This is a genomic window from Paracoccus sp. IB05 (genome assembly GCF_016405985.1).
In the GTDB taxonomy this organism is placed as follows: Bacteria; Pseudomonadota; Alphaproteobacteria; order Rhodobacterales; family Rhodobacteraceae; genus Pseudogemmobacter.
The window spans coordinates 57,672-173,014 of the sequence record NZ_JAEFCF010000005.1 but is presented as its reverse complement, the minus strand read 5'-3'; the positions used below and the strand labels follow the sequence as shown (position 1 = coordinate 173,014).

Genomic DNA, 115,343 nt, shown 5'->3' with positions numbered 1-115,343 from the left:
GATCGCCCAGCTTGTCGGTCGACAAAGGCTGGATGTGATATTCCAGATCGGGAAATGCCAGCGACGGGTCGGAGCGGGTAAACATGCCGAACTGGCTGGGCGCCATAGACATCGGGCCAGAGCGGGTCAGAAGATACTGTAGCCCGATCTTCGCCTTGCCGGTCAGGCTATTGGCGAGCGTGTTCAGCGTGCGGGCATTGCTGACCCTGAAAACGGTGCGGATTTGCAGATGATCCTGCAGGTTCGCGCCGACCGCCCGCTTCTCATGGCGAACCGGGATGCCGCAGGCCGCCAGCACCCCGGGGTCGCCGATCCCCGACAACTCCAGCAGTTTTGGCGAATTGATCGCACCTGCGGCCAGGATCACCTCGCGCCTGGCCAGCACGGTGACATCGTGCCCGCCCTGGCGGAACTGTACGCCGGTCACGCGGGTGCCATCAAGGAGCAGCGACTGCACCTCGGCCTCTTTGATCAGGCGCAGGTTGGGGCGTTTCAGCGCCGGGCGCAAAAAGCCGCGCGCGGTGTTCCAGCGCATGCCGCCCTGCTGGTTCACCTCGAAAAAGCCCGATCCCGCATTGTCGCCATCGTTGAAATCTTCGCGCGGGTGGATGCCGAATTCTTCAGCACCGCGCTGCACAGCTTTCAGAATGTCCCATTGCAGGCGCTGGCGGGCGACCTTCCATTCGCCGCCCCCCCCATGCATGGCACTGGCGCCCGCGTGGTGGTCTTCGGACTTGCGAAACCAGGGCAGCACGTCATCCCAGCCCCAGCCGGTGCAGCCAAGCTGGCGCCAGTGATCGTAATCCGCCGACTGGCCGCGCATATAGATCATACCATTGACCGAGCTGCAGCCGCCCAGAACCTTGCCCCGCGGATAGGCGAGGCTGCGCCCGTTCAATCCCGGCTCGGGCTCGGTTTTCATCATCCAGTCGGTGCGCGGATTGCCAATGCAGTAAAGATAGCCGACCGGGATACGCACCCAGTGATAGGCATCGGATTTTCCGGCCTCCAGCAGCAGAACACGGGTTGCCGGGTCCTGGCTGAGACGGTTGGCCAGCACACAGCCCGCCGTGCCGGCGCCGATGATCACAAAGTCATAATCGCCCTCGAGGCGGTAGGTATCAGCCATGTCTCTGGTATCCCTGAAATCAGCCGGCCTGCCAGAAACCGCGCATGCGGTCTGTCAGATCGAGATAGCGGCGGTAACGCTGGTCATAATGCGGGACGAGGCGCGGATCGGGGGTATATTGCGCCGCTGAACGGGTCATGCGTGCCGCGCCATCCTCATAATCGGCGAAAATCCCGGCTCCGATCCCGGCTCCGATGGCTGCGCCAAGGGCTCCGGTCTCGCGGGCCTCGGCGACGGTGACGGGCAGATTCAGCCCGTCCGCAAACATTTGCGGCCAGATCGGGCTGCGTGAGCCGCCTCCGGCCAGAGTGGCCTCATTCAGGGAAAGCCCTGCGGCCAGCAGCACGCCGATATGACGGCGGTGTTCAAACATCACGCCTTCATAAAGCGCCCGCAGCAGATGCGGCTCGCCATGCCAGCCTGCGATGCCGTAAAAGCCCGCGCGAAACGCGGCGCCCTGGCCGGAGCCGTATAGGAAAGGATGGAAGAACGGGTCATCGGCCGCAGGCGTCAACCCGGCGATACGGGCATTCGACCAGCCGAAGGGATCATCGTGATGGCCGCCGCGCTCAAGAAACTCGCGCACATACCATTCCAGACTGGCGGCCGAAGTGGCGCTGGATTCGATGTTCACGAAGCGACCCTTGCCAAAGCCCGCGACCATGAAGACATCGGGGTTCTGCGCCGGGATGTCTGAGAAGATCTGATTGATCCCCCAGCTGCCCGCGATGATCGAGGCCTGGCCCGCCCGCACCGAACCCGCGCCAAGCGCCGAAGAGATCACATCGAAATAGCCGCCAACCACCGGTGTTCCGACCGCAAGCCCGGTCTGCGCCGCCGCCTCAGGGCTGACATGGCCGGCGATTTCCGCCGGATCCACCAGACGCGGCAGCAGGTGCATCGCATCTTCCAGCCCGTAAAGCGCCATCAGACCGGCGTCATAGCTGCATTCCGGCATTCGCAGGAGGCCAGCACCCGACATGTCGGAAATGTCGCCGGTCCGCTCGCCCGTCAGGCGGAAGTTGATGAAATCCTTGCTCATCATCAGCGTGGCGCTTTGGGCATAGATATCGGGTCGGTACCGTTTGACCCAGGCCAGCAGCGTTGGGGTCTGCGCGGGCCAGGGCTTTTGCAGACACAGCGCATGCAGCCTTGCACCCTGATCTGCCAGCGATGCGGCCATATCGGCGGCGCGGGTGTCCAGCGACTGGATCCCCAAGAGGGCGCGGCCCGCCCCATCGACCAGATAAAGCCCGTTGCCATGACCCGCACAGCCTATGGCTGCGATCTGATCGGCGCGAATGTCAGCCTCGCGCAGGCAGTCACGGATCACCTGACGCGCATTCGCCCATAGCTCGTCCAGATCGCGCTCAACAAAGCCAGGTGCGGGGCGCGAGGATTGGCCGTCCATCGCGCTCATGGCAATCTGCCTGCCCTCCAGGTCGAACAGAACGGCCTTGATCACCGTATTTCCGGCGTCAAGCCCGAGGAGGTAGCGGCCGGTGCCGGGAACCGGATCAGCCATTCTGGTAAACCTCCCATGCCGCTTCGCCCGAGGCGCCCTGGTGGATGATCGCCATCAGCGCCGCAACAATCGCCTTTGGATTGGCATGTTGGTAGATATTGCGGCCATAGACCATGCCATGTGCGCCCTGCGCCATGAGGGCTGCCGATTTCTGCAAGACGACACGCAGATCTTCCTTGCCGCCGCCCCGCACCAGCACCGGCACCCGCGCCGCCTCGACCACGCGATGGAAGTCTTCGGCATCGTCGGTCGGGTCGGCCTTGATGATATCCGCCCCCATTTCCGAGGCCAGCCGCACCAGGGTCACGATCTTTTCGGCGTCCCCATCCACCTGATAGCCGCCCCGCACATCATTTGGCAGCATGACCAGCGGCTCGATCATCAGCGGCATGCCGTATTTGTGACAGGCGGCCCGCACGCGAGAGATGTTTTCCACGCATTGGCGGAACAGGTCCGGCTCATCGGGCAGCATGAAGAGGTTTACCACCACGCAGGCGGCATCCATCTCAAGCGCGCCGATGATCGGCTCCTCCGCGTTTTGCAGCATGGACCACATCACCCGGTGACGCTGTGCGTTATACGGGTTGCCCATGTCGATACGCATGACCAGCGCGGGCTTGTCCTTTTCGGGACGCGATTGCAGCAGATCGGCCTGGCCGTAAGCCACCTGGATCGCATCGGGACGTGCCTCGATCAGCGAATTGACCACGCCGGCCATGTTTTCCAGCCCGATCAGGAAACCGGGCTCATTGCAGACCCCGTGATCAAGCGCCACATCAAGGCATTTTCCATTAGTGAACATCCGGTTCATCCGGGCTTTGGGGCTGAGACGCATTGGATCAGGTCCTTTCATTTCGGGAAATCAATGTCTCGGGGGCAACGCCGTGAAAGCGGGCCAGTTCATCGGTCAGGCTCGAGATTTCGGCCTCGCGCCGCGTATCATCCCAGCCAAATTCCTCCGCCATCAGCGCGGCGGCGGCAGAGATCATGCGCGCGTCCAGCCACCCGGTGATCGCCAGATCAGAGCGGCGCAGAAGCAGATCGCTCAGATGCAGAACCCGCTCATGGCGCAGGATCCAGTGCAGTTCCTGCCGCGAAAGCGGGCAGTTGAGCGAGAGCGGTTCCTCCGTTGCGCCCCCCGCGAGCAGGTTAAAGGCACGGCTGCCATAGGTCTGCGCCAGATGGCGGGCACGATCTGGTTTCAGGTCAAATCGGGTCTGCAAGGCGCTGGTCAGTTCGTCTTCGCCCGGGTGATCATGGCCCCCGCCGATGGCCAGATCATCGGTCTGACGCAGGCGCGGCGCACCCAGCTCGGCCAGCGCCTCATCGGCCACCTGTGCGGCAAAGGCGCGGAAGGTGGTCCATTTGCCGCCCACCATGCAGATCTGCGGCACCGGCCCGTCAATCCGCTGCGTGAAATGACCGCGCGAGATGCGGCCGGTGAAATCATGATCGCTGACCGGCAGCGGGCGAACCCCGGAATAGCTGAACAGGATCTGCGACGGATCAAGGCCGATCGCGGGGAAAACACCGCGCAGCGAGGTCAGGATGTAATCCATCTCTTCCGCTTCGCAGCGGGTGCGGCCGGGGGTTTCAACCCGGATATCGGTCGATCCCGCCAGCACACGGCCCAGATAGGGGAAGGTGATGCAGACCCGGCCATCGGCATTCTCGAAAAAGATCATATGGCCGTTCAGCGCCTTATAAAGCGCCGGATTGTCCAGGATCAGATGCGAGCCCTTGGTGCCCGAGACCAGCCGTTTTTGCCCGCTCGCCCCCAGGGACCGGGCCGTCTGATCGACCCAGGCCCCGCTGGCATTGACGACCAGTTTCGCGGTGACCGTCAGCGTCTCGCCGCTGACCTGCTCGGTCAGGCGAAAACCCTCAGGGCCCGGTGCGACCTCAGCATAATTCAGCGCGATGGATTGCGGCGCGGCGCTGGCCGTGTCGAGGATCAGCTCCAGCCCCAGCCGTTCCGGGTGCGAGACCCAGGCGTCAAAATAGGTCGCCGACCAGCGGGCATCCGGCGTCAGATCCGGCCAGAGGCGGCGCGTCTCGACCTGTGAATGCGCACGGTGGCGTGGCAGGAGCCGATTGCGCCGGGTGAGCAGATCGTAAAGCGTCAGGCCAAGGCGGATCGGCACGATGCCACGCGGCTTTGGCTTGCCTTTCGCGCCGAAAAAGCCCGCCGCCGCGTTGAAAATCCCACTGAAGCGCGAGGCGGCAGGCACTGTCGTCGGCAGCGGATGCACCAGATGCGGGGCGTTTCGCAAGAGGTTGTCGCGTTCTGCCAGGGATTCTCGCACCAGCGAGACTTCGCCATTTTCCAGATAGCGCAGCCCGCCATGTATCATGCGGGACGGCGCCGACGAACAACCCGAACAGAAGTCATTGCGCTCGACCAGCAGCACCCGCAGGCCCTGCAGGGCCAGTTCGCGGTAGACGCCGATTCCATTGATACCGCCGCCTACGACCATCACGTCGAAATGCGCGTTCTGGCGCAGGCTATCGATTTCATCGGCACGGGTTCTGGACATGATTCACCGGTTGCCGGAACCACTCCGGCATTGTTGGAAGGACAAAGAGGCGAAGCCTCAGCCGTCGAGGTCGGTCAGATGCCGGGCCACGGCATCAGAGATCAGGGTGATGTCTGCGGGGGGCAGCCGCAACCGGCCCGCCGCCGCATTCTCGCGCGCATGTTCGGGGTTGCGTGCGCCACAAAGCGCGAAGGTGATGCCCGGCTGTTGCAGGGTCCAGGCAATCACCACCTGCGCCAGCGTGGCGCCCTGGGCCTCGGCCAATGGCGTGATCTCTTGCATCAAAGCCGCTACCTTGCGGCGGTTTTCCTGCGAAAAGCGCGGATTGTTGCTGCGCTGATCATCGCCCGAAAATTCACGATCCGGCCCGATCCGGCCTCCCAGCAGTCCAAGCGCCAAAGATGAATAGCTCAGCACCGCCACGCCATTCTTGCGGCACAAAGGCAGCAGGCTGGTCTCGATGTCGCGTTTGACCATCGAGTATTCTTCCTGGATCGCATCCATCTGTCCGGCCACGAGATAATCCCGCAGCTCGGCAGATGAGACATTGCTGGCGCCGACAGAGCGGATTTTACCCGTCTGTTTCAGGGATTCCAGCGCGGCCATTGTCTCGTCAATCGGAGTGGTCGGATCCTGCCAATGGGTGATGTAATGGTCAATATAATCGGTCTTCAGGCGGCGCAGACTTTCCTCGACCTCATGGATGATCGCGTCGCGGCCCAGATAACGATGCACGGGCTGGCCGTCGTAGTCAAAGAAATGCCGGCCCTTTTGCGTGTGCCAGACAAGGCCGCATTTGGTGGCCAGAACGACCTTGTCACGGCGGTCCCGGATCGCCTCGCCCACGATTTCCTCGGCCAGACCTTTGCCATAGGCAGGGGCGGTGTCGATCAGGCTGACGCCCTCGTCAATCGAGGCCCGGATGGCTGCGATCGAAGCCGCACGGTCGGTGCCGCCCCACATCCAGCCGCCGATGGCCCAGGTGCCAAGTCCGATGGCCGAAGCCATGATCCCCGATTTGCCGATGGCGCGGTTCAGCATGTCATGCGACATGACGCTCTCCTTCAAGGGTGGTGATGATCGTCTCGACGGTTCGCTCGTCAATCACCAGGGTGTCGATGAACCCGCCGCGCAGCACTGCGCGGATCGGGTCGATTTTATGAAGTCCGGTGGCCACGCCAATCACCTGGCGGCAGGTTGCAAGCTCTGACGGATGGACAGCCACCAGCCGGGCATTCTGCGCGAAATCCGCGACAGAGCCGCTGCGCCCGATCAGATAGGCCATGAATTCCGCCGCGATGCCCAGATTGACCAGCATCTGCCCCTCGGCCTCGGACAAGGGCGCGAGATCGTAATAGCTGGAGCCTTTCGGCGCGATAGAGCCGATCCCGGCCACAACAACATCGGCCCCACGCGCCAGATCGAAAACCTCTTTCACCGGATGCATGCCGCAAAGCATCTCGCGCTGCGTCGGGTTCTCGGCCAGCAGGGGCGCATGGACCAGCATCGCCCTGCCGCCCAGCTTTTCGGCCATCCGTGAGACCAGATGATTGACGTCGGTGTAATATTTTCCCTGTACGCCGCCGGTCAGCGGCACAACGGTGACATCAAGCGCGCGTTCCGGTGCCAGTTTCTCGACCACGGCCGAGATGGCCTTGCCGCCGGTGATCGCCAGCACATCGCCGTCGCGCAGGTTCTCCAGCAACAGGGTTGCCGCCGCCCGCCCGACCTCACCCAGCAGGGTGTCAGGCTTTTCCGAAAGCGTCGGGCAGACCACCGCCGACTTCAGGCTGCTGACGGCCACGATACGCTGTTCCAGATCGGTCAGGCGCTGCCAGGGGCTGCTGATATGGATCTGCACCATACCCATCCGGCGCCCCTGCGCGATGAGCCGATTGACCTTGGAAGTGGAAAGGTTCAGCCGCGTGGCAATCTCTGACTGCCGCATTCCTTCGAGGAAATGCAGAACCAGCACCATCTGGATTTGCCGTGCCAGCTCATAGTCGATCTGATCGTCGTTCATGATGCCCCCCCCTTTCCCGTGATTATCTGCGCCGCTTGCTCAGGTAATGGTCGACCGTCACCGCTGCGAGCAGGATCGAGCCGCGAATGATATCCTGCCAGTAGACCGAGACATCCAGAAGCGCGAGCGAGCTGGAGACGACCGAGAGCAGCACCGTGCCAAGGATCGCGCCAAAGATCGTGCCCGAGCCACCCTTGAGGCTTGCGCCCCCGATCACGGCGGCGGCGATCACGTTCAGCTCCATCCCGATGCCAAAGGTGGGCTGGGCCGATCCGAAGCGCGCCATATAGATCACCCCGGCCAGCCCCGCGAGGCCCGCGCAAAGCGTGGTCGTCAGGAAGATCACCCGCCTGGTGCGGATTCCGGCATAGGCGGCGGCTTTTTCGTTCGATCCGGTATAGAACACCCGGCGAAAGGCGGTCGAGCGGCGCAGCAGCACGTCGAAGAACACAACCACGACCACGAAGATAATGATCACCACCGGGATCGGCCCGACGGAGCCCTGACCGATGAATTTGAAGCTTTCTGGCAGGGAGAACAGGCTTAAGGGTCGCCCTTCGGTGCCCAGAAGACACAATCCGCGCGCAATCACCATCACCGCAAGCGAGACGATGAAATGGTGCAACCCGACGTAAGTGACAAAGAAGCCCATCAGCGCGCCGATCCCCGTGCAGGCCAAGATCGCAATGGCAGACGCCACCCAGGGGTCAAAACCGTTCAGGAACAAAAGCCCGCCAATCACCATCGCCAGCGCCGTGACGGAACCGACCGAAAGGTCGATCCCGCCTGAAATCAGCAGGATCGTCATGCCGACCACCACGATCCCCTCGACCGCAAAGGCCATGATCATGGCGCGGACATTCAGCCAGGTCAGGAAATAGGGCGATGCGAAGGACATCACGACCACAAGGATCAAGATGATGGCAATCAGCCCGGTCTCACGCATTTTCAGCAGGTTATAAAGCCAGCTGCGTTCTGGCCGCCTGGCGGTTTCGGTCACGTTCATCATCTTCTCCATCGCGTGATCCTCAGCCTGCAGCGTGAGCGGCTGTTCGGGACGGCCCTTCGACAGAGGCCAGTTGCATGATGTTTTCTTCGGTCATTTTCGCGCCTTCGACCTGACCTTGCAGGCGGCCTTCGCGCACGACCAGCACGCGGTCGCAGACGCCGATCAGCTCGGGCATCTCGGATGAAATCACGATGATGCCGGTGCCCTGGTTGGCCAGATCGCGCAGGATGCGGTGGATCTCGGCCTTGGCCCCGACATCGACGCCGCGTGTCGGCTCATCAAGAATGATGACGCGCGGTGCCACGGCCAGCAGGCGGGCAATCGCAACCTTTTGCTGGTTGCCGCCTGACAGCGAGGAGACAGGATCGCTGTAACTGCCGCATTTCAGCCCGAGCTTTGCGCCCAGTTCTTTTGCCAGCACAGTCTCGCGGCGGTCGGAAATCATCGCGCCCCGACCCGCGACCCGCGACAGATTCAGCGCAGAGATGTTGGAGGAGATCGACATCTCCAGAAAAACGCCATCGCCTTTGCGGTCTTCGGAAAGATAGACCAGCCCTTCGCGGATACTGTCGCGATAGGTGACGGGGGCGAAGGCCTCGCCCGCCAGCCGCATTCGGCCTTCGGGGGTGCCCTCCAGCCGGCAGATGCCCTTGACGATCTCGCTGCGGCCGGAGCCGATCAGCCCGCCGATCCCCAGCACCTCACCCCGTCTGAGCCGGAATGAAATGTCGTGATAGCGGCGCCCGTCCGACAGACCCTCGACCTCCAGCAAAATGTCGCCGATCACGCCGGGGGCGGCTTTGGCCGGATAAAGATCGCCCAGCACCCGACCGACCATCGCATTGACGACGTCATCGGGGGTGATCTCAGAAATTTCCATAGTGGTGATATACTGGCCATCGCGCAGCACGGTCACGCGGTCGCAATGGTCGAAAATCTCGGCCATGCGATGCGAGATATAGATGATGGCAATGCCCCGCGCTGCCAGCTCGTGCATGATGGCAAACAGCGCACCCGCCTCGCGGTTGGTCAGTGGGGCGGTCGGCTCGTCCAGGATCAGCACCTTGCAGTCGAGCGTCAGCGCCTTGGCGATCTCGACCAGTTGCTGCGAGGCAATTGGCAGATCCCCGGCAAGACGTTTTGGGTCCAGGTTGCAAAACTGGCGCAGGATCTCTGCGGCTTTGCGCTCCAGCCCGCGAAAATCCATAAAGGGGGCGCGACTGGTATTGGTCGCCGCCATAAAGATGTTCTCGGCCACCGAAATGTCGGGGCAAAGCGCGATTTCCTGATGCACCAGGCCGATGCCAAGGGCCTGTGCCTCGATGGGAGAAGCGATGCTGACCTCGCGCCCCTCCCAGAAAATCTTGCCAGAGCCGGGCTGTAAGATCCCGTTGATGACATTCATCAGCGTCGATTTCCCGGCGCCATTTTCGCCAGCCAGAGCATGGATTTCACCACGTCGCAGCGACAGATCAACACCTCTGAGCGCCCGGACCGGTCCGAAGCTTTTCGTGACACCTCTGACTTCGAGAACGATATCCTGAACCATCTGCATACCGGCTTTTCAGGTTGAAGGGCAAATCACGCCGCGGCCCTTGCGGCGTGACCCGGGGGGCTGGGATCCGTCAGTTCGGATCGCGGCCTTCCATGTAGACGTTCAGATCAAAGCTGTCGGCGTTCTCTTTGGTGATCACCGCAAAGCCGTTGTCGATAAAGGGGATCTGCACCGGATTATAACCCGAGACCTTGTAGTCGTTGAACGGATCGAAACGGTCAGCATGGGCGGCCAGGAACAGCGCCATAAAGCCCATATAGCCCTGAATGCCCTGGTTCGGGTTCAGCGCCATATGGATATTCCCGGCGCGGATATGTTCCAGCGTAGCCGGGGTAATATCGGCATGCATCACCAGAACATCGGCCTTGGCCTCAAGGATCGCGGTCACTGCACCCTCGGCCGAGCCTGCCTCGGGGATCCAGATCGCCTTGAGGTTCGGATTGGCCTGGAGGATTGCAGCGGTTGCGCGATAGGCGGCGGTCGTGTCCTGGTTGGTCGCCTGACGGCCCACCAGTTTCATATTCGGGTAGTTTTTACCCATATAGTCCAGAAGCGCGGTCACCCGCAGGTCATGGTTGGACTGGCCGGGATTTTCCAGAACGGCATATTCCGCGTCTTCACCAACCTGTTTGACGATCTCTTCTGCCGCGAACTTCGCCTCGGCCAGGTTGTCAGAGGTGACATAGGCCGTGCGTTTCGACAGCGGGCTGTCCGCGGCAAAGGTCACCACGTCGATGCCGCTGTCGATGGCGCGGTTGATCGGCTCGATGAAGGGGTCAGACTGCATCGGGTGCAGCAAGATACCGGCGGGCTGTTTGACCAGATCCTGGTCAAAAGACGCAACCTGTTTGGTGATGTCGTAATCCGGTGTGCCCGAGAATACGGTCTCACAGCCAAAGGCCTCGGCAGCCTGTTTGAAGCCCTGATAGACCGGCACCCAATAGGGGTGACCCGAGACCATCACGTTCATCACATAGGTCTCGCCCGGCTCGCATGCCAGCGCGCCCTCTGCCTGTGCGGCGCCGGTCTGCATCAGGCATACCACAGCCGCTGCGGTGGCCAAACGCCCCGCCCTGGAACTGATCTTCATGTAATTCCTCCCTCTGCGATCAGGTCGCAGCGCCCGTTACAGGTCAGCCTCCCCGCCAACCCTGGTTGTTTCTGCGCAGCATGAAAAATGTTGCAAGGTGAGGCTAAAGCGCCCCGGTCGAATACGTCAAGCAGCCCTGGTATAAATTCTTGATGTTGAAATTTATTGCACAAGACGCGATCGGACTGCGGATAGGCATTGTTGCAAAAGTCGACCATTGGCCGGGTGTGCCCCTTTCTCCGTTGTAGTCAGGCCAGGCATTGGATCGCGTTTTCAACGCTGGTCAGATCGACGGCCCGCCCGAGAAGACCACGGCAAGGCGGTGGAAACCCCGCGTGACCCTGGGACCGTGGCAGACCCGGAACTGGGTGCTTTCTTTGCCGCGACCGGGGCGCGGATCGAGACGAGCGAAGATGGTTTGATGCTTTGCCATTTGTGGCTCTCCTTGGTTCGTGGTGAGCCTTGCGGGGTGCCCTCTGCTTTCAGATCGGGTGAAAAGTGCCATGTAGATGTTCCATTGGTGCGCCAAAAAAACCAATGAAGTCAGAGACCACTTTCTGAATGGCGCACTCCGCTGTCCATTTTTGCCACATAGGTTGTCCCGCCCCGGCAAAGCAGAATGGCCGGTGCATCCCGGCCCACTGTTTTCGTTCAGCCGATATCGGCGCGACGGCAGATCGTTTGACATCGCTCCGGAAGCGACAGGGGTCCGATGCCGCGATCAGCCTGGATGATGGCTTCGGCACCGGGGGTGCGGCGGGTGCCGGCGGCCAGCTGTGTCACGGCGATGCCGCCCGCTCTGGGGCTCGACTGCTGTGACGCTCTGCACATACGCGCCGCCGATCAGGGCGCGCAGCGTCCGGATGTCCACGCCGGGCATTCGAGCCGCCGTTCCCGGAGGCAAAGCCCCGTCGGCAGGACTGGCAATCGCCTCGCGCAGAGTGGGCAGATGTACCCGGAACGCCCGGAACCTGCTGTCGCAGCCAATATCACGGCGCAGGGGGATATGAAGTTTCAGAATCATAGCCGTGACCCGGTCGGTCGGGCAGTGCAAACGATGCGCCGCGGTTGGGATGACGAGCCAGTCCCGGTGGAGAGGACCACCTTCTGCCAGCCGGTCCAGGCCGCCGATAAAGGAGTCCAGATCGCGCGGGTGGCATGCCGAGAGGCAGAAATATAGAAACTGACGACTATTTGCCGTTTCTTTCAGTAGCTGATGAGGAGGACTATTCGCAGGAAAACGGCCTGGTGAGTGGAGAAAGCGGGGGCTCTGTGGCAGGCCAGATCCCAACGAAAGACCATAGAGGGCAAGGTTGCAAACCGCCGTTTCAGGCCCAGCGGAGCCGTTTTTTCTGAGGGAGGGGCGACCGAGCTCCCCCGCTCAGGTCGCCCACGCAGCGATTTCGCTGTGCTACGCAAGGATGACTGCTTTCTCAGGCTCGCTACGGTTGCCGTGCCGTGCCGCCGAGTTGTCGCTTTTTGTCTTGAACTCACCGCGCAAAGTAGAACTGTCGCCATATGGCAAAGTTAAAATGTCACCCTTCTGATCGTGCATGTGTCAGTTATGGGTGGTCGCAGGCTGAACCACTGATCCAAGTCGTCAAGGGACGCGACTGTGAATGCTGCGAAGCCTGGGTGGACTACCTGCGCGAGCAAGGCTTCACCGTGACGGAAGAAGTGTCGGTGGGAACGCTGCTGATCCGCTTCAAGATGGACCAGGGCGTCCCGGCGAAGGCCTTCTCCTGCCATACGGGCGTGGTCAATGGCTATGCGCCTGAAGGTCACGTTCCCGCTGCCGATATCCGGCAGTTGCTGGCTGAACGCCCCGAAGCGGTCGGTCTTGCGGTGCCCGATATGCCCTACGGCTCGCCCGGCAGGGGGGCGGAGGACAGCCGCGACGCTTACGACGTGCTGCTTATCCGCCGCGATGGAGAATTGGAGATTTTCACCAGCTATCCGGCGGCCTGAAATGACATCCGCCCGGGGTCCGATCTTTGGCAAATGGTCTTCGGCCAACACCGGTCGATCCCTCAGAAGGCACCAGCGATCTGGGCAACGGCGTCCTCGCTGTCCCACGCAAACGGGCCTTGAAGACGCCCGATCTCCCGGCTCTGCCGGTCGATCAGCAAGGTTGTCGGCAGGCCGATGAAGGCAAGGGCAAGCTGAACCCGAAGGGCTTCGGCCCAATAAAGCGGCAGATCGACGATGCCGATTTCGTCGTAGAAGCGTCGCCCCCTGCCGATCCCCGCGTCGTCGATGCAAAGCGGAAGCACCGCGAAATCCGCGCCGCCCAGCCGGGACCGGAGCCCGTCAAGTGTCGGCATTTCTTCCCTGCAGGGCGGGCACCAGGTCGCCCAGATATTCAAGAGGATCACCCGGCCGGCGAAGTCGTCGAGTTTCCGCGTAGTGCCTGTTTCGTCGAGGATCGGCGGAGACAGCAGCGGTTGCGGATCCTTGCGCAACCGAAAAGGTGGGCGCGCCTCAGCGGACCCTGCAACGAGGGGCGCGGCGAGTGCACCAAGGACGGCACGGCGTCCGATAAGTGTTGGCATGGGTCCGCTCTCTCCGGGAAAGGGTCCGGACCCGCATACAGGCTGCGGGTCCGGGCCTGGATCAGGCCGAGACCGCGAACTCGGTCATCATGCCGGTCGAAAGATGCGGCATGTGGTGGCAGTGCAGCATCCACCGCGCCGCCTCGCCCGCGTCCACCGCAACCGTGACCATGCCCATCGGCGGAACGTGAACAGTGTCGCGCACCGCCCCCGCGATCCGGTCCATGCCCACACCCACCACTTGGAAGGCGTGCCCATGCAGGTGCATCGGATGTGCCATCATCGACATGTTGTGGAACATGATCTCGACCCGCTCGCCGGATTTTGCGGTCACCGGAACATGGGTGCCCCAGGTCTGGCCGTTGATCGTCCAGGCATAGGGCATCATCGACCCGCCCAGCATCAGCATCGGCTGCGCTGTGGGCGCGCGTTCGGGCAGCGGAGTGACCGCGCGCAGGGCGGCCTCCTGCGCCAGGTCACCGCTGAAGGCGGGATGGTCGGCCTCCGACATCTCGGCAATCCTGGTCACCGCCGCCCCCGGCGTGGCGAGGATCAGACCCGTCCTTTCCCTCGCGCCTTCGCGCAAGGCGAGGATCGGGAATGCCCCGCCTTCGTCCGGCAACTCCAGTTCGATGTCCAGCCTCTGGCCCATTGCGACGCCGAAGCGGCTGCCGGCCAAAGGCTGCACTGGCTCGCCATCGACCGCTGCCAGCCGCCCCGGCAGCGTGCCGGTATCGATCCAGAACACCGTCGCCGCCGCGGCGTTAATAATACGGACAAGGACCCGCCCGCCCTTGTCGACCCGAACGACCTCGGGGTCGTCCAGCGTGCGGTCGTTCGCGAGATAGGCGTCGAAGTTGTAATCGTTCAAGTCCATCGCCATGCCATCCATAGCCGGCATCGCCATCATGTCCGCCTGGACCATCGCTCCCATGTCCATCCCGGAATGATCCATGCCGCCCTGCCCCATCTGGCTGTGATCCATATCGGCCATCGATGCACCGCCGGTGATCTCGGCCAACACTTCGGCGGGCGGCTTGAAGGCGAAGTCGTGCAGGAACAGCGTCACCTCCTGCCGGTCGGCAGCAACGTCTTCGGGCCGTCGCACGACCAGCGGGGCGGCAAGCAGCATCATCTCGTGCGCCGGGATGTGGGCATGCATCCAGTGCGTGCCGGGTCGCGCCACAAAATCGTAGGCACGGGTTTCGCCGGGTTGCAGCACCGGCATCGGCATGTCTGGGACACCGTCTTGCGCATTGTCGGGGATCTGGCCGTGCCAGTGAATTATGGTCGGCTCGGCCAGCGCGTTCGCCAAATCGACCGCGAATGCCTGGCCCGGATCAAGGACAAGGCCAGAGCGGCCATTGCCGTCCAGCAGCGCCCAGACGGTCGCCGCTTTGCCCCGCACGTCGATCGTGCGGGTGGCGGCGGTCAGGGACAACCGGCTGGATTGGGCCCGGACCCGGGCCGGAAGCATCAGTGAGGCGGTCGTGGCCGCAGAAGCGGCCAGAAAGCCGCGGCGAGAAAGGGGCGACATGCGAATTCTCCTGTATCGCGTCGTGAACTGGACAAACGGCCCCGGCGAATGCCGGAGCCGCAGGCTCAGATCACGGCGATCTTGGGAGGCGGTCCTGGAGGCGGAATGGCCAGCGAGGCAGCAAGGATGTCGACGCCAGCCTCCACATCGGAGAACCGCGCGACAGTTTCAGCTTCCCGATCCGGCGCAGGAAAGGCCGCAGCGGCGAACAGGCAATGCTGCTGACAGATCAGCTGCTGCGTCAGGTCGTTCGGGCCGTCCGTCGCGGGCATATGCGCCAGATGGCCGGCAATCGCCATCATCTGCGCATGGTCTGCCTGAGCTTGCTGCCGTTCGCCCGGAGCCAATACCGGAAGGATCGCCGCGAGCATATAGGCGGCGAGGATCAGGAGATGCATGCGAAACGTGAGGAACGCCATGTCTGAGACATCTATCAGGATGGCCCGCTTCCGTCACCTGACAGTTTGGTGTCCCTGATCGAGCCCCCGAATTCTGAAGCTGCGGCATCAATGCCAAGCTTCAGAATTTCCAGCCGGACTGGCGCAGAGCTTACTGGACTCCATAGCGATTGCGCAGAAGCTGCGAAGAACGCGGGACAGTGCATCGATGAAAAACGTCTTCTTGCCATGGCGGCACCCCTGGCTGCCCGAGGGTAACGACATGCATTTCGGGATCACCCCGAAGATGGTGGATTTCTGCTTCGACTGCCAGGCCCGCGAGACCTGCGACATTGTTGAACAGACAGTCGGGGTGCCGCCGGAAGTGGCAGCGCTGATCGTGCAGCGGGCAATGGCCTATGGTGCGGTGCCAAAGGCCAGCTGCACCATTGCGCTGTCACGGGTGCTGGACGCTGTGCCCGGATTTGACGGCCTGCCGATGGCCTGGTATCCGAAACGGATGATGCCGGGCTTTGCCGGGCTGCCCGGCGTTGTCACGCGGACAATCACCGATGACGACGAAATCACGGGGTTCTGCTGGTTCAAGCCGGGGACCTGCGGCCAGAGTAGCATTTCGGTGATCGGTCGCCGGGTTCATTAGACTTTGCTCGCCGATACCCGAACTAGCAGCTATGTTTACTGAAAAGTCCCTATGTAAGGTCGACATCATGACACTGTCCCGGCGCACGGTTCTCGCCGCCGTTCCTTGGCTGGCCGCCATTGCGGCAACCCCGGCCCTTGCAGAGGGCGACGAATCCATCCACGTCGTAAAGGATCCGGGTTGCCCTTGTTGCAACGGGTGGATCGGACATCTGCGCGACAGCGGCTTTCGCGTAACCTTCGAGGAACGCAGCATCGGGGAGCTTGAGATGTTCAAGCGCGAGCGCGGCATTTCGGAAGACCTCGCCTCCTGCCATACCGCCACCATCGGCGACTACACGGTCGAGGGGCACGTTCCCGCCGCCGACATCCGCCGACTTTTGGCTGAACGACCTGTCGCTGTCGGTCTCTCGGTGCCTGGCATGCCCTACGGGTCACCCGGCATGGGACCCGAGTCCGAGCGCGAGGCCTATGACGTCATCCTTGTCGGACCGGACGGCAGCGGCAGTGTCTTCACGAGCTACGCTGCCGCCTGATCCCGTTCAGTCGTGCGGGGCGGCACCCGTGGCAAGGGCCCGGTGATGGGTCTGATGGTGCATTCCCACCGTCATCACGCGGATGAAGCCGAGCGCGCGGATCTGCGCGGCATCGCCCGTGACGGTCATAACAGCGCCGATATCGCTGGTCGCGACCTGACAGCGCCAGCCTGCTTGATCATCCGTCGTCGTCGCATGCGCCGTCACCATCCGGACAATGGAGGCCACGACCTCGGGATTGGCTGCCGAAACCGCGAAGGTTGCGCTTTCCGGCGCCCCGGTGATCTCAACGGCACTGCGCAGGGTCAGGTCGTCCATGCCAACCAGAGCTCTCGGCGCGGCGTCAAAAAAGGTCATTAACATGTCACGCGAGAATTTGGTGCGCTGGACAATCCCTCCAGCCGCATTCAGGGCAACAATGTGGAACACCTTCTTGCCGCTATCGATGCCGAAGATTGCAGTCTCAGGGACAGGTCTGGTTCGCATCCTCTCTCTCCATGTGTTAAGGTCTGCCCCGACGATACGCCGGGGCGTGCGGGGCGGGCCGGGACCTGGGGCCAGGGGCTATGTTTCCTGCACATGCGCAACGTCCAGGGCGGCCGCCATGAGCCGCCAGAGGTTCAGGGCCATGGCGGACGCCCTGGCACCACAAGCGTGCCCAACGGATCTGCTGCGAACTGGAGCTGAACCTGCGGGTCAAGCCCAGGCCAAGGATCATACGCGACAAGCCTGAAGAACTCAGCATCCCGGAGGCGCCGAGCGAGGTCTGGTCAATGGACTTCATCGCTGACCGATTGACCGATGGCCGCCGGTTCCGGCTGCTAAACGTGCTGGACGGCTTCAACCGAGAGGGCCTCGGCATCGAGGTCGACTTCTCGCTTCGGGCAGAGCGCGTGGTCCGGTCGCTGACCCCGTTCGTCGGGGAAACGGTCCCGGATTACATCCGCTGAACGCTGATGATCTGGGCCGAGAGGCAGGGTATTGCCCTGAACCACATCCAGCCCGGAAAGCCGCAGCAGAACGCTTACGTCGAGCGTTATAACAGAACGGTCCGCAATGAATGGCTGGACCTCCACATCTTTGGAAACCGATTATAAATCCAAACGGCGTAACCGACGATGCTGCACGGGAAGCGAGCCCCCTTCAGCCGGGCCGGATCAGGAGTCAAAATCCGAGCGAGACCCTGTCGCCGCCAGTCCCACCGCAACAACCTGACACTGCCATGGACTCACATCCGGCCGACAAACCTGCCGGTGGAAGCTGCCCTTGCGGTGCCTGGCTGTGATTGGGCCGGAAAAGGCAAAACCGGGAAAAGGAAGATGGGCGAACAGGGGCCGATACAGGAACGGGGCCGGCCACCAGGGCCGATCCCGTTGTCAGGAGAGACAGGGTCAGCCCTGCCGGATCAGTTGGTCGACGGGGTCGAGGGCGTCGAGGGCGTGGTCGGGGTTGTGGAGGGCCCATCGGAATCCCCGGTGATTGCGGCGCCAACCACCAGCAGCGCGCCCGCCGCAGTCAGGGTTCCGCCCACACCCAGCGTACCGACCAGCGGGCCGAAGCCGGTGGCCCCGCCTGCTGCACCGCCTGCCGCGCCACCGGCAGCACCGGTATTCGCTGCAGGTTCGGTCCCCGTGGGAGCGGGCGCAGTTACGCTCTGGGCCTGTGCCAGCGTGGGCAAGATCAGAAGGGCGACAATTGCCCCGGCTTTGAAATTCATCGCGGTATCTCCTGCATGACCTGTGTCTGCCGCCCGCTCGGGGCTGCAACCTATGGCAGAGTTCATACCACAAGCATTGTGCAGATCAAAATGCTCTCGCAAAAGTTTTGTCGCAGTTGCAGCATCAAATTGCGTTCCGGGCCGGTTCCTGCGGTTTTTGTCGCCGGGGTCGGCTGCCACACGCCCGAACGCCCGGCTTTAGGCACCCGGAAATCAGCTCAGACAGGCGAGAGCAAGCCTGCAGCATGATCGATTCCCTTGTCCTGCAGCCTGCCGGGGGCGGTGGACCCGGCAGGATCCGCGCATGGGTACCAGATCTTAGCCCCCGTGATCTCTGGAGGAGCCGACCAGGTCGGTGGCCTCTCCAGCGGTATTCTCCGTTCGAGGGTTGCTCCAGATTGGCTGGCGCCGCGCCTCCGGAACGGGGGAGAGACCGAATGGAACATAGCGCGCTTGTCGGGCCGGACGTCCACAAGGCAGCGATTTCCGTTGCTGTTGCACAGGGCACGCGTGGCGATGAGGTTCCGCATCGGAGATCCGTGCCGAACCGGCCAGACCAAATCCGCAAGCTGGTGGAGAAGCTGGCCGCAGGCGGAGCGCGGCGGCACTTCTTCTTTTAGGCTGGTCCCTGCGGCCACGGAAGCCGTGCCTGTGCGCGTCAGACATCGACGCCATCGAGGCGCCATCGGTTCGGGCCCGATGGCAGAGATCACAGGTCTGCAGAGGGCAGGCACGAAGTAAAAACGGCGGCTGTGCGACAGCTTGATATGCGCCATCTGCAACTTCATACGCTCGCCAGGGACCAGGTCTGCGACGGATGAAAACCCCGGGAAACCCGGTCGTCCGGTGCCTGTGAGGCGACGCCGGACGACCCTGATGATCCTCAGACCTTAAGCCCCAGCCTGTCGGCAATGGTCCCGAGCAGGCCTTTGCGGAAGACGAGGATACAGGCCATGAAGACCAGCCCCTGGACGATGGTGACCCAGGCGCCGAAAGCCGCCAGCTCGTTTTGCATCCAGATCACCAGCAGCGCCCCGATCAGCGGTCCGAAGAATGTCGCCATGCCGCCGATCATCACCATCAGCACCACCTCGCCCGACATGCCCCAATAGACATCGGTGAGGCTCGCCAGCTGAAAGGAAATCGCCTTCAGTCCGCCCGCCAGCCCGGCGAAACCTGCGGCCAGCACGAAAACTGTCCATTTGTAGCGATCAACGCGGTAGCCCAGCGAGATCGCGCGCGGTTCATTGTCGCGGATCGCCCGCAGGACCTGACCAAAAGGCGACCAGGTGATACGGTAGAGGGCCAGCACCGCGACGAAGAACACGACAGCGACAAGGGCATAAAGCGCCATATCACTTTGCAGCGAGAAGAGGCCGAACAACGCCCCGCGCGGCACATTCTGGATGCCATCCTCGCCGCCGGTAAACGGAGCCTGGAGCGAGAAGAAATAGATCATCTGGGCGAAGGCGAGTGTCACCATGGCAAAATAGATGCCCTGGCGGCGCACGCAAAGCGCGCCAAACACCGCACCGGTCACAACGGCCACCAGGACCGCAAAGCCAAGCGCGAATTCGGGGGTAAAGCCCCAGACTTTCGCGGCATGGGCCGCAGCATAGGAGGACAGGCCGAAATAGGCGGCATGACCGAACGAGAGCAGCCCCAGATTGCCCAGCATCAGGTTGAGAGACAGGGCAAACAGCCCGAAGCAGAGCACTTTGATCACCAGCAAAGGATAGGCCAGGAAGGGTGCCACAGCGACGATTGCCAGCAAAAGCAGGAAAAGGTTGCGATGGCTTGCGCTCATGCCAGGCAGGCCGGCGGCGGTGATCTCGGGTTGCGTGGTCATGTGCAATGCTCCTGCGGTCTGAAGGGCCTTGGTTTCTGACGGGCCATCTCAGGCCTGCTTGCCGAACAGCCCGGCGGGGCGGATCAGAAGGACGATTGCCATGATGACGAAGATCACCGTCGTCGAGGCCTGTGGCCAGAAGACCTTGGTTACCCCTTCTACCAGCCCCAGCATAAAGCCGGTCAGGATCGCGCCCGAGATCGACCCCATGCCGCCGATCACCACCACCGCAAACACCACGATGATCAGGTCAGACCCCATCATCGGATTGACCGAATAGATCGGCGCGGCGAGGACACCGGCAAAGCCGGCAAGGGCGACACCAAAGCCGTAAGTCAGGGTGATCAGCAATGGCACATTGATGCCGAAAGCCTCGGTCAGTTCCGGTTTTTCGGTTGCCGCCCGCAGCCAGGAGCCGAGCCTCGTCTTCTCGATCACCAGCCAGGTCACCAGACAGACCGCCACCGAGGCGAGGATCACGAAGGCGCGCGAGGCCGGCAGAAACATGAAGCCGAGATTATACCCGCCCTGCAAAGCTGCGGGCATCGAATAGGGCAGGCCCGTCGCGCCATATTGATTGCGAAACAGCCCGACAATCACCAGCCCCATGCCGAAGGTCAGGATCATGCCATAGAGGTGGTCGAGATCATAAATCCGGCGCAGGATCAGCCGTTCGATCACACAGCCCAGCAGACCGATGGTCAGCGGCACCACTAGCAGCGCCAGCCAGTAATTCATCGCAAAGTGATCCAGCATCAGCAATGCGCCAAAGGCCCCCATCATGTAAAAGGCGCCATGGGCGAAATTTACGATGTTCAGCAGGCCAAAGATGATCGCAAGCCCAAGGCTGAGGATCGCGTAAAATGCGCCATTGATCAGACCCAGCAGGATCTGGGTCGACAGCAGCTGCAGCGGTATTCCGAATATAAGCATATTTGCGCCTCAGACCCCCAGATATGTGCTGAGTTTCGCCATATTGTCGGCGATTTCCGGGCCAGGGATCATGTCGACCACCTGACCGTGATCCATCACGTAATGGCGGTCGGCCACCGACGCCGCGAAGTGGAAATTCTGTTCAACCAGCAGCACCGTATAGCCGCGCTCTTTCAGCTGGCGGATGGTGGCGCCGATCTGTTGCACAATCACCGGAGCCAGACCCTCGGTCGGCTCATCAAGCAGCAAAAGCCGGGCGCCGGTGCGCAGGATCCGGCCGATCGCCAGCATCTGCTGTTCGCCGCCCGAAAGCCGTGTGCCCTGGCTCCGGCGGCGTTCGGCGAGGTTCGGGAAAAGCGTGTGGATCTCGGCCACGCTCATGCCACCGCTGGCCACCACCGGCGGCAGCATCAGGTTCTCTTCCACGGTCAGGCTGGAATAGATGCCGCGATCTTCCGGGCAAAAGGCGATTCCGGCCCGGGCGATGGCCCGGCTGGAGGCACGGCCCAGCTCTTTTTCCCGCAGCCGGACAGAACCCTGGCGGCGTTTGATCATGCCCATGATGGATTTGAGCGTGGTGCTTTTGCCGGCGCCATTGCGGCCCAGCAGGGTCACCACCTCGCCTTCGCGAATGTCGAAACTGACCCTGTGCAGCACATGGCTTTCACCATACCAGGCCTCAAGATCCGTGACCTGAAAATGCGGGTTCTGAGAAAGCCTGTCAGCCATTGGGCACCCCGATATAGGCATTGATGACCTGCGGGTCTTTGGAAACCTCGTCATAGCTGCCCTCTGCCAGGATGGCGCCGCGTGCGAGGACGGTAATGCGGTCGCAAAGCGTGGCGACCACCGAGAGATTATGTTCGACCATCAGCACGGTGCGCCCGACAGCGACCCGCGCGATCAGGGTGGTGATGCGGGCGACATCCTCCTGCGTCATGCCGGCCATCGGCTCGTCGAGCAGCAGGACTTTGGGATCCAGCGCCAGCGTGGTGGCGATTTCCAGCGCACGCTTGCGCCCGTAGGAAAGATCACTGGCCTGTTCCCGGGCGAACCCTGTCATGCCGACCTGATCCAGCAGGTCCATTGCCTCATCTTCGAGGCGCGCCAGAACCTTCTGGCTGCGCCAGAAATCCCAGCTGTCGCCATGGCGGCGCCGCTGCAGGGCAATGCGCACATTTTCAAGCGCGGTCATCGAGCCGAACACTGCCGAAATCTGAAACGAGCGCACGAGACCCATCCGCGCAATCACCTCCGGCTTCAGGCGGGTGATGTCACGGCCATCATAGGTGATGGTGCCGGCACTTGGAGTCAGGAACTTGGTCAGGAGATTGAAACAGGTGGATTTTCCGGCGCCATTCGGGCCGATCAGCGCATGGACGGAACCGCGCTGAACATTCAGGTTCACCGCATCCACGGCACGAAACCCTTTGAAATCCTTGGTCAGACCCGTCGCTTTCAGGACAATATCATCGGACATTTGACATCTTTCGGGCTGCGCTGAAGCGGGGAAAGGCAGCGGCCATCCGCAGGGCGGCCGCTGCTCCGGGGCTTTATTTTACCAGCGGGCAGGCGCTGTCTGCGAGCGGGCGGAAGGCTTCGTCACCGGGGACGGTTGCGAGAATATTGTAATAGTCCCACGGGCCAGTGGATTCCGCCGGGGTTTTGACCTGGGCGAGATACATATCATGCACCATGCGGCCGTCGTCGCGGATCACGCCATTTTCGGTGAAGAAGTCATTGACCGGCGTTGCCTTCATCTGCGCAATCACCGGACCGGCGGCATCGGTGCCGGTTTCAGCGATGGCATTCAGGTAATGGGTCACGGCCGAATAGACCCCGGCCTGCGACATGGTCGGCATCGCGCCGTGCTTTTCAAAGAACCGCTGCGACCAGGCGCGGCTTTCATCGGTGCGGTCCCAGTAGAAGCCGGTGGTCAGATAGAGACCCTGCGCGGAATCGAGACCCATCGAATGCACATCGGTCAGGAAGATCGCAAGACCGGCCAGTTTGGCCTGCATGGTCAGACCGAATTCCTGCGCCTGTTTCAGCGAGTTGATCGTATCGGTGCCGCCATTGGCGAGGGCGATCACATTTGCCCCGGCAGAAGGCGCCTGCAGCAGATAGGTCGAGAAATCCGCCGTGTTCAGCGGTGCGATCGCGGTGCCGACAACCGAGGCACCCGCGCCTTCAACCACCGCAGTCACATCGGCCTGCATGGTATGGCCGAACGCATAGTCAGCGGTCAGGAAGAACCATTTGTCGCCCCCCTGGGCAACCATGGCCTTGCCCGTCGAAACCGCCACCGCATAGGTGTCCCAGGTCCAGTGGATGCCGTTGGGCGAGCAGTTCTCATTGGTCAGGCTGGCAGTGCCCGCGCCCGAGACGATCAGCAGCCTGTCCTTTTCGCGCGCCAGTTCCTGAACCGCCAGCACCACCGAAGAATTCGGCACGTCAACGATCAGATCGACGCCTTCGACATCATACCAGCGCCGTGCAATCTGGGTGCCGATGTCAGCCTTGTTCTGGTGATCTGCACTGACCAGCTCGATCTTGCCGAGCCGGTCGCCGAAATCCGCAATCGCCATCTCAGCCGCAACCACAGAACCGGTTCCCGCCAGGGAAGAGAACACCCCGCTCTGATCGGTCAACACGCCAATTTTGACTGAATTATTTGAAATTTCAGCCGATGCAGCCGTGGCACCTGCGGCCAGCAATGCCAGCGCAGAAACGAAAATCTTCATGAGCTTCCTCCCTCTCATTGCGGACAATATGGCCGCTCTTTGCCCCGCCAGCATCACCACAATGCGGCAAAGCGTTCCGCTCTGCGGAAGACCTCAGAGCAGCCCGCGGGTCAGACCGCCATCAACCGCGATATTCTGGCCGGTGATATATCCGGCATGGGCCGAGCACAGGAATGCGGCGATCGGACCGAAGTCTTCTGCCGTACCCAGGCGCTGCGCCGGCACCGATCCGGCCATGGCGGCGGCGGCCTCGGTCTCGGTGATTCCCTCGCGCTGTGCTTTAGCGCGGATGACACGATCAAGCGCGCCGGTCGCCATCAGACCGGGCAGGACATTGTTCACTGTCACCCCCTGCGCGACGGTCTCACGCGCCAGCGTCGCCATCGCACCGGTCAGGCCGGCCCGCACCGAATTGGCCAGCGCCATATTCGGATAGGGTTCTTTCACCGCGAAGGAGGTGATGTTCACGATGCGGCCAAAGCCATCCGCAATCATATCCGGCAACAGCATCTGGGTGGCCGAGATCGCCGAGAGCATATTGGTTTCCAGGGCCTGGCGCCAGGTCTCGATATCATGATCGGTGAACCGCCCGGTGGGCGGCCCGCCGGCATTGGTCACCAGGATCGAAATCTGTCCGGCGCTGGCCCGTGCCTCCGCGATGACCCGGGCGGTGACGCCCGGCTGCGTCACATCGCCCTGCACGAAGACGGCGCCATGACCAAGCCCGGCTGCGGCTGCGGCGCCTGCCTCTGCGTCGCGGCCATTCAGCACCACCCGCACCCCCGCCGCCGCCAGATGGCGTGCAGTCGAATAGGCAAGCCCCTTGCTGCCGCCCAGTACCAGCGCCACCCGACCCGAAATGCCCAGATCCATGATTTCCTCCCGCTTTGCTGATCAGCGGCCCGTATAGCTGGGCCGTCTTTTTTCGGTGAAGGCGGCCATGCCTTCAAATTTATCCTGCGTCGAGAACAGAATCTGCAGCGCCTTGCGCTCCAGGGCGAGTGCCGCAGCAAGCGAAGCATCCTGGCCATGCAGGATAACCTCTTTGACCTGGTTGACCGCGATGGGCGGCAGGCCGGCGATCCGCCGTGCCAGTCCCATGGCATGATCGAAGACCTGATCATCTTCCACAACTTCGCTGACCAGCCCCATTGCCGAGGCCTCGTCTGCGTCAATGATCTCGCCGGTCAGGCAAAGCCGCATCGCCTTGAACTTACCCACCGCGCGGGTCAGCCTTTGGGTGCCACCTGCGCCTGGCATGATGCCGACCTTAACCTCCGGCTGGCCGAAGCGTGCGGATTTTCCGGCGACAATGATATCGGCATGCATCGCAAGCTCCATACCGCCGCCAAGCGCAAAGCCATTGACCGCTGCGATCACCGGCACCGGGCAGCGGGCCACCGCTTCCCAGAGCCGCTCGGTATGGCGCAGATACATATCGACACTGTCGATCTGCGCCATATCGGCAATATCTGCCCCAGCCGCGAAGGATTTCTCATCGCCGGTCAGCACCACTGCGCGCAGCGTGCCCCCATCGGTAAGCCCCTCAAAAATTGCCGCAAGCTGACGGCGCAGCGGCATGTTCAGCGCATTCAGCACTTCGGGACGATTGAGGCGCAGCACGACCACCGCACCCAGATCCTCGACCAGCACCAGATCATTTTTCTCTGTCATCATACTGCCTCAAGCCCGAGAGCAATGCCCTGACCGACACCGACGCACATGGTGGCCAGCGCGCGGCCGCTGCCGGATTTGTGCAGCCCGAGCGCAGCGGTAAGGGCCAGACGCACGCCCGACATTCCCAGCGGATGGCCAAGCGCAATTGCACCGCCCAGCGGATTGACATGTGTGGCATCATCGGGAAGGCCAAGCTGGCGCAGACAGGCAAGGCTTTGCGCGGCAAAGGCCTCATTCAGCTCGATCCGGCTGAAATCCGCGATGGACAGTCCCAGCCGCGCCATCAGTTTCTGACTGGCCGGAACCGGTCCCATTCCCATGATCGCCGGCTCGACACCGGCGGTGGCCAGCCCGGTGATCCGCGCCATCGGCGTCAGGCCGAAGCGTTTTACCGCTGCTGCCGAGGCGACAAGCACCGCGGCCGCCCCGTCATTGACGCCGCTGGCATTGCCTGCGGTGACCGAACCGCCCTCGCGGAACGGGGTCGGCAATTTTGCCAGCGCCTCCAGCGTGGTCGGGCGCGGATGTTCGTCGCGACAGAACACCACCGGATCGCCCTTGCGCTGCGCGATGCTGACCGGGATGATTTCATCGTCAAAGCCACCCGCCGCCTGGGCAGCCGCAACCCGCTGCTGGCTGCGCAGGGCGAAAGCGTCCTGATCCTGGCGGGTAATTCCAAAGCGCCCGGCGACATTCTCAGCCGTCTCCGGCATGGAATCGACACCATATTGCCGTTTCAGCACCGGGTTGACAAAGCGCCAGCCAATGGTGGTGTCATAGATCTCGGCCTGACGCGAGAAGGCGGTTTCAGCCTTGCCCTGCACGAAGGGCGCGCGCGTCATGCTTTCGGTGCCCGAGGCGATAATCACCTCGGCATCGCCGGAAAGAATGGAGCGCGCCGCGAGCCCCACCGCATCCAGCCCCGAACCGCAAAGCCGGTTCAGCGTGGTCCCGGGCACGGATTGCGGCAGGCCGGCCAGCAGCACCCCCATCCGGGCCACGTCGCGATTGTCTTCGCCAGCCTGGTTGGCGCAGCCGGTGAATACATCGTCAATCGCCAGCGGGTCCAGGCCCGGCGCGCGCGCCACCACCTCGGCCAGCACAAGCGCCAGCATATCATCGGGCCGGATTGTCGCCAAAGCGCCGCCAAAGCGCCCGATCGGGGTCCGAACCCCGGCGCAGATAAAAGCTTCTCTCATGGTCACATGATCCTCAGAGCGGGCAATCCTGGTCGAAATTCGGGCGTCTCTTTTCCTTCAGAGACGCCAGCCCTTCGCGTGCATCCGGGCCACAGAAGCCCATGAATTCCAGCGCCAGCGAAGTATCGAAAGTGGGGCCGGCCATGCGCAGCCAGTTGTTAAGCGCGTATTTTGTCCAGCGGATCGCGCTCGGCGAGCCCTTTGCCAGTTTGCGCGCAACCTCCAGCGCTTTGTCATGCAATTCGTGATCTTCGGTGACCAGCGAGATCAGCCCGATCCGCTCGGCCTCTTCGCCCGAGACCGATTCACAGAGCAGCAGATAATATTTGGCCTTGGCAAGACCGCAGAGCAGCGGCCAGACGATAGCCGCGTGATCACCCGCAGCCACGCCAAGCCTTGTATGGCCATCAATGATGCGCGCGGTCTTCGAGGCAATCGAGACATCGGCCAGCAGGCCGGCGACCAGACCGGCCCCGACCGCCGGCCCCTGCATCGCCGATACGATCGGCTTTGAGCAGTTGATGATATTGTAGACCAGATCGCGCGCTTCCTTCCACACCCGGGTGAGCGTGGTGAAATCCTCGGTCATCTCTTTGACGAGATCGAGATCGCCCCCCGAAGAGAAGGCCTCGCCCGCCCCGCGAATGATGACACTGCGGACATCATCGGCAGCGTCGATATCGCGCCAGACCCGGCACAACTCGCCATGCATGATCCGGTCAGCCGAGTTCAGCCGGCCCGGATTATCCATGGTAATGCGCAGAATACCGGCATCCGGCCAGTCGAATTTCAGCCGCTTATAGGTGGTGATATCGAGGCTCATATGTTCTTCTCCCGGCCTGCCCAAAAGGGCTCCCGCAGTAGGTTCTTCTGGATTTTGCCAATCGGCGTCTTGGGGAAACTTTCGACGAAAGTGACAAGGCGAGGACGCTTGAACCGCGCCAGCGTCTTCTCGCAATGCGCGACAACGGTTTCGGTTTCCAGCACGGCCCCGGCCTTGAGCAGGATATAGGCTGCCGGCACCTCACCCCATTTTTCATCGGGAATGCCAAAGACCGCGCATTCCGCCACGGCGTCGAGGCCGAAAATCGCGTTCTCGATCTCTTTGGGATAGATGTTCTCACCACCCGAAATGATCATGTCTTTCGAGCGGTCAACGAGGGTGACAAAGCCCGCCTCGTCCATCACCGCCAGATCGCCGGTCCAGCCCCAGCCATGCCGGAAGAACTTCGCGGTCTGCTCCGGCTCGTTGTAATATTCCAGCATGACATTCGCGCCGCGTGAAACCAGCTCGCCGATCACCCCCGGCGCCACCGCATTGCCATCGGGGTCCACGACCGCAAGATCGACATTATAAGCCTGCTGGCCGATGGAGCCGAGGCGTTCGGGCAGATGCCAGTGGCCAAGGGTGGTGATCACCCCCACTTCCGACTGACCATAGATCTGGGTCATCCTGATCGCGGGCAGCTTTTCCATCAGATCGCGCTGCACCCAATCGGGCATCGGGGCGCCGGCAAAGGCGAGCTTTTCCCATTGCACATAATTCGAGGCCTGGAAATTCGGGTCCGAGACCACCATTGCGACCTGGGTCGGCACCATGAAACAGGCGGTCATTCCGGTGCGCTGCGCCATATGCGCAAAGTCCTGCACATCCCATTTGGTCAGGAAGGTGCAGGTCGCCCCGGCCAGCACTGCCGGCTGAAACATGATGTTCAGCGCCGCGACATGGAACAGCGGGGTGACAATCCCCACCACATCGCGTTCCTGGATATTCTCGTGATGCATCACCGTATGCGCGGTGGTGACGCGGTTGCGATGGCTGGCCAGCACGCCCTTCGGCCGCCCCGTGGTGCCGCCGGTATAGGTCATGCAGAAGGGATCATCCTCATGGATCTCCACTTCGGGTACATGATCGGGCTGATCCGCGATCAGAGCCTGGAAATCATGTGCGCCGGGCTGCGCCGCGCCGAGGGTGATAAGGTGACGGATCTTTGGCAGTGACTGCGCCGCTTCGGCGACGCGGGCGGCAAAGACATCTTCATAGACCAGAATTTCGACATCGGCCTTGTCCAGCACATAAGCCAGCTCTTCCGCCGCATAGAGCACGGAGATATTGACGATCACCCCGCCGGTGCGGGCGGTGCCGAAAAACACGCTGCCATATTCGATGCGGTTGCGGCTGAGGATGCCGACCTTGCCGCCCTTGCCAAGACCAAGGCCCAGAAGCGCATGGGCAAAACGACTGGCCTCGCGGTCCAGATCGCCATAGCTGATGGACCTGTCCTGCCACAGAATGGCGCGCTTTTCCGGAAAGCGCTCGGCTGAGCGCCGCAACATATCACCGGTGAGCATATCCCCTCCAGGTTACTCCGAACCCGCATTTGCGGATTTCCCTTGCGCCGGAGACTGGATTTTCATCCGGCATTCTGCAATGCCATAGGCAGGGAATTCATTTCGCAGAGCGGAATACTGGAGCCAGGGATGTCGCAGGAAGATCGTCAGTTTGTCGAAGCATTCGCCCGGGGGCTTCAGTTGTTCGAGGCGCTGTCCAAACAGAAAAAGCCGATGTCGAACAGTGATCTGTCAAAAAGCACCGGCCTGCCGCCTTCGACCATCAGCCGGCTGACTTATACCGCTATGCGGTTGGGATATCTGCGCCACAGCGAAACCGGCCGCAGCTATGAGCTGACCCCGAAAAGCCTCAATCTCGGCTATTCGGTGCTGACCGGATTTGCCCTGATCGACCGCGCGACGCCATTGCTGAAGGTGCTGGCCGAAAAAACCGGCCAGACCGCGGCGCTTTGTGTGCGCGATGGCATGTATCTGACCTTCGTCCAGGTGGTGTCCGGCTCGGATATCCTGGCGGTGCGCTTTGCTGTGGGCGGGCGGCTGCCGATTGCCACCTCGGCGGCCGGGCCTGCCTATCTCTCGATCCTGCCCGAGAAAGAGCGGCGCCAGCTTGCCAGCCGGATCCGTGGCCAGCTCACCCAGCAAAATGGCAATGTCACCGCCTTTAATGCGGCATTGGAGGCGGCCTGCAAGGATGGCGTCTCTTTCAGCCGCGACACCTGGCGCCGTGGTATCAGCGCGGTATCGGTCGGCATCAGCACCGCGCATGAACAGGCCGCGATTACGGTGCCCTTTGCGACCGGGTCGATCTCGGTCGCCAATATGCGCGGCATCATTGCCCCCATCCTGCGCGAAACCGTGCAGGAACTGCTGTAAAGCCGGCGCCGGCTGCGATCCCGGCGCCGCTTTTTTCTTACAGGCTGCGGATATCGAGCCCCAGCGTCGCGCGCCGCCGCAGCCAGGCGCTCGGGCGGTAACGGTCATCGCCGCTGAGCGCCTGCATATTGCGCAAAATCGTCAGCATCCGCGCCGCTCCGACCCGATCTACCCATTCCAGCGGACCGCAGGGGTAATTCATCGCAAGCCGCATGGCCTTGTCGATATCACCAGGTGCCGCAAGCCCCATCTGCGCCATTTCACAGCCGAGATTGGCCACTGCCGCAACGATCCGTTGCGCGACAAAGCCGGTGGAATCGGCAATCGCGGTGACCCGGCGCCCGCTTGCACACACTGCCGCCGCCACCGCATCGCGCGCCGCCGGATCGGCCCCGACCGTGGTCATCAGCACCACGCGCCGCGTGCTGTCGAAGGCCAGATCCACCGCCACCAGCCTGGTGGCCGGCAAGCCAAGCCGGGCCGCATGCGCCGCCAGATCTTCGCCGACCGGGAAGGCCAGCACCGGGCTGGCGCCATCATCCTCTGCCGCGACCCTGCACCCCAGAGAGGCCGCGAAATCACGCAGCTCGGCCAGATCTTCGGCCAGAACCACCTGCTGTGCCGGCGCTGCGGTGCTGATGAAATCAGCCGACGGCTGTTCGGCACCATCGTGATAGGTGTAGAAACCCTGCCCCGTCTTGCGGCCCAGCTGGCCGGTCTGCAGCAGATAGCGGTGATAGGTGGTCGAGCGCAGGCGCGGCTCGGCGAAATAGCTCTGATGCAGGAACTCGCAGACGGTGAAATTCACATCCATTCCGGTCAGATCCATCAGCTCGAACGGACCCATGCGGAAATCGCAGCAATCGCGCATGATCGCGTCGATTTCAGCCGGGCTGGCCACGCCCTCCTGCAGCGCCATCAGCGCTTCGGTCGGGTAGGCCCGCCCGCCATGGTTCACAAGGAAGCCGGGCGTGTCGCGCACCTCAACCGGTTCCTTGCCAAGATGGCGTGCGACCGCGAGCAGCCGCTCCATCGTTTCACGGCTGGTGCGCGGGCCGGGGATCACCTCGACCAGTTTCATCAGCGGCACCGGGTTGAAAAAATGCAGCCCCGCGAAACGCTCGGGATGTTTCATATCGCGCGCGATCACCCCGATCGGCAGCGAGGATGTATTGCTGGCGATCAGTGCCTCAGGGGCCAGCAGATCCTCCAGCCGGGCAAACAAAGCCTGTTTCGCAGCGGGATCCTCGATGATCGCTTCGACCACCAGATCGCAATCTGCCAGTGCATCCGGGCTGTCGGCGGCGCTGAGCGCGCCCGCGAGAGCGTCATATTGGCCCTGGGACAGCTTGCCGCTGCTGACCCGCTTTGCTGCGCGGGCGAGAATTGCCGCAATGGCGCTGGCGGCAGCCCCCTGCCGCAGATCGGTCAGGATGACGGCAATGCCACTTGCGGCGGCGGTTTCCGCAATGCCCGCCCCCATCGCGCCGGCGCCGGCCACACCAATTTTCAACGGGAGTTCCGCTGCCATTCTCGCCTCCGCAAGCCTGTTTCACTGCTCTCCAGTGACCGCAGGGCGCCCGAAAGGTCAAAGCCAATATCCGCGGCTTCGTCCCGCAGAGCGGAAGGACTGCCCCGGGCGGGCTCAGCTGCCGCGAAACTGCGCCGGGCGTTTCTCGAGGAAGGCTGTCACCCCTTCGGCATAGTCATCGCTGAAGCCTGCACACTGCTGCGCCCGCCGTTCCGCCTCGAGCTGGCTGTCAAAATCGCGCCCGCCGGCCTCCTGGATAAGCGCCTTCATCAGGCCAAGCCCAAGGGTCGGGCCGGCGGCCAGTTTACCGGCCAGCGTCCGGGCCTCGTCTGCAAGCTCCGCATCGGGGACCGATTTGCTGATCAGGCCAAGGTCTGCCGCGCGGGGGGCCGGGATCGTCTCACCGGTCAGCAACAGGGCCTTGGCGCGAGCTTCGCCGAGAATTCTGGTAAGACTCCAGCTGGACCCGGCATCAGGAACCAGTCCAAGCCTGGAAAAAGACAGCACAAACTTGGCACTCTCGCCCGCGATAACGATATCACAGGCCAGCGCCAACCCAACGCCGGCGCCCGCCGCCGCCCCGTTCATTGCGCAGATCACCGGCTTTTGCAGCCCACGGAGGGCACGGATGGTCGGGTTGTAAAACTGGCCCAGCGACTGGCCGAGATCGCTGCGCGGCCCCGGCTGGCGGGGATCACGGTTGTTAAGATCCTGTCCCGCACAGAACCCTTTTCCACGCCCGGTCAGGAGCACGGCCCGCACGGCGTGATCCTCAGCCGCGCGCGCAAGGATCTCGCGCAGCCGCAGATGGCTTTCTTCGGTGAAGGCATTCATCCGCTCGGGGCGGTTCAGCTCGATCAGCAGCACACCCTGATCAAGGGTCGACAGCACGGGCTCTTGCGACATCTCTGCCTCGCTTTGCGGATGGGTTCCGCCTTTCAGGGGTGGGGCAAAGCCGATCCGGCTGCAAGATGATGCCTTCCGCAGTGCGGAAAACAGTATCCCGGCGCGGGGCATGACCGATGAACTGGCGGGCAAAGGCCCGTTTCGGCCTGAACGAACCACGGCTGTGATCAGACCACGGCCCGCACAGCCCCTGATGGCCGCTGCATTAGCGCGGCCAGCTGCTGCAACCCTTCTTCAAGCACGCCCCGGTCTGGCGCCACGCCAAGCGAGATCCGCACATGCGCCGAGGCATGTTCGCCGGTCGCAAAGGCCGATGCCGGCACGATCGAGACACCGGCGCGGTCGGCATGTTCGGCAAAGTCCGTCGCCCGCCAATGCGGCGGCAGGCGCAGCCAGAGGTGATGGCCTTCGGGGTCAGCGCGGAAATCGGCCCCCCGGAAGGCCTCGGCCGCGAGGGTCTGACGGATGCGGTTCTCGGTGCGGATTGCGGCGGCGATCTCATCCACCACGCCTTCGCGCAGCCAGCGGGTCGCAAGGCTGGCCAGAAGCGGCGGCGCCATCAGGACAGTCGCCCGCAAGATCGACGCCAGTCGCAAGGCCCGCGCCGGATCGGGCGCCACGACATAGGCCACCCGCAATGCGGGCGTGACCGATTTCGACAGGGTGGCCAGATGCCAGGTCAGATCCGGCGCCAGCGTCAGGAAAGACGGCAGCTGTTCTGCGTGCAAAGGCGCATATGGGTCATCCTCGATGATGGCGACACTGTATTTGCGCGCGATCTCTGCAACCGCGATGCGCCGCGCCTCGGGCAGGGTGGCGGTCGTGGGGTTGTCGATGCTGGGCGTGACATAGAGCGCATGCGGCGCTCGCGCCTCGCACAGACGGCGGAAGTCATCGGGGATCAGCCCGCCGGCATCCATCGCAATCGGGTCGATCATCGCGCCACGCTGCGCCGCGCTGGCCTTCAGCCCGGGGTAAGTCATCTCGCCGGCGGCGATATGCGCGCCCGGGGGAACCAGCAGATCGGTCAGCGCGAACAGCGCCGATTGCGCCCCGGCGGTGACCAGCACCCGATCATGCGACAGCGCCCCGTGGCGCCGCGAGAGCCATTGCGTCGCGGCGATCCGGTCTGCCATACCGCCGCTGCTTTCCTGATATTGCAGGCTCAGCCCGCCCCTTGGGCCATTAAGGATCGCAGCCAGTCCCTGCGGGATCAGTTTGCGGAAATCGACCCCCTCGGGCTGAGGCGGGATGTTCATGCTCAGATCCAGCACCGGGGCGGGCTCGTCGGGGAAGAATTCGGCAGGATCATCGCGCACGAAAGTCCCGCGCCCAGCCTGGGCCGCCACCAGCCTGCGGCGGCGCGCTTCGTTGAAGGCACGGGTCACGGTGGTCAGATCCACACCCAGCTGTTCGGCAATGCTGCGCTGTGGCGGCAGCCGCTCGCCCGGCCCGATCCTTGCGGCGCGAATATCCGCTTCAAGCGCCTCGACGATGCCGAGATATTTCAGTCTCGCGCCGTCGGTGATCCAGGGGGTCCACATGCTCCGCCTCTGTTGCCCATGATTGCACGCATACAATTTATGCCATTGTATGGTGGCGCGGCAAGATGACATCCGCGCACAGTTCAGCCCTCATGTTGGGCGCTGCGTCGCACCAGGGATGGCTGGCGCGCAGGGCGGCACATAGGTAACCTGAGCAGAAGGCCCGTTCGCCGGCAGATGTGGACATGCGCCAGGCTCCGTCGGGGAAAGCGGAATTTGAATCACAGAACGCGGCCTCACGGGCGTCAGCTGGCCCCCATCACCCTCGTCGCCACCTCTCGACAGCCGTAGACTGCAACAGAGCTGGCGGGAGTGATTGGCCTCATTTGTTGATAAATGTTTATTAAATTTCGACATAATAACTCTTCAACTTCCGAATAAGTTCGGGTGACAAATTCACTCGGACAGGTAGATGACGGACGCACCCATACTTGCGGTGAACGGCTTTTCTGTAGGCTTTGCCACACCAAACGGAACTGTCGTCGCAACTGAAGACATAAGCTTTTCGGTATCTTCCGGGGAAATTCTCGCGATCATTGGCGAGTCAGGTTCAGGCAAGACCGTGACCTCGATGGGGCTGGCCCGTCTGATCAGCACACCGCCGGCGATCTATCTTGGCGGAACGGTAAGTCTCAGGGGGCTTGATCTGCTGGGCCTCAGCGAAAAGCAGATGGCCGATGTCAGGGGGCGGCGGATCGGGACGATTTTTCAGAACCCGCGTGCCTCGCTTGACCCTTCTTTCACCATTGGCGCACAGCTGATCGAAACACTGCGGCGTCATGAAACCGGGCTCAGCAAAGCTGCGGCCCGCGAGGCGGCCATCCTGTCGCTGAACCAGGTCGGCTTTAACGAGGCTGATCGTGTCATGGCAAGCTACCCGCATCAGCTGTCGGGCGGGATGTGCCAGCGGATCGCGCTTGCGATGACACTGGCCTGCAAGCCCGAGATCCTGATCGCCGATGAGCCAACCACTGCGCTTGATGTAGGGGTTCAGGCGCGCATCCTTTTGCTGCTGAAGCGACGCAGCCGGAGCACGGGGTTGCCGATTGTCATCATCACCCATGACATGGGCGTGGTTGCAGCCGTCGCGACACGGGTTCTGGTCATGTATGGCGGGCATATTCAGGAATCGGCGCCGATTGATGCGCTGCTGAGCGATCCGAAACACCCCTATACCCAGGCCCTGATCGCAGCGATCCCGGACCCCGACGAGCCGACCGCAGACTGGCGGTCAATCGAGGGCGAGCCGCCCAATCTCGCCCTGGCGCCGAAAGGATGTCGGTTTGCACCCCGCTGCGGCCGCGCCGAAGCGATTTGCCGCGCAGAGGTTCCGGCCTGGCGCAGCCTTGCCGACGAGCGCTTCGTCAGATGCCATTTTGCCGAGGTCTGAAGTGAAAAACCTGATTGAAATCCGCAATCTGTCGAAAACCTTCCGCGTCAGACGGGGCTCGTTCCTGAGGCGCGAGATCTCGGAAAACCCTGCGGTCAGCGATATTTCGATTGATATCCGCAAAGGCGAGATCCTTGGCTGTGTCGGCGGGTCCGGCTCGGGGAAATCAACGCTGGGCCGGATGATCCTGCGTCTGATCGAGGCCGACAGTGGCAGCATCACCTATGCCGGTGCCGATCTGCGCAGCTTCGGCCCGGCCGAGTTGCGGCTGCACCGGCGCCGCGCGCAGATCGTGTTTCAGGACCCGCTGCAATCGCTGAACCCAAGGCGGACGGTCGCCGAGAATGTGGCCAGGCCGCTTTTGAATTTCGGGATGCGTGCCGAAGAGGTGCAGGCGCGGGTCGATGAGGTTTTGCAGCTGGTCGGGCTCGATCCCGGGCAGGCTTACCGCTATCCGCACGAGTTTTCCGGCGGGCAATGCCAGCGGATCGCCATTGCGCGGGCGCTGACGCTGGAGCCGGAATTCCTGTTCCTCGACGAGCCAGTCTCGGCGCTGGATGTGTCGATCCAGGCGCAGATCCTGACGCTGCTCAGGGACCTCCAGGTCAAACTCGGGCTGACATTCCTCTTTGTCTCGCATGATCTGAAGATCGTCCGGCAGTTTTGCGACCGCACCATGGTGATGTATCGCGGCAAGCTCCTGGAAACCGGCGAGAGCGATCAGGTGTACCGCCAGCCGTTGCATCCTTTCACCCAGGACTTTCTGGGCACTGTGCTGCATCTGAAGCGCGACAACCGCTGGGAAGCGGCGGCAGAGCGCGCGGAAGATCTGGAATCGGCGGCCCCGGCCATGTCCGGCCCCTGCTGCCCCTATGTCTCGAACTGCCAGCAACGGATGCCCGAATGCGCCCGGGCAATGCCCGCGCTGAGAACCCTGCATGATCAGCGCAGCGTGGCCTGCCTTCTGTACCCGGCCACCGCCTGAGCCACCAAAAAAACAAAACAAAACAAAACAAAACAAAAATCCCAACAGGAGCACTACAATGTCACTTCTTGTCAAAGGCCTGCGGCGCGGGATCGCCTCCACCGCGCTTCTGGGTCTCATGGCCGGGTTCAGCCCGGCACTGGCTGAAAGCACCATCGTCATGGGGGTCGAGGCAGATTTCAGCCGCATGGATCCGGCAGCCGCGCGGACCTGGAACACCTTTAAAGTGATCCGCCATGTCTACGAGACCTTTGTCGAGGAAGATCTGACGAAAGGCGGCGACGCGGTTCCCGAGATCGTCCCCGCCCTGGCCGAGAGCTGGGACATTTCGGAGGACCGCAAGACCTATACGTTCCATCTGCGCAAGGGCGTGAAATTCCACGACGGCAGCGACTGGAATGCCGATGCGGCAAAGTTCAATCTCGACCGCATGACCAATCCTGATTTCGAATATTTCGTGCCGGCCTCACCGGGGCTGATGGGCTGGGTCTGGGGTGATCTGGAAAGCTACGCAGTTGTTGACCCCTATACGTTCACCATCACGCTCACGCAGCCAAATGCCGAGTTTCTGCGCCGTCTGACGGCAGGCGGATCCGGGTCGCCGCGCATGGTCTCTCCGACGGCGGTGGCGACTTTTGGCAATGACGGGATCGAGCAGAATCCGATCGGGACCGGGCCTTTCAAATTCGTCGAGCGGGTGCCCGGGGAACGCGTCACCATCGCAAAGAACCCCGATTACTGGAACCCGGAGCGGATCCCGAAAACCGACCGCATCATCCTGCGCGCGATGCCGGAAGTCTCGACCCGCGAACTCGCGATCATGTCCGGCGAGGTCGATATCATCGGCACGCCCTCGCCGGATTCCATCGCAATGCTCGAGGCCCAGGGACTTCAGCTGATCACCGGGCCGTCTCCGATGATCTACGTCATGTGGTTCAATACAAAGGACGGGATCTTCAAGGACGTGCGGGTGCGCAAAGCGGCCTGTATGGCGATCAACCGTGAGGAAATGGCGCTTTATCAGCGCATGGGCTATGCGCAGCCGACCTGGGGCGTGCTGAATCCCGGCGGCCCCGGCTATGATCCGGAGTTCCGCGATTGCGATTATGATCCGGAAGGCGCGAAGGCGCTGCTGGCCGAGGCCGGCTATCCCGACGGGCTGGACACCAGGATGGACTGGACCTTCGGCGGTGGCGCGGATGTGAATACCAAAGGCGATGCGGAATGGCTGCAGCGCGACTGGGCAAAGGTCGGTATCCGCGCCAAAATCGAGATGTTCGACAACAATGCCTTCTGGGACATGATGTCGGCGGGGATGCGCGACGGCACCGGGATCACCTCGGCCTCCTGGGGGGAAAGCACCTTCTCCTGGCTTGACCAGGTGCTCCCGACCACGGTGATGCCGCCGAACTGCTGCAATTCCGGCTATTACGACAACCCTGAGATGGACCGGCTGCTGAGTGAAGCGCGCGCTGCCGGCTCGGAAGAGGAGATGGTCGTCAAATTGCAGGAAGCCCGCGATATCGTGGCCGAAGACATGGCTTTCTCAAGCTATTTCGCGACGAATTCCGTCTATGTCGCGGTTCCGGGCATCAAGGACTTCCGGCTTGCCCCGCAGCACTGGTTCGATCTGACCTCCATCGTCAAGGAGTAAGCCGCGCCGAACCGGTCTTCTGATCGCGCCCCCGTTTCCGGACATAGTGTCTCCGGCAATCGTCCGGAAACGGGGGACAGGCAGGCAAGAGAAAGTCTTCATGCAAATCCTCCAGTTCACCTTCATGCGGATGCTGTCCGCGATCCCGGTCCTGATCGGCGTCACCATCATCGTCTTTCTCGCGGTCCAGCTGGTGCCGGGGGATATTGCGCTTTCCATCCTTGGCCGGATGGCCTCGCAGGAACAGCTTCAGGCCCTGCGCGAGCAGATGGGCCTCGACCGTTCGCTTGTCGTGCAATACGGCATCTGGTTCACGGCGCTTTTGCAGGGCGATATCGGCACCTCACTGTCGCAGCAACTGCCTGTCGCCGGGATATTGGGGCCCAAGATCGTCAACTCGCTGATCCTGATGGCGGGCAGCCTTGTCATCGTGCTGGTCTTCGGCTTTCTGCTGGCGGTGCTGTCGGGGGCAAAATTCCGCAGCATGACCGACCGGGTCGTGGTGGTGATCACGCTGGTCCTTGCCAGTCTTCCGGCCTTCTGGCTGGGCATCATCATGCTCTATTTCTTTGGCTTCAAATGGAAGCTGTTCCCGATTTCGGGGATGTATAATGTCGCCAGTCCGGGCGGGTTCTGGGATCTGATCCATCACCTCATCCTGCCGGCAGCCGTGACTGCGGCGGGTTCGGTGGCGGTCGTGGCCCGTGTCACCCGCTCGCGGATGATCGACGTGATGGCGCAGCCTTATATCCTGGCCGGCAAGGCCCGCGGGCTCAAGCGCAGCCAGCTGGTTCTGCGCCATGCGGTGCGCAATACCCTGCCCACCTTCGCCAGTATCGGCGGCCTGCAGATCGGGTATCTGTTCGGCGGCGTGATTTTCACTGAAATCATCTTCAACTGGCCTGGAATCGGCCTGCAGGTCTATGACGCGATCCTGCAACGCGACATCCCGATGATCCAGGGCTGTGTGCTCGTGGTGGCGGTGGTTTTCGTGATCGGCAACCTGCTGTCAGATATCGCGGTTTACGCGCTTGACCCCAAGAAAGGCTGAGACATGAGCGATGTGTCCCTTGAGACCGGCCGCAGAAAGCAGCCGGCAGAAAAGCGCCGCTCGAACCTTTATTTCGTCTGGCGCGGCGTCCTTGGTGATCCGGTCGCACGTATTGCGGTTGGCATCATCCTGATCTTCTTCCTGGCTGCGGTTTTCGCGCCCTGGATTGCCCCCTGGCCGCCGAATGAGGCCGACCCCTCGATGCGTCTGCGCCCGCCCGGCACGCCCGGCCACTGGCTCGGCGTTGACAATCAGGGCCGCGATATCCTTTCGCGCCTGATCTACGGCGCGCGCTATACGCTGCTTTGCGGCATCACCCCCGTCGTGCTCGGCGCGGTGATCTCTGTCCCGCTGGGGATGTTCGGGGCCTGGTATCCGGTGGCCGGCGCGGTGATCATGCGCTCGATGGATGTGCTTTTCGCCTTCCCGATGGCATTGCTTGCCATTCTGCTGGCAGCCCTTATGGGGCCTGGTATCGGCAATATGATGATCGCGCTGGTGGTCACGCTGATCCCCTATAACACCCGCGTCGTCTATGCCGCCGCCTGTCTTGAACGCGATCAGGCCTATGTCGAGGCGGCAAGGGCTATGGCCACGCCCGGGTATAAGATCATCCTGTCCGAGATGATGCCGAATGTGATCGCATCGTCGGTGGTCTATTCCTGCACCATCGTCGGCGCCGTGGTCATCACCGCCGCGGGGCTGAGCTTCCTTGGTCTTGGTGTGCAGCCGCCGACCGCCGAATGGGGCATCATGACCAGCGAGGGTCGCAACTTTATCTTCAACGCCCCCCATATCGCAGCCGTCCCGGGTCTTGCGATCACCATCCTCGTCATGGCGTTCAACCTGCTCGGAGATTCCCTGCGCGACTCTCTCGATCCGCGCACAAGGCTCATGCTGATCAAGCGCCGCAAGTGACCATGCCTGCCGCACTGCCCCTTCCTGAAATCGAAGCCCAAGGACCAGCCATGTCGACCACCACCCGTATCCGCGCCCGCTATGTCATCGCCTGGGATGGCCGCTCTCACCGGACCTTGCTGAATGGCGAAGTGGTGTTCCGGGGCGACACGATCCTCTATGTCGGCAAAGCGTTCGAGGGTCAGGTCGATATCGAGATCGACGGCGGCAATGCGGTCCTCGGGCCTGGCTTCATCGACCTGAACGCGCTTGGCGATCTTGATACGACGGTGCTGGCCTTCGACAACCAGCCCGACTGGGCCAAGGGGCGGACCTGGCCCGAGGATTATCTGAAATCCGGCCCGATCGAGATGTACAGCGAAGAAGAGCAGACCTTCAAAATGAAGTATGCTTTCGCCCAGCTGATCCGCAATGGCATCACCACGGCGCTGCCGATCACCTCGATGTTCTACCGCAAATGGGCGGAAACCTATGCGGAATTTGCCAGTTCCGCCGCCAGCGCCATCGAGCTGGGGATCCGCGCCTATCTTGGCCCCTGCTATATGACCGGCGTCGAAGTGGTCCGGCCCGATGGCAGTTTCTACACCCATTGGGATGAGGAGCGCGGGCTGAACGGTCTTGCCGATGCCGAGCGGTTCATCCGCGATTTCGACGGCAAGGCAGGCGGGCTGATCCGGGGGATGCTGGCCCCCGACCGGATCGAGAACTGCACCGAGACCCTGATCCGGCGCAGCCGGGATGTCTCGGCCGATCTCAATGTACCGATCCGGCTGCATTGCTGCCAGTCGCTGAGCGAGTTCAATGCGGTGGTCGACCGCTACGACATGACACCGCTGGAATGGCTGAACGCGCTCGATTTCCTGAATGAGCGCGCCCTGCTGCCGCATGGTGTCTATATCACCGGGCACAGCCAGGTGGATCGCAAAGGCGATGATGTCGGCCTGCTGCGCGACAGCGGATCGACACTGATCCATTGCCCGCTGGTATTGTCTCGCTATGGCGGATCGATGGAAAGCTTTGGCAGGCTGCGTAAGGCGGGTGTCCGGATCGGCCTTGGCACCGATACCTTCCCGCCGGATATGGTCGAGAATATGCGCCTTGGCGTCAGCCTGTGCCGGGTGGCGGATCATTCGGTGACCGCAGCCAGCGCCGCCGATCTTTACGACGCCGCCACCATTCAGGCAGCCGAGGCTCTGGGCCGGCCGGATCTGGGGCGCCTTGCCGTTGGGGCAAAGGCCGATATGACGCTGTTCGATCTGTCGGATTTTGCGATTGGCCAGGTCATAGACCCGATCCAGACCATGATCCTGTCGGGCACCGGGCGCGATTTCCGCAGTTCGGTGATCAATGGCAGGCTGGTGATGCATGACCGCCAGCTTCCCGGCGTCGATCTTGCGGAATGGGGCCGCCGCGCGCAGGCCCAATTTGACGGGCTGATCGCGAAATACCCGCTGCGGACGCTGAACCATCCGCCGGTTTCCGAGATCTTCGCACCCTCCTACGCCTGGCTCGACTGAGACCCCCGTAAAACCCGCGCCCGCGCCCTCACCACGGCGCAGGCATGAGCCCACCCGGGGGCGTCCTGAAAGCGGCGCCGCCGGTCAGGTGGCCCCGCCTTTGCCATTGGTCAGATCCGGCCCCTGACGCCTGCGTTCCGCCACCTGCCGCCGCGCTTCGGCGTCCCTGATCTCGCGCGTGGTGTGGCGCAGCCAGTCAAGGTGATCATGCGCCGCTGCCTGTGCCGCCGCCGGATCGCGTGCAAGGATTGCCGCGCCGATCCGGTGGTGCTGCGCGCGCAGCGCCTCGCGGGTGTCGGGCCGCGTGAAGAGCCGGTTGCGGTTTTGCACCACATCATTGCGCAGACTGGCCGAGAGCGCGCGCATGATGTGCAAAAGCACCAGATTATGGCTCGCCTCATAGATGGCCAGATGCAGCGCGGCATCGACCTCAGCCTCCAGCGCCGGATCGCCCGCATCATGCGCGGCGTCGATCCGGCTCAGGCAATCGCGGATATGCGCCAGGTCGGTGTCACTGGCCCGCCTCGCCGCCAGCGCCGCCGCCTCACTTTCCACGATATCGCGGAATTCAAGGCAGTCATCGGCCAGCTCGCCGTGATCGGCCAGCAGCGCCAGCAACGGATCGCCAATCGCCTGCATCCCGAGCGGAGCAATCTGCAACCCGCGCCCCGCCGGGGTCAGCAGGCCCTTTTCTTCCAGCAGTTTCAGCCCGTCGCGCAGGGTCGGGCGGGACACGTTCAGCCGCGCCGCAAGGTCACGCTCGGCCAGCAGCGCGTCCCCCGGGCGCAGACTGCCCTCCAGGATCATCGCCTCGATCAGACGGGCAACCGCTGCGGCGGCGCGTTCTGGCTGGATCCCCGGTGCCCCGCCCCTGATGTCAAACTCTGCCATATGGTGCTGCCTTTTTTACCGGGGACGAAACGCGCGGCCTCTGCCGGACCGGGCAAGAATGACGCCGGTTGACAGCATTGGTAAAATTATTTTACCAAAATCCAACCGATGCAAGTGCCTGCTGCAGAAATACCCTGCGCAGGGCCAGCCAAAAGAGAGATCAGCCCCGTGTCAGGCACAATCGTGATGCCCGCGCCCGATCCGCATATCCTGGACCGTCGCGATGCCATTCATCAGGCGCTGGCGGCGGTTCTGCCCGCGGATGGGCTGATCACCGCGCCCGATGAATTGCGGGCCTATGAATGTGACGCTCTGACCGCTTACCGCTGTGCGCCACTGGCCGTGGTCCTGCCGCGCAGCACCGAAGAGGTCGCCGCCGCGATGCGGGTCTGCCACCGGATGGGCGTCAAGGTGGTGCCGCGCGGGGCGGGCACCTCGCTCGCCGGGGGGGCTTTGCCCACGGCGGACAGTGTGGTGATCGGCACGATGCGGCTGCGCGACGTGCTGGAGCTGGATCTGGAAAGCCGTTTCATCCGGGTGCAATGCGGCGTGACCAATCTTTCGGTCTCGGCCGAACTTGAGCCGCATGGGTTTTTCTACGCCCCGGACCCCTCGTCCCAGCTGGCCTGCACCATTGCCGGCAATATCGGCATGAATTCCGGTGGCGCGCATTGCCTGAAATACGGGGTGACGACCAATAACCTGATGGCCGCGAAGGTGGTGCTGGTCACGGGCGAGGTGGTGGAATTCGGCGGGCCGGAACCGGGCGCGGCGGGGCTGGATATGCTCGGGCTGTTTTGCGGCTCGGAAGGGCAGCTTGGCATCGTGACCGAGGCGATCCTGCGCATCCTGCCCCGGCCCGAAGGTGCGCGCCCGGTGCTGATCGGGTTCGGTGATGCGGTGACGGCGGGGGAATGTGTGGCGCGGATCATCCGCTCGGGCGTGCTGCCGGTGGCGATCGAATATATGGACGAGTCCTGCCTGCGCGCGGTCGAGGCTTTTGCCAGAGCGGGCTATCCCGAATGCCCCGCCGTGCTGATCGTCGAGGTTGAAGGCGCGCCGGAAGAGATCGACCATCAGATCGCCGCCATCCGCGAGATCGCGGGCGCGCTGAACCCGGTCGAGTTCCGCGAAAGCCGCAGCGAGGCCGAGGCGGTTGCGATCTGGAAAGGGCGTAAATCAGCCTTTGGCGCCATGGGGCGGCTGGGGGATTACCTCTGCCTTGACGGCACTGTTCCGGTCTCGAAACTGCCGGCAACACTGAAACGGATCGGCGAGCTCTCTGCGCAATACGGGCTGGAAGTGGCCAATGTCTTCCATGCCGGGGACGGCAATATGCATCCGCTGATCCTCTTCAACGCCAATAAGCCCGGCGATCTGGAAAAGGCCGAGGCCTTCGGCGCCGATATCCTGCGCGCCTGCGTCGAGGCCGGCGGCTGCCTGACCGGAGAGCATGGCGTCGGCATCGAAAAGCGCGATCTGATGGGCGCGCAATACGGTCCGGAGGATCTCGCGATCCAGATGGAAATCAAAAGCCTTTTTGACCCGGACTGGCTTCTGAACCCGGCCAAGGTCTACCCGTTAGAGGCCAGCGCCCCGTTCCGGGCCGGAAAAGGCGGCGCAGCATGATCCGGCATATACCCCGCTCCGAGACGGAGCTTTCGGCGCTGATTGCCCACCAGCATCAGACGGCCTCGCCGCTGGTGATCGAGGGCGGCGGCAGTGCCGGCATAACCGGCGAGATCGGCGGCGAAATCCTGTCCACCACTGGCCTGAGCGGCGTGGTGGACTACCAGCCGGGCGAGCTGACGCTGATCGCGCAGGCCGGAACGCCGCTTGCCCAGATCGAGGCCCTGCTGTCGCAATCGGATCAGTGCCTTGCGTTCGAGCCGCCCGATCTGCGCCTTGTGCTGGGGACCATGGCGGCAGGGCCAACCATTGGCGGTGTGGTGGCGGTGAATTCTTCGGGGCCGCGCCGTCTGCTCTCCGGGGCCTGCCGCGACCATATCCTGGGGATCAGGATGGTGGATGGCCGGGGGCGCATTTTGCGCAATGGCGGCCGGGTGATGAAGAATGTCACCGGGCTGGATCTGTCGCGCCTTCTGGCCGGATCACATGGCACGCTCGCGGTTCTGACCGAGGTCGCGATCCGCACCCTGCCGCGCGCGCCGGTCTCCCTGACCCTTGCGGTCTCCGGGCTGACCCCGACAGCAGCGCAGGCCCTTATCGCGCAGGCGCTGGCAACACCCTGGGAGGTTTCCGCTGCGGTCTTTCATCGCGGCAGGGTCTGTCTGCGCCTTGAAGGGCCAGGCCCCCAGGTCGCCTCGCGCCGGGCAAAACTGCTGCGTCTGCTCGGCTGTGAGGTCGAGGAACTGGAGGGCGAAGCCAGCCGCACCCTCTGGCGCGGCTTTCGCGATCTGGAAATGTTTGCGGACCAGACCCTGCCGCTGTGGCGGTTGCAGGTCCGGGCACGGGATGGCGCGGCGCTTGCGCAGCGGCTCGCGGAGCTTGGCGGCGAGGTGCTGACCGACTGGAGCGGCGGGCTGATCTGGTATCAGGGCGCGGCGGATCCTGCGCTGATCCGCAGCCTTGCGCCCTCCGCCAGGCTGATCCGGCGCGCAGGCCTTAGCACCGCGCGCTTTCCGGCCGAGGCGGAGGGCCTCGGGCGTCTCTCGGCAGGGCTGCGCCAGGTCTTTGATCCGGCGGGCATTTTCAATCAGGGCCTGATGGGCGGGTCCATGGGGGCGGCAGATGCAGACTGAATTTTCCGCCGAACAGTTGCAGGATCCCGGCACCGCCCGCGCCAATGAAATCCTGCGCTCCTGCGTCCATTGCGGTTTCTGCACCGCGACCTGCCCGACCTATAAGGTGCTGGGCGATGAACTCGACAGCCCGCGCGGACGGATCTACCTGATCAAGGATATGCTGGAAAACGAGCGTAAGCCGGATGCGACGGTGGTGCGCCATATCGACCGCTGCCTGTCCTGCCTGTCCTGCATGACGACCTGCCCGTCGGGGGTGCATTACATGCATCTGGTCGATCATGCCCGCGCCTATATCGAAAAGACCTATCGCCGCCCGCTGTCAGACCGCCTGCTGCGGGGTGTTCTGGCCAGGGTGCTGCCCTATCCGGGCCGCTTTCGGCTTGCACTTCTGGCGGCGAAGATCGCCCGCCCCTTCCGCCGTCTGATGCCGGATGCGCGGTTGCGGGCGATGCTTGAGATGGCGCCGAAGCGGATTGCCGGGCCGGCCCGCGACGATGACCCGCAATGCCACGCCCCCGAGGGGCCGCGCCGCAAACGGGTGGCGCTGCTGACCGGCTGCGCGCAAAAGGCGCTGAACCCGGCGATCAATGCGGCGACGATCCGGCTGTTGCGCCGCCATGGCTGTGAGGTGGTGATCCCGAAAGGGATCGGCTGCTGCGGCGCGCTGCCCCATCACATGGGCCGTGAGACGCAAAGCCATGCCCTGGCCGCGGCCAATATCCGCGCCCTGATCCGCGAGCTGGACGGTGAGGGGCTGGATGCGGTGGTGATCAACACCTCTGGCTGCGGCACCACGGTCAGGGATTACGGCCATATGTTCGCAGAGACCCCGCTTGCGCAGGACGCCGCGCGGGTGGCGGCGCTGGCCCGCGACATCACCGAGGTGATGGCGGATCTGGGCCTTGCCTCAGCCGGCCATGCCGCGCCACTGCGCGTCGGCTATCATGCCGCCTGTTCCCTGCAACATGGCCAACAGATCCGCAATGCGCCGAAAGATCTTTTGCGGGCGGCAGGGTTCACGGTGCTGGAGCCGAAAGACAGCCATATCTGCTGCGGCTCGGCGGGCACCTATAACCTGATGCAGCCCGAGATTTCCGGCCAGCTGCAGGCCATGAAGGTCGGCCATCTGGAGGCGATCCGGCCCGATATCATCAGCGCCGGCAATATCGGCTGCATGATGCAGATCGGCGCTGGCACCAGGGTTCCGGTGGTCCATACGGTGGAACTGCTCGACTGGGCGACCGGCGGGCCAAAGCCGCCGGCCCTGGCACTGGCGCTGACCGCAGCTGACGCGGCAAACGGGTAAAGGCTCAGGAGGCGGCGGCGCCATCCGCCTGTGTCCCCGCCTCTGGTGACCCCGCCTCTGGCCCATAGGCCCCCGCGCCCGCGACACCTCCAAGCGCTGCCGTCATCTCACGCGCAACCGCGAGCACCTGCAGCCCGATCCGCACAGTTTCGCGGCTGGCCATCCGTTGCGCCAGTGCGGAGACCGAGATCGCGCCCAGAGGCTCGCCCAGCGGAGACCAGACCACGGCGGCGATACAGCGCAGCCCGGGGGTGAATTCCTCATTGTCCAGCGCGAAGCCGACACGACGGATGCGGCGGATCTCATCCATGACTTCGGTCGCGCTGCGCAGGCTGTGGCTGGTCATCGGGCGCAGCCCGTGGCTGGCGATCAGGGCTTCGATGGCCGGGTCGGGCCAGGTGGCGACAATCGCCTTGCCCATGCCGGAATTCATCACCGGCGTGCGCCCCCCGGGCGGCGCGATGGCGCGGATGATCTCGCGGCTTTCGACCTGGGCCACGGTGATCACCTCGCCCTCGGCCAGGATGCCCAGATTGGCAGTTTCGCGGGTCAGGTCACGCAACCGGCGCAGATAGGGGCCGGCGGCGGCGATAAAGCTTTGCCAGCGGGTGAAGGCCAGCCCGGTGGTGAAAGCGCGCTGCCCGATCAGCCAGTGCTGGCCCTGGGGTTCCAGCCGCACGAAGTCGCGCTCTTCCAGTGTGGTCAGCAGGCGGTGCGTGGTTGACGCGGCCAGTCCTGCCTCGCGCGCGAGATCGGAAAGGCGCAGCCCGCCGGATGCTTTTGACAAAAGTTCCAGCAGGAAAAGCGCGCGGTCAACTGCCTGAACCATCCCCGATCCTTTCCATTTTCATGCATCATTTTCCACATCGTGGAAAACTTCAAGCCAAAGATGGCGGGCATACCCCCCTGGCGGCATGGTGATCGCAACCTTCTCTTGTACCGGAGACATCGAGATGACCGCTCCCTTCACCCGCGCCGGGCTTCAGATCGCAACGCCCCTGGTCGATTTTGTCGAGACCCGCCTTTTGCCCGGCCTGCCGCTGGCGGCCGAAGCCTTCTGGCAGGGCTATGCCGGGCTTTTGCGCGATTTCATGCCCGAAAACCGCAGGCTTCTGGCAAGGCGCGAGGAACTTCAGCGGCAGATCGACGCCTGGCTTCAGGCCCGGCGCGCGGCCGGACAGGCCTGGGATCAATCCGCCTGGATGGGGTTCCTGCGCGAGATCGGCTATCTCCTGCCGGAAGGCGATGCTTTCACCATCGAAACCGCGCCCTGCGACCCCGAGATCAGCGAGATCGCCGCGCCGCAGCTGGTGGTTCCGGTGATGAATGCCCGCTTTGCCCTGAACGCGGCCAATGCGCGTTGGGGCAGCCTTTACGACGCGCTTTATGGCACGGATGCGCTGCCGGGTGCCGCCACCGGCACGGGCTTTGACAGCGCGCGGGGGGCGCAGGCAGTGGCCTGGGCGGCGGATTTCCTTGATCAGGCGCTGCCGCTGGCACAGGGCCGCCATGCCGATGTCAAAGGCTGGCGGGTCGCAGATGGCAGGGTGCTGGCCGCGCTGGAAACCGGCGAAACGCCACTCGCCGATCCCGCCGCCTGGGCCGGAAAGGGCGCGGCAGGCGACTCGCTGCTCTTCCGCCATAACGGGTTGCATATCGAGCTGGTGTTCGACCGGACCCACCCGGTCGGCGCGGCCAGCCCCTCGGGCTTGCGCGATGTGGTGCTGGAGGCGGCGCTGACCGCGATCCAGGATTGCGAAGATTCCGTCGCCTGCGTCGACGCAGATGACAAGGTCGCGGCCTATGCCAATTGGCTCGGGCTGATGAAGGGCGATCTTCAGGAGACATTCACGAAAGCGGGGCGCGACGTTACCCGGCATCTGGCGGCAGACCGCGCCTTCACCGGGCCTGATGGGAAGGCCTTTACCCTGCCGGGGCGCGCGCTGCTGCTTTGCCGCAATGTCGGCCATCTGATGACCACGGATGCGGTCTTGCTGGATGGCGAAGAGACGCCCGAAGGGCTGATGGATGCGATGGTGACCGTGACCGCCGCGCTGCATGATCTGCAAAAGACCGGCGGGCTGCGCAATTCACGCAGCGGTTCGGTCTATGTGGTCAAACCCAAGATGCATGGCGCTGAAGAGGCCGCTTTCGCCAATCGTTGCTACGGGCGGGTGGAAGAGATCCTCGGCCTTGCGCCCGGCACCGTGAAGCTGGGCCTGATGGATGAAGAGCGCCGCACTTCGGCCAATCTGCGCGAGGCGATGCGGGCGCTGAAAGACCGGCTGGTCTTCATCAATACCGGCTTCCTTGACCGCACGGGTGACGAGATCCACACGCTGATGCAGGCCGGGCCGGTGCTGCCCAAGGCGCAGATCCGCGACGCCGCCTGGCTTTCGGCCTATGAGGACGGCAATGTCGATGCGGGGCTTGCGACCGGGCTCGACGGGCGTGGCCAGATCGGCAAAGGCATGTGGGCGAAGCCCGATGACATGGCAGAGATGCTTGCCGCCAAGATCGGCCATCCGCAGGCCGGGGCCAGCACGGCCTGGGTGCCTTCGCCGGTTGCGGCGGTGCTGCATGCGACGCATTACCACCGGGTCGATGTGGCCGCGCGCCAGGCAGAGCTGGCCGCGCGCCCCCGCGCCAGCCTTGAGGCGCTGATGACCCCGCCGCTGATGGCAGACTGCCCTCTTACGCCGGCAGAGATCGCGCGCGAGGTCGATCTGAATTGCCAGTCGATCCTTGGCTATGTGGTTCGCTGGGTCGATCAGGGGATCGGCTGTTCCAAAGTGCCCGATATCGACGATGTCGGGCTGATGGAAGACCGCGCCACTTTGCGGATCTCAGCGCAGTTTCTGGCGAACTGGATGCTGCATGGTCTGGTTTCCGGGGCGGCGATCGACGAAAGCCTGCAGCGTATGGCGCTGCGCGTTGACCGCCAGAACGCGGATGATCCGGCCTACCGCCCGATGGCCCCGGGTTATGACGGCACCGCTTTCCTTACCGCCCGGGCCCTGATCCTGGAGGGGAGGTCGCAGCCGTCAGGCTATACTGAACCCCTGCTCCACGCCGCGCGTCGGCGGGTGAAAGCCAGCCTGACCTCATGACCTCGCTCAAAGGCCCCGGCACTCCGGGGCCTTTGTGTTTGCCACCCTCAGAGGCTCAGCCCCACGGCCTTCATCACAAAACGAAATCCGTAAGCGACAAGGCCAAGGGCCAGGACGCTGGCGAGCCAGATCGCCACCAGCCAGCCGAGCCGCCTGGCCAGAGATGCGGGCGCGTCAGACTGCCGCTCGATCACCATGCGTTTCATCAGTGATACCCATCCCCCACCCGCACCTTGCCGCGAAAGACGTAATAGGCCCAGGCGGTATAGGCGAGGATCACCGGGATGATCAGCAGCGCGCCGACCAGCGCGAATCCCATGCTTTCCGGCGGCGCGGCGGCCTCGCGCAGGGTGATCGCGGGCGGGATGACATAGGGGAACATGCTGATCCCAAGGCCGGTATAGCCGAGGAACAAAAGAAACAGCGTCAGGATGAAGGGCGATAGCCCCGGATCCCCTGTCCGCAATGAGCGCAAGAGCAGGAAGGCGGTCAGCGCCACCAGCAGCGGCACCGGCGCGAAGAAGAAGAGGTTCGGCAGGCTGAACCAGCGCTCTGCCACCGCCTGATGCGCAAGCGGTGTCCAGAGGCTGACGACCACGATGACCGCCAGCAGCACCAGCATCAAAGGCCGCGCGAGGTGGACCAGACGGTCATGCAGCGGCCCTTCGGTTTTCACGATCAGCCAGGTCGCCCCCAAAAGCGCATAGGCGACCAGCAGGCCAAGCCCGGTGAAGATTGCAAAAGGCGAGACCCAGTCCATCGCGCTGCCGGTATAGCGCGTGCCCTCCATCTGAAAGCCGTTCAGGAAAGCGCCCAGCGACACGCCCTGGAAAAAGGTTGCCGTGACCGAGCCGAGCATGAAAGCCTTATCCCAGAACGGCTTGTGATGCTCGTCCGCCTTGAAGCGGAATTCGAACGCAACGCCCCGCCAGATCAGCCCCAGAAGCATCAGCGCCAGCGGGATATAGAGCGCGGTCAGAATGATCGCATAGGCCAGCGGGAAGGCCGCCATCAGCCCGGCGCCCCCAAGGACCAGCCAGGTCTCATTGCCATCCCAGACGGGCGCGACGGTATTGACCATGACATCGCGGTCATCGCGCCCCCTGATGAACGGAAACAGGATGCCGATGCCCAGATCGAACCCGTCCATGATGACATACATCATCAGACCAAAACCGATGATACAGGCCCAGACGATGGGAAGATCGATGCCCATGGGTCAGTGCTCCTTGCTGAGATCGGGGGCGGCAGAGAGCGGCCGCGCCGGGCTCTGGCCGGGATGGTCATTGTCGGTTGCGGGGTCGTCTTCGCCCGCCTCCGGCCCTTTGCCGACAAGTTTCAGCATATAGCTGGTGCCAAAGCCAAAGACGAGGAAATAGGCCACGATGAAGATCACCAGCGTCACGCTCATCGTCAGCGCCGAATGGTCCGAGACCGCGTCACTGGTGCGCATCACGCCATAGATCACCCAGGGCTGGCGGCCGATTTCGGTGGTGTACCAGCCCGCCAGAATGGCGATCAGCCCGGTCGGCCCCATCAAAAGCGCGAAACGCTGGAACCAGCGCCCCTCGTAAAGCGTGCCACGCCAGCGCCGCCAGGCAGCCCAGAGGCCAAGCGTGATCATCAGCATCCCAAGGCCGACCATGATGCGGAAGGTCCAGAACACCACGGCGACCGGCGGGCGATCTTCGGGGGCGAACTCCTTCAGCCCGGGGAATTGTCCGTCAAGGCTATGGGTCAGGATCAGGCTGGAAAGATTGGGGATCGCGATCTCGAAATGGTTCTTTTCGGCCGCCTGATCAGGCCAGGCGAAAAGGATCAGCGGCACACCTTTGCCAGGTTCGTTCTCCCAATGCCCCTCCATCGCGGCGATTTTCGCAGGCTGGTGTTTCAGCGTGTTCAGCCCGTGCTGGTCGCCGATCACCGCCTGCAGGGGGGCTACGATCAGCAGCATCCACATCGCCATCGACAGCATCTTGCGCACGCGCGGATTGTCATTGCCCCTGAGCAGATGCCAGGCTCCGCTTGCGCCGACAAACAGCGCGGTGGCAAGGAAAGCCGCCGTCACCATATGAGCCAGCCGATAGGGGAAGGAGGGGTTGAAGATCACCTCGAACCAGTTGACCGGCACCACCACGCCATTCACGATCTCGAATCCCTGCGGCGTCTGCATCCAGCTGTTCGACGCCAGAATCCAGGTGGCCGAAATCAGCGTGCCGATTGCCACCATGACGGTGGCAAAGAAATGCAGCCCCGGCCCGACCCGGTGCCAGCCAAACAGCATGACCCCCAGAAACCCCGCCTCAAGGAAGAAGGCGGTCAGCACCTCATAGGCCAGCAAAGGCCCGGTGATTGACCCGGCGAAAGACGAAAAGTAGCTCCAGTTCGTGCCGAACTGATAGGCCATCACCAGACCCGAGACGACGCCCATGGCGAAGTTCACCGCGAAGATCTTTGACCAGAAATGGTAAAGATCGCGGTAAACGGCGGTCTTCTTCCACAGCCACAACCCTTCCAGCACCGCCAGATAGCTGGCGAGGCCGATGGTGATGGCCGGAAAGATGATATGGAAGGAAATGGTGAACCCGAACTGGATACGGGCCAGTTCAAGTGCGGTCAGTCCGAACATCTGGCATGCCCTCCCGGGGAAGCAGCTGGTTCTGTGGTCGCGGCAGCGAAACCGCCGCCAAAGGATAACACCGATTGCAGTCTTGTCGTCACGATAACCGAAAAAAGCATCCTCGCGGCCAGAAATGCAGGGGGCATCTTGCCGCATGTGATCATGCGGCAGTCGATGTCTGCATACTGGCCGATCTCTGCATGACTTATGGTCTCGCGATCACGGTCCGGTCCGATGCGCGCATGGCCCGAAGGCCGATGATGCATGACCTGCTCCGGATCGGGTGGAGACCAGCAGGTCTCGTCGCGCGTCAGGTCCTGTCGGCGGCGCCTGACCTGCCTGACACCATGCCGGGATGACCGCCGACGATGGTGGCCGCCGTCAGCAGAGCGCCGGTCCGGAAAAGCCGTCGTCCTGATCCCATGACGTGACAGGATCTGCGCGCAGCGAGCCGATGACCGGTCCAACCCGGAATGGCGATGCGCGGAGCGTAGAGTAAAAGCCGCTCCCGAGACAGAAAATTATCCTGTTTCTGGCAAAAGAAAGAAAACAAAAACATTAATTTAAACATTACCACACCCGGAGTGCAGGCCTATTTCGGCCCCGGGCGAGAACAGACTTGCGCGCCGCATATATTACAAATAATATAAACAAGTCGCATTATGTGAAACAAATACCTGCATTGACGGCGAATCGCCCGCTTTGCACAGGCCTTAATCGCCCGCCGCGCTGCTGGCCGGATCGGCGGGTTTTGTCGGAACTCTGCGCCCCTGGGCGGGCGTCGCAACGGAGGCGCATTCTCCCCATGAGCAAGGCTTCTTCCCGCTACAGGCTGGGCGTCGATATTGGTGGCACCTTCACCGATATGCTGATGATGGATGAAGAATCCGGCCAGATGATCACCCTCAAGGTGCCATCCAACCGCCAGAACCCCGAGGATTCGATCATCCTTGGCCTGTCCCAGCTTGCCGAACGTTTCGGCATCGGGGCAAAGGATATCGTCTATTTCTCGCATGGCACAACGCTCGGCGTGAACACGCTGCTGGAACGGGATGGTGCCGATGTCGGGCTCATCACCACCAGGGGCTTTCGCGACATCCTCGAGATGCGCCGCTTGCGGCTGAGCAAGGCCAATGACCTGTTCGTGCCCCGCCCCCGTGCGCTGGTGCCCCGCCGCCGCGTGGTCGAAGTTGAAGAGCGCCTGGCCCATGACGGCGAGGTGCTGATCGCCCTGCAACGCGACGAGGTGATCGCGGCGGCGCGGCAATTGCTGGACGAGGGCGTCAAAAGCATCGCCGTCTGTTTTCTGCATTCCTACCGCCATGATGCACATGAAGCTCAGGCGAAGGCCTGGATCCACGAGGCCTTCCCTGAACTCTACGTCATCACCTCGTCTGAGCTCTGGCCGCAACAGCGCGAGTATGAGCGCTGCCTCGTCTCGGTGATCAACGGCTATATCGGCGAGCGGATGCGGAACTACTTCGACACGCTCCAGGTCAAGGCGGCGGCGGCGGGCATGACCACAAGGGTCTTCTCCACCAAGTCGAATGGCGGCGTGATGGGGCTTGAAGCCGCCGGTGAGCGCCCGGTCGAGACGCTGCTGTCCGGCCCCGCCTCGGGCGTTATCGGCGCAGGATTCATCGGTCAGGTGATCGGTGACGACAAGCTGATCACGCTCGATATGGGCGGGACCAGTGTCGATATGGCGGTGATTGACGGCGAAGTGCCCTATTCCAACGAAAACACCGTCGGCGATTTCCCGGTGCTTTTGCCGGCGGTGGACGTTTCGGCCATCGGCGCGGGCGGTGGCTCGGTCGCCTGGCTTGACGCCGAGGGGGTGCTCAAGGTTGGCCCGCGCAGCGCAGGCGCCCGGCCAGGGCCCGCCTGCTACAGTCGCGGCGGCACAGAGCCCACAGTGACAGATGCCTATGCCGCGCTTGGGATCATGTCGCCGGACGGCATTCTCGGCGGCGAGATGAAGCTTGATATCGACAAGGCCCGCACGGCGCTTGCGACGCTTGGTGACCGGCTCGGGCTGACACCTGAACAGACCGCCGATGCGATCCTCCAGGTTGCCACCGCGAATATCTATGCCGAACTGGTGCCGCAGCTGGCGCGCCGCGGCATCGACGCCGCTGATTTCTCGCTGCTCGCTTATGGTGCCGCAGGTCCGACCCATGTCTTCATGCTGGCCCGCGAGCTGAACATGCGCCGCACGATTGTGCCGCCGACACCCGGCACGCTTTGCGCGCTTGGCTGCCTTGTGGCCGATCTGCGCGCCGATTTCGTCCGCAGCCTCTGGCTGGAAAGCTCGGAGCTGACCGATGAGCTGCTGACGCGCACCTATGAGGGGCTGCGCCGTGAGGCCGAGGGCTGGCTCAGCGCCCAGGGGGTCGAGGTGACCCGCACCTATCTGATCCAGTCGGCCGATATCTGCTATAACGGCCAGTCCTTTGAGCTGAATGTCGTCTTCCCGGACGAGCCGCTCTCGGTGGCGGGCCTCGAGCGCTGGTTCCATGACCGCTATGAGCAGCTTTACGGTTTCGCCGACCGCGCCAATCCGATCCGCGTTCTGGAGGCGCGGGTGCAGATCGTTGGCGTCACCGGCAAGCCCGACTTCACGAATTTCCGCCCCTTTGCCACCATCAGCGATAAGCCGGTCTCCGAGCGGCGGGTCTATGAACATGGCAAAGAAGTCACCGCAAAGATCTGTCAGCGCTCGACTCTGACGCCGGGCACCGAGTTCTTCGGCCCCGCCGTGATCGAGCAATATGACACCACCGTCTATATCCCCGAAGGCTTCCGCGTCACCGTGGACGCATGGCACAATCTGATCGGAGAGCTGTTGAAATGATGGACGACAAGATCGGTCTCGAAATTCTCGGCAACCGTTTTCAGGCCATCGTGGATGAGATGGCCCAGGCGCTGTTCCGCACGGCGCATACCGTATTCATCAAAGAGACCCAGGATTACGGTGCGGTTCTTGTCAGCCCGAAAGGCGAGGTCTTTGCCGCCTCGCGCCGCTATGGCGTGCTGATGATGGTCGGCATGCCGATGGATGACGCGATCCGCGCCATGAGGGAAGATATCCGCGAAGGCGATATCTTCATGACCAATGACCCCGAGGCCACCGGGGGCATGTGCACCCATCTGAACGATGTCTATCTCTGGAAGCCGATCTTCCATGAGGGCAGGCTTTTGTGCTTCGCCTGGACCTTCGTCCATATGTCGGATGTGGGGGGCCGTGTCTCGGGGTCCATCGCGCCGTCGAGCACCGAACTGATGCAGGAAGGCATCCGCATCCCGCCGCAAAAGCTCTTCCGCGAGGGGGTTCTGGACGAGATGTTCCTGAAAACCTTCCTCGTCAATACCCGCACCGGCGATCAGAACTGGGGCGATATGAAAGCCTGTATCGCAGCACTCAGCACCGCCGAACGCCGTGTCGGTGATCTGATCGGGCGCTTCGGGGTCGAAACCGTTTCAAACGGCATCGACAAGGTGCTCGACTATGCCGAAACCCAGGCCCGGCGCGTGATCGCCACAGTGCCCGAAGGCACCTATCGCTTCTCGGATTTCATCGAGGCCGATATGGTCGGCCAGGGGATGCTCAGGGTTAATCTGGCGCTGACGGTGAAGGGCGGCGAATTCCACATGGATTTCAGCGGCACCGCGCCCCAGGTCAGGGCGGCGCTGAACCTGCCCAGCTTCTCGAAAGACGGGCACTGGATGCTGATCACCGGGGTGGTGAACTGGCTTTGCACCCGCGAACCCTCGATCGCCTATAATGCGGGCCTTGTGCGGCCGATGAAGGTGCATATCCCCAAAGGCACCCTGATCAACCCGGAGGCGGGCGCGGCCTATGGTGCGCGCTATTCGACCTCGCATAAGGTCTGTGATGTGATCATCGGGGCGCTGGCAAAAGCGGTGCCCGACCAGTTGCCCGCAACCGACAGCGGTCAGGGCTCGATCCTGCTGGTCGCGCTTCCCGATATGGAAACCGGCGCCACCAAGGTCAGCGTCATCCAGCCCATCGTCGGTGGGTCGGGGGGGCGCCCGGTCGATGACGGGGTGGACGGGACCATGGTGATCCTGAACTTCCTGAAAAACGTGCCGACCGAGCTTCTGGAACGCGAGATGCCCGAGATCCTGATCCGCCATTACGGGTTGCGCGAGGATTCCGGCGGTGCCGGTCGCTATCGTGGCGGCACCGGCTCGATCATCGAGTTCCAGACCTTTGCGCCTTACACGACCATCACTTCACGGAATATGGAGCGCTATATTTTCCCGCCCGCCGGGCGCCAGGGCGGCACGCCCGGCACCACCGGCTACACGCTGCTCAACCCGGGAAGCAAGGGCGAGAAGGATATCGGGAAGATCGATATCCTTGAAATGGATGTCGGAGATATCCTGCGCATCGGAACCCAGGGCGGCGGCGGTTACGGCGATCCGCTGTCGCGTCCCGCCCAGGCGGTGATCGAGGATGTGCTGGACGGCTATGTCTCACCCCGGACGGCCGAAGCGCTTTACGGCGTGGTCGCGGCGGCGGATGGCAGCCTTGATGCAGCCGCAACCGAAGCGCTGCGCGCCGGGAAGCGCGCAAGCCGCGATCCGCTGAAAGAGTTCGATTTCGGACCGGTGCGCGATGCTTATCACGCCCGCTGGCCTGATGCGATGCATGACGCCATTTCGGAAGCAACCCAGGACCTGCCGCGCCTGCAACGACAGATGTATTACCGCGCGCTTTATGACCGGATCGACCGCATGATCGACGCGGGCGAAAGCGTCATCGCGGCAGATGTGCCTGCGCTGCTTGCGGCGTTGCGCTCGGCCCCGCGCCGCGCTGCGGGCTGAGACCGGCGACAAAGGAGCCCGGTTTGCGACACGAGACAGACCCTGATCCGGTGCTCGGGCTGCGACCTGTCAGGTCCGGGCATGACCTGCCTTCCGCCGCCGATGTCGTCATCATCGGCGGCGGCATCGCCGGGGTCAGTGCCGCCTGGCATCTGGCGCGGCGCGGATTTTCGGTGGTGATCTGCGAAAAGGGCCGGATCGGCGCCGAGCAATCGGGCCGCAACTGGGGATGGTGCCGGTTCACCCTGCGCCACCCCGCCGAAATCCCGCTGATGCGCCAGTCAATGCAGGACTGGCGCGACCCGGAGGTGTTTGGCAGCCTCGATACCGGTTTCCGCACCACCGGCATCGCCTATCTGACCGGGCGAAACCCCGGCGATGAGGCGCTTTATCAGTCCTGGCTGAAATCGGTCGAAGCCTTCGGGATCGGCAGCCGCATGCTCTCGGCGCGCGAAATCGCACAGAAGATCCCCGGCGCCGCGGTGCCCCCTTCGGGCGCCGTCTGGACCGAAACGGATGGCTGCGCCGAGCCAGGCCGCGCCGCCCCTGCCATTGCGCTGGCGGCACAGGGACTCGGTGCCAGAATTATGACCGATTGCGCGGTGCGCAGCATCGAGACCAGTGCCGGCGCGGTTTCCGCCGTCATCACCGAGAAAGGCCGCATTGCCTGCGCAGCCGTGTTGCTGGCCGGAGGCATCTGGTCGCGCCGCTTTCTCGGCAATTGTGGCATCGATCTGCCGATGCTCAGTGTCATGGGCTCGGTCGGGATTACCACACCGCTTGCAGGCGCTCCCGAGGTCTCGGTCGCCGGTCGCCGCTTTGGCTGGCGCAAGCGGCTCGATGGCGGCTATGTCGTCTCACAGGCCGATGCGACGATCTTCGATCTGACGCCGGACAGCTTCCGTCTGCTCGGCGATTTCCGCCCGATGATTGCCACCGGGCTGAAGACACTGCGCCTGCGGCTTGGCTGGCATTTTGTCGAGGAAGCCCGCCTGCCCCGGCGCTGGAATGCCGATGAGATCACGCCTTTCGAGCGATGCCGCATCGCGGCTCCGGCGCCAAACGAGAAAGTGCTGCGCGAGGCGCGTCAGTGCCTGTCACAGGCCTGGCCGGTCTTTGCTGCCACCCGGCCTGCCGGGTCCTGGGGGGGCTATATCGATGTCTCACCTGATGCGATGCCGGTGATCGGGGCCGCATCGCAAATTCCGGGCCTGTTCCTCGCCACCGGGCTGTCCGGCCATGGGTTCGGCCTTGGCCCCGGTGCGGGCCGCCTTGCCGCCGATCTGCTGACCGGCGCCGCGCCGGTGGTCGATCCTGCCGCCTTCAGCCCCGGCCGTTTCGCCCGCTTTGCCGCCTCGCGCCCGCGCGCCTCTGCCTGAGGGCGCGAAACAGCCAAATCCCCGAACGTTCCTTACAGGAGATCAGATGACCCTTGCCCATGATCATGTGATCTGGCTGGTGCCGGACGCCTCGCGGCTCGACGAAACCTGTGCCCGGTTTACACAGGCCGGTTTCACCATCACCACCCGGCCCGATGAGGGGCGCGACACTGCCGCCACCGCACAAAAGCTGATCTGCTTCGAGGATGGCACTTATATCGAGATCCTGACCTTGCGCGCCGCCGGAACAAGGCAGAACCACCGCTTTGCCCCCTTCCTTTCGCAGGGCGAAGGCTGGGTTGATTATGCCCTTGTCACCACCGGTCTGACCCGGGTCATCCGGGCGGCTGAGGCCGCAGATCTGCCCTTCAGCGGCCCGGTAAGCCATGCCCGCCGGCTGGAAGATGGCAGCCCCTGGGGCGTGCGGCTGATCCTGACGGGGATCGGTGCCGGTGATCCCGCGATGCCCATCGTTCTGGAAGATACCGAAGGCCGTGCGTTCCGCGTGCCGCAACAGGCGACGCGCCATGCCAATGGCGTCACGGGAATGCCCGGGGTGAGCCTTGTCGCCCGCGACCCCGTCCTGACACTCGGGTCGCTGGAAAAGATCGGAGCAAGACGCGACGGCGAAACGCATGCCCTCCTGCGCGGCGGCTGGATCCGGCTGATGCCCGGAGAACCTGACCATGCACCGGCACTGCGTTCGGTCAGCTTCTCGCGCCCGGGTGGCAAAGAAGGCGCCTTTCCCGAGGCAGATGCGGCCGGGCTGACCGGATTGCGCATCGGCTGACCCGCCCCCTCCGGTCGCGGTCGAAAGCAAAAGAGCCGCCCCACCGGGCGGCCCTTTCGTATCAGAGCGCGTTCAGCGCCTGTTCGACATCTTCAAGAATGTCATCGGGGTTTTCCAGCCCGACCGAAAGCCGCAAAAGCCCGTCGGTGATGCCGTTCTTCGCCCTGTCTTCCGGGCTGACAATGGCATGGGTCATGCTTGCCGGATGCTGCACCAGCGTCTCGGCATCCCCAAGGCTCACCGCGCGGGTGATCAGCTTCAGATTGTTCATAAAAGCCATACCATTCGCGATACCGCCATCAAGCTCGAACGAGAGCAGCCCGCCCGACATCGCCATCTGCCGCTTTGCGAGATCATATTGCGGGAAATCCGGCAGGCCCGGATAGGATACCCGGGAAATCCGGCTATGGCCCTGCAGCATCTGCGCCACCGCAAATGCAGAAGAACAATGCCGCTCCATCCGGATTTCCAGCGTCTTGAGGCCCCGCATCATCAGGAAGCAGTTGAACGGCGAAAGCGTTGCGCCGGTGATCCAGCGCAGACCGGTCGAGCGGATCTGGCCCATCACATCGGCCGGACCGATCACCACACCGCCCAGCATATCGCCGTGACCGCCCAGATATTTCGTCGCCGAATGCATCACGATATCGGCGCCAAGGCTCAGCGGGCGCTGCAGGATCGGCGTGGCGAAAGTATTGTCGACGACGACGCGCGCGCCGACCGCATGGCCAACTGCCGCCACTGCGGCGATATCTATAACCCGCAGGTTTGGATTGGCCGGGGTCTCGAAAAACAGCACCCTGGTGCGTTCCGAAATGGCGTCGCGCAGTGCCCCGGTATCGGTGAAATCAACCACCTTCACCCCGATGCCGAAGCGGGGCAGGGCCTGGGTGAAATAGGCATAGCTGTTGCCGTAGATCGTATGGTCGATCGCCACCTCATCGCCCGCGCTCAGCAGCGTCATCATCGTGGCCGAGAGCGCCGCCATGCCCGAAGCGGTGGTCATGCCTGCCTCACCGCCCTCAAGGCTCGCCATGCGCTCTTCGAGGATGGTCTGGCCGGGGTTTTTGGTGCGGCCATAGATATAGCCGGCCCGCTCGCCACGGAACATCTCTGACCCGGCTTCGGCAGTTTCAAACGCGAAGGTCGAGGTCATATAGATCGGCGGCGTCAGCGCACCATGTGCCGAGGCCGGATCATAGCCCAGATGGATGGCGCGGGTGGAGAACCCCTGGGGCCGGTTCCGGCGCGTCGCGTCGCTCATGTCTTGTCCTTTCGGTCGGTGTCCGGGCGCGGGCGCCCGCTGTCAGACGTTTTCGGTGAAATGAAGGCCCTGATGAAACGGCCGCATCGCTGCTGCATAACAGGTGGCGGCGCCTTGGCATGGCAGCTTGTCTTCTGTGTGCCGGCGGCGCTCAGGCGTGCGGATTCGCCGGATCATCATCGCACAGCGCCCTGCAGGACCGTCATCGGAAAACGGCCCCAGGGAAACAGAGGTTTCAGCTGAAGGGGGCGCAGCAGCGGGTCTGAAGTCATCTTGCCATCCGCCAGGTTGCTCTGACCTGCCCGCGACCGCCCTGGCCGGACCGGTTTTCAGACAGACCCCGGAAGGATCCGGTCAAAATAGCTCTAGCATTTCGAACTCCGCAGTGTCAACATGCGAACAGCAATTCCGGTATTAGGAACATTGCCGAGAAAATCGACATGTCCGGCCCCGGATCCGATGCAGCACAAGGCGGCCTTTCCGGCAGCCAAAGGGTCCTGTCATGCGCCATGGGATGGCATGTTTCAAAGCCGAGACCACCATCGCCCCCGGCGGTGGCGCGACCATTGGCGTATCCCACGCAATCCGCCGCACCGGCGAAGCTGCAGAGGGTCAGGGCATCATCCCGGTCAGCCAGAAATCTGGCTCAGCCCATCGCCGGATCAGCGCCACTGACCTCACGGCACGAGCCCGCGTTTCTTCGACCGACATGGCACGGATGACCAGGCGCGGATGGCCACCGGCCATAGTCGAAAAGGCGCTGAATGCCGGTGCCAAATGAAGTTTCAGCCCGGAGCCCCTGAACATGTGCCCAGCCAAGCCCCATGCGACGAACATGGCCGGTAATTACGACGCCCTGATCATCGGCGCCGGCCATAACGGCCTCGTCTGCGGGGCCTATCTTGCGAAGGCCGGGCTGAAAGTCTGCGCGCTGGAGCGGCGGAATATCATCGGCGGCGCCTGTGTCACCGAAGAACTCTGGCCCGGTTACGGGGTGAATACGGCGGCCCATATGCTGGGCCTGCTGCAGCCGAAGATCATCCTTGATCTCGAATTGCAGAAATACGGCTATGAGGTGCTGACGCCGCCGCCCACCGTGCAGATCTTTGGCGATGGAGATCCGGTGGTTTTGTGGAAAGACCCCGCAAAGCTCTGCGCTGAAATCGCGCGGTTCTCGGCAAAAGATGCCGCGGCCTATCCCCGTTTCAACGCGCATCTGGCGCGGCTGGGGCCGGTCTTCCGGCAATTGCTCTGGGAGATCCCTTTTGACCCTTCTTCGCTGAAGCCGCGCAACCTCCGGGATATCGCCGGCTTTGCCTGGCGCAATCGCGGCATGGTCGGGCCGTTCCACGAAGTGGTGGATCTGCTGACGATGAGTGCGGGCGATTACCTCGACCGCTGGTTCGAATCCGACGCGGTCAAGGTAATGCTGGGCTATTACCCTGCCGCAGGGTCCGGGCTCAGCGTCGAGCTCTACAGCCCGGGCACTGCTTATTTTCTGTTGCGCGGGGTGCTGCGTGACAATGGCACCGCAGCGGGCGGCACCGGGCTTGTGAAGGGCGGCATGGGGGCGGTGACGCGCGCGCTTGCGGCCTCGGGCGCACGCCACGGGCTGGAAACAAGGACCGGTGCCGGGGTCGCCCGGGTTCTGACCCGCGGCGGGCGCGCCTGCGGTGTTGTCCTGACGGACGGAACCGAGATCCGGGCCGATACGGTGATCGCCAATGCCTCGGCGCAGCACACCTTCCTCGACCTTGTTCCCGCGCAGGATCTTCCGCCGGAATTCCTCGCCGATATCAGGGGGCTTCGCTCACAATCCACCTCGTTCAAAGTGCATCTGGCCCTGAACGATCTGCCGCGCTTTCCGGGCCTGCAGGCGGCCGGTGCCGACAGCGACAGCCCGTTGCAGATCACCATCGCGCCCAGCCTCGGCTATCTCGCCAAAGCCTGGTCGGATATGCGCGCGGGCCGGGTGGCGGAACGCCCCTTCCTGACGGTACAGACACCGACGCTGCTGGACCCCTCGCTTGCCCCTGCCGGGATGCATCTGCTGTCGATCTATGGCGGCCATGTTCCGGCCCCCGATGTCATGCCGCATGACGCGCAGACCAAAGAACTGGTCCGGCGCAACACCATCGCGGCAATCCGAGATTTCGCGCCGGACTTCACCGGCGAGGCGGCACATTGCGAGGTGACCCTTGCGGCGGATTTTGAGCGCATCTTCGGCCTGCCCGGCGGCAATCCGCATCACTCGGATCTGAGCCTTTCGCAGATCTTCTTCCGCCGCCCTGCCCGCCATTTCGCGGATTACCGGTCGCCGGTGCGGGGGCTTTTCCTTTGTGGCGCCTCTGCCCATCCGGGCGGCGCGGTGACGGGGGTGCCGGGCTTCAACGCCGCATGTGTGGTGCTGAAAAGCCTCGGAAAAAGAACCCTCCTGTGACAGGCCGCTCTGACAGCATCATAATTCTCTCTTGATTTCATATGTTGGAATGCCGTTCTCTCCCTTATAGAGAATAGTTCCAAATAGTGAATCGATTGATGTGAGACTCAGATGGAGACTACGGTCGTCAAAGGATTGAAGGTGCTGGAGAACCTGGTTGCGGGCAACGGATCGCGCTCGCTGACCGAGATCGCCAGCCAGTGTGGCATCAGCAAAAGCAATGCCCACCGCCTGCTCGGCACGCTGGAGGCATGCGGTTACGTGCGCCGTCCCGACGATTCGCGCAATTATGAACTGACGCTCCGGCTATGGGAGCTGGGGCAGCGTGTTTTCTCGCAACTCGACCTTCGCGGCATCGCGGTGCCCTTTCTGCGCAGCTTCGCCGCCGAGACCGAAGAGACGGTGCATCTGTCGATCTTCGACAATAACCAGGCGCTTTATATCGACAAGGTCGACGGGGTTCATGCGGTGCGCACCTATGTCTCGATCGGGGACCGCGCGCCCGCCTATTGCTCGGCCACTGGCAAGGCGATGCTGGCCTGGATGCCCGATGAGGTTGTTCAGGCTGTCGGCAAAACCATCCAGCATTTCACGCCACAGACCGTGGCCACCACCGATGCCCTGCGGGCGCAGCTGCACGAGATCCGCGAAAAGGGCTATTCGATGACCTCCGGTGAATGGCGCGAGGGGGTCCTGGGCTTTGCGACCGCGATCAAGAGCCCCTCGGGTCGCGTGCTGGGTGCGATCGGTGTGGCCGGGCCCGAAGACCGCGTGCGCCAGAACAATGTTGATCGCTTTATCGCCGCGGTGATCCGCACCGGGCATGACATCGAAGAGGCTCTGGGTTTCGGCAGTGAGACCGCAGTCTCAGCCGATATTGCAGCGTCGCGCAAAAGCACCGCGAAATAGGCGTGGTCCGGCGCGGCGCAGGCCGCGCCCTGCCCGCCCGTGCCCGTGCCCCCGCCCTCTGACCACATGACCACATGACCGCCCTGTCGGCGGCAGCCGCCTCATGCTGCGCGGTCGACGGGCTATCTGGCTTTTCATCTCCAGATCCGGCAAGCCTTTGATTGAATTTTCCGCATACCGAATTAATGTGCCATCATGTGAAACATGAGGCGCTGCATGACATCGTTCAAAAACAGCTTCACCACCATTGTCATCGGCCTCGGCGGTCTTGGCAGCGCAGCGGCCTATTGGCTTTCGCGCGAACAGGGCAGCGAGGTTCTCGGGATCGAGCAATTCGCGCTCGGCCATGAGCGCGGTGAATCCCAGGACCATTCCCGCATCATCCGCCTGACCTATCACAATGAGCCATATGTCCGCTTTGCCCAGGCCGCATACAAAACCTGGGCAGAAATGGAGGAGGATGCCGGCGAGCAGGTCGTGGTCAAAACCGGTGAGCTGAACTTCTGGCCGGACTCCACCACGCTGCGCGAAGAGGATTACAATCGCGCAATGGCGGCCTGTGGCGTCGGGTTTGAGCGGCTTGATCCGGTGGAACTCGCCCGACGCTTTCCGCAATTCCGCCTGCCCGACGAGGTCCATGGCATCTATCAGCCGGATGGCGGTCTCGTCGGCGCGATAAAGGCCAATGAGGCGCATCGCCGGATGGCGCGGCGGAACGGGGCGACGCTGCTCGACAATATGCCGGTCAGCGGGATCCGCCAGATCAATGGCGGATACCGCGTCACTGCGGGCGGGCGGGAATTCGAGGCGCAGAAACTGGTGATTGCCGCCGGTCCCTGGACCAATACGCTGCTGGCACATTTCGGGTTCCGGCTGCCGCTCCGGGTCACCCATGAACAGGTGACCTATTTCAACAGCCCGCATCTCGACGAGTTTCGCCCTGACCGTTTCCCGGTCTGGATCTGGATGATCCTCGACAATTTTTATGGCTTCCCGGTCTATGGTGCCGAGGGGGTCAAGGTCGCCAAAGATCGCTTTGCGCCGGTTGATCCCGACAATCGCAGCTTCGAGCCTGATGCGAAAAATGAAAAAGAGGTCAGCGATTTTGTCGCCAGACATATCCCGCGCGGCCACGGCCCGGTGCTTTACACCAGGACCTGCCTGCTGACCCATACGCCGGATGTCGATTTCGTGCTGGACCGGGTGCCCGGCCATCCCGATGTGGTCTGCACCGTGGGCGCGACCCATGCGTTCAAATTCGCCTCGGTGATCGGGCGTACCCTCACCGACCTTTTGCAAAGGGGCGAAACAGCGCATGACATCTCGCTTTTCCGCTTTGACCGCAGCGCCTTGCAGCCGGATGCGGAAAGGGCTTTCGAGATCGACGGCTTCGGTGATTTTTCTCAGAAAGCCTGAGGGCGGGACAGACTGAAGCGGGCCGCAAGGATATCATCCCGCGGCCCGCCTTTAGGTCAGCCTTTGGAGAGTTTGCGTTCCGGATCAAGGAAGGGAATGGCCACCACTTCGGCGTCCGCACTGCGCCCGTCAAGGTCGATGCTGACCCTGGTTCCGGGCTCGGAGAGCGGCGTATCGATCCAGCAAAGGGCAATGGGGCAGCCAAGCGCGGGTGAGCCGGTGGCCGATGTGATGATCCCGACCGGCAGCCCCTCGAAAAGGATGCTGTCCCCCAGCAGCGGCACTTCTGTGCCCGAGATCTTCAACCCGACAATCCGGCGCGGCGGCGTCGCTTCCCTGGCAACGGCCAGAGCCTTTTGCGCCCGGAACGGCGCCTTGGTCTGCGACACCATCCAGCCCAGCCCGATTTCATACGGCGTGTGCTGCCAGTCGAAATCCTGACCGAAATTCAGGATCGCGGCCTCGAGCCGGCGGATCCCCAGCGATTTCGAACCGCAAAGCGCGCCGCCCTGCGTCTTCACCGCCGCCCAGAGATTGGCGAAAAAGGCCTCGCCCTCTGTCACATCCACATAGATGTCATAGCCCAGTTCTGCCGTATAACCGGTGCGCGAGATCGTCACCGGCACGCCGCAAACCCTGGCGCGAATCATTCCATAGAAAGGCACCGGCGTCAGATCGGCATCGCAGACCGATTGCAGGATGTCGCGCGATTTCGGCCCCTGCAGGCTCGCGACATGGATGCGGTCGTTAAAGCTTTCAATCGTCACATCGCGGCTGACACCATGGGCATAGAGATGCTCCTCGGAATTGCCCGGTCCGCCGATCCACCAGAAATGGGTCTTGTCAAAGCGCACAAGGATACCATCCTCGACGATGCCGCCATGATCATGGAGCAGCACTGAATAATAGCAGTGCCCGTCATTCATCTTGCGCACGTCACGCGGCATCAGATCATCAAGCAGCGCCTCTGCATCCGGGCCCCTGATCTCTAGGATCTCCTCACCGGTGACATCAAGCAGCCCGGCGGTCTGCCGGATCGCGGCATATTCCTCGACCGGATCGGTAAAGAAATCCGGCTTCAGATAGGTATTGTGCAATTTGTAATCGGTCGCGATGGTGCCGATCGTGGGAAAGAAGGCGGTGCGCTTCAACCCGCTGCGCGAACGGATCGGCGTCGCCAGATAGGGCGGCGCGCCGGTGAAGCTGGCAAATTCGATACGCTGGATACGGGCATCCCTGCGGCTTTGCATCGGTGGCACTCTGATCTCCGTTATTGGCGCTCCGGGCACGTTTTGCGATGTGCCGGCGGCGAGTGTTGCGGGGCTGGACGGGCCGGACAGGCCCGCATCTTTCCTGGCACCAGGCTTGCATCGTGATGCATTCCGTGTCAAGATTTACAATGCCGTATCATTATGTGGAATTAACTGACGATCCACCCTCTCAGATCCGCAGCGGAGTACGCTTATGCCCGGCAACCAGGCCATCAAAGAATATTCTTTCAGGACCACCGTCGGCGTCCCGCCCTACTCGCGGGCTGAACAGACCTTCCGCAAGGGAATCAAACAGACCGCCTTTCACAATATCATCGGAGCGAAGGGCGCAGTCCTGAAGGTGCATAACACCTTCCTCAAGCCGTTCTATGTTGAGGATCTGATCCGCGAATATCATGTCATGCGTCAGGTCGCTGGTCTCTTTGACGTAACCGGCGAGGAAATCATCGAGGTCACCGGCCCGGGTGCACTTGATTTCATGAATGAGATGATGCCCCGCGATCTGCGCAAAATCGCCGACGGGCAATGCCTCTACGGCATCATGTGCTATGACTATGGCGGCCTTGTCGAAGATGCGGTTGTCGTGCGGTTCGATGCGCAGAAATTCTGGTGGATCGGCGGGCTCGGCTTTTCCGAGCAATGGATCTGGTCCAATGCCATCGGGCGCGATGTCACCGTCAGGAGCCTGCTTGATCAAAAGGCACTGGCCAGCCTCCAGGGACCAAAATCGCGTGAGATCCTGCAATCGGTCTGCGACGGCGACATCACGTCCCTGCCCTTCTATCATATGACCCGGACAAAGGTCTGCGGCGTCGACTGTGTCGTGACGCGCACCGGATATACGGCAGAGCTCGGTTTCGAGGTCATCGTCGATGTCGCACAGGGCGAAGAGGTCTGCGGCGGGCTGCATGACGCGAACAGCCGGGCGGGCGGCACGCTCGCGGGCAGTGGTGCACTTGATCTGCGGCGCGTCGAGGCCGGGCTGATCGATTTCAGCACTGATTTCGACTGGCATCACACGCCCTGGCAGGTTGGCCTCGGCTGGATGCTCAATATGAATAAGGGCTACTTTCACGGGCGGGAGGCGCTTGCTGCGGCGGCGGCGCGCAACCCGGCGGAAAAGCTCGCCGGGCTGCGGCTTTCCGGCAATGAGGCGCCCCATAAGGGTGATGTGATCCTGATCGACGGGGTCCGGGTCGGAGAGGTCACCAGCGGCATTGTCTCGCCGACACTGGAGGTTCCGCTGGCCATCACCATGCTCAAAAGCACCGCCACTACCATCGGCCAGAAGGTCGAGGTCATCTCGCAAGGCGCGCCGGTTCCGGCCGAGGTCGTGGCAATGCCCTTCCTCGACCCCGAGCGCAAACTGTCAAAAACCTGAGCGACCGGCGGCGCGGGATATCACCCGCCGGCCACCTGCACAGAACCCCGATTGCCGGCAAAGGATAAGGCCATGACCGCAACAGCACGTTTCAAAGATAAGGTGGTGATCGTCTCGGGCGGCGCTGACGGGATGGGCGCTGCCTGCGTCCGCCAGCTCGCCGCCGAAGGGGCGCATGTCTTCGCGCTGGATGTGAAACCCGATATTGCCGGGGCACTGGCCGCAGAGCTGAATGCCGGTGGCGCGCGCGTCGAGGCGCTGAAGGCCGATGTGATGGATGAGGCGGAACTCCGCGCCGCCATCGCGACGGTGCTCGACCGGACCGGCGGCCGCGTCGACAGCCTGATCATTGTCGCGGGCGGCAGCGCTTCGGGTCTGACTGCCGATATCGATCTCGCGATCTGGGACCGGCTCTATAAGCTCAATCTTCGCAGCACGCTTGTGGCCTGCCAGGCCGTGATCCCGGCCATGCGGGCCCAGGGCAAAGGCTCTATCGTCACCATGGCCTCGATCTCGGGCGTCAGGGGAGATCCCGAATGGGCCCCCTATAATGCTGCGAAGGCCGCAATTCTCTCGCTTACCCAGTCACTCGCCTGGGAAGAAGGTGGTTACGGCATCCGCGTCAACGCGATCTGCCCGGGGCCAATCGCATCAGAGCGGATGCTTGCGACCATCTCTGAAGCGGAGCTTGAGGACTATAACGATGCGACCGCATTGTGCCGGATCGGCCGCGCGCCGGAACTTGCCGAGGCGATCCTTTTCCTCGCTTCGGATCAGGCCTCGTTCATCACCGGTGCCTCGCTGGTTGCAGATGGCGGCCTGACCGCCCGCACCAGCCAGCCGACCCGCTTCTACCATCAGCGCAGGCAAGGTCAGCACCGCAACCCCGCCTGATCCCATCCGGAGACCATTATGGAATTCGACTATATCGTCGTCGGAGGCGGAGCCGCAGGCGCGGTCGCCGCGCGCCGTCTTGCCGAACTGACCACCGGTCGCGTCGCCCTGCTTGAAACCGGCCCCGATGCCAGCGCGCTGCCGCAGGTGCGCGACTTCCGCCGCTTCAAAGAGCTGACCGACAGCCCGCTTGCGCCCTATCTGCCGATCGAGCCGCCACCCGTTGGCAATGACCGTTTCCGCTACCCGGTGGCACGGATGCTGGGCGGCTCGACCTCGCAGAATACCTGCATCTGGTTTCGCGCCCCCGACAGCGATTTCCAGGACTGGGAACAGGCGGGCGCCACCGGCTGGGGACCCGGCGCCGTCCGTGACCATTATGCGGCGCTGGAATCGCGCATCCATATCGAAACGGTTCAGCCCGAAGGGCCGCCACATGACGCCCTGATCCGCGCCAGCCGCGAGACCGGTTTCGACAGGGTGGATTTCGCGACGCCATTCGGGGCGGGCTTCGGCTCTTACCGGATGAGCAAACGCGGCGAGGTGCGGGAATCGACGGCGCGCGTCTTCCTGCTGCCCGAAAGCAGCCGCCCCGCCAATCTTGCGGTCTTTACCGATACGCCCGTCACCGGGCTCCTTTTCGGCGAAGGGATGCAGGTGACAGGGGTCTCGACCCCCCGGGGTCCCTTCCGCGCGACGCGTGAAGTGATCCTCTCGGCCGGCGCCCTCGATACACCGCGCCTTCTGATGCTGTCGGGCATCGGACCAGCGGCACATCTGCGCGACCATGGCATCACACCCCGCCTTGATCTGCCCGGCGTCGGCGCCCATCTGCTCGACCATCCGGCGGCAGGGCTGAATTTCGCATCCCGGGTGCCGATCACCCGCGACGCGATGTGGAACTATACCGGCGTGCTTTTCGCCAATGTCGAAAACGACACCCCGCCCTGGCCTGATATCGAGATCCAGATCGGCGCGGAGACCTTCGAACAGCAGACCGCGCCTGCCGGCTATCCCGGTGCCGCGCATGGTTTTGCCTCATATATGACCGTGAACCGCGCCCGGTCCGAAGGCAGCGTGCGGCTGGCCTCTGCCGACCCTTTCGCAACCGCGCGGATCGACCCGGCCTATTTCACCGATCCGGACGGGTATGATATGCGGGTCATGCTTGGAGGTATCCGGCTCTCACGCAGGCTTTTTGCCAGCCCCGCGATGAAAGACCTTGTCGGCCGCGAACTTGCCCCCGGGATCGGGGCGCAGGACGAGGCCAGCCTTGTCGCCTATATCCGCGAAACGGCGACCACCGGGTATCATCCGGGCGGCACCTGTCGCATGGGCGCGGCCAGCGATACGCGCAGCGTCACCGACCCGAGTTTGCGGGTCTGCGGTGTACGGGGGCTGCGCGTCGCAGATGCATCCGTGATGCCGACCATGGTCAGCATCAACATCGCCGCCACCTGCATGATGATTGGCCATAAAGCGGCCCAGATGATCGCCGGCCAAGCCTGAAGATTTCCTGCCGCCCGGTTTCGGGAGGCGAGAAAACAGTTGCCTAGTGTATTACATATAGGGATAGTAGTTCACTAAATAGAACAAAGTTCCAAGAACGAGCCCCCCTATAGAATTCAACGAACGGGACTCCGCTGATACAACAGGGAAAAAGGAGCGACTGCCGTGACTGTTTCAGCATTCAACAAAATCAGCCAGGCCGGACGGGTGAACCGCCGTGGTCTGATCAAAGGCGGCGGCGCACTTGGCCTCGCCATGGCGGCGGCCAGTTTTTCCTCGCCCGCGAAAGCCGCGACCAAAGGCGGCCATATGAAAATGGGCTGCTCGCACGGGATGGCCACCGACTCGACAGAGCCCGGCACCTATTCGCATGGTTTCGCGATCCTGCTCTCCTATACGATCCATGCCAAACTGACGATCGTCGGCACCGACAACGTGCTGCATGGCGATCTGGCAGAAAGCTGGGATGGCCTCGATGCGGCTAAAAAATGGGTGTTCAGGCTGCGCGATGCCGAGTTCCATGACGGTTCGAAAATCACCGCAGCCGATGTGATCGCCTCGATCAACCACCACCGCGGCGCAGACAGCACCTCGAACGCGAAATCGGTGGTCGAGAATATCGCCAGTATCACCGCCGACGGCGACAATACCGTGGTCTTCGACCTGACCAGCGGCGATGCCGACTTCCCCTTCATTCTGACCGATTACCAGCTGGCCATCTGCAAGGCCAATGCCGATGGAACCATCGACTGGCAAAATGACGGCAGTCGCGCCGGCCCCTATAAGCTGGCCTCCTTTGAGCCCGGCGTCCGCGCGGTGTTTGAGAAGGCCGACACTTACTGGAACCCCGATGTCGGCCATGTCGCCTCGGCCGAGGTTCTGGTGATCACCGATGTGACCGCGCGGCAAAATGCGCTGCTGACCGGCGAGGTCGATGTGATCGACCGGCCCGAGATCCGCACCCTCGACATGCTGAGCAATGCGCCTGGCATCAGGGTCGAGGAAGATGCCGGTTTCCGCTATTTCGGCTTTACGGTCTTCACCCGGACGGCGCCTTACGACAATAACGATCTCCGGCTGGCGCTGAAATACGGCATCGACCGCGAGGCCATGCTCAATGTCGCCCTTAGCGGCCATGGCATTCTCGGGAATGACACGCCGATCACCCCGGCTTACCGGTATTACAATGCCGAGATCCCGCAGCGCAGCTATGACCCGGACCGCGCAAAGTTCCACCTGAACAAGGCCGGTCTCGACAGCCTGGATCTGGAGCTTTCCGCCTCTTCGGCGGCCTATGCCGCGGCGGTGGATTGCTCGCTGCTCTATCAGTCGAACCTCGCTCCGATCGGCATCAACCTGAATGTGGTGAATGAGCCCGCCGACAGCTATTGGTCGAATGTCTGGCTGAAAAAGCCCTTCATCGCCATCGACTGGGGTGGCCGCCCGACCGAGGATCTGATGTTCTCGGTTGCGTTCAAGGCGGATGCCCCCTGGAACGACACCCAGTTCGACAATGAGCGTTTCGAGAAACTGCTGATCGAGGCCCGCGCCGAACTGGACGAAACGAAGCGTCGCGAGATGTATGGCGAGATGCAGCTCATCCTCAATGAGGAAGGCGGGCTGATTGCACCTATGCTGCCCAATAATATCTGGGCGGTGCGCTCGCGGATCAGGCGGGGCGAGGAGCTCTCGCGGGCCTGGGAACTTGATGGCTGGCAGTTCATCTCGCGCTGGTGGATCGAGGAGTGATCCGCCTGCCCCTTCGGGCAGAGTGAAATTCATGCGGGGCTGCCGGTCGCGGCCCCGGTCTTTCCGTGCAGCTGTAACCAGGTCCTGCCATGAATGACGCGACCACGCCAGCCGGAGCCGGCGCAAATGCGGCCCCGGCTTCAGCGCGCAATCTGCGACCGCTGTTGCGAACCGGCCTGCAGCGGCTTGCCCTTGGTTTCGTGACGCTGTTCATCGTCTCGATCATCATCTTCCTGTCGATCGAGGCCCTGCCAGGCGATTTCGCCCAATCCATGCTGGGGCGCTCCGCCGCGGCCGACACTGTCGAAGCCTACAGGCTGATGCTCGGCCTCGACCGGCCGGTGTTCGAGCGCTACCTCTCCTGGGCGGCGGGCGCGGTGCAGGGTGATTTCGGCATGTCGCTGACAAGCCGGCCCGGATCCATCCGCGCCGTGAACGACATGATCGGCCCAAGGCTCTATAATACCTTCTTCCTTGCGGCGATGACGGCGCTGATTGCCGTGCCGCTGGCGGTCCTCCTCGGCATCCTGACCGCGCTGTATCGCGGGTCGTGGTTCGACCGGCTGATCAACGGCTCGACCCTGATGGCAATTTCGGTGCCGGAATTCTTCATCGCCTATATCCTGTGCTATATCGTGATCTCGAAAGACATGTTCGCCTTCGGCCAGCTTGCGCAGATCCTGCCGCAATGGGCCAATGACGGCATCATCTGGCTTTTGTCTTTCGTTCCGAAGCTGCCGACACTTGCCGTGATCAACGAGAGCACCTCGTTTGGCGAGCGGGTCTGGAAACTGATCCTGCCCGCGCTGACGCTGACCCTTGTCATCACCGCCCATATGATGCGGATGACCCGGGCGGTGCTGATCAATGTGCTCGCCAGCTCCTATGTCGAGATGGCACGGCTTAAGGGCCTGTCAAAGACCAGGGTGGTTCTGTGCCATGCATTGCCGAATGCCTGGGCCCCGATTGCCACCGTGATCGCGTTCAACCTGGCCTATCTGATTGTCGGCGTTGTCGTGGTTGAGGTGGTCTTTGTCTATCCCGGCATCGGTCAGCTGATGGTCGATGCGGTGCGCACTCGCGACATTCCTGTCGTCCAGGCCTGCACCCTGATCTTCGCCGCCACCTATATCATCCTGAATCTGATCGCAGACTGCGTGGCGATCATCACCAATCCCAGGCTGCTTTATCCCAGATGAGTGATCCCGACCCCCTTTCCGTGCCGCCCGTTGCGGGCCCGGGGCCCCGCCGCTCGCGCAGGGCCCGCATCCGGGCCGAGCTGAAACGCGCGCCCTTAAGCGCCTGGTTCGGCGGGCTGGTGATCCTTGCCTATGTCGTGCTGGCGGTCTTTGCGCCTCTGATCGCGCCATGGGGCGAGGCCACCGTTGCCGGCCAGCCGCATCAGGCCTGGGGGGGTGACTTCCTGCTCGGAACCGATCAGCTGGGCCGCGATGTGCTGTCGCGCCTGATCTATGGCGCGCGAAACACCCTTGGGATCGCGGTGCTCACCACCTGCCTCGCCTTTCTGACCGGCGGGCTGCTGGGCATCCTCGCGGCACTTTACGGCGGCTGGTTCGATCAGATCTGCTCGCGCATCGTCGATGTCTTCATGTCGATCCCCAGCCTGATCTTTGCCTTGCTGTTCCTGTCGGTCTTCGGCTCTTCGATCCCGAACCTGATCATCACCCTCGCCGCTCTTGACGCGACCCGCGTCTTCCGTCTGGCACGGGCCGCCGCCGGAACCGTGGTGGTGCTGGATTACATCCAGATCGCAAGGGTGCGCGGCGAGAGCCTCCTGTGGCTGATCCGCCGCGAGATCCTGCCGAATATTCTGTCGCCGATGATCGTCGAATTCGGCCTGCGCTTTTGCTTTGTCTTTCTCTCGATCGCAGCGCTGTCTTTCCTTGGCGTCGGCATCCAGCCGCCAACCGCCGACTGGGGCTCGATGGTGCGCGAGAATGCAGCGCTGATCTCTTACGGAAATATCACCGCGCTTCTGCCCGCAGCCGCCATCGCGCTGCTGACTGTCGCGGTCAATTTTGTAATCGACTGGTATGTCTATCGGACAAGCGGAATGCGCGATGAACGCTGAGAACACCGACCTGCGCGTCAGGGGCGCCCCGCTCCTGCAGATCCGCGATCTCAGGATCGAGGGCTTTTCGGATGACCGCTGGCATCCGATTGTGCGGGGCATCGATCTGGAACTGCACCGTGGCGAGGTTCTCGGCCTGATCGGTGAATCGGGCGCGGGAAAATCGACGCTGGGTCTTGTTGCAATGGGCTATGCCAAGCCCGGTTGCCGCATCACCGGCGGCTCTGTCACCTTTGACGGCCAGGACCTGCTGGCCATGAAGGAAGACGAGCGCCGTCTTCTGCGCGGCGCGCGCATCGCCTATGTGGCGCAAAGCGCCAGCGCCTCCTTCAACCCGGCGCACCGGCTGCTGGACCAGACCATTGAAACCGCCGTGACCCACGGGCTTCTGGGCCGCAAACAAGCCAGCCTGCGCGCCATCGGCATGTTCGAGAAACTGCGTCTGCCGGGTGCCGGCGCCATCGGCCTGCGGTTTCCGCATCAGGTGTCGGGCGGGCAATTGCAGCGTGCGATGACCGCAATGGCGATGGAATGCCGCCCCGACCTGATCATCTTCGACGAGCCTACCACCGCGCTTGATGTCACCACCCAGGTTGAGGTTCTGGCCTCAATGCGCGAGGTGGTGCGCGAATTCAACACGGCGGCGATCTATATCTCGCATGACCTGGCCGTTGTGGCGCAGATGGCGGACCGGATCATGGTCCTGCGCCATGGCAAAACCGTCGAAGAGGCCCCCGCCCGCAGGATGCTGGCCGAACCGGCTGAGGACTATACCCGCTCGCTCTGGTCGGTGCGCGCACTTGCACAGCCCGAGCGATCCGACACCGAGATCTGTCTGAAGATCGACAACCTGGTGACCGGCTATGGCAAAAGCGCGAAGGTGATCGACGATATCTCGATCGAATTGCAGCGCGGGCGTACCCTGGCAATTGTCGGCGAATCCGGTTCCGGAAAATCGACGCTTGCCCAGGTGATTTCAGGCATGCTGCCGGCCTGGTCCGGAAAAATGACATTCGAGGGCCGGCCGCTGCCTTCAGGCTTCCGGTCCCGCCCGCGCGATCTGCTGCGGCGCATACAGATGATTTACCAGTCGCCCGATACCGCCCTCAATCCGCGCCATAGCGTGGCCGAGACCATCGGCCGGCCGCTGGAATTCTATCTTGGCCTGAAGGGGGCTGCAAAGCAGCGCCGGATCAAGGAGCTGCTCGACATGATCGAGATGGGCAGCGGCTATCTCGACCGCCTGCCCGGAGAGCTTTCGGGGGGCCAGAAGCAGCGGATCTGCATTGCCCGCGCTCTGGCCGCGAAACCCGAGCTGGTGATCTGCGACGAGGTCACTTCGGCGCTGGACCAGCTGGTGCAGTCGGGGATCCTGAAACTGCTGTCATCGCTCCAGGCCGAGCTTGGCATCAGCTATCTGTTCATCACCCATGACATCGCCACCGTGCGCGCCATCGCCGATCATGTCGTGGTGATGAACCAGGGCAAGGTGGTGGAACAGGGGCCAAAATCCGTTGTGCTGGAGCCGCCGCATCAGCCCTATACCGATCTTTTGCTCTCTTCGGTCCCGGAAATGGACCCTGACTGGCTGACCAGAGTTCTGAAGAGCCGCCGCGCGACGCCAGATGCCGCGTCCTGATCTGCTGCTTTGGGACGAGTCCGGAGATAAAGCAGAGGGTCTGACCCGTCCGGTGACTGCTCCGGGGACCGGCACGCGAATGGCGACCGCCTGCGACCGGATACGCGACGCCATTCTTAACGGTGACCTGGCACCGGGCGCCCGGCTGTCCCAGGTCCGGATCGCCACCGAACTCGGCCTGAGCCGCAGCCCCGTGCGCGAAGCCTTGCGCCTGATCGGGCGCGAGGGGCTCGTCTGCTCTGCCCCGGGCCGCCAGGTGATGATCGCCCCGGCCTCGGCGGCGGATCTGGATGAGCTTTCTGCGTTGCGGATCAAGCTCGACTGCCAGACGCTGCGCGCCAGCGCCCGGGATCTGCGCCCCGAAGATCTGGCCATGATGCGGACCGCGCTTGGCCGGATGGAGGCGGCCGGGCCGGGCGGAACCGACGCCGCTTATGAAAAAGCGCACCGGCTTTTCCATCTGACCCCGATCCGACGCGCCGGGGGGCGCCACGCCGATTTCTCGGCGCGGCTTCAGCTTCATGTCGAGCGATATCGCCGGATCTGGCGCACAGGCAGCGGGCCGCAATCCGCGCCCGACCACCGCAGTTACCTCGCCGCCTGCGAAGCGCGCGACGGTGAGACTGCGGCGCGGCTTCTTGCCCTGCATTATGCGCGCGCGGCGCTGATGCTGATTGCGCGGATGGACCCGTCTTTCGAGCCGGTCCGCCTGCGCGCCGCGCTGATCGCCGCCCGTCAGGGCAGCGGCACATCCTGAGCGACGAGCCCCTCGCCGCGCAGATCCGACCAGAAGCCCTGCGGGATATCCGTTCCGAAATGCGCAATATTCTGCGCCACTTCGGCCGGGGTCACCGCCCCGAAGACCACCGAGCAGACCTCGGGCGCCGCCAGCGGGAACTGCAATGCCGCTGCCGCCAGTGAGATCCCGTGTGCGGCGGCAATCGCGCTCAGCCGTTGCACCTTGCCGGCGATGGCCGGCGGCACCGCGCCATATTCATATTTCGCCCCCTCGACGAGGCCGGTGGCCAGGATCCCGGAACTGAACGCCCCCCCCACCACCACCGAGGCGCCGCGGCGGCCGGCCTCGACGATCTCATCCCGATAGATCTCATGTTCGAGCAGCGTATAGCGCGAGGCGACGAGAAACAGGTCCAGATCGGTGTCGGCAAGGAAACGGCGGATCATGCCGCGCTCATTGATGCCGGCGCCGATAGCGCGGATCTCACCCGCGCGTTTCAGCTCGTCCAGCGCGCGGTAGCCGCCGCCCTGATCCAGTTCGCGCAGTTTGGCGTCCAGCGCCTCGGGCGTTTTGAAATAGCCGCTGTCGAGGTCGTGGATATAGACGGCATCGACCTGGTTGATGCCAAGGCGCTGCAGGCTGTCTTCATAAGAACGCATCACCGCGTCATAGGTGAAGATATGATGCGGCTCAAAAGCCAGCGGCGCCTGCCAGGCCGGGGGCACAAATCCGGTCCGGTCGCGCGGCGCGCGCAAGACGCGACCGACCTTGGTCGTCAGCACATAATCGCCACGCGGACGGTCATAAAGCGCACGGCCGGTGCGGTGCTCGGCCTGGCCAAGCCCGTACCAGGGCGCGGTATCGAAGAACCGGATGCCGCCATTCCAGGCCGCCTCATAGGTGGCGCGGGCCTCAGCCTCGCCGATGGCCGCATAGACGCCGCCCAGCGGGCAGGTGCCAAGGCCGAGAACCGGGATTTCGAAACTGGTACGCCCGACTTCGCGACGCATTTCAGGGGTCATTTCAGGCTTCCTTCAGCAATTCGGCAATGCCGACAGTCCGGCCCGAGGCCGCAGAACGATAGGCGGCTTCGGCAAGGGCATAGGTCTTCAGACTGTCCTGCGCCGAGGTCTCGAAATCACGCCCGTCCCGCAGGCAGTCAATGAAATGCTGCTGGGTGCGGGGCACCGAATCCTGGATCTGCGTCCAGGGCGCCGCGGTCCAGGCCCGGCCATCCTCTGCAATCACCTCATCGCGCCGCCCGGCAGCGGTATGGACACGCAGCACCTGGCCTTCGAGGATCTCGACCGTGCCAAGACGACCCTCGATCTCGCCCAGGGTTTGCGGGAACGGGTTCGGGCTTTTATGGCTGGCATAGCTCACATCGACCACCGAGACCGCCTTATTGTCATGGCGCAGCAGCATGGTTGCAGCATCCTCGCCCGCGATCCCCTCTTTCACCGACTGGTTGAAGCAGCTGACCTCAGAGGCATCCCCAAGCAAAAAGCGCGCCAGATCAAGCATATGGATACCGACATCCATGATCATGAAACGTCTGGTCTCAACCAGATAGGGCTGGTTGGTATAAACGTCGATATCATTGCGCCAGTTGAGGCGGCCGAAGGTGATGTCGCCAATCTCTCCCGAGGACAGGATCTCGCGCAAGCGGCGGAAGATCTTCTGAAAGCGGAAATTCTCATGCAGCATGACCGGCACACCGGCTTTGCGGGCATTGGCCTCGATGCGCAGGCAGGTCTCGATATCGGGGGCGAAAGGCTTTTGGACGATGACCGGCACACCCGCCTGGACGGCGAGGCCAACCAGGGCTTCATGTGTCTCCATCGTGGTGCAGATATCCACGAAATCGAAGCGCCCCGATTGCAGGACAGCGGCATCTGTCACCCATTCTGCAATACCGAATTCTTTCGCCGCGGCCTCGGCCCGTACCGGATCGCGGTCACAGATCGCCGCGATCCCGGCGCCCTCGACCTCGGCCCAGGCGTTAAGATGGTTGCGCGAGAAAAAGCCCGCGCCGATGAAAAGACCTTTGAGATTCTGGCTCACAGCATTCATTCCTGTTGCGTCAAATGCAGCACCGCATAGGCGTCCAGCTGCGCGGGCAGCGGAACGATAACGGGGTCTGCGGGATTACCGGCGTCCAGCAACGCGGCGTGCGGCTTGCGCAGCCCAGGGTCTGGCAGCGCCAGCGGCGCGGGTGTCAGATTGGCGATCAGCGCCTCGCGCCGACCGTCTTTCTCCCAGATCACCGAGGCCAGACCACCCCCGGTCGTGGCCGAGAGAAGCCGGCCCCCTGCCGCCGCCGCGAGCCATTTCGCGACATGGTAAAGCGGATAAAGCGCGCCGTCCGGCTGCTCGTCCCAGTAGGGCCGCGCATAATCCTGGCGGGTCGAGATCAGACCGAAAGGCCCGGTGGCAGCGCCAAAGGCAAAACGCACCGGCGCGAAAGCTGCGATCCGCGCCAGATAGCCCACCGTCCAGGCCGCCGCATAAAGCCCGCGCTGGCGCGGGTCGCGGGCGGCCATACCCTCACGTGAGCCGGGGGCATTGTCCGACGGGCCGGGGCCGTAAGGGTTGATCCTCGCGCCGATGCCGGTCGGCCCGATCAGAAGCGGCGTCCCGTCCGAAAGCGCCCGCGCCGAGGCGAGGATATGCGGCAAAGATTGCAGCGTCTCCATCACCGAAGCGTCATCGGCGGCATGGACCACCGGTGTCGTGGCAAAGCTCAGACCCGCCCAAAGTGCCGGTTGGGGACGTTTGCGGTTGAACTCGGTGAAAAAGGCCGGCGTGCCGCCGATCTTCTCGCTTTGCGGGAAGTGTTTCGCCAGCGCCGCCGCGATATCCGGTTCGGCGGGATGTGGCGGGCGCGCCTCGCCCGGCTGGAAGCTCTGCTCGTCGATCCTTGCGAAAGCCCCGATCCGGGCGGGGGTGATGCCCGCTGAACTGAGCCTTGCGGCAAGTGCGGCAAGCTCGGCATCGGCCTCACCTGCCGCAGCGCTTGCAAGGATCGCCTGCACCTCAAGCTGCGCGCCGGTCAGATCCAGCAGGGCCGCAAGCGGCGCCAGATCCGCCGCCGCCGCGCCGCGTGTCGTATCATGGCGCAGCAAAAGCCAGGCGGGCGCCAAGGCGCGCAGCGCCCCGGAATGCTCAAGCGCCGCCGCTGCATCGTCCGGATGGTCAAGCGGCAGCGCATAATCGGGCAGGCGCTGCCCCGCGGCCTCCGGCACAGCGACCGCGGATACAGCCGCAGCCGTCGCACCCGTATCGGTCATGGTGACCGTCACCGCCTGGGTAACAGGCGCGGCAGGGTCGAGCAGATAGGGATAGGGCAGGCCGATCGGGCGGCTATAGGTCTTGAAAGAGGCATCTGACCAGTTCCGGTGATCCTCCATCTCGAAAATATCCCCCTCGAACCGGGTCTCGACCGCAAGGCCGGGCACCGGGCGATGGGTGATCACCTGCATATCCATCACCGGCTGTCCGGGCGAGATCTGCGCCGGGATCACCAGATCCCGGCCAGGGGCCGAGGCGTGCCCCACCGTCACTTCGGTGCCTGCAAAACCGTCGAGCGGATGCAGGATCACAAAGCCGGTACGATTGGTCTCAAAAGGCGCCTCGGCGCGGATCAGGGCCTCGGCGCGCAACCGCCCCGAAGCCTCACCGGTCAGCCGGACCCCGACCTTAACGCCGGTGCCGGCGGTGCCGTAATGCGCGTCATAGCTGATGGTGAACCGTTCCGCCGTTTCCCCGATCTCAAGCGCGGTGATCAACGGCGCGGGCGTGCCCCAGCCCGGTGTGCGCACCAGGAACATGACCGCGCGCAATACCTCGACCCCGTTCCAGCGGATCCAGCGCAGCGCGCCCGCATCGAACGCGGCCTCCAGCGGGCCCGCGCGCAACAGGCGCACAGGGGCTTCGGTGATTTCGGTTCCGGTCAGCGTGATTGCGCGGCTCATCTGCTTTGCCTCTTGATGAAATGGTCAAAGGCCACGGCCGCGACGATGATCAGCCCGACCAGGATCTGCTGCGTGTAGGGCGACACATTCAGGATCACGAGCCCGTTCAGAAGCACCCCGGTCAGCAATGCGCCAATCACCGTGCCTGCCACGCCGCCGGTGCCACCGTAAAGGCTGGTGCCGCCGATCACCACCGCCGCGATCGCGGTCAGCTCATAGCCGGTGCCGGCGACAGCTTCGGCGGAGTTGAGGCGCGAGGCCAGCACGAAACCGCCAAGCCCTGAGCAAAAGCCGATCAGGGCGTAGACCGAAAGCGTGACGCCGCTGACATTGATCCCGGAAAGCCGCGCCGCATCGGGGTTTGATCCGACCGCATAGACCGCGCGGCCAAAGCGGGTCTGGGTCAGCACCACCCAGGCGATCAGCGCGACAGCGGCAAAAATCAGCACCGGCACCGGAACCGGGCCGATCATGCCCCGCCCCCACCAGCCAAATGCCTCGTCAAATCCCGAGATCGGCCCGCCATTGCCGATGGTCAGCGCAATGCCGCGAAAGACGGTCATGCCGCCCAGCGTCACCACGAAAGCCGGCACCGAAAGCCAGGCCACCGCCATCCCCTGCAACAGCCCTGCGACCGTTCCGGCAAGAATTGCAGCCAAAGCCGCCAGAGCCCAGTGATAGCCACTGCCATCGGCGGACAGCATGAACCGCCCCTCGATCCCGCCCTTGGCCACGACCGCGGCGCAAAGACCGGACATCGCCACCAGCGCCCCCACGGAAAGGTCAATGCCGCGGATCAGGATGACGAAGGTCATCCCGATTGCGATGATCCCGTAAATCGAGACCTGGCGCAGAATGTTGAACAGGTTCAGCGGCAGCAGGAAACGGGGCTGCAGGCTCGCGAATATGATCACGAGGGCCAGCAGGAAGATCAGCGGTGCAAGCTTGCCCAGAAGGGCATACATCCGGGCGCGGGACAGCTCGTCGGCCTGGGCTTTGGTCATGGTCGGGTTCCTTGAAGTCAGTCGCGGAAGTCAGTCGCGTATCGGGTTCGGCTGCCGTCGCATCAGCGCCGCACCCAGTTGAAAGCCGGGTGGGCAGCGGCGAAAAATCCACAGGTCAGCCATGGCGGGTCATCCGCGCCATAAGCCCCTCGGATGTCGCATCGGCGGCGGGTTGTTCAGAAGTGGTCTCTCCCTCACGCAGGGTGACGATCCGGTCAGACAGCGCCAGCACCTCGGGCAGATCCGAAGAGATCAGCAGGACCGCCACGCCCCCGGCCGCAATTTCGCGGATCAGCGAATGGACATCTTCCTTGGCCCCGACATCAATGCCACGCGTCGGCTCGTCGATGATCAGGAGCTTTGGCTTCAGCGCGATCCAGCGCGCAAGGATGACCTTTTGCTGGTTGCCGCCCGAAAGCGTGGTGATCGGGGCGCGCAGACTGGCGGCACGGATGCCGAGCCGCTGCACGAAGCCGGCAAGCGCCTTTGCCTCACCCGGCCTGTCATTCCAGCCCAGCGGACCCGCCGGCACCGCGCCGGTCAGCGCAAAATTCTCGGCGACCGAACGGTCGGGCAGGATCGAAAGCCCCTTGCGATCCTCGGGCACATAGCCGATCCCCGCCGCCATCGCGGCCGCAGGAGACCCGGCCCGGAAAGGTCTGCCGTTCAGCAGGATCTCTCCCGATCCGACGGGATCAAGGCCAAAGATCATCCGCGCCGTCTCGGTCCGGCCGGCACCGACGATGCCTGCAAGGCCGAGGATCTCTCCGGCACGGACCACAAGGCTGACATCGCGGACCCGCTGACCGCCACGGCCACCGGGAACCGAGGCGAGGTGTTGCAGTTCGAGAACCGGTGCACCGGGCTGACGGGCGGCACCGGCGGCGCCGATCTCGACCTCGCGTCCGGCCATGTCGCGGATCAGCGAGGGGATATCCGTCTCGGAGACAAGCCCCGCAGAAACCGCCTTGCCATCGCGCAGAACGGTATAGGTGCGGCAGAAGGCGCGGATCTCGTCGAGACGGTGACTGACATAAAGCACCGCCACCCCCCCGGCAGAGAGCTGCGCGATGATCTCGCCCAGATGCGCCACCTCATTGGGGGACAGCGAGGCGGTGGGTTCATCCATGATGACCACGCGCGATTTGCGGGTCAGCGCCCGCGCGATCTCGACCATCTGCTGATGGGCGATGGACAGGCTCGCCACCGGGGCGCGCACATCGATTTCGAGGCCGAGCCGGGCGAGCGCCTTTCGGGCCGCCTCGCGCATCTGCCTCCAGTCAACAAGGCCCAGCCGGTTCAGCGGCAAATGGCCGGCAAAGATCGCCTCGGCCACCGAAAGGTCGGGGAAAAGCGACAGTTCCTGGCGGATCACGCTGATCCCGGCATGATCTGCCTCCAGCGGGCGGGTAAAGCGCACCGGCGCGCCATCGAGCAAAAGCATACCGCCATCGGGCTGATGCACGCCCGACAGCAGGTTGATGATCGTGGATTTGCCCGCCCCGTTCTCGCCCAGAAGCGCACGCACCTCTCCCGGCGCCAGGCTCAGCGAGACGCCGTCCAGAACGGTAACACCGAAGAATCGCTTCACGAAGCCCCGGGCTTCAAGCAGCGGGGCTGTCACGCCGGGGGCAGAACGGGGCGCAGATCCGGGCGCAGCATCAGAACCGGGGGCAGAGGGCAATGCGCCGGGGCTGCTTGCGCGCCCCGGCTTTTGCTGATCCTTCCCGGGAGGGGAGGACGGATGGCTCATTCGCCGATCTGCCCGACACGCTCGGCCTGGTCGAGATTGTCTGCGGTGATCGCGACGGGCGCGACCAGAACCTCAGCGCTCTCGGGGCGGGTGCCTTCACGGATGAACGCGACAAGCGTCGAGACCGCAGTGCGCCCCTGAAGCCCCGGGAACTGATCGACGGTTGCCGCCAGATCACCCGATTTCACGGCCTTCAGCGCGTCTTCCGACCCGTCATAGCCATAGATCGCGACCTTGCCCTTAAGCCCGCGCGCATCGACAGCCTGAGCGGCCCCCAGTGCCATATCGTCATTGGCCGCGATGATGACCTGCGGAACTTCTGCAAGGCCGGTCAGGATGTTCTCGGTGACCTCCAGGCCCTTATCGCGCGAGAAATTGCCCGCCTGCTCGGCGACGAAAACGTATTTCTCACCAGCCGCGTCGAGCACTTTATGCGCGCCGCCATTGCGGTCATTGGCCGTTTTGTCGCCGGGGATGCCCTGCAGGTTCACGATGGTCGCGCCATCGGGAAAGGCTTTGACAACCGCCTCGCCCTGGGCTTCTGCGCCCTTGAAATTGTCCGCCGCGACATTGGCAAGCACATCGGGCACGCCATTGACCGGACGGTCGACCGTCACGACGGCGATGCCGGCGTCAATCGCCTGCTGCACCACCGGCGCCAGCGCATCGGCCTCGACCGGCGCGAGGATGATACCATCGACCCCCTGAACAATGGCCGCCTCGATATCGGCGATCTGCTTGGGCGCAGAGAGCTGGCCATCCGCGACCACGATGGTCACGCCGCCCAGCTTATTCGCCTCATCTTTCAGCTCGTCGGTGAGGAATACGAAATGCGGGAAGGCGAAGGTCAGCGGCGAGACGAGGATGGTGACTTCGGCATCCTTGCCCTTGGGTTCAGCCGCTGCGGGCAGCCCGAGCGCACCGGCCAGAGCCAGGCCGGAAGCCGCGAGAAGGAACGTGCGTTTCAGCATGATGGTGATTCCTGTTGATTAAACTGTATGCAGTTTGCCTCTGCGGGCGCCTTAGTAAAGCGTACAATATGGTTTCTTTTCGCTTTGCAAAGGAAAATCGTTGCTGCGCCTGCACCACCCCGGAGTATATTTTTTCCCCTTAATTTTCAGTGTGATCTGTCATACTTCTATGAAGACACTCCGGCATTACGCTGCTTTGCAGCAAGAAATCACCTCAGTTTCCGCGATGCAGCACGGAAAAACTATTTGCATTTACTGTAGTCTGGAATTGAGAAGTAACCGAAGATCACCCGGACCGGCAGCAAAGCCGCAGCCCGGCAGACCATAAGGAAAAGTGACATGTCCAGCTATCTTGCCGATCTCTTTTCGCTCTCCGGAAAGACCGCCCTGGTCGCCGGTGGCGCCGGGGCCATCGGGTCGGCTGTATCCGAGGGCCTGGCACGCGCAGGCGCGACCGTGATCGTGCATGACCTCGCGCAGGACAGGCTCGACAAACTCTCGCAGGACTTTGCCGCGAAAGGCCTGACATTTGCCGGCCTCCAGGCGGATCTGAGCACGGCAGAAGCTGCCGCGGATCTGGTTGCGCGGGCCAAGGAACTCACCGGTCGCATCGATATCCTGATCAACCTGCAGGGCGCCAACCGGCGCAAGCCGATCACCGAAGTGACCCCCGAAGATTTCGACCTGATCACTTCGGTCAATCTGCGTTCGGTCTATTTCCTGTCTCAGGCCGTGCATCCGGTGATGAAGGCGCAGGGCGGCGGCAAGATCCTGCATTTCAGCTCGCTCTCCGCCAATATCTCCTTTGATACGATCTCGGTCTATGCGGCGACCAAGGCGGCCGTGACCTCGCTGACGCGCTCCCAGGCGCATGAATGGGCCGATGACAATATCCAGGTGAATGCGATCGAGCCGGGCTTTGTGCAGACCGAATTCACAAAGCCGCTCTGGGATGACAATTACCGCGCCGAATGGTTTGCGAATTTCATCCCGCAGGGGCGGCTGGCCGTGCCTGAAGACCTCGTGACAACCACGCTCTATCTTGTTGCGCCGGCGACCCGCTATGTGACCGGACAGAATGTGGTGATTGACGGCGGCGTGCTGACCGGCGCTTCCTGGGTCGAGGCACCGCGCCGCCCGGGCATCGCGCGCTGAAGGAACATCCCATGAGCAAATGGCTGATCGAAACCGATGACCTCGCCGCGCTGCTGGCGGCCGAACCGGGTGCCGACCGGGTGGTGCTGGACTGTTCCTGGTATGTGCCGGATGCCGGTCGTGACGGGCATGAGGATTTCCGGGCGGGTCATATCCCCGGCGCGCGCTTCGTGGATCTGAACGCGATTTCCGACCCGGACTCGCCCTATGTGAATATGCTGCCCGAAGCATCGGTCTTCGCGCGCGAGATCGGTGCCCTTGGCATCGGCGCCGAGACCGAGGTGATTCTCTATGATGCCGGCTATGTCTCGGCGCGGCTCTGGTGGATGCTCCGCACCTTTGGTCATGACCGGGTGAAAATCCTGAATGGCGGCTGGCGGCGCTGGCTGGCCGAGGGCCGTCCCGTCGCGACCGGCGATTTTGTGCCGCCGGCCTTGCGGGATTTCCCCGCCCGCCTGGCCGGGGGCCGCGTGGTCGCCCTGGCCGAGATGCGCAATCTGGTCGACCAGGGGGCATCAATCATCGATGCCCGCACCGCCGCGCGTTTCGACGGGCATGAGGGATCGGGCTATCCGGGTGTCGCTTCCGGCTATATGCCGGGCGCGATCAACACGCCCTGGGCGTTGTTCTATGAACCCGCCCCCTCATATCGTTTTGTCAGCGCCGAACGTGCCACCGAGATCTTTGCCGGGAAGGGCGTTGATCTTTCCGGCGAGGTGATCACCACCTGTGGCTCTGGCGTCACCGCCTCAATTCTCGGCTTCATGCTCGAGGCAATCGGCCATCCGCAATGGCGGCTCTATGATGGCTCCTGGCATGAATGGGGCCAGCAGGACGACACACCAAAGCGGATAAAACCGCTTTAAGGGCGCGTCGCCCAAAGAGGACGTGACCATTTTTGTAATACAGTTTTTCGGCAGCAAAAAGAGATCCTTACTGCCGGAAAATGGCCCTACAGGCCTAATGATCATGATTTACACAGTATTATCAGTATATTAATCAGGATATACGACGCAAACCTGCAGCTCCCAATCCTGCCACAGAAAGGTTCCGCCGCTCAGATTCGAAAAATCTGCATACAGTTTTATTGACGGGCCAGACCAGGGCCGATAAACTCCCTACACGCTTACCGACGGAAGGCCATGCGATGCCGGACCTGCTCTCTCCCGCCAGCGACCCGACCCCGGGTCAGCCGGAATCCGCGCCGGGCATCCGCATGGCCGATGCCTATGAACGCATTCGCTCGGCCATTCTTGACGGCGTGCTGCCGCCGGGCGGGCGGCTGTCGCAGGTCAGGATCGCCGACCAGCTGGGCCTGAGCCGCACCCCGGTGCGCGAGGCGCTGCGGCTGATCGAGAAAGAAGGGCTTATCACCTCGGAACGCGGTCGCCAGGTGGTGATCTCGCAGACCTCGATGGCGGATCTTGACGAGCTTTACGCGCTCAGGATCAAGCTCGACACCACCACGGTGCGCGCCACCGTGCCGGAACTGACCGATCCCGACATTGCCGCGATGTCGGATTGTCTTGCCGCCATGGATAAGAACAGCGCCCCCGGGCTTTTCGCCGAATTCGACGCCGCGCACCGCGAATTCCATATGATTCCGATCCGTCTGGCGGGGTCGCGCCATGCCGATTATTCGACCCAGCTGAACGAACATGCCGAGCGTTACCGCCGCATCTACATGACGCAGCCCAGCTCGTATCAACAGTCGCGTGACGAACACCGTGCGATCATGGATGCCTGCGCCGCGCGCGACGGCGAAGAGGTCGCCACCCTGCTGGCCGAGCATTATGCCCGCATCGCACTGACCATCATCGCCCAGATCGATCCCGCATTCGAGCCGCGCCAGCTGCGTTCGGCAGTGCGGGTTGCCCGCCAGGGTCGCGACGGCCAGGAGCGCAAGCTGGCCTCCGAGCGCCGTCTGGCCGGCAAATCCCTTCCCCTGTGATTATCTCCGCCCTCCGCGATGCGGCAGGGCGCCTCTTCCGAAGGACTGAAGAATGACCCGCCGCAAGGTTGCGATCATCGGCTCCGGCAATATCGGCACCGATCTGATGATCAAGGTAATGCGCCTTTCCAAAGTACTGGAAATGGGCGCAATGATCGGCATTGATCCTGACTCCGATGGGCTCGCGCGGGCAAAGCGCCTTGGCGTGCCGGTCAGTGCCACAGGCGTCGAAGGCTTCCTTGCGATGCCCGAGGCGGATGAGGTCGTCATCGCCTTTGATGCGACCAGTGCCGGTGCCCATGCGAAACATTCCGAAATGCTGGCCGCACGCGGCATCCGCATGGTCGATCTGACCCCTGCGGCCATCGGCCCCTTCGTGGTCCCTGTGGTCAATCTCGAGGCCAATCTGGACGCGCCGAATGTGAATATGGTCACCTGCGGCGGCCAGGCGACGATTCCGGTTGTGGCCGCAATTTCCCGCATCGCGCCCGTGGCCTATGCCGAGATTGTTGCCGCCATCGCTTCGAAATCCGCAGGCCCCGGCACCCGGGCCAATATCGACGAATTCACCGAGACCACCTCGCGCGCGATTGAGAAGATCGGCGGCGCGAAACACGGCAAGGCGATCATCATTCTGAACCCGGCAGAGCCGCCGCTGACGATGCGCGATACGGTTCTGTGCCTGTGTGACGAGGCCGATCCGGAGGCGATCCGCGCTTCGGTGCGCGAAATGGTCGAAGAGGTGCGCCGCTATGTCCCGGGCTACCGGCTCAAGCATGAGGTCCAGGTCGAGAAGATCCCGGCCAATGCGCCGCTTATCCTCGCAGATCACGATATCCGTTTCACGGGGATGAAGGTCACCGTCTTCCTCGAAGTCGAGGGCGCCGCGCATTACCTTCCGTCTTACGCGGGCAATCTCGACATCATGACTTCGGCAGCGCTGCGCACCGCCGAACGCCTGGTTCTGGCTGCGGAGAAAAAGGCATGAAGAAAGTTTACCTCCAGGACGTCACCCTGCGTGACGGGATGCATGCGGTCCGCCATCAGCTGACGCCTGACCGGGTCGCAGCGATTGTGGCAGCGCTGGATGCGGCCGGGATTGACGCCATCGAGGTCGCGCATGGCGATGGGCTGGCCGGATCTTCGCTGAATTACGGTTTCGGCTCGCATAAGGATCATGACTGGATCGCCGCGGCAGCGGAGGCCTGCAAATCGGCGCGGCTGACCACTTTGCTGCTTCCGGGCATCGGCACGATCGAACATCTGCGCGAGGCCTATGCGCTTGGCGTGCGCTCGGTTCGCGTCGCCACCCATTGCACCGAAGCCGATGTCTCGCGCCAGCATATCGAGGCGGCGCGCGGGCTTGGCATGGATGTCTCGGGCTTTCTGATGATGGCGCATCGCGCGCCGGCCGCGCTGCTGGCGGAACAGGCGAAGCTGATGGAAAGCTATGGCGCCCATTGCGTCTATGTCACCGATTCCGCCGGTGCGCTGACCATGGCGGGGGTGAGCGAACGCATCCGCGCTTACCGCGATGCGCTGCGCCCGGAAACCGAGATCGGCATTCATGCGCATCAGAACCTGTCGGTGGCGGTCGCCAACAGCATCGTCGCCCTGCATGAAGGTGCCACCCGCGTTGACGCCTCGCTGGCCGGTATGGGGGCAGGTGCGGGGAATACGCCGCTGGAGCCGCTGGTCGCGGTCCTGAAACGTGAGGGCTTCAGCCATGGGGCTGATCTGTTCCGCATCCAGGACGCCGCCGATGATCTGGTGCGCCCGCTGATGGACCGCCCCGTCCAGGTCGACCGCGAGACGCTCTCGATCGGCTATTCCGGGGTCTATTCCAGCTTCCTGCGGCATGCCGAACGCGCCGCGGCGCAATATGGCGTCGATACAAGGGCGCTGCTGGTCGAGCTTGGCCGGCGCGAGATGGTTGGTGGTCAGGAAGATATGATCGTCGATGTGGCGCTGGATATGGCGGGGGGCGAAAAATGAGCGACAAAAAAGAGCTCCGGTCCCGGCAATGGTATGGCGGCAACTCCAAAAGCGCCTTCATGCACCGGTCCTGGATGAAGAACCAGGGCATGCCCGAGGATGAATTCGACGGCCGCCCGGTGATCGGCATCTGCAACACCTGGTCCGAGATGACGCCCTGCAATGCCCATCTGCGCGACCTTGCCGAAAAGGTGAAGTTCGGCGTCTATGAGGCAGGCGGCTTCCCGGTGGAATTCCCGGTGCTTTCCGCCTCGGAAAGCCAGACCCGCCCGACCGCGATGCTGCATCGCAACCTTGCGGCGATGGATGTCGAGGAATGTATCCGCGCCTATCCGGTCGATGGTGTCGTCCTGATGGCGGGCTGCGACAAAACCACCCCTTCTCTCGTGATGGGGGCTGCGAGCTGCGATATTCCGGCCGTCGTGGTCTCGGGCGGGCCGATGCTGAACGGCGTCGTCAAGGGCGAACGGGTCGGGTCCGGCACGGCCGTCTTCCGCTGGGTCGAAGAGCTCAAGGCCGGCAAGATGACCGAGGCAGATTTCCTTGCCGCCGAGGCCGGGCATTCGCGCTCGGCGGGGTCTTGCATGACGATGGGCACGGCCTCGACCATGGCGTCGATGGTCGAGGCGCTTGGTCTCGGCCTGTTCCAGAACGCCGCCATTCCGGCGGTGGATTCCAGGCGTCGGGTGCTGTCGCAACTGGCAGGGCGGCAGATCGTTAATCTTGTCAAACAGGATATCACGATCTCGAAGATCCTGACCCGCGAGGCGTTTGAAAACGCGATCCGCGTCAATGCGGCGATTGGCGGATCGACCAATGCGGTCCTTCACCTCATCGCGATTGCGCGGCGTGTCGGGGTCGATCTGGGCCTTGATGACTGGGACCGGCTGGGGCGCGGCGTGCCGACCATTGTCGATCTGATGCCGTCGGGGCGCTTCCTGATGGAGGATTTCTATTACGCGGGCGGGCTTCCTGCGGTGATGCGCGCGCTTGGCGAGCATGAGCTCCTGCATAAGGAGGCGCTGACCGTCGCCGGTATCCCGGTCTGGGAACAGGTGCGCGAGGCCGAGGTCTATGATGCGGAAGTCATCCGGGACTGGGACAAACCGCTGCGCGACGAGGGCGGCATCGCCGTTCTGCGTGGCAATCTGGCGCCGCGTGGCGCGGTGCTGAAACCCTCGGCAGCTTCGCCGGAACTGTTCCGTCACCGGGGCCGCGCCGTGGTCTTCTCGTCAATCGAGAACTACTACAAGCGCATCAATGATCCGGATCTTGAGGTCGATGAAAACTCGATTCTGGTGCTGCAGAACTGCGGCCCCAAGGGCTATCCGGGCATGGCCGAGGTCGGCAATATGGGCCTGCCGAAGAAGGTGCTCGACAAAGGGATACGCGACATGATCCGCATCTCGGATGCGCGCATGTCCGGCACCGCCTATGGCACTGTCATCCTCCATGTCGCCCCCGAGGCGGCTGATGGCGGCCCCCTGGCCTTTGTGCGGGACGGAGACTGGATCGAGGTCGATATCGAGGCCCGCCGCCTGCATCTTGACGTGTCGGACGAAGAACTTGCGCGCCGCGCCGAGGGTTTCACCCCGGTGTTGCCGCCGGTGAACAGCGGCTATCAGCGGCTGTACCGGGATCATGTCGAACAGGCTGATCTGGGCTGTGATTTCGATTTCGCCAGCGAGTCGCGCGAGCTGAGCGTGCAACGCATAAGCCATTGAGGAGACCGCCATGGTGAAAACCGTTCTGATCACCGGCGGCTCGCGCGGCATCGGTGCCGCCACCGCCCTCGCCGCCGCCCGCGATGGCTGGCAGGTGGTGGTGAATTACCGCTCGGCCAAAGCCGGCGCTGACGCCGTTGTCAGCGCCATCCGCGAAGCGGGCGGTGAGGCCTGGGCCATCGCCGGTGACATCTCCCGCGAAGAGGATGTGCTGGCGATCTTTGCCGGCATCCGGGACCGTCACGGCAGCCTTGAAGGGCTGGTGAATAATGCGGGCATCCTGCCCCGGATCGGCCGGTTCGAAGAGATCTCGCTTGCCCGCTGGCAGGAGACTTTGGCCATCAATACGACCGGTGCCTTCCTGTGCTGCCGTGAAGCGGTGCGGCTGATGGCCCCCCGCCATGGCGGGGCCGGGGGCTCGATCGTCAATGTCTCGTCAATGGCGGCGACTTTGGGCGGCGCGGGCGAGTTTCTGGACTATGGCGCCTCGAAAGGCGCGGTCGAGACGCTGACCATCGGCCTGTCGAAAGAGCTTGGGCCCGATCAGATCCGCGTCAATGCGGTGCGCCCCGGATTGATTGCCACCGACATCCACGAAAGCTGCGGCGATGCCAGCCGGGCCGAGCGGCTCAAATCCAATGTGCCCCTTGGCCGGGTCGGATCGGCCGAAGAGACCGCCTCGGTCATCGCCTGGCTGCTGTCGGATGCCGCAAGCTATGTCACAGGAACATCCGTCGCCGTCAGCGGCGGTCGCTGAATTCCCGAGGAGGATACCATGCCCATCACCGTCAACCATACCGGCATCACCGTTAAGGACCTGGACCGCGCCGAGGCGATGTTCCGCGATCTGTTCGGCTTCGAGACCTTTTCACGCGCGCCGCGCGATCCGGCGGTCATCTCGGCCGTGCTCGGCGTGCCGGGTACCGAGGTCGAGATCGTCTATATGAGGAACGGGGCAACCAATATCGAATTGCTGTGCTATTCCAAACCTGATGACCGGAAGGATTACCGGATGCGTCCGGTCGATCTCGGCTCTTTGCATATGGCGATGAATGTCAGCGATATGGATGAGATGCTGGCAAAGGTTCGCGCCTGGCCGATGGATCAGGTCGGCGAGATCATCGTCATCGACCAGGGCCCGAATACCGGCTCGCGCATCGTCTATTTCCGGACCCCGGAAGAGGGGCTGATCATCGAGCTGATCGAGAAAAAGCACCTCGCCTGAGCGCGGCCTCAGCCCCGGATGCGCTGAGCAATCTGCATCCGGGGCATGACATCCGTGACTTCTCTTGTTTGACGACAGCTGCCGAACCCCGGCATGTGATCCTGCGAAAGTCTGCCCGATGAGCCTCCCGACCGTTACCGCTTTCTACGAAAGCCGCACCGGATCTGTCCAATATGTGGTCGCCGATCCGGTGACGAAGGATTGCGTCATCATCGACCCGGTGCTGGATTATGACGAGAAATCCGGCGCCACCGCGACGATTGAGGCGGACCGCATTCTCGCCTTCATCGCCACCGAGGGCTACCGGCTGACGCAGATCCTCGACACCCACCCCCATGCAGACCATTTCTCGGCCGCCGATTACCTGAAGCGCAAAACCGGTGCGCCGACAGCAATCGGGGCGAAAGTGATCGAGGTACAAAAGCTGTGGAAGGGCTTTTACAACCTTGCAGACTTTCCGGCGGACGGGTCGCAATGGGACCGGCTTTACGAAGATGGCGATACGTTCTTTGTCGGAGAGATTGCGGCCCGGGTGATGTTTTCGCCCGGCCATACCCTGGCCTCGATCACTTATGTGATCGGCGATGCGGCTTTTGTGCATGATACGCTGTTCATGCCCGACAGCGGCACGGCGCGGGCAGATTTCCCCGGCGGCTCGGCCCCTTCGCTCTGGGCGTCGATCCAGGCGATCCTCGCGCTGCCCGATGCGACACGGGTCTTTACCGGTCATGACTATTGTCAGGGCGGACGGGCGGCTGCCTGGGAATCAACCGTGGCCGCGCAACGCGGCACCAACAGCCATATGTCGAAATACCTGACAGAAGCCGCCTATGTCGCAGCCCGCGAGGCCCGCGATGCGACATTGCCGATGCCGAAGCTGATCCTGCATGCGCTGCAGGTGAATATCAATGCCGGGCGCCTGCCCGCACCGGAATCGGATGGCAGACGCTATCTGAAGATCCCGCTCGACCTGCTGAAAGCGCCGTGGTGAACTATGCTGGCCCGGCCCCCGTCCAGGCAGGCCAGTGAGGAATTGGGAGCGGGCGGGCCCAGGGCCGGAGCGGTGACTGTGCCCCGACCGGCCCCTCCTGTGCCTGCCTGATCAGCTGCTGATCGCGCGCAGATGCCGGACCGGCCTGCCCGGGACGAAAGCTGCCGCTGTGCGGGCGATGCTTTGGCCATCCAGCCCGTAATGCCGGTAGATTTCAGTCAGCGTGCCGGACTGGCCGAAATGCTCGACCCCGAGCGAGCGGGTCCGGTGCCCGGCAATCGCCCCAAGCCAGGCGAGCGTTGACGGATGCCCGTCAACCAGCGTGACCAGCGCGGCCTCACGCGGGACAGAGGCAAAGAGCCGCTCGACATGGGCGCGCGCATCGCGCCTGCCCTGTTCGCGCGCCCGCTGCGCCGCCGTCCAGCCTGCGTTCAGACGATCCGCCGAAGTCACCGCCAGCAGGCCGATATCGCGACGATCCTCGGACAGGAGCGCGACGGCCTCCAGCGCCTCAGGGGCAAGCGCGCCGGTAAAGGCGATCACCAGATCGGCATTCGGACCCGGCTCGCGCAGCCAGTAGCCGCCATTGACGATGCCGGCCTCCAGCTCCGGGGTCATTTCGCGCTTCGGCTGTTCGATCACCCGGGTGGAAAGCCGCATATAGACCGACCCTCCCGAGGCATCGCGCAGCCAGGTCGCCGGATCGGGATCGGCCTCGCCATCGCGCTGCATATATTCAAAGCCAAAGCGCATGATCGCGGCCAGCTCATCGGTCCAGGCTGGCTCGAAACTCGCCAGCCCGTCCTGGGCAATGCCAATCAGCGGCGTGGCGATGGACTGATGCGCGCCCCCCTCCGGCGCCAGTGTCACCCCGGAAGGGGTTGCCGCCAGCATAAAGCGCGCATCCTGGTAGCAGGCATAGTTCAGCGCATCGAGACCGCGCTGGATGAAAGGATCATAAAGCGTGCCGACCGGCAAAAGCCGCTCGCCAAAGACCGAATGCGACAGGCCAAGCGCCGAAAGCATGATAAAAAGGTTCATCTCGGCGATGCCCAGTTCCATATGCTGACCGGAAGGCGCGAAATCCCAGGTGAAGGTCGACGGAATCCGCTCCTTGCGAAAAAGATCAACCATTTCCGCGCGGGAAAACAGCTTGCGCCGGTTGACCCATGCCCCGAGATTGGTCGAGACCGTCACATCCGGAGAGGTCGTCACCACGCGGCTGGCAAAATCGCTGTCGCCTTTGGCGATCTCATGCATCAGAAGACCAAAGCCGGCCTGGGTCGACTGGGCTTCCTGCCAGGCCAGCGCGAGGCCCGCAGGCACCGGCACCGCAGGCGAGGAATAGCGCCGCCGCCCTTTCGCATTGAAGGGAACTTGGGCGAGAAAGTCGCGCAAAGCGGCCTCGGGCAGGGACAGCCCCTCGAAAGGGTCCCATTCATGCCCCGCCCTGACCTGATGCGCCTCGCGCAGCTTTTCAACCTGTCCGGGCGTCATCAGCCCGGCATGATTGTCCTTATGCCCGGCCAGCGGCAGGCCAAAACCCTTGATCGTATAGGCGATGAAACAGACCGGCCGGTCATGGCGTCTTGCATCCGCAAAAGCCTCAAGCAGCAGATCCATGTCATGGCCGCCGAGATTGGTCATCAGCCGGGCCAGATCCTCGTCGCTGCGGCGCTCGATCAGCGCCGTCACCTCACCCTGATCGCCGATATCGTCGAGAAGCTTTTTGCGCCAGGCCGCGCCGCCCTGAAAGGTCAGCGCTGAATACAGCTGGTTCGGGCAGGCGGTGATCCAGTCGCGCAAGGCCCTGCCGCCGGGTTCCGCAAAAGCCGCCTCCTGCAACCGGCCATGGCGCAGCACGACCACATCCCAGCCGAAATTGCGGAACATGCTTTCAAACCGCTCCCAGAGACCTTCACGCACCACCGCGTCAAGGCTCTGACGGTTGTAATCGACCACCCACCAGCAATTCCTGAGACCGTGCTTCCAGCCCTCCAGCAGCGCCTCAAAAATATTGCCCTCATCCATCTCGGCATCGCCGATCAGGGCGACCATCCTGCCCTCGGGCAGGGTCTTCGCCATGTCCCTGGCCTTCAGGTAATCCTGCACCAGCGAGGCGAACAGCGTCTGCGCGACGCCGAGCCCGACCGAGCCTGTCGAGAAATCCACGTCATCGGTGTCCTTGGTGCGCGAGGGATAGCTCTGCGCTCCCTTATAGGCGCGGAAATCTCTGATTTTTTCCAGACTCTGATTGCCCAGAAGATACTGGATCGCGTGGAAGACGGGGCTGGCATGGGGCTTCACCGCCACCCGGTCCTCGGGGCGCAGCACGTCAAGGTAAAGCGCGGTCATCACCGTCGCAAGCGAGGCCGAGGAGGCCTGGTGCCCGCCGATCTTCAGCCCGTCCGGATTGGGCCTGATATGATTGGCATTATGTATCATCCAGGTGGCAAGCCACAGCACTTTGCGCTCGAGTTGCGCGAGGGTTTCCCGGTGATGGGCCGGCATTCTTATTCTCCCTGTCTGTTTTTTTCAGCTTAGCGGCTTCCTTCTGGTGAAAGCAGTTAAAGTCGTTGATTTTTGGCCCCTGATTTGGCTGATATTGACGAAATCAGCGCAGGCTACAGGTGATATGTGCCAGAATTTAAAATGGATGTAATTGATCGAAAGATCCTGGCGCTCTTGCAGCAGGACGCCCATATCACGGTCGAAAAACTGAGCCAGGCGGTCGGGCTGTCGCCCTCGCCCTGTGCAAGGCGGGTCCGCAATCTGGAGGCGGCCGGGGTGATCCGGGCCTATGTCGCCATTGTCGATCAGGTGAAGGCGGGACTGCCGATCAGCGTCTTCGCCAGCGTCAAGCTGGAGCGCCAGCGAGAGGAGGATCTGGAGCGGTTTTCAGAGGCCGTGAACCGCTGGCCCGAGATCGTCGAATGCTATCTGATGACCGGGCAGCGTGACTACCTTCTGCGCATCGTGGTCCGCGATCTGGCGGATTACGAGCGCTTCCTGATGACCCGGCTGACAAAGCTGACAGGGGTGGCCTCGATCGAATCGAGCTTCGCACTTGGTCAGGTGAAACAGGCCCAGGCCCTGCCACTCGGTCAGACACCGGGCGCCTCCTGAGGGGCCGGCCTTCCGCAACGAGGCAAGCTGTTTCGCACCCCTGGTATCGTGAACGTCGGCACGATCGTCCCGGCGCTCAGATACTTCGCGATCCTCTTGTACCACAGCCCGCGGCGGCTGAACTCCTGGAACGGCTGCTTCCCGCGCAATGCTATCCCACCGGTGATGACTGATGATCCCATGCGGATCACCCCGCTGCCTCCACCGTTCACCGCGTTGGAGGAAAGTTCACATGGCTCAGTTCTCAATGGAAATCATGTGTCTGAGGAAGGTATGTGTCTGATCGGCTCAGTTCTGCCCGGAACGCAACAGCCTGGGAGATCGACCGCTCAGGGCCGAATTGCCGCGCGGCTGGCGAGGGCCGCAGGTCACTCCGCCGGTCCGTACCGATCCGGCGCCCCGCGGTGCCGCCGGTAGGTTCAGGCGCGATCCCGAGGTGGTGAGTCCAGGTCGCAGCGGCGGCACCTGTTACGAAACCAGACTGACGGGATCGCGGCCCTGGGTCAGCGGCACGGTCAGTATCACGCAAAAGCAGCCACCGGTGGCGATCCGCGCCGTACCACCCAGATTGGCCATGACCTGCCTGACGATTGAGAGGCCCAGCCCCACGCCGCTCTGGTTTTGCCGGCCTTTGCGGAAGCGCTCGAACATCAGTTCCGCGTCGCGCGGCGAGGCGGCGGCCCCTTCATCGGCGACCCGGATCTCGGCGAGATGTTTTTGCGGTGTGGTCAGTGTGACAAGCACCCGGCCCTGCCCGTGTTTCAGGGCATTGACCAGCAGGCTTCTGATCGCCTGGCGCAATTGCCCGGCTCCGTGTTCCAGGAAGATACCCTCACCCACCTCGATCTCAAGGGGACGCCCGGCCTCTTCATAGGCGGGGAGGACATCGGCCACAGCCTGGCGTATGACGCGGGCGAGGGCCAAAGGGACAGGATCCGCCTGAGGCGCCGCGCCATGATCCAGTTGCGCCAGCTCAAGCAGCTGATCCAGCAGATAGCGCATCTGATCCATGTCGCGACGTATGGCCGGCCAGTCCGGCATAGTTCCCGTCGCCGCCTTCTGGAGCCTGAGGTCAAGCACCGTCAGCGGCGTGCGCAATTCATGCGCGGCATCTGCGGTGAAGCGCCTTTCCAGCGCATAGGCTTCGGCCAGCCGGTCAAGCGCGGTATTCGCCGAAACCACCAGCGGCAGGATCTCTTCGGGCAGGGCATCAAGCGGGATGCGACGCCCGGGCGTATCCTTGCCGATGGTTCCGGCAAGCACCGCCGCCCGGCGGACCGAGGCCAGCGCCCAGCTTAAAAGCAGATAGATCGACAGCAGCGAGACGCAGGCCAGAATGCAGATGACCGTGACAGATCCTGTCATTCGCTCCCGGAAAATCTGGCACAGTTCTTCACATTCGTCCCAGTCATTGCGACCAAACACCAGCACCCTGCCCTCTCCGACCCGGCGCGCCGCCATCGTCGAAGGCAGATCCGCCGGCAGATCCTCGGGCGTCAGAAACGCCAGCGCTTCCGCCTCTGGCGGCCTGCTGGCCAACAGCGTCCCATCCTTCGCGTAAAGCGAATACCGCCAGTAGGATTCCGAGAATTTCAGCGGCAGCCGGTCAATATCCTCCGCGCCCGGGCTGTGGGGCAGCCCCGCCACCAGAATGTCGATCTGTTCCTTAAACACATGATCACGAACATCATGATCAAGATCGAACAGATAGATCCCGACATTCACGGCACCCAGCGAGAAGACCACCGCCATGACCAGGACAAGGCGCCCCCGCAGGCTATTTATCCAGCGCATCCGTGCCCCTGTCCGACAGGCGGTAGCCAAGACCCCGCAGCGTGTCGATCCGCACCCGCGCCCCGGCGGCGGCCAGCTTGCGGCGCAGGCGCGACACGATGGCTTCGATCGCATTGGGCGTTACCGGCTCTTCAAAGGAATAAAGCCGGTCCTCGATATTATCCTTAATGACAATCGCCGGCGCCACCCGGAGCATTTCCTCCATGAGGGCATATTCCTTCCGGGCCAGGTCCAGAACCGCGCCCGCCACACGCACCGAGAGGGCGGCCGGCTCGATTGTGAGATCGCCAAAACGCAGGACGTGGCTTTCCCGCAAACCCGGCCGGCGCAGGACAGCGCGCAGCCGGGCCTCCAGCTCTGACAGATCAAAGGGCTTCACCAGATAGTCATCGGCGCCGGCGTTCAGCCCCTTCACCCGGTCCTCCAGCCCGCCGCGCGCGGTCAGGAGGATCACCGGCACCTGGCGGCCGCGCTCCTCCCGGCGCAACCGCGCGAGGACCGACAGCCCATCAAGGTCGGGCAGCCCGAGATCAAGCACGACACCCCCGTAGTCAACCACATCAAGGCACGCGGCGGCGGCGGCGGCCGATCCCGCATGGTCCAGGACAAATCCCGCCCGCAAGAGATGATCCCCGATGATCAGCGCGAGGTCCTCATGGTCCTCAACAAGCAAAATCCGCACTGCTCATCCTTCCTGCTCCCGATGACGCCTCCGGCAGGCTGCGACCTGCGGCCTTAACTACCCCTCCTTGCTGATCAGAGCCTGACCAGGCCCCTGCGTCGGTGAGAAAACCCCGCGATCAGGTTCATGTCAGCCTCTTCAGCTAGTCTACCCCGACTCGGGTGCGGTTGCGAGTGAAGGCAGGAGACGCGGATGAGTTTTGAAACCTGCGCCAGCGCGCGACGTCCCTTGCTTCGTGATCTGCGGCATCGGCCATGACCCCGCAAGCTACCGTGAGTTCAATCTGCAGAAGTGGAAATATAATTGCCCAGGATCATCCCATATGCCATCGCCGCAGCAATCGCAGCCGCGCCCGCATTTTCTCAAAACGCGCATATCTTCAACAATCCCTGCGAACGCGGTCCTGTCGCACACTGGAAGCTGATCAACAATGCAAACGAAGAATTTGTCAGTTTTCTACAGCGGGTGAAACCGAATATGCCCCGGGATGTGGCCACCCATATCGCCTATGAATTATGTGATGATGTAAGCCTGGTCGGGGATACAGAGGGCCTGACGGGCCGTCTGAATATTCTTTTTAAAAAACACGGATATTGACACCCCCGCCGGAACTTTCTCTTCACGTGTAAAATATGATGTGGCCCGGGCAGACTGATCAGAGCGACACCCGGATTTTTCTCAATTTCAGCACCGTGATGTATTTTTTCGACAGATCACCCTACAACGGGCAGAGAGATCCATGACAATCATTGCACGATATGACTTTAACGAAACGGGCGGCCCTTACATTCAGGACAGCGCGCCTGATAATGGCAATCAGCTTGGATGGTTTATGGGATCATCCTATTCAGAAAACGGACGTCTGATCCTCGATGGCAAATCGGGGTTTGGCAAAATTTATACGGATGAAAGCTTTCAGCTGGGACGCGGGACGCTCGAGTTTCAGTTCTCTTCTGCTTCGCAGAACGGAATTCAGACCCTTGTCTCGCGAGACAGCATTGATAATACGGCGGGATCTTTCCGGACAGAGCTCATGCCGGATGGGACGATCCGCACCACGCACAGAAATGAAACCGACACTTTCGTTCTGGAAAGCCCGGCCGGTTTTGTCGGGGTGGGCGATGAGATCCGTGTCACCTATTCCTGGGATCAGGGCGGTGCCGGCGGGCAGGCGAACTTCGTCAATCTGACCACCGGCGCTACATTTTCAGCGCCGGTTCCCGGAGGTTTAGGGTTGGATATGGGATCCGTCAACCAGCAATGGTTCTTTGGCGCCGGGCAACAACATGTGTCGCCGGGTGGGCTGCAGAACATTGACCAGTATTTTCATGGCACATTCAGCTATGTTCAGGTCTCAGATACGGTGGACAATTGCCCCGTTGTTCCATGTTTTACGGCTGGAACGCTTATTTCAACCCCGAATGGCCGGATTCCCGTCGAGCTTCTGAAAGCAGGCGACCGGATTATAACCCGTGACCATGGCGTGCAATCATTGATTTGGGTCGGGCATCGGCATCTCGATGCAATCGACTTGTCGGCCAATCCGTCTTTACAGCCGGTTATGATCAGGAATGGTGCTCTGGGACACGGTCTGCCGGACAGGGATCTTCTGGTCAGCCCCAATCACCAGATGCTGATCTATCAACCGCGGAACCAGTTGCATTTCAGCCAGACCGAAGTCCTTGTTGCGGCAAAATTCCTGGTCAATGGCGAAACCATTCTTGCGACCCCGCAAAGTGATGTGACCTATGTTCACATCCTGTTCGGTCAGCATGAGCTGGTTCTGGCAAATGGCTCCTGGTCCGAAAGCTTCTGTCCCGGCGCTTATATTCTGGCGCATATCGGCAAAGCACAGCGCGATGAGATCGTCTCGCTGTTCCCCGAGCTTGCACAGGGCGCACCCGACCCGGGGCTCCAGCCAGCCAGGCTCTCGCTGACGCGATATGAGGCAGGTCTGATTGCGCCGGGTCCCGGCGCGACCAGGTCGCACAACATCTTTCCCATCGCAGCGAAGTTGCGTGAACAGTCACCGCTCAGGCCATCGGAGTAAGCGGCTGCAGACCGCGTGAAACCAGTTCTCGGTTCAGCATGGCCAGCGCAGGGTCTCCGATAAGGGCGCTGTGGGCGGCGACCTGATGGGCGTTGCGCAGATAATCCTCGATCTCATCCGCGATCCAGGACAGGATCCGGGCCGCGCCAGGCAGATCGGCCGCCGGCAATTGCAATTCGCCCCATCCCCCGGCCTCAAACGCCAGCAGCGCCGCATCGGGCGCGTTCATCGCCCTGTCACCGACCACCAGCAGGCGACGGCTGCGCTGCACCGCTTGCGCGGCCTCTCCCCCGGCCTCCGGCAGCACATTGTCACCTGCGGGCAGCGGCACCTCTGCCAGCGACTGGCCCGAGGCCAGAAAAGTCGCAAGCCGCCCAAGCTCCGTCTGCGGGTCATATCCGGGCAGTTCCGTGCCGATCCCGATCATCCTGAGGCCAGCAAAGCCCCGTTCGGCCAGACATTGCGCGAGGATCTCGCTCCAGACCCCCGGGCCGCGTGCAAGCTCCACCGGGCGCGGGCCGGGGCGACCGCCCCAATCGCTGCCGCTGTCGGTGACCGAGACTCCGCTGGAAGGCGAGCCATCCACGCCGAGAAACACGAGATCCGAAATGGCCCCCTCACCCGCCAGCAGATCGGCAATGCCGGTCGCGAGCGCGGTGCAGTGATTGCGATAGCCGGGCGTGTCATATTGCGCCCTGACCTGCCACCAGCGGCCACAGCCCATATAGGTCATCTCGGGACAGGGCATCTGCCGGATGGTGAAGCCTGCATCGCGCAGAAGCGCCAGAACCGGCGTCAGCGCACCCGGAACCACCTCATATTCCGCAACCTTGGCATTCTGGTTCGCGAGGCAATTCGACAAAAGGGCGATGCGTTTTGCCATGCCGCCCCCTCAGCCTGCCTCAGCGATCACGAGATCCGCCAGAACCTGCGCCCCGGCGCTGGCATGAGCAGGTTCGATGCTTTCCGCCGGATCGTGACTGATCCCGCCATGGCAGGGAATGAAAATCATCGCCGAGGGGCACAGGCCAGCCAGATGCCTGGCATCATGCCCCGCCGCCGAGGCAATGTCGCGTGAGGCGTAACCGTGGCGGGCAGCCGAGGCCCGGATTGCCCCGCGCAGCCCGGGATCAAAGAGGTTCGAGGGCGCATGGACCAGCACTTCGACCGAAGCGATACAGGGCGCGGCCTCGCTCACCACCGCCGCACGCATCTGCGCTGCGACCCGGTCGAGGGTGTCATTGGAGGGGTGGCGCAAATCGATGCGGTACCGCAACTCACCCGCGATGACCGAGGGGGCATTGGGGCTGACCTCGACCCGGCCTATGGTAAAGCGGATTTCCGGCCCGGCGCCCCGCGCGATCGCCTGCTGCGCGAGTGCGGCGCGGGCGAAGGCCATGACTGCATCGCGGCGCCCCGCCATCGGCTCGGTCCCGGCATGGCCGCGCGCGCCGGTGAGGCAGACCTCCATCGTCACCTTGCCCTGGATGCCGGCGACCGCGCCGATCACCTGCCGGCCGCGTTCCAGCTCGGGCCCCTGTTCGATATGCGGCTCGATATAGCAATGCGGGGTGAAGGGCGCGCGCAGCGGCAGATCGGGGAATGCCCGGTGGAGCCGGTCGATCTCGGCCCCGCAGGTCACGGCGTCGCTGTCCTGCGCTGTCCGGATCGCGCCGATGTCGCGCATCCCGGTGAAAAACTCTGACCCCATCATGCCGGGGGCGAACCGGCCACCCTCTTCATTCATCCAGGCCACCAGGGTCACATCGCGCAAAGGCCGGTGCCCGGCATCCACCAGCGAATGGATCACCTCAAATCCGGCGAGAACACCGTAAATCCCGTCGAACCGCCCGCCGGTTGGCTGGCTGTCCATATGCGACCCGATCAGCACCGGGGCGAGGCTGCGGTCGCGCCCCGGCAAGGTCAGGAACAGGTTCGCCGCTGCATCTGTCGCAGGTTCCAGCCCGAGCGCCCGCGCCTCAGCCAGAAACCAGGCCCAGGCCTCGTGCTCCTGGTCTGTCAGGGCCTGACGGTTGACGCCGCCCTCGCCAAAGCCGCCAATCTCCGCCAGCGCCATCAGCCCCTGCCAGAGCCTTTCGCCGTTAATCGCGAGGGTGGTTGTCATGTTGTGCGCATCACCTGGCCCGGATCGGCGCGCGGGTCGCGCGGTTTCCAGGCCCCGGCCTCAACCTGGGCGAAGAACTCGGCCAGGAGCTGGTTGAACAGCTCCGGCTCTTCCAGGTTCAGCGTGTGGCCGGTCTTCGGCAGCACCGCAAGACCGCAGGCGGGAATGGTTTTCTTCAGGAAAATCCCGGTCTGCAGGCAGTGATCATCCTCGTCACCGGTCATCACCAGCGCAGGCACCTGCAGCTGCGCGAATTCCGCCTCGAGATCATAGAGCGAGGGGCGCCGCGCCTGAACACCGCGCATCGTCAGCCCGGCGCCTTTGTCGTCATGGCGCGCAAGGCGTTCTGCAAACTCCGCCCAGCCCCGCGGATCCTTGTTCTGAAACTGCACCCGGCTGGCGCCAAGCGCGTAGATTTTCGAGAACTCCTTCGCGCCCTTCGTTTCGAAATTCTCGGCGACAGACAGCGAGACACCGCGGAAATAGTCCTCAAACGCCTTTTCCGCGCCATAGCCGGTGCCGGCAATGACCAGCGACAAGGCCCGCTCCGGCGCGATCAGGCCGAAATGTGCGGCGGCGAAACCGCCCATCGACAGCCCGACGATATGGGCCTTTTCGATCCCCAGACCGTCCAGCACCGCCACCGCATCTTCGGCCGCGATCCGCTGTGAATAGCTGTCGATACCATCGGGAATATCTGACGGATGATAGCCCCGCGCCGCATAGGTGATGCAGCGATACCGGCGCGAGAAGCGGCGCATCTGCGGCTCCCAGGCGTCGAAATTGCCGCCGAATTCATGGATGAAGAGGATCGGCAACCCCACGCCCGCCTCTTCGGCATATAGGTTCACGCCATCTTTTGCGGTGACAAACATCGGACCCTCCTCAGAACAATGCGGGCACATCGGTCAGGCTGCGGGCCCGCACCAGCATATCCGGAAGCAGGTCGCAGAAGCGCCGCGACCAGGCCTCGGGCACCGTGGTCGAGACCTTGATGAAACTGTCGCCAAAGCGGGCGGTGTGGTATTTGCCCTGGCGGATCATCACGCCTTCAAGGCGGAAGGCCTCGACAATGGCTTCGGGGGTGATGCCGGTCGCTTCGGTGCCGATGCAGAGGAAATTCGCCTGGGACGGCCAGACGAGGATCTCAAGGCCCGGGATCCCGGCGACGGTGTCGCGGATCATCTCCTGGTTCCTGCGGTTCACGCTGAGGACGGTCTGCATCCATTCCGCCTTGACCGAAAGCCCGGCCTCGGCGCCGCGCTGCGCCACCACGCCTGCGCCAAGGATCGAGCTGGAAAACCCGGCGCATTCCGCGATCAGATCCGGCGCACCGACCAGCGCGCCGATCCGCATACCCGCAAGCCCCAGCCATTTCGAGAAGCTGGTCGAACAGACCGCATTGACCGGGTCAAGCCGCATCGCCGGCACATGGTTTTCCGCGAAATCGCGATAGGTGCAGTCATGCACCAGCAGCGCGCCGACCGATTTCGCAATCCCGATGAAATCACCGATCTCGGTCTCGGAATAGGTGGTGCCCAGCGGGTTGTTCGGATCGACCAGATAGATCAGCTGCGTGCGGTCATCGACGCTGGCGCGGAGCGCATCTGCGGTCAGCTTATACTGCGTCGCCGGGCCGAAAATCGGCAGTTCCACCACTTCGGCGCCCATCTGGGTCGCGAACATCCCCGGCCATTTCCAGGTCGGATCGGTGGTCACAAAGGTCTGGCCGGGACGCATCTTTGCCCGCACAAGCGTGCCAAGCGCATTGACGCCGCCCTCGGTCACCAGAGCGCTTCCCTCAACGCCCAGATCTTTCACGATGGCGGCGCGCAGGCTCTCGAAACCCAAAGGCGGCGCATAGGCATTATATTCGCCCCTGTCGATCGAGGCCTTCATCGCTGCCGTCACGGCGGGATGGGCCGGGATGTGGTTGGTGTTCTGCCCCATCCAGATCAGCTGATCATCCCGGCTCAGCTGGTCAAAATACTGGTTGCGCAGCTCAGGTCCGCTAAGTGTCTGTGTCATTGTCTTAAATCCTGGAAAGGGTCAGGCCAGCGCTGCAATCAGCATCGCGGCAAAGCGGTCGGTATCGGCGCGTCGGATCACGCGGGCATTGGGCGGGTCGGCATACCAGAGCTTGTCGATCAGCGCCTCTTCCGGGGTCAGGGGCGTGCAGATCGAGCTATAGGCTCGGGTGAGCTCGCCCTGGGTTTCGACATCGACGAGGCAATCAGCCGTTTCCAGCATGACCGCAGGGTCGATCAGACAGGCGCAGGTCAGGCTGTCAGGATGGGTCGAAAGCGGGCGACCATAGCGCTGCGCGGTGCGTTTGAACGGCGCCTGGCTGATGGTCATGAAGAACCTGGACAAAGGCGTGTCCATCGCCTCGATCCGGGCCAGCGCCGCATCAGGGAGCAGCCCCGATTTCATCGTCAGCGTCCAGGTCGAAAGCGTCAGCCTGAAACCTGCATTGACCACGATCTTCGCGGCCTCGGGATCGACGTAGAAATTGAACTCCGACGCCGGGGTGGTGTTGCCGAGACTGTTATCAAGACCGCCCATCACCCAGAGATGTTTCAGGTTTTTCGCGATGCGCGGCTCTTTGACATAAGCGGTCGCGATATTCGTGAGCGGCGCCTGGGCGAGGATCTCGATCTCGCCCGGGTTCGACATGATGGTGTCGATCAGGAAATCGACGGCATGGCCGGCCTCGGGGCGCTGCCGCGCCTTGGGGAAATTCGCGTCGGACATGCCATCGGCGCCGAAAAACTCGGTCGCGTCCACTGGCTTTCGCAGCATCGGCAGCGGGCAGCCGGGCCAGACCGGCACCTGCCCCGATGCGCCTGCGACCTCCAGCGTGTAAAGCGCGTTCTCGATCTGCTGTTCAAAGGGCACATTGCCGTTGCAGATGGTGATCGCCTCCAGCCGCACATGCGGCGCTTTCAGCGCGAGCAGGATCGAGAAGGCGTCATCCCCTGCGGTATCGGTGTCGATGATCAGCCGTGTCGCTGACAGCTCTGTCATGGCTTTCCTTTCCTCAGACGTTCCGCCGCCCTGTCGGCATAGGCGCGCGCGTTCAGCGCCACCTCGCCCAAACTGGCCAGCGACAGTTCAACAATGCCGGGCTGTTCCACCGAGGCACGCCGCGTTGCGGCGGCATCGGCAAAGAAATCAGCCACCGGCAGATCGGCAATCAGATGTCCCTCGGCCAGTGCGAGCACGCGCGCGGCATGGGCCGCGACGAAATCCATATCGTGACAGACCAGCAGCACCGCGCGCCCCTGCGCGGATTCGTCCCGGATGATCCGGCCCAGCCGGTCACGGTTCTCGCGGTCAAGCCCGCGCTGCGCCTCATCCAGCAGGATCAGCGCGGGGGTGCAGGCCAGGACCGAAGCCAGCGCCACGAACCGCCGCCGTGCCGCATCCAGATCAAGCGGATGGGTCGCCATCACCTCCGTCAGCCCGCAGCGGTCGGCAGCGTCGCTGATGCGGGCGCGTTCCTCTTCCGGGGTCAGACCCATCCGCGCGGGGCCGAAAGCGATCTCGCTTTCAACGCTGGCATTGAAGATCTGCTGTTCCGGCGCCTGAAACACCGTGCCGATATGGCGCGAGATTTCGGCGACTTTCATCCCGGCACTGTCGGCGCCCTGCACCAGAACCTGGCCTTCCTGCGGGCGCAGCAAGCCATTCAAAAGCCGCAGCATGGTGGATTTTCCGGCGCCATTGCGGCCCACCAGCGCCACCACCTCGCCGGGGTGGATGGCAAAACTGATATTCGAGAGCACGCGGGCATTGGAAACATAGCCAAAGCCCGCCCCCCTGAGATCAAGGATCGGCGCGCTCATTGTGAAACCCCGCTTGCCGCCAGCAAGGGACGGAGCACTGAGATGGCCGCCCCGGTGCTTTGCGGCATCGGCACCCCGGCCGGCCAGAGACCTGCGCTTTGCAGATATTCGGCCGCCAGACGGATCTCGGGCAGACCGAAGATCTCTGCGGTCCTCGGATGGGCCAGCAGCGCCGCGGCAGCGCCGTCAAAGATGATGCGGCCCGCGTCCAGCAAGACGAACCGCGCGGCCAGCCGCAGCGCTGTGGTCAGGCTGGCATCGGCCAGCACGATGGTCAGGCCCGCAGGCAGGCGTTCGATCTGATCCAGCAGCGCATCGCGCGATTCCGGGTCGAAATTGCTGGTCGGCTCATCCAGCACCAGGATCTCAGGCTGCATCGCCAGGGCCGCCGCAATGGAAAGCCGCTGTTGCTCGCCCCCTGACAGCGAAAACGGGTCCCGGTCTTTCAGCGCCTCAAGATTGCAGATGCGGATCGCATCTGAGATGCGGGCGCGGATCTCGGCTTCCGGCAGGCCCAGATTGCCAGGACCGAAGGCGATTTCATCAAACACGGTAAAGGCAAAACCCGAAAGCTGCTGCATCGGCACCTGGCCGGTGAATTGCGCAAGGCCAGGGCGGCTGGCCGCGTCATGGTCGCCGTAAGCCTTGCCCTGCACCGTCAGCCCACCGGTTTCAGCGGTCGCGGCAGCGGTCGGCAGCCAGCCCGCAATCCATTGCGCCAGCGTCGATTTCCCCGAGGCATTGGCGCCGAGAATGGCAATACGCTCCCCCGCCGCGATCTGCAGGCTGATGCCCGCCAGAACCCCGGGCCCGCCCGGCGTCCAGGAGAAATGCAGATTGTCGATTTCGATCAGTGCCAAAAGAATGCTCCGACAATCAGAAGGGGGGCGAGGCCCAGCATCACGCGGCGCGCGAGGCGCTGGCGGGGGCTGTCTTTGGGCGCGTCCAGCACCGTGCGGCGCGGGCGCGCGCGAAAGCCCCGTCCATCCAGCACCTGAGCGCGGTGGTCGATATCCGCAAGCGCCAGGGTGACCAGCGGCAGAAGAAGCGCCGGAAAGGCGCGGATCCGGGCGAAAAAACTGCCCTCAAGATCCAGACCGCGCGCCATCTGCGCCTCGCGGATGGCGCGGGCACGTTGGGTGAAAGGCTCCAGCAGCAAAAGCGGGCTGGCGATCAGATACGAGACGCCTGGTGGAAAGCCATGCGAATCCAGCGCCTTGAGGAGGGCAGACGGGTGGGTCGTGGTGACGAAAACCAAAGATCCCGACAAAAGCGCCGCGATCCGGCCAAGGATCTTGACCATATACATCAGCCCGTCATGGCTGAGATCCAGCCCGAGAAAACCAAAGCGGTTGGGGTGGTCCATGAGCATGCCATGGACCACGAAAAGCGCCAGGGCCAGCGGCCCCAGCGTGAGGGTCAGCCGCCGCAAAAAGACCGCACCGGCGCCGGCGACGGTGCCCATCAGGGTCGCGACCAGCGCGATCACGATGGTCGCCGCCGGTGGCAGCGCAAAGGCCGCCACCGCCACCAGCCCCAGCCCGGTGAGCCGTGTCAGCGGGTTGAGCCGGTGCAGCCAGCCCTCCCCCGGCACATAGAGCAGGGTTTTTTCGCGGTCTTTGTCTTTCGCGGCGGCCATGGATCAGCCCTGGCTGTAGCGGAAGAAGGGGAAGCCCGAGGTAAAGCGCGACGGCAGGCGTTTGATGATCGCCCAGGCCACCAGCACCGTCAGCACCTTGTCGCCAAGATTTTGCAACAGGTTTGCGATGCCGACCGATTCAATCAGCTTATTGCCGATGCCGACCATATAGGCGGTCAGGAAATCGGTGCCCGCGCCGGTCACGCCACCATAGACATAAACGATGATCGGGATCGCCACGATGGTCGAGAGAACCGCGATGACCACACCGGCCAGCACGGTCAGCGGGATCGCCCTGAACCAGCCGGCGCGGGCCAGCCCGCCGGCGACCAGACCGATGACGACCGAAACCGGGAAGAACCAAAGCGCGCCCGGATCAAGGATCAGACCCCAGATGACATTGGTCAGAAGCCCGGTCAGCGCTCCCGCAAAAGGCCCCGCCAGCACCGCGACCAGCACCGTGCCGATCGCGTCGATATAGATCGGCAGCTTCAGCCAGACGGCAATCTGCCCCACCACAATATTGATCACGATGGCCACCGCCATCAGGACCAGCGTTCTTGTATCAAGTTTCATCTGTCATCCCCATTCGCATATTTTCATTGATTTGCCGGACCGCTTTCTGCGGCCCGGATGACGAGCTCCGGATAGCCCGACATGTCACAGTGTTCGCGTGTGAAGACCTGATCGTCCAGCACGAGAAGCACGATCTCTAAGGTCGTATAGACCTCGCAGCCGATCATCATATGGCCGCCGGTCATCCGGCCCTCACCATCCGAGATCGCGAGATGGACATGGGCGGCGCCCTGGCCCGGCGCCTCAAGCCCGTTCAGCGCAATACCCGGGGCCGCGCATTCCACTGTGCCCGACATCGTGCAGACTTCGAAATGACCAGCCAGGATCGTCGCATCCGGCTGATTGGCAAAGCGGATCGCCGCCCGCGTCAGCGAGCCCACCGCCGAGACAAGCGCCGCGGCCCGGATGTTCTGTGCCACAACGAAATCGACCAGCTGGCCCAGAACTTCCTCACCCGGGCGCAGGCGAAGCGTGATGAAGCGCCCCCGGCTTGTGACCGGGGCGCGCAAGGTTTCATTTTGCGAATGCGTGTTCATATATCCCATTCTCCGCTTGCCATCGCCGCGCGGACGATGCCGATGGGGGTCGGGCGCAATGGCAGATGGGCGCGGTTATAGCCTGCCGCTATGGCCGTTACGCCGGCCTCTTCCAGCACCGCAGACAACCCTGCGCCGCAGATGCGGCCCTGACAGGGGCCCATGCCTGCCCTGGTCCAGAGCTTGACGGCCATCGCTTCGCGGGCGCCATCCTGGATCGCGGCCCGGATATCGGTGACCCGTACATCTTCGCAGCGGCAGATCAGCTCATCAGGGGGCAGGCTCAGCGGCAGGCGCTGCGGCGCGGGCCAGAGCGCCGCCAGCCGCGCCGCAAAATCCCGCGCCCGGCGCAGTGCCTTTATCGCGGTCTCATCCGGCGCAGCCGCAAAACCAAGCCCCCGCGCCGCCGAAAGCCCGGCAATCCGCCCCGAAAGCCGCGCCGGATTGGCCCCCCCGAGGCCGCAGGTCTCGCCAGCGGCATAAAGCCCCGCCAGACTGGTGCCGCCATCGGCGCCGGTCTGGCAATAGAACCCCCCAAGCGCCGGGTCATGACCGTGATCCGCGCCAAGCTGCGTCGTCAGATCCACCACCGGCTGAAAGCCATAGCCAATGGCCAGCGTCCCCACACCATCCAGCACCCGGGCCGCCGCCATACCGGGCTGGCCGTCCGGCCCAAGGGGCGCGATCTCGACCGCCTCGAGGCAGGTCGTTCCAAGCGCGCGTGTCACCATATGGCCAGAATGGCGGCGGGCGCGGCTGGCTTTGAGATCCGCCATCAGCCGCAGCGCCTCGGGGAGGCGCGAGGGATGCGCCAGAAACAGCCCGAGTGCCTCACGGACACCAGGGCGCCGCATCTCGACCAGATGATCAAGCGGCGCGCCGGCTTTGGCGAATGTCTGTGCCACGGCAAAGAGAAACGGACCCGATCCGGCGAGAACCGTCTTTCCCTGCGGCCCGAGGCTCCCGGTGCCGGTTTTCAAAAGCCGCTGCGCCGCACCGGCTCCGATCACACCGGGCAGCGTCCAGCCCGGGAAGGGCAAGGGCCGCTCCATCGCGCCAGTGGCGGCAATCACCGCGCCGGCCCGGATCACCCGCGCCGCACCTTGCTGCGAGACCGCCAGCCGGAAGCTGCCATCCTGGCGTTTCGCGGCATGGAACACCTCGGCCCGGGTCAGGATCTGCACGCCCCTGGCCGCCAGCCGGGCGGTGGCTTCACGCGCCAGCCGCACAGCGGGAGTATCGGTGAAGGGGCTGTCGCCCTGGGTGGGCTGCATGGAATATTGCCCGCCGGGTGCGGCGAATGTGTCAAGCAAGATCACCCGCGCGCCGGTTCCGGCAGCAGCCTCTCCGGCGGCAAGCCCGGCCGGTCCGGCGCCCACGATGGCAATGTCGCAATCCAGGATCTGCGCCACAGCGCCCTCGTCCGTGCGGAAATGGGTTTGAGGCTCAGACATGGCCGCCTCCGGCACTGCGACGCTGGTCAGCGGTGCGGATTTCCATCCCGCTCCGGCTGCGCTCCATACAGGCGCGGGTCCATTGGCCATCGACCTCGACCACGCATTCGAAACACAGGCCCATACCGCAAAACATCCCCCTTCGGGCCTGCAGCCGCGGGCTTTCGCGCCATCCCGGCGCGCGTTCCATCAGGATCGAGGTCAGCGGCAGGTCGGGGGCGACCTCGATCTCGTCTCCGTCAAGCGTGATGCGGATGGGCTGGCTCATGATCAGGCTGCCTGTTGTGAAAACCGCGCGGGCGCGTAAAGCGCGCGCGCCTGAGCGACCAGATCGGGGGCAAGACCGGCGCGGCTGTTGCCCGAGATTTCGCCCGCAAGATAGCGGCCCAGCATCAGCGCCCGGCAATAGCCCGAGCCATTGTCGCCGGCGCAGATCCACAGGCCTTCCGGCGCGAGCCGCCCCGCCATGAACCGCGCATCGGGCGAAACCGCCTCGAACCGTACCCAGGAGCGCAGGAGCACCAGATCCGCCAGCGCCGGAAACAGCCGGACCAGCATATCGATCGACGAGGTCACGAAACTCGCCGGCACTTCATTGATGCGGTCGCGCCCGGCAGCGCCTGAATCGACCGGGGTGATCACCGTGTTGAAAAGGATCTGGCCATTCACGCTTTGCTGGATCTGGGTATAGCCGGCATCGACGCCGCCCCGGCGTTCGACCGCGCTGACCACATGGCGGATGGTGCCGGGCGGCTGGCGCAGGCCCACAAGGCATTGCGCCTGGCGCGGGCGCAGCGGCACCATGACCCCGGCGGGCGCCGCGATTTCCTGCGACCAGGGTCCGGCGGCGAGAATGGTATGATCGGCGCGGATTTCCTGGCCGTTGGCAAGCCGGACACCGGTGATGCGTCCGCCCTGGGACAAAAGCGCAGCGGCAGGGCAATGTTCAAAAGCGAGCGCCCCCGCCTCCCGCGCGAGGCGCAGAAGGGTGCGGGCCGCGAAAAACGGGTTCACAGTGGCGCTGTCGGGCGCCCAGGTCGCGCCAAGGACCGGGCCGGTCAGGCCGGGCTCGATCTCGCGCAGCTGGGCAGGTGTGAGCAGTCGACAGGGCGCTCCAAGCGCGCTTTCTTCGGCCACCCAGGCCTCGCCGCTCTCCATTCCCTCCTGATCGAGGATGAAACCGATCTGGCCTTGTGGATTGTATTCGAACGGATTTCCGACTTTTGCGGCCAGATCACGCCAGAGACGGCAGGCCTCGGTCATCAGGTGGAACTCGGCCATGCCATGCATATGAACGCCGATCCCGGCCAGGCTGCCAGCGGTTACCGCACCGCCAAAAGACCGCGCTTCGATCAAAAGCGGGCGCAGACCCGCCTCGGCCAGCGCAAGCGCCAGCGACAGGCCAATCACCCCGCCGCCGAGGATGATCACCCCGGCCTCGCCTGGTGGCTGCACCTGTTGCCTTTGCATCGTCACGCGGCCCCCTCAGCCCAGCTGGCGGAGCGGAAGACGGTCGGCGCCGCCTGCCAGAAACGGGGGTCGCGCAGCCCGGCCGTGTCGGGTGCCGCGCCTTCGACCTCGCGCATCGCGCGAGCGGCGGCCTCCATATGGGCGGGGTCGGGAAAGCCGAGCCCCTCGGTCAGGGTGGCGCCGGTCAGCGACAGCGCCCGGATCGCGGCGAGCTGTGCGCTTTCCTCGGCATGGCTGCGCTCGGGCCGCGCGCGCAGACAGGCGGCGATGGCGCGTTCGGGGTCGTCGAACGCGATGGTCCAGCCCTCAAGCACCGCATCGACCACGGCCTGGACGATCTCTGGTTCGGCCTCGACCAGGCTTGCCGGCACGATCAGCCCGTCCTTCAGGATCTGCGTCCCCGAGGCGCGGCCATCGAAAATAACCAGCTCGTCATGGGGAATGGTTTCCTCGACCACATGCAGTTCGTGATAGGAGGTCATCTGCCCCGTCGCGGTTTCGCCTGCGAGGAAAGGCGCCACGGTATCGGGCATCGGGATCCGGGTGACGGCATCATCGGCCACACCGGCGCGGTGCAGCATCCAGCGCAGTTCCAGATCCTCATGCCCCGGCCAGACCCCGGCCCGGCGCCCGGCAAGATCGGCCAGTGTCGCGATGCCATCGGATTTGCGGGCGGGATAGACCAGCGGGCTTTGCTGCTGGATCGAAAGCAGCCAGCGCAGCGCGGCGGGATCGCGGCTTTCCAGCAGATGCGCCGGGCTTGCCACCGCCATATCGGCCTGGCCCTCGAAAATCGCATTCACATGTTTGCACGCGAAATCAAGCCCCTGGCAGCGGATCCGCACGCCGTTCTTTTCGGCCAGCCCCAGCTCTTCGGCCAGAAGATAGCCGGCGAACTGCGCCTGTTTGTGCCACAGAAGACGGATGCTGATGTCGCGCATGGGGATACTCCGGATGAAAATGGCAGCTCCGGCGCGGGATAAGCGCCGGAGACAGGATCAGACCTCAGCTCTCGCAGGCGATCTTGCGCAGCTCTGCGGGCGCAGCATCGACAAAGGCATTGGTATAGGCCTTCGCCAGATCGACAGGCGCGGTGATCAGCTCGGCCCCGAGCAGGATCTCTTGCGCGGTCTCGTAATTCGCAAGTTCCGTCTCGCCGAATTTGCCGTCAAGGGTCGGGCCGGCACAGGCCAATACCTTCATCGCCCTGATCTGCGCGATCTGGTGATCGCGGTCGAGTTCGGCATTGTATTTCAGCATGATATCCGCCGCAGCTTCGGGATCGGCAAAGGCAGCCTGCCAGCCCTGCAGCGAAACATCGACCACTTTTTGCACCATGTCCGGATTGGCCGCGATCACCTCTTCGGTGGTGAAGAGCCCGCCCGAAATCAGCTCGGCGCCATAATCGGCAGGGTCGAGATAGGTCAGACTGTCGGGGGCATGGCCGTTCTGATAGACAAGCTGCAATTCGTTATACTGCGTGACCTGCATCACATCGTAATCGCCATTCAGCCAGGAAATGATGTCATAGCCCTGGCTGACGATATTCACATCACTCTGCGCGATCCCGGCCTTTTTCAGCATGGCGAGGAATTCATGTTCGTCGCCGCCGAACCACAGACCCACTGAATGGCCTTTGACATCTTCGAGCTTTGCGATGCCGCTGTCCTTGCGCGCGATATAGGTGGTGGCCGATTTCTGGCCCCATTGGCTGACCATCACCAGCGGCACCCCATTCGAGCGCGCGGCGATGATCTGGTTCGGGTGGCCGATCCCGAATGTATCGACGCCGGTCGCCACCATCACCGAGGGCTTGATATCCGGGCCGGCCGGGCGCAGCTCCAGATCAACGCCGGCCTCTTTGTACCAGCCCTTGTCTGCGGCGACGATCGGGCCGGCAAACTGACCCTGCATCACCCATTCAAGCCGCATCGATTCTGCATTCGCGGCGAAGCCCGAGCCCAGAAGAGCAAGGCCGGCGATCAGTAGTTTTATCTCAGATCTCTGCATTTTCTCTCTCCGTTGGAAGGTCAGCCAGGGTTTTCCCCGGTCATTATTCGCGTGAGGCTGGTGGCGCCTTGTCAGGCGCTGTCAGCGCCCCCCGTCAGCGTCCGGGCTCCATCGAGGCGTGCCATGGCACGAACAGGCGTTCGAGCGCGGCCACGATCAGGAAGAACACGATCCCCAGCAGGGCCGAGAGGATCATCGCCGCCCAGAGTTTCGGCATCGCCATGGTGCGGTAAGTGGTCATGATCACGAAGCCGAGGCCGCGGTCGGCCTGGATGAATTCGGCCACGATGGCACCGATCACCGAAAAGGTGACGTTCAGCTTCAGCCCGACAAAGACATAGGGCATGGCGGTGGGCAGGCGCATTTTGAAGAAGGTCTGTGCCGGGCTTGCGGCCGAGATGCGGAACACATCCGCCACCACCCGGTCATAGCTTTGCAGCCCCTTCATCATGTTCAGCGCCAGCGGGAAAAAGCTCAGAAACGCGGTCACCGCGATTTTCGACCCGATGCCATGGCCGAACCAGATGATGATGATCGGCGCGATGGCGACGGTCGGGATGGTGTTGGCGGCGATCAGCAGCGGCATGAACCCCCGGGCCATGAACCGCGAATAGGCGAAGGCGGTGCCGATCACCGCCCCCATGGCCGAGCCGATCACAAAACCGGCCAGCGCCTCCCAGGCGGTGATGCCGGCATTATACATCAGCTGGCCGAAGCCGCTGGTCGCGGCCTCCCAGATGGCCGAGGGCGCGGGCAGCACATAGGGTTTGACCGCAAAGGCCATGCAGGCCCATTCCCAGAAGCCGAGAAGCGCCACCAGAACCACGACCGGCGGCCAGATATCCCCGAGGATTGCCGCCGACCGTTCCGCAAAGCGAGACGCCCTGGCCCGGCTTTTGCCCGAT

The 115,343-nt window shown here is 63.3% G+C and carries 102 protein-coding genes and 1 pseudogene (2 of these 103 cut by a window edge); 43 read left to right on the top strand and 60 right to left on the bottom strand.

What is annotated here, in order from left to right:
• The 10 genes from JC607_RS05375 to JC607_RS05330 form a co-directional block, all read right to left on the bottom strand.
• A protein-coding gene (locus JC607_RS05375; protein ID WP_198835916.1) for a GMC family oxidoreductase crosses the window boundary here: on the bottom strand, positions 1-1,129 show its 5' portion. Its footprint begins 509 nt before the window's first position; 1,129 of the gene's 1,638 nt are visible here — the first part of the coding sequence; the start codon lies at positions 1,127-1,129; the stop codon falls past the left edge of the window.
• A 19-nt stretch (positions 1,130-1,148) separates the two neighbouring features.
• Positions 1,149-2,654 carry an FGGY-family carbohydrate kinase gene (locus tag JC607_RS05370; protein WP_198835915.1) on the bottom strand — a complete coding sequence of 502 codons (1,506 nt, stop codon included), beginning with the start codon at positions 2,652-2,654 and terminating at the stop codon, positions 1,149-1,151.
• Positions 2,647-3,456, bottom strand: coding sequence for a class I fructose-bisphosphate aldolase (locus JC607_RS05365; protein ID WP_233092680.1), 810 nt, complete (start codon positions 3,454-3,456; stop codon positions 2,647-2,649). The genes JC607_RS05370 and JC607_RS05365 overlap by 8 nt, the downstream gene beginning before the upstream one ends.
• Positions 3,457-3,493: 37 nt before the next feature.
• Entirely contained in the window at positions 3,494-5,191 is a 1,698-nt protein-coding gene (locus JC607_RS05360) for a glycerol-3-phosphate dehydrogenase/oxidase (protein ID WP_198835914.1), read from the bottom strand.
• A gap of 57 nt (positions 5,192-5,248) precedes the next feature.
• Positions 5,249-6,244: an aldo/keto reductase gene (locus JC607_RS05355; protein WP_198835913.1), complete on the bottom strand. Its 996-nt coding sequence runs from the start codon at positions 6,242-6,244 to the stop codon at positions 5,249-5,251.
• Entirely contained in the window at positions 6,234-7,214 is a 981-nt protein-coding gene (locus JC607_RS05350) for a sugar-binding transcriptional regulator (RefSeq protein WP_198835912.1), read from the bottom strand. The genes JC607_RS05355 and JC607_RS05350 overlap by 11 nt, the downstream gene beginning before the upstream one ends.
• 22 nt (positions 7,215-7,236) lie before the next feature.
• Positions 7,237-8,232, bottom strand: a complete 996-nt coding sequence (locus JC607_RS05345) for an ABC transporter permease (protein WP_198835911.1) — start codon at positions 8,230-8,232, stop codon at positions 7,237-7,239.
• Between the two features lie 10 nt (positions 8,233-8,242).
• Positions 8,243-9,778 (bottom strand): sugar ABC transporter ATP-binding protein, encoded by a 1,536-nt coding sequence (locus JC607_RS05340; RefSeq protein WP_233092679.1) that lies wholly within the window; start codon positions 9,776-9,778, stop codon positions 8,243-8,245.
• Between the two features lie 70 nt (positions 9,779-9,848).
• Positions 9,849-10,868, bottom strand: a complete 1,020-nt coding sequence (locus tag JC607_RS05335) for a substrate-binding domain-containing protein (protein ID WP_198835910.1) — start codon at positions 10,866-10,868, stop codon at positions 9,849-9,851.
• A gap of 283 nt (positions 10,869-11,151) precedes the next feature.
• The gene (locus tag JC607_RS05330; protein WP_198835909.1) at positions 11,152-11,301 is read right to left on the bottom strand and encodes a hypothetical protein; all 150 of its coding nucleotides are present in this window, start codon (positions 11,299-11,301) and stop codon (positions 11,152-11,154) included.
• Positions 11,302-12,503: 1,202 nt separating this feature from the next.
• Here JC607_RS05330 and JC607_RS05325 point away from each other — a divergent pair.
• On the top strand, positions 12,504-12,836 hold the full coding sequence (locus JC607_RS05325) for a DUF411 domain-containing protein (RefSeq protein WP_370584754.1): 333 nt from the start codon (positions 12,504-12,506) through the stop codon (positions 12,834-12,836).
• Between the two features lie 62 nt (positions 12,837-12,898).
• Here JC607_RS05325 and JC607_RS05320 read toward each other — a convergent pair whose 3' ends face one another.
• From JC607_RS05320 to JC607_RS05310, 3 genes are all read right to left on the bottom strand, one after another.
• Complete coding sequence (locus JC607_RS05320; protein ID WP_233092677.1) at positions 12,899-13,420, bottom strand: TlpA disulfide reductase family protein; 522 nt, start codon at positions 13,418-13,420, stop codon at positions 12,899-12,901.
• Between the two features lie 61 nt (positions 13,421-13,481).
• Entirely contained in the window at positions 13,482-14,957 is a 1,476-nt protein-coding gene (locus JC607_RS05315; protein ID WP_198835907.1) for a multicopper oxidase family protein, read from the bottom strand.
• Positions 14,958-15,022: 65 nt separating this feature from the next.
• The gene (locus tag JC607_RS05310; protein WP_198835906.1) at positions 15,023-15,328 is read right to left on the bottom strand and encodes a hypothetical protein; all 306 of its coding nucleotides are present in this window, start codon (positions 15,326-15,328) and stop codon (positions 15,023-15,025) included.
• 235 nt (positions 15,329-15,563) lie between these two features.
• Here JC607_RS05310 and JC607_RS05305 point away from each other — a divergent pair, with 235 nt between their 5' ends.
• Together JC607_RS05305 and JC607_RS05300 are read left to right on the top strand one after the other, a co-directional pair.
• Positions 15,564-15,995, top strand: a complete 432-nt coding sequence (locus JC607_RS05305) for a hypothetical protein (protein WP_198835905.1) — start codon at positions 15,564-15,566, stop codon at positions 15,993-15,995.
• A gap of 67 nt (positions 15,996-16,062) precedes the next feature.
• A complete protein-coding gene (locus tag JC607_RS05300) occupies positions 16,063-16,530 on the top strand; it encodes a DUF411 domain-containing protein (protein ID WP_198835904.1) in 468 nt (155 codons plus the stop codon).
• A 6-nt stretch (positions 16,531-16,536) separates the two neighbouring features.
• Here JC607_RS05300 and JC607_RS05295 read toward each other — a convergent pair whose 3' ends face one another.
• A complete protein-coding gene (locus JC607_RS05295; RefSeq protein ID WP_198835944.1) occupies positions 16,537-17,016 on the bottom strand; it encodes a hypothetical protein in 480 nt (159 codons plus the stop codon).
• Between the two features lie 66 nt (positions 17,017-17,082).
• On the opposite strand from JC607_RS05295, the pseudogene JC607_RS05290 reads away from it, so the two are divergent.
• Positions 17,083-17,612, top strand: a pseudogene (locus JC607_RS05290) (integrase core domain-containing protein); the annotation flags it as partial.
• A 323-nt stretch (positions 17,613-17,935) separates the two neighbouring features.
• Here the strand turns inward: JC607_RS05290 and JC607_RS05285 are convergent.
• The 11 genes from JC607_RS05285 to JC607_RS05235 all read right to left on the bottom strand — a co-directional run bounded on the left by JC607_RS05285 (position 17,936) and on the right by JC607_RS05235 (position 29,001).
• The gene (locus JC607_RS05285; RefSeq protein ID WP_198835903.1) at positions 17,936-18,247 is read right to left on the bottom strand and encodes a hypothetical protein; all 312 of its coding nucleotides are present in this window, start codon (positions 18,245-18,247) and stop codon (positions 17,936-17,938) included.
• A gap of 883 nt (positions 18,248-19,130) precedes the next feature.
• Complete coding sequence (locus JC607_RS05280; protein ID WP_198835902.1) at positions 19,131-20,096, bottom strand: branched-chain amino acid ABC transporter permease; 966 nt, start codon at positions 20,094-20,096, stop codon at positions 19,131-19,133.
• A 48-nt stretch (positions 20,097-20,144) separates the two neighbouring features.
• Positions 20,145-21,029 (bottom strand): branched-chain amino acid ABC transporter permease, encoded by an 885-nt coding sequence (locus tag JC607_RS05275; RefSeq protein ID WP_198835901.1) that lies wholly within the window; start codon positions 21,027-21,029, stop codon positions 20,145-20,147.
• Positions 21,030-21,038: 9 nt separating this feature from the next.
• The gene (locus tag JC607_RS05270; protein ID WP_198835900.1) at positions 21,039-21,758 is read right to left on the bottom strand and encodes an ABC transporter ATP-binding protein; all 720 of its coding nucleotides are present in this window, start codon (positions 21,756-21,758) and stop codon (positions 21,039-21,041) included.
• On the bottom strand, positions 21,751-22,509 hold the full coding sequence (locus JC607_RS05265) for an ABC transporter ATP-binding protein (RefSeq protein WP_198835899.1): 759 nt from the start codon (positions 22,507-22,509) through the stop codon (positions 21,751-21,753). The genes JC607_RS05270 and JC607_RS05265 overlap by 8 nt, the downstream gene beginning before the upstream one ends.
• Positions 22,510-22,582: 73 nt before the next feature.
• Complete coding sequence (locus JC607_RS05260) at positions 22,583-23,773, bottom strand: ABC transporter substrate-binding protein (protein ID WP_198835898.1); 1,191 nt, start codon at positions 23,771-23,773, stop codon at positions 22,583-22,585.
• A gap of 93 nt (positions 23,774-23,866) precedes the next feature.
• Positions 23,867-24,646 carry an SDR family oxidoreductase gene (locus JC607_RS05255; protein WP_233092675.1) on the bottom strand — a complete coding sequence of 260 codons (780 nt, stop codon included), beginning with the start codon at positions 24,644-24,646 and terminating at the stop codon, positions 23,867-23,869.
• 21 nt (positions 24,647-24,667) lie between these two features.
• Positions 24,668-25,450 (bottom strand): enoyl-CoA hydratase-related protein, encoded by a 783-nt coding sequence (locus tag JC607_RS05250; RefSeq protein ID WP_233092674.1) that lies wholly within the window; start codon positions 25,448-25,450, stop codon positions 24,668-24,670.
• Positions 25,447-26,649, bottom strand: a complete 1,203-nt coding sequence (gene pcaF, locus JC607_RS05245) for a 3-oxoadipyl-CoA thiolase (RefSeq protein ID WP_198835897.1) — start codon at positions 26,647-26,649, stop codon at positions 25,447-25,449. Before pcaF ends, JC607_RS05250 begins: the two co-directional genes overlap by 4 nt.
• 13 nt (positions 26,650-26,662) lie before the next feature.
• A complete protein-coding gene (locus tag JC607_RS05240; protein ID WP_092904565.1) occupies positions 26,663-27,472 on the bottom strand; it encodes an enoyl-CoA hydratase/isomerase family protein in 810 nt (269 codons plus the stop codon).
• A complete protein-coding gene (locus tag JC607_RS05235) occupies positions 27,469-29,001 on the bottom strand; it encodes a class I adenylate-forming enzyme family protein (protein WP_198835896.1) in 1,533 nt (510 codons plus the stop codon). The genes JC607_RS05240 and JC607_RS05235 overlap by 4 nt, the downstream gene beginning before the upstream one ends.
• Positions 29,002-29,130: 129 nt before the next feature.
• Between JC607_RS05235 and JC607_RS05230 the strand changes: the two genes are divergently transcribed.
• Positions 29,131-29,874 (top strand): IclR family transcriptional regulator, encoded by a 744-nt coding sequence (locus tag JC607_RS05230; protein ID WP_092904569.1) that lies wholly within the window; start codon positions 29,131-29,133, stop codon positions 29,872-29,874.
• A 37-nt stretch (positions 29,875-29,911) separates the two neighbouring features.
• Here the strand turns inward: JC607_RS05230 and JC607_RS05225 are convergent, their stop codons facing one another.
• The 3 genes from JC607_RS05225 to JC607_RS05215 all read right to left on the bottom strand — a co-directional run bounded on the left by JC607_RS05225 (position 29,912) and on the right by JC607_RS05215 (position 33,855).
• A complete protein-coding gene (locus JC607_RS05225; protein WP_198835895.1) occupies positions 29,912-31,405 on the bottom strand; it encodes a 3-hydroxyacyl-CoA dehydrogenase in 1,494 nt (497 codons plus the stop codon).
• A 114-nt stretch (positions 31,406-31,519) separates the two neighbouring features.
• On the bottom strand, positions 31,520-32,311 hold the full coding sequence (locus JC607_RS05220) for an enoyl-CoA hydratase-related protein (RefSeq protein ID WP_198835894.1): 792 nt from the start codon (positions 32,309-32,311) through the stop codon (positions 31,520-31,522).
• Positions 32,312-32,478: 167 nt separating this feature from the next.
• Complete coding sequence (locus tag JC607_RS05215) at positions 32,479-33,855, bottom strand: PLP-dependent aminotransferase family protein (protein WP_198835893.1); 1,377 nt, start codon at positions 33,853-33,855, stop codon at positions 32,479-32,481.
• 412 nt (positions 33,856-34,267) lie between these two features.
• Here JC607_RS05215 and JC607_RS05210 point away from each other — a divergent pair, with 412 nt between their 5' ends.
• From JC607_RS05210 to JC607_RS05185, 6 genes are all read left to right on the top strand, one after another.
• The gene (locus JC607_RS05210; RefSeq protein WP_198835892.1) at positions 34,268-35,245 is read left to right on the top strand and encodes an ABC transporter ATP-binding protein; all 978 of its coding nucleotides are present in this window, start codon (positions 34,268-34,270) and stop codon (positions 35,243-35,245) included.
• Between the two features lies 1 nt (position 35,246).
• Positions 35,247-36,230, top strand: a complete 984-nt coding sequence (locus JC607_RS05205; RefSeq protein ID WP_198835891.1) for an oligopeptide/dipeptide ABC transporter ATP-binding protein — start codon at positions 35,247-35,249, stop codon at positions 36,228-36,230.
• A 58-nt stretch (positions 36,231-36,288) separates the two neighbouring features.
• Positions 36,289-37,884, top strand: coding sequence for an ABC transporter substrate-binding protein (locus JC607_RS05200; RefSeq protein ID WP_198835890.1), 1,596 nt, complete (start codon positions 36,289-36,291; stop codon positions 37,882-37,884).
• Between the two features lie 100 nt (positions 37,885-37,984).
• Entirely contained in the window at positions 37,985-38,935 is a 951-nt protein-coding gene (locus JC607_RS05195) for an ABC transporter permease (RefSeq protein ID WP_198835889.1), read from the top strand.
• Positions 38,936-38,938: 3 nt separating this feature from the next.
• Entirely contained in the window at positions 38,939-39,853 is a 915-nt protein-coding gene (locus tag JC607_RS05190) for an ABC transporter permease (RefSeq protein WP_198835888.1), read from the top strand.
• A 50-nt stretch (positions 39,854-39,903) separates the two neighbouring features.
• Positions 39,904-41,370, top strand: a complete 1,467-nt coding sequence (locus JC607_RS05185; RefSeq protein ID WP_198835887.1) for an amidohydrolase family protein — start codon at positions 39,904-39,906, stop codon at positions 41,368-41,370.
• An 84-nt stretch (positions 41,371-41,454) separates the two neighbouring features.
• On the opposite strand, the gene JC607_RS05180 is transcribed toward JC607_RS05185, so the two are convergent.
• Positions 41,455-42,261 (bottom strand): FCD domain-containing protein, encoded by an 807-nt coding sequence (locus JC607_RS05180; protein WP_198835886.1) that lies wholly within the window; start codon positions 42,259-42,261, stop codon positions 41,455-41,457.
• Positions 42,262-42,441: 180 nt separating this feature from the next.
• Here JC607_RS05180 and JC607_RS05175 point away from each other — a divergent pair, with 180 nt between their 5' ends.
• Genes JC607_RS05175 through glcF form a run of 3 tightly spaced genes read left to right on the top strand, consistent with a single transcriptional unit; the run spans position 42,442 to position 46,332 of the window.
• Entirely contained in the window at positions 42,442-43,890 is a 1,449-nt protein-coding gene (locus tag JC607_RS05175; RefSeq protein ID WP_198835936.1) for an FAD-linked oxidase C-terminal domain-containing protein, read from the top strand.
• Positions 43,887-45,023, top strand: a complete 1,137-nt coding sequence (locus tag JC607_RS05170) for an FAD-binding protein (RefSeq protein WP_198835885.1) — start codon at positions 43,887-43,889, stop codon at positions 45,021-45,023. Before JC607_RS05175 ends, JC607_RS05170 begins: the two co-directional genes overlap by 4 nt.
• The gene (gene glcF / locus JC607_RS05165) at positions 45,013-46,332 is read left to right on the top strand and encodes a glycolate oxidase subunit GlcF (RefSeq protein ID WP_198835884.1); all 1,320 of its coding nucleotides are present in this window, start codon (positions 45,013-45,015) and stop codon (positions 46,330-46,332) included. The genes JC607_RS05170 and glcF overlap by 11 nt, the downstream gene beginning before the upstream one ends.
• Positions 46,333-46,336: 4 nt before the next feature.
• On the opposite strand, the gene JC607_RS05160 is transcribed toward glcF, so the two are convergent.
• Complete coding sequence (locus JC607_RS05160; RefSeq protein ID WP_198835883.1) at positions 46,337-47,161, bottom strand: IclR family transcriptional regulator; 825 nt, start codon at positions 47,159-47,161, stop codon at positions 46,337-46,339.
• Between the two features lie 124 nt (positions 47,162-47,285).
• Here JC607_RS05160 and JC607_RS05155 point away from each other — a divergent pair, with 124 nt between their 5' ends.
• On the top strand, positions 47,286-49,442 hold the full coding sequence (locus JC607_RS05155; protein ID WP_198835882.1) for a malate synthase G: 2,157 nt from the start codon (positions 47,286-47,288) through the stop codon (positions 49,440-49,442).
• Between the two features lie 47 nt (positions 49,443-49,489).
• Here JC607_RS05155 and JC607_RS05150 read toward each other — a convergent pair whose 3' ends face one another.
• Genes JC607_RS05150 through JC607_RS05140 form a run of 3 tightly spaced genes read right to left on the bottom strand, consistent with a single transcriptional unit; the run spans position 49,490 to position 52,071 of the window.
• Positions 49,490-49,648, bottom strand: coding sequence for a DUF2474 domain-containing protein (locus JC607_RS05150; protein ID WP_198835881.1), 159 nt, complete (start codon positions 49,646-49,648; stop codon positions 49,490-49,492).
• Positions 49,648-50,658 (bottom strand): cytochrome d ubiquinol oxidase subunit II, encoded by a 1,011-nt coding sequence (gene cydB, locus JC607_RS05145; protein WP_198835880.1) that lies wholly within the window; start codon positions 50,656-50,658, stop codon positions 49,648-49,650. The genes JC607_RS05150 and cydB overlap by 1 nt, the downstream gene beginning before the upstream one ends.
• Before the next feature lie 3 nt (positions 50,659-50,661).
• Positions 50,662-52,071 (bottom strand): cytochrome ubiquinol oxidase subunit I, encoded by a 1,410-nt coding sequence (locus tag JC607_RS05140; protein ID WP_198835879.1) that lies wholly within the window; start codon positions 52,069-52,071, stop codon positions 50,662-50,664.
• Positions 52,072-52,867: 796 nt separating this feature from the next.
• On the opposite strand from JC607_RS05140, the gene JC607_RS05135 reads away from it, so the two are divergent.
• From JC607_RS05135 to JC607_RS05120, 4 genes are read left to right on the top strand one after another with little or no spacing between them, the layout of a single operon-like run.
• Complete coding sequence (locus tag JC607_RS05135) at positions 52,868-54,916, top strand: hydantoinase/oxoprolinase family protein (protein WP_198835878.1); 2,049 nt, start codon at positions 52,868-52,870, stop codon at positions 54,914-54,916.
• Positions 54,913-56,913, top strand: coding sequence for a hydantoinase B/oxoprolinase family protein (locus tag JC607_RS05130; RefSeq protein WP_198835877.1), 2,001 nt, complete (start codon positions 54,913-54,915; stop codon positions 56,911-56,913). Before JC607_RS05135 ends, JC607_RS05130 begins: the two co-directional genes overlap by 4 nt.
• Before the next feature lie 23 nt (positions 56,914-56,936).
• Positions 56,937-58,292, top strand: coding sequence for an FAD-binding oxidoreductase (locus tag JC607_RS05125; protein WP_233092673.1), 1,356 nt, complete (start codon positions 56,937-56,939; stop codon positions 58,290-58,292).
• Positions 58,293-58,338: 46 nt separating this feature from the next.
• The gene (locus JC607_RS05120) at positions 58,339-59,082 is read left to right on the top strand and encodes a VOC family protein (protein WP_198835876.1); all 744 of its coding nucleotides are present in this window, start codon (positions 58,339-58,341) and stop codon (positions 59,080-59,082) included.
• 61 nt (positions 59,083-59,143) lie between these two features.
• Here JC607_RS05120 and megL read toward each other — a convergent pair whose 3' ends face one another.
• Complete coding sequence (gene megL / locus JC607_RS05115; protein ID WP_198835875.1) at positions 59,144-60,346, bottom strand: methionine gamma-lyase; 1,203 nt, start codon at positions 60,344-60,346, stop codon at positions 59,144-59,146.
• A gap of 514 nt (positions 60,347-60,860) precedes the next feature.
• Here megL and JC607_RS05110 point away from each other — a divergent pair.
• From JC607_RS05110 to solA, 4 genes are all read left to right on the top strand, one after another.
• Positions 60,861-61,127, top strand: coding sequence for a hypothetical protein (locus tag JC607_RS05110; RefSeq protein ID WP_198835874.1), 267 nt, complete (start codon positions 60,861-60,863; stop codon positions 61,125-61,127).
• Between the two features lie 24 nt (positions 61,128-61,151).
• Positions 61,152-62,786, top strand: a complete 1,635-nt coding sequence (locus JC607_RS05105) for an NAD(P)/FAD-dependent oxidoreductase (protein ID WP_233092671.1) — start codon at positions 61,152-61,154, stop codon at positions 62,784-62,786.
• A gap of 111 nt (positions 62,787-62,897) precedes the next feature.
• Entirely contained in the window at positions 62,898-63,695 is a 798-nt protein-coding gene (locus tag JC607_RS05100) for an IclR family transcriptional regulator (RefSeq protein ID WP_198835873.1), read from the top strand.
• A gap of 216 nt (positions 63,696-63,911) precedes the next feature.
• Complete coding sequence (solA, locus tag JC607_RS05095) at positions 63,912-65,111, top strand: N-methyl-L-tryptophan oxidase (protein ID WP_198835872.1); 1,200 nt, start codon at positions 63,912-63,914, stop codon at positions 65,109-65,111.
• 56 nt (positions 65,112-65,167) lie between these two features.
• Here the strand turns inward: solA and JC607_RS05090 are convergent, their stop codons facing one another.
• Entirely contained in the window at positions 65,168-66,361 is a 1,194-nt protein-coding gene (locus JC607_RS05090; RefSeq protein ID WP_198835871.1) for an aminomethyltransferase family protein, read from the bottom strand.
• 214 nt (positions 66,362-66,575) lie between these two features.
• Between JC607_RS05090 and JC607_RS05085 the strand changes: the two genes are divergently transcribed.
• The 8 genes from JC607_RS05085 to JC607_RS05050 all read left to right on the top strand — a co-directional run bounded on the left by JC607_RS05085 (position 66,576) and on the right by JC607_RS05050 (position 76,403).
• Positions 66,576-67,763, top strand: coding sequence for an aminomethyltransferase family protein (locus JC607_RS05085; RefSeq protein WP_198835870.1), 1,188 nt, complete (start codon positions 66,576-66,578; stop codon positions 67,761-67,763).
• A 72-nt stretch (positions 67,764-67,835) separates the two neighbouring features.
• On the top strand, positions 67,836-68,657 hold the full coding sequence (locus JC607_RS05080; protein ID WP_198835869.1) for an SDR family NAD(P)-dependent oxidoreductase: 822 nt from the start codon (positions 67,836-67,838) through the stop codon (positions 68,655-68,657).
• 18 nt (positions 68,658-68,675) lie between these two features.
• A complete protein-coding gene (locus JC607_RS05075; RefSeq protein WP_198835868.1) occupies positions 68,676-70,166 on the top strand; it encodes a GMC family oxidoreductase in 1,491 nt (496 codons plus the stop codon).
• Between the two features lie 165 nt (positions 70,167-70,331).
• Positions 70,332-71,915 (top strand): ABC transporter substrate-binding protein, encoded by a 1,584-nt coding sequence (locus tag JC607_RS05070; RefSeq protein ID WP_198835867.1) that lies wholly within the window; start codon positions 70,332-70,334, stop codon positions 71,913-71,915.
• A gap of 152 nt (positions 71,916-72,067) precedes the next feature.
• A complete protein-coding gene (locus JC607_RS05065; RefSeq protein WP_198835933.1) occupies positions 72,068-73,114 on the top strand; it encodes an ABC transporter permease in 1,047 nt (348 codons plus the stop codon).
• Positions 73,111-74,007 carry an ABC transporter permease gene (locus JC607_RS05060; protein WP_198835866.1) on the top strand — a complete coding sequence of 299 codons (897 nt, stop codon included), beginning with the start codon at positions 73,111-73,113 and terminating at the stop codon, positions 74,005-74,007. Before JC607_RS05065 ends, JC607_RS05060 begins: the two co-directional genes overlap by 4 nt.
• A complete protein-coding gene (locus JC607_RS05055; RefSeq protein ID WP_198835865.1) occupies positions 73,997-75,646 on the top strand; it encodes an ABC transporter ATP-binding protein in 1,650 nt (549 codons plus the stop codon). The genes JC607_RS05060 and JC607_RS05055 overlap by 11 nt, the downstream gene beginning before the upstream one ends.
• 79 nt (positions 75,647-75,725) lie before the next feature.
• The gene (locus tag JC607_RS05050; protein WP_198835864.1) at positions 75,726-76,403 is read left to right on the top strand and encodes a GntR family transcriptional regulator; all 678 of its coding nucleotides are present in this window, start codon (positions 75,726-75,728) and stop codon (positions 76,401-76,403) included.
• Here JC607_RS05050 and JC607_RS05045 read toward each other — a convergent pair.
• The 6 genes from JC607_RS05045 to JC607_RS05020 all read right to left on the bottom strand — a co-directional run bounded on the left by JC607_RS05045 (position 76,382) and on the right by JC607_RS05020 (position 84,087).
• Positions 76,382-77,407 carry an aldo/keto reductase gene (locus JC607_RS05045; protein ID WP_198835863.1) on the bottom strand — a complete coding sequence of 342 codons (1,026 nt, stop codon included), beginning with the start codon at positions 77,405-77,407 and terminating at the stop codon, positions 76,382-76,384. The two genes, JC607_RS05050 and JC607_RS05045, sit on opposite strands and share 22 nt — an antisense overlap.
• A gap of 1 nt (position 77,408) precedes the next feature.
• Entirely contained in the window at positions 77,409-78,449 is a 1,041-nt protein-coding gene (locus JC607_RS05040) for a Gfo/Idh/MocA family protein (protein ID WP_198835862.1), read from the bottom strand.
• Between the two features lie 5 nt (positions 78,450-78,454).
• Positions 78,455-80,359, bottom strand: coding sequence for a hypothetical protein (locus tag JC607_RS05035; protein ID WP_198835861.1), 1,905 nt, complete (start codon positions 80,357-80,359; stop codon positions 78,455-78,457).
• The gene (locus JC607_RS05030; RefSeq protein ID WP_198835860.1) at positions 80,356-81,363 is read right to left on the bottom strand and encodes an ABC transporter permease; all 1,008 of its coding nucleotides are present in this window, start codon (positions 81,361-81,363) and stop codon (positions 80,356-80,358) included. Before JC607_RS05030 ends, JC607_RS05035 begins: the two co-directional genes overlap by 4 nt.
• A 115-nt stretch (positions 81,364-81,478) precedes the next feature.
• Positions 81,479-82,954: a sugar ABC transporter ATP-binding protein gene (locus JC607_RS05025; protein WP_370584753.1), complete on the bottom strand. Its 1,476-nt coding sequence runs from the start codon at positions 82,952-82,954 to the stop codon at positions 81,479-81,481.
• A 158-nt stretch (positions 82,955-83,112) separates the two neighbouring features.
• Positions 83,113-84,087 carry a substrate-binding domain-containing protein gene (locus tag JC607_RS05020; RefSeq protein ID WP_198835858.1) on the bottom strand — a complete coding sequence of 325 codons (975 nt, stop codon included), beginning with the start codon at positions 84,085-84,087 and terminating at the stop codon, positions 83,113-83,115.
• A gap of 339 nt (positions 84,088-84,426) precedes the next feature.
• Between JC607_RS05020 and JC607_RS05015 the strand changes: the two genes are divergently transcribed.
• From JC607_RS05015 to JC607_RS04975, 9 genes are all read left to right on the top strand, one after another.
• Entirely contained in the window at positions 84,427-85,242 is an 816-nt protein-coding gene (locus JC607_RS05015; RefSeq protein ID WP_198835857.1) for an SDR family NAD(P)-dependent oxidoreductase, read from the top strand.
• Between the two features lie 11 nt (positions 85,243-85,253).
• Entirely contained in the window at positions 85,254-86,108 is an 855-nt protein-coding gene (locus tag JC607_RS05010; RefSeq protein ID WP_198835856.1) for a sulfurtransferase, read from the top strand.
• Positions 86,109-86,389: 281 nt separating this feature from the next.
• Positions 86,390-87,193: a GntR family transcriptional regulator gene (locus JC607_RS05005; protein ID WP_198835855.1), complete on the top strand. Its 804-nt coding sequence runs from the start codon at positions 86,390-86,392 to the stop codon at positions 87,191-87,193.
• A gap of 52 nt (positions 87,194-87,245) precedes the next feature.
• Entirely contained in the window at positions 87,246-88,181 is a 936-nt protein-coding gene (locus tag JC607_RS05000) for an acetaldehyde dehydrogenase (acetylating) (RefSeq protein ID WP_198835854.1), read from the top strand.
• The gene (gene dmpG, locus JC607_RS04995; protein ID WP_198835853.1) at positions 88,178-89,188 is read left to right on the top strand and encodes a 4-hydroxy-2-oxovalerate aldolase; all 1,011 of its coding nucleotides are present in this window, start codon (positions 88,178-88,180) and stop codon (positions 89,186-89,188) included. Before JC607_RS05000 ends, dmpG begins: the two co-directional genes overlap by 4 nt.
• A complete protein-coding gene (locus JC607_RS04990; protein WP_198835852.1) occupies positions 89,185-90,912 on the top strand; it encodes an IlvD/Edd family dehydratase in 1,728 nt (575 codons plus the stop codon). The genes dmpG and JC607_RS04990 overlap by 4 nt, the downstream gene beginning before the upstream one ends.
• Positions 90,913-90,922: 10 nt before the next feature.
• Complete coding sequence (locus JC607_RS04985) at positions 90,923-91,669, top strand: SDR family oxidoreductase (RefSeq protein WP_198835851.1); 747 nt, start codon at positions 90,923-90,925, stop codon at positions 91,667-91,669.
• 18 nt (positions 91,670-91,687) lie between these two features.
• Positions 91,688-92,137 (top strand): VOC family protein, encoded by a 450-nt coding sequence (locus JC607_RS04980; RefSeq protein ID WP_198835850.1) that lies wholly within the window; start codon positions 91,688-91,690, stop codon positions 92,135-92,137.
• Positions 92,138-92,255: 118 nt separating this feature from the next.
• Positions 92,256-93,128 carry an MBL fold metallo-hydrolase gene (locus tag JC607_RS04975; RefSeq protein WP_198835849.1) on the top strand — a complete coding sequence of 291 codons (873 nt, stop codon included), beginning with the start codon at positions 92,256-92,258 and terminating at the stop codon, positions 93,126-93,128.
• A gap of 111 nt (positions 93,129-93,239) precedes the next feature.
• Here JC607_RS04975 and JC607_RS04970 read toward each other — a convergent pair whose 3' ends face one another.
• Positions 93,240-95,639 (bottom strand): transketolase, encoded by a 2,400-nt coding sequence (locus JC607_RS04970; RefSeq protein WP_198835848.1) that lies wholly within the window; start codon positions 95,637-95,639, stop codon positions 93,240-93,242.
• Positions 95,640-95,780: 141 nt separating this feature from the next.
• Here JC607_RS04970 and JC607_RS04965 point away from each other — a divergent pair, with 141 nt between their 5' ends.
• Positions 95,781-96,254: an Lrp/AsnC family transcriptional regulator gene (locus JC607_RS04965; RefSeq protein ID WP_198835847.1), complete on the top strand. Its 474-nt coding sequence runs from the start codon at positions 95,781-95,783 to the stop codon at positions 96,252-96,254.
• A gap of 468 nt (positions 96,255-96,722) precedes the next feature.
• On the opposite strand, the gene JC607_RS04960 is transcribed toward JC607_RS04965, so the two are convergent.
• Positions 96,723-98,048, bottom strand: coding sequence for a HAMP domain-containing sensor histidine kinase (locus JC607_RS04960; RefSeq protein ID WP_198835846.1), 1,326 nt, complete (start codon positions 98,046-98,048; stop codon positions 96,723-96,725).
• Entirely contained in the window at positions 98,032-98,730 is a 699-nt protein-coding gene (locus JC607_RS04955) for a response regulator transcription factor (protein ID WP_198835845.1), read from the bottom strand. Before JC607_RS04955 ends, JC607_RS04960 begins: the two co-directional genes overlap by 17 nt.
• Positions 98,731-99,033: 303 nt before the next feature.
• Between JC607_RS04955 and JC607_RS04950 the strand changes: the two genes are divergently transcribed.
• Both JC607_RS04950 and JC607_RS04945 read left to right on the top strand, forming a co-directional pair.
• On the top strand, positions 99,034-99,327 hold the full coding sequence (locus JC607_RS04950; RefSeq protein ID WP_198835844.1) for a hypothetical protein: 294 nt from the start codon (positions 99,034-99,036) through the stop codon (positions 99,325-99,327).
• A gap of 142 nt (positions 99,328-99,469) precedes the next feature.
• The gene (locus JC607_RS04945) at positions 99,470-100,780 is read left to right on the top strand and encodes a Hint domain-containing protein (protein ID WP_198835843.1); all 1,311 of its coding nucleotides are present in this window, start codon (positions 99,470-99,472) and stop codon (positions 100,778-100,780) included.
• On the opposite strand, the gene JC607_RS04940 is transcribed toward JC607_RS04945, so the two are convergent.
• The 16 genes from JC607_RS04940 to JC607_RS04865 form a co-directional block, all read right to left on the bottom strand.
• The gene (locus tag JC607_RS04940; protein ID WP_198835842.1) at positions 100,764-101,663 is read right to left on the bottom strand and encodes a hypothetical protein; all 900 of its coding nucleotides are present in this window, start codon (positions 101,661-101,663) and stop codon (positions 100,764-100,766) included. The two genes, JC607_RS04945 and JC607_RS04940, sit on opposite strands and share 17 nt — an antisense overlap.
• A 9-nt stretch (positions 101,664-101,672) precedes the next feature.
• Positions 101,673-102,905, bottom strand: a complete 1,233-nt coding sequence (locus tag JC607_RS04935; RefSeq protein ID WP_198835841.1) for a hydantoinase/carbamoylase family amidase — start codon at positions 102,903-102,905, stop codon at positions 101,673-101,675.
• Complete coding sequence (locus JC607_RS04930; RefSeq protein ID WP_198835840.1) at positions 102,902-103,780, bottom strand: alpha/beta fold hydrolase; 879 nt, start codon at positions 103,778-103,780, stop codon at positions 102,902-102,904. Before JC607_RS04930 ends, JC607_RS04935 begins: the two co-directional genes overlap by 4 nt.
• A 10-nt stretch (positions 103,781-103,790) precedes the next feature.
• A complete protein-coding gene (locus JC607_RS04925; RefSeq protein WP_198835839.1) occupies positions 103,791-104,933 on the bottom strand; it encodes a pyridoxal phosphate-dependent aminotransferase in 1,143 nt (380 codons plus the stop codon).
• 21 nt (positions 104,934-104,954) lie between these two features.
• Entirely contained in the window at positions 104,955-105,932 is a 978-nt protein-coding gene (locus tag JC607_RS04920) for a nucleoside hydrolase (protein ID WP_198835838.1), read from the bottom strand.
• A complete protein-coding gene (locus JC607_RS04915) occupies positions 105,929-106,753 on the bottom strand; it encodes an energy-coupling factor ABC transporter ATP-binding protein (RefSeq protein ID WP_198835837.1) in 825 nt (274 codons plus the stop codon). Before JC607_RS04915 ends, JC607_RS04920 begins: the two co-directional genes overlap by 4 nt.
• Positions 106,750-107,613 carry an energy-coupling factor ABC transporter ATP-binding protein gene (locus JC607_RS04910; RefSeq protein ID WP_198835836.1) on the bottom strand — a complete coding sequence of 288 codons (864 nt, stop codon included), beginning with the start codon at positions 107,611-107,613 and terminating at the stop codon, positions 106,750-106,752. The genes JC607_RS04915 and JC607_RS04910 overlap by 4 nt, the downstream gene beginning before the upstream one ends.
• Positions 107,604-108,392 (bottom strand): energy-coupling factor transporter transmembrane protein EcfT, encoded by a 789-nt coding sequence (locus JC607_RS04905; protein ID WP_198835835.1) that lies wholly within the window; start codon positions 108,390-108,392, stop codon positions 107,604-107,606. Before JC607_RS04905 ends, JC607_RS04910 begins: the two co-directional genes overlap by 10 nt.
• A 3-nt stretch (positions 108,393-108,395) precedes the next feature.
• Positions 108,396-108,968: an ECF transporter S component gene (locus JC607_RS04900; protein WP_198835834.1), complete on the bottom strand. Its 573-nt coding sequence runs from the start codon at positions 108,966-108,968 to the stop codon at positions 108,396-108,398.
• Positions 108,969-108,991: 23 nt separating this feature from the next.
• Positions 108,992-109,504: a PPC domain-containing DNA-binding protein gene (locus JC607_RS04895; protein WP_198835833.1), complete on the bottom strand. Its 513-nt coding sequence runs from the start codon at positions 109,502-109,504 to the stop codon at positions 108,992-108,994.
• On the bottom strand, positions 109,501-110,958 hold the full coding sequence (locus tag JC607_RS04890) for an NAD(P)/FAD-dependent oxidoreductase (RefSeq protein ID WP_198835832.1): 1,458 nt from the start codon (positions 110,956-110,958) through the stop codon (positions 109,501-109,503). Before JC607_RS04890 ends, JC607_RS04895 begins: the two co-directional genes overlap by 4 nt.
• Positions 110,951-111,226, bottom strand: a complete 276-nt coding sequence (locus JC607_RS04885) for a 2Fe-2S iron-sulfur cluster-binding protein (RefSeq protein ID WP_198835831.1) — start codon at positions 111,224-111,226, stop codon at positions 110,951-110,953. Before JC607_RS04885 ends, JC607_RS04890 begins: the two co-directional genes overlap by 8 nt.
• Positions 111,227-111,228: 2 nt before the next feature.
• Positions 111,229-112,428, bottom strand: coding sequence for an FAD-binding oxidoreductase (locus tag JC607_RS04880; protein WP_233092683.1), 1,200 nt, complete (start codon positions 112,426-112,428; stop codon positions 111,229-111,231).
• Positions 112,429-112,430: 2 nt separating this feature from the next.
• Entirely contained in the window at positions 112,431-113,369 is a 939-nt protein-coding gene (locus JC607_RS04875) for an ABC transporter substrate-binding protein (RefSeq protein ID WP_198835829.1), read from the bottom strand.
• A 64-nt stretch (positions 113,370-113,433) separates the two neighbouring features.
• Entirely contained in the window at positions 113,434-114,438 is a 1,005-nt protein-coding gene (locus JC607_RS04870) for an ABC transporter substrate-binding protein (RefSeq protein WP_198835828.1), read from the bottom strand.
• Positions 114,439-114,532: 94 nt separating this feature from the next.
• Positions 114,533-115,343 carry the 3' portion of an ABC transporter permease gene (locus JC607_RS04865; protein WP_198835827.1) on the bottom strand. 29 nt of this gene lie beyond the right edge of the window, so the window shows 811 of its 840 coding nt (coding positions 30-840); its start codon lies beyond the right edge, outside the window; the stop codon is at positions 114,533-114,535.

What these genes read in the sequence shown, in the direction of transcription:
- JC607_RS05335 (WP_198835910.1), bottom strand. Translation starts at nt 10,868, where the DNA reads ATGAAGATCAGTTCCAGGGCGGGGCGTTTGGCCACCGCAGCGGCTGTG.
- JC607_RS05190 (WP_198835888.1), top strand. Translation starts at nt 38,939, where the DNA reads ATGAGCGATGTGTCCCTTGAGACCGGCCGCAGAAAGCAGCCGGCAGAA.
- JC607_RS04895 (WP_198835833.1), bottom strand. Translation starts at nt 109,504, where the DNA reads ATGAACACGCATTCGCAAAATGAAACCTTGCGCGCCCCGGTCACAAGC.
- JC607_RS05005 (WP_198835855.1), top strand. Translation starts at nt 86,390, where the DNA reads ATGCCGGACCTGCTCTCTCCCGCCAGCGACCCGACCCCGGGTCAGCCG.
- JC607_RS05345 (WP_198835911.1), bottom strand. Translation starts at nt 8,232, where the DNA reads ATGGAGAAGATGATGAACGTGACCGAAACCGCCAGGCGGCCAGAACGC.
- JC607_RS04975 (WP_198835849.1), top strand. Translation starts at nt 92,256, where the DNA reads ATGAGCCTCCCGACCGTTACCGCTTTCTACGAAAGCCGCACCGGATCT.
- JC607_RS04940 (WP_198835842.1), bottom strand. Translation starts at nt 101,663, where the DNA reads ATGGCAAAACGCATCGCCCTTTTGTCGAATTGCCTCGCGAACCAGAAT.
- JC607_RS05235 (WP_198835896.1), bottom strand. Translation starts at nt 29,001, where the DNA reads ATGCTCACCGGTGATATGTTGCGGCGCTCAGCCGAGCGCTTTCCGGAA.
- JC607_RS04945 (WP_198835843.1), top strand. Translation starts at nt 99,470, where the DNA reads ATGACAATCATTGCACGATATGACTTTAACGAAACGGGCGGCCCTTAC.
- JC607_RS05060 (WP_198835866.1), top strand. Translation starts at nt 73,111, where the DNA reads ATGAGTGATCCCGACCCCCTTTCCGTGCCGCCCGTTGCGGGCCCGGGG.
- glcF (WP_198835884.1), top strand. Translation starts at nt 45,013, where the DNA reads ATGCAGACTGAATTTTCCGCCGAACAGTTGCAGGATCCCGGCACCGCC.
- JC607_RS05045 (WP_198835863.1), bottom strand. Translation starts at nt 77,407, where the DNA reads ATGACCCCTGAAATGCGTCGCGAAGTCGGGCGTACCAGTTTCGAAATC.
- JC607_RS05090 (WP_198835871.1), bottom strand. Translation starts at nt 66,361, where the DNA reads ATGCAAAGCCGCAGGGATGCCCGTATCCAGCGTATCGAATTTGCCAGC.
- JC607_RS04890 (WP_198835832.1), bottom strand. Translation starts at nt 110,958, where the DNA reads ATGTCTGAGCCTCAAACCCATTTCCGCACGGACGAGGGCGCTGTGGCG.
- JC607_RS04870 (WP_198835828.1), bottom strand. Translation starts at nt 114,438, where the DNA reads ATGCAGAGATCTGAGATAAAACTACTGATCGCCGGCCTTGCTCTTCTG.
- JC607_RS05100 (WP_198835873.1), top strand. Translation starts at nt 62,898, where the DNA reads ATGGAGACTACGGTCGTCAAAGGATTGAAGGTGCTGGAGAACCTGGTT.
- JC607_RS05030 (WP_198835860.1), bottom strand. Translation starts at nt 81,363, where the DNA reads ATGACCAAAGCCCAGGCCGACGAGCTGTCCCGCGCCCGGATGTATGCC.
- JC607_RS05160 (WP_198835883.1), bottom strand. Translation starts at nt 47,161, where the DNA reads ATGGTTCAGGCAGTTGACCGCGCGCTTTTCCTGCTGGAACTTTTGTCA.
- JC607_RS05305 (WP_198835905.1), top strand. Translation starts at nt 15,564, where the DNA reads ATGAAAAACGTCTTCTTGCCATGGCGGCACCCCTGGCTGCCCGAGGGT.
- JC607_RS05315 (WP_198835907.1), bottom strand. Translation starts at nt 14,957, where the DNA reads ATGTCGCCCCTTTCTCGCCGCGGCTTTCTGGCCGCTTCTGCGGCCACG.
- JC607_RS04970 (WP_198835848.1), bottom strand. Translation starts at nt 95,639, where the DNA reads ATGCCGGCCCATCACCGGGAAACCCTCGCGCAACTCGAGCGCAAAGTG.
- cydB (WP_198835880.1), bottom strand. Translation starts at nt 50,658, where the DNA reads ATGGGCATCGATCTTCCCATCGTCTGGGCCTGTATCATCGGTTTTGGT.
- JC607_RS05035 (WP_198835861.1), bottom strand. Translation starts at nt 80,359, where the DNA reads ATGAGCCGCGCAATCACGCTGACCGGAACCGAAATCACCGAAGCCCCT.
- JC607_RS05105 (WP_233092671.1), top strand. Translation starts at nt 61,152, where the DNA reads ATGTGCCCAGCCAAGCCCCATGCGACGAACATGGCCGGTAATTACGAC.
- JC607_RS04925 (WP_198835839.1), bottom strand. Translation starts at nt 104,933, where the DNA reads ATGACACAGACACTTAGCGGACCTGAGCTGCGCAACCAGTATTTTGAC.
- JC607_RS05320 (WP_233092677.1), bottom strand. Translation starts at nt 13,420, where the DNA reads ATGCCAACACTTATCGGACGCCGTGCCGTCCTTGGTGCACTCGCCGCG.
- JC607_RS05215 (WP_198835893.1), bottom strand. Translation starts at nt 33,855, where the DNA reads ATGTGGACCCCCTGGATCACCGACGGCGCGAGACTGAAATATCTCGGC.
- solA (WP_198835872.1), top strand. Translation starts at nt 63,912, where the DNA reads ATGACATCGTTCAAAAACAGCTTCACCACCATTGTCATCGGCCTCGGC.
- JC607_RS05275 (WP_198835901.1), bottom strand. Translation starts at nt 21,029, where the DNA reads ATGCTTATATTCGGAATACCGCTGCAGCTGCTGTCGACCCAGATCCTG.
- JC607_RS05270 (WP_198835900.1), bottom strand. Translation starts at nt 21,758, where the DNA reads ATGGCTGACAGGCTTTCTCAGAACCCGCATTTTCAGGTCACGGATCTT.
- JC607_RS05085 (WP_198835870.1), top strand. Translation starts at nt 66,576, where the DNA reads ATGCCCGGCAACCAGGCCATCAAAGAATATTCTTTCAGGACCACCGTC.
- dmpG (WP_198835853.1), top strand. Translation starts at nt 88,178, where the DNA reads ATGAAGAAAGTTTACCTCCAGGACGTCACCCTGCGTGACGGGATGCAT.
- JC607_RS05255 (WP_233092675.1), bottom strand. Translation starts at nt 24,646, where the DNA reads ATGGATCTGGGCATTTCGGGTCGGGTGGCGCTGGTACTGGGCGGCAGC.
- JC607_RS04990 (WP_198835852.1), top strand. Translation starts at nt 89,185, where the DNA reads ATGAGCGACAAAAAAGAGCTCCGGTCCCGGCAATGGTATGGCGGCAAC.
- JC607_RS05330 (WP_198835909.1), bottom strand. Translation starts at nt 11,301, where the DNA reads ATGGCAAAGCATCAAACCATCTTCGCTCGTCTCGATCCGCGCCCCGGT.
- JC607_RS05365 (WP_233092680.1), bottom strand. Translation starts at nt 3,456, where the DNA reads ATGTTCACTAATGGAAAATGCCTTGATGTGGCGCTTGATCACGGGGTC.
- JC607_RS05240 (WP_092904565.1), bottom strand. Translation starts at nt 27,472, where the DNA reads ATGAGCCTCGATATCACCACCTATAAGCGGCTGAAATTCGACTGGCCG.
- JC607_RS05020 (WP_198835858.1), bottom strand. Translation starts at nt 84,087, where the DNA reads ATGCTGAAACGCACGTTCCTTCTCGCGGCTTCCGGCCTGGCTCTGGCC.
- JC607_RS04980 (WP_198835850.1), top strand. Translation starts at nt 91,688, where the DNA reads ATGCCCATCACCGTCAACCATACCGGCATCACCGTTAAGGACCTGGAC.
- JC607_RS05055 (WP_198835865.1), top strand. Translation starts at nt 73,997, where the DNA reads ATGAACGCTGAGAACACCGACCTGCGCGTCAGGGGCGCCCCGCTCCTG.
- JC607_RS05000 (WP_198835854.1), top strand. Translation starts at nt 87,246, where the DNA reads ATGACCCGCCGCAAGGTTGCGATCATCGGCTCCGGCAATATCGGCACC.
- JC607_RS04875 (WP_198835829.1), bottom strand. Translation starts at nt 113,369, where the DNA reads ATGCGCGACATCAGCATCCGTCTTCTGTGGCACAAACAGGCGCAGTTC.
- JC607_RS05340 (WP_233092679.1), bottom strand. Translation starts at nt 9,778, where the DNA reads ATGCAGATGGTTCAGGATATCGTTCTCGAAGTCAGAGGTGTCACGAAA.
- JC607_RS05200 (WP_198835890.1), top strand. Translation starts at nt 36,289, where the DNA reads ATGTCACTTCTTGTCAAAGGCCTGCGGCGCGGGATCGCCTCCACCGCG.
- JC607_RS05110 (WP_198835874.1), top strand. Translation starts at nt 60,861, where the DNA reads ATGGCATGTTTCAAAGCCGAGACCACCATCGCCCCCGGCGGTGGCGCG.
- JC607_RS04960 (WP_198835846.1), bottom strand. Translation starts at nt 98,048, where the DNA reads ATGCGCTGGATAAATAGCCTGCGGGGGCGCCTTGTCCTGGTCATGGCG.
- JC607_RS05310 (WP_198835906.1), bottom strand. Translation starts at nt 15,328, where the DNA reads ATGCTCGCGGCGATCCTTCCGGTATTGGCTCCGGGCGAACGGCAGCAA.
- JC607_RS05135 (WP_198835878.1), top strand. Translation starts at nt 52,868, where the DNA reads ATGAGCAAGGCTTCTTCCCGCTACAGGCTGGGCGTCGATATTGGTGGC.
- JC607_RS05180 (WP_198835886.1), bottom strand. Translation starts at nt 42,261, where the DNA reads ATGGCAGAGTTTGACATCAGGGGCGGGGCACCGGGGATCCAGCCAGAA.
- pcaF (WP_198835897.1), bottom strand. Translation starts at nt 26,649, where the DNA reads ATGAGAGAAGCTTTTATCTGCGCCGGGGTTCGGACCCCGATCGGGCGC.
- JC607_RS05350 (WP_198835912.1), bottom strand. Translation starts at nt 7,214, where the DNA reads ATGAACGACGATCAGATCGACTATGAGCTGGCACGGCAAATCCAGATG.
- JC607_RS05260 (WP_198835898.1), bottom strand. Translation starts at nt 23,773, where the DNA reads ATGAAGATTTTCGTTTCTGCGCTGGCATTGCTGGCCGCAGGTGCCACG.
- JC607_RS04915 (WP_198835837.1), bottom strand. Translation starts at nt 106,753, where the DNA reads ATGAGCGCGCCGATCCTTGATCTCAGGGGGGCGGGCTTTGGCTATGTT.
- JC607_RS05050 (WP_198835864.1), top strand. Translation starts at nt 75,726, where the DNA reads ATGGCGACCGCCTGCGACCGGATACGCGACGCCATTCTTAACGGTGAC.
- JC607_RS05300 (WP_198835904.1), top strand. Translation starts at nt 16,063, where the DNA reads ATGACACTGTCCCGGCGCACGGTTCTCGCCGCCGTTCCTTGGCTGGCC.
- JC607_RS05285 (WP_198835903.1), bottom strand. Translation starts at nt 18,247, where the DNA reads ATGAATTTCAAAGCCGGGGCAATTGTCGCCCTTCTGATCTTGCCCACG.
- megL (WP_198835875.1), bottom strand. Translation starts at nt 60,346, where the DNA reads ATGAGCGACGCGACGCGCCGGAACCGGCCCCAGGGGTTCTCCACCCGC.
- JC607_RS04985 (WP_198835851.1), top strand. Translation starts at nt 90,923, where the DNA reads ATGGTGAAAACCGTTCTGATCACCGGCGGCTCGCGCGGCATCGGTGCC.
- JC607_RS04905 (WP_198835835.1), bottom strand. Translation starts at nt 108,392, where the DNA reads ATGGCCGCCGCGAAAGACAAAGACCGCGAAAAAACCCTGCTCTATGTG.
- JC607_RS05130 (WP_198835877.1), top strand. Translation starts at nt 54,913, where the DNA reads ATGATGGACGACAAGATCGGTCTCGAAATTCTCGGCAACCGTTTTCAG.
- JC607_RS05170 (WP_198835885.1), top strand. Translation starts at nt 43,887, where the DNA reads ATGATCCGGCATATACCCCGCTCCGAGACGGAGCTTTCGGCGCTGATT.
- JC607_RS04920 (WP_198835838.1), bottom strand. Translation starts at nt 105,932, where the DNA reads ATGACAGAGCTGTCAGCGACACGGCTGATCATCGACACCGATACCGCA.
- JC607_RS04930 (WP_198835840.1), bottom strand. Translation starts at nt 103,780, where the DNA reads ATGTTTGTCACCGCAAAAGATGGCGTGAACCTATATGCCGAAGAGGCG.
- JC607_RS05010 (WP_198835856.1), top strand. Translation starts at nt 85,254, where the DNA reads ATGAGCAAATGGCTGATCGAAACCGATGACCTCGCCGCGCTGCTGGCG.
- JC607_RS05295 (WP_198835944.1), bottom strand. Translation starts at nt 17,016, where the DNA reads ATGCGAACCAGACCTGTCCCTGAGACTGCAATCTTCGGCATCGATAGC.
- JC607_RS05015 (WP_198835857.1), top strand. Translation starts at nt 84,427, where the DNA reads ATGTCCAGCTATCTTGCCGATCTCTTTTCGCTCTCCGGAAAGACCGCC.
- JC607_RS05185 (WP_198835887.1), top strand. Translation starts at nt 39,904, where the DNA reads ATGTCGACCACCACCCGTATCCGCGCCCGCTATGTCATCGCCTGGGAT.
- JC607_RS05150 (WP_198835881.1), bottom strand. Translation starts at nt 49,648, where the DNA reads ATGAAACGCATGGTGATCGAGCGGCAGTCTGACGCGCCCGCATCTCTG.
- JC607_RS05355 (WP_198835913.1), bottom strand. Translation starts at nt 6,244, where the DNA reads ATGTCGCATGACATGCTGAACCGCGCCATCGGCAAATCGGGGATCATG.
- JC607_RS05220 (WP_198835894.1), bottom strand. Translation starts at nt 32,311, where the DNA reads ATGTCGCAAGAGCCCGTGCTGTCGACCCTTGATCAGGGTGTGCTGCTG.
- JC607_RS04880 (WP_233092683.1), bottom strand. Translation starts at nt 112,428, where the DNA reads ATGCAAAGGCAACAGGTGCAGCCACCAGGCGAGGCCGGGGTGATCATC.
- JC607_RS05210 (WP_198835892.1), top strand. Translation starts at nt 34,268, where the DNA reads ATGACGGACGCACCCATACTTGCGGTGAACGGCTTTTCTGTAGGCTTT.
- JC607_RS04965 (WP_198835847.1), top strand. Translation starts at nt 95,781, where the DNA reads ATGGATGTAATTGATCGAAAGATCCTGGCGCTCTTGCAGCAGGACGCC.
- JC607_RS04885 (WP_198835831.1), bottom strand. Translation starts at nt 111,226, where the DNA reads ATGAGCCAGCCCATCCGCATCACGCTTGACGGAGACGAGATCGAGGTC.
- JC607_RS05140 (WP_198835879.1), bottom strand. Translation starts at nt 52,071, where the DNA reads ATGTTCGGACTGACCGCACTTGAACTGGCCCGTATCCAGTTCGGGTTC.
- JC607_RS04900 (WP_198835834.1), bottom strand. Translation starts at nt 108,968, where the DNA reads ATGAAACTTGATACAAGAACGCTGGTCCTGATGGCGGTGGCCATCGTG.
- JC607_RS05080 (WP_198835869.1), top strand. Translation starts at nt 67,836, where the DNA reads ATGACCGCAACAGCACGTTTCAAAGATAAGGTGGTGATCGTCTCGGGC.
- JC607_RS04935 (WP_198835841.1), bottom strand. Translation starts at nt 102,905, where the DNA reads ATGACAACCACCCTCGCGATTAACGGCGAAAGGCTCTGGCAGGGGCTG.
- JC607_RS05370 (WP_198835915.1), bottom strand. Translation starts at nt 2,654, where the DNA reads ATGGCTGATCCGGTTCCCGGCACCGGCCGCTACCTCCTCGGGCTTGAC.
- JC607_RS05195 (WP_198835889.1), top strand. Translation starts at nt 37,985, where the DNA reads ATGCAAATCCTCCAGTTCACCTTCATGCGGATGCTGTCCGCGATCCCG.
- JC607_RS05225 (WP_198835895.1), bottom strand. Translation starts at nt 31,405, where the DNA reads ATGGCAGCGGAACTCCCGTTGAAAATTGGTGTGGCCGGCGCCGGCGCG.
- JC607_RS05155 (WP_198835882.1), top strand. Translation starts at nt 47,286, where the DNA reads ATGACCGCTCCCTTCACCCGCGCCGGGCTTCAGATCGCAACGCCCCTG.
- JC607_RS05265 (WP_198835899.1), bottom strand. Translation starts at nt 22,509, where the DNA reads ATGTCCGATGATATTGTCCTGAAAGCGACGGGTCTGACCAAGGATTTC.
- JC607_RS05250 (WP_233092674.1), bottom strand. Translation starts at nt 25,450, where the DNA reads ATGATGACAGAGAAAAATGATCTGGTGCTGGTCGAGGATCTGGGTGCG.
- JC607_RS05075 (WP_198835868.1), top strand. Translation starts at nt 68,676, where the DNA reads ATGGAATTCGACTATATCGTCGTCGGAGGCGGAGCCGCAGGCGCGGTC.
- JC607_RS05120 (WP_198835876.1), top strand. Translation starts at nt 58,339, where the DNA reads ATGACCCTTGCCCATGATCATGTGATCTGGCTGGTGCCGGACGCCTCG.
- JC607_RS05280 (WP_198835902.1), bottom strand. Translation starts at nt 20,096, where the DNA reads ATGACCACGCAACCCGAGATCACCGCCGCCGGCCTGCCTGGCATGAGC.
- JC607_RS05360 (WP_198835914.1), bottom strand. Translation starts at nt 5,191, where the DNA reads ATGTCCAGAACCCGTGCCGATGAAATCGATAGCCTGCGCCAGAACGCG.
- JC607_RS05230 (WP_092904569.1), top strand. Translation starts at nt 29,131, where the DNA reads ATGTCGCAGGAAGATCGTCAGTTTGTCGAAGCATTCGCCCGGGGGCTT.